At 62.5% G+C, this 114,181-nt stretch carries 100 protein-coding genes, 3 tRNA genes and 1 riboswitch (1 of these 104 only partly in view); of the genes, 69 read left to right on the top strand and 34 right to left on the bottom strand.

Annotation, left to right across the window (positions count from 1 at the left end):
* The 4 genes from AC5STI_RS12480 to AC5STI_RS12465 all read right to left on the bottom strand — a co-directional run.
* Positions 1-304 carry the 5' portion of a pyridoxal phosphate-dependent decarboxylase family protein gene (locus tag AC5STI_RS12480; RefSeq protein WP_495446874.1) on the bottom strand. The gene continues 1,109 nt to the left of window position 1, outside the view, so 304 of the gene's 1,413 nt are visible here — the first part of the coding sequence; its start codon is at positions 302-304; its stop codon lies beyond the left edge, outside the window.
* 39 nt (positions 305-343) lie between these two features.
* Positions 344-1,324: a 3,4-dihydroxyphenylacetate 2,3-dioxygenase gene (gene hpaD / locus AC5STI_RS12475; protein WP_495446873.1), complete on the bottom strand. Its 981-nt coding sequence runs from the start codon at positions 1,322-1,324 to the stop codon at positions 344-346.
* 87 nt (positions 1,325-1,411) lie between these two features.
* Positions 1,412-2,923: a 5-carboxymethyl-2-hydroxymuconate semialdehyde dehydrogenase gene (gene hpaE, locus AC5STI_RS12470; RefSeq protein WP_495446872.1), complete on the bottom strand. Its 1,512-nt coding sequence runs from the start codon at positions 2,921-2,923 to the stop codon at positions 1,412-1,414.
* Entirely contained in the window at positions 2,920-3,315 is a 396-nt protein-coding gene (locus AC5STI_RS12465) for a 5-carboxymethyl-2-hydroxymuconate Delta-isomerase (RefSeq protein WP_475047935.1), read from the bottom strand. Before AC5STI_RS12465 ends, hpaE begins: the two co-directional genes overlap by 4 nt.
* Positions 3,316-3,428: 113 nt before the next feature.
* Between AC5STI_RS12465 and hpaR the strand changes: the two genes are divergently transcribed.
* The 5 genes from hpaR (at position 3,429) to AC5STI_RS12440 (ending at position 9,294) form a co-directional block, all read left to right on the top strand.
* Entirely contained in the window at positions 3,429-3,869 is a 441-nt protein-coding gene (gene hpaR, locus AC5STI_RS12460) for a homoprotocatechuate degradation operon regulator HpaR (protein WP_495446871.1), read from the top strand.
* A 273-nt stretch (positions 3,870-4,142) separates the two neighbouring features.
* Positions 4,143-5,393 carry a sarcosine oxidase subunit beta family protein gene (locus AC5STI_RS12455; RefSeq protein ID WP_495447763.1) on the top strand — a complete coding sequence of 417 codons (1,251 nt, stop codon included), beginning with the start codon at positions 4,143-4,145 and terminating at the stop codon, positions 5,391-5,393.
* A gap of 16 nt (positions 5,394-5,409) precedes the next feature.
* Positions 5,410-5,697 (top strand): sarcosine oxidase subunit delta, encoded by a 288-nt coding sequence (locus AC5STI_RS12450; protein WP_495446870.1) that lies wholly within the window; start codon positions 5,410-5,412, stop codon positions 5,695-5,697.
* An 11-nt stretch (positions 5,698-5,708) separates the two neighbouring features.
* The gene (locus AC5STI_RS12445) at positions 5,709-8,720 is read left to right on the top strand and encodes a sarcosine oxidase subunit alpha family protein (RefSeq protein WP_495447762.1); all 3,012 of its coding nucleotides are present in this window, start codon (positions 5,709-5,711) and stop codon (positions 8,718-8,720) included.
* Positions 8,713-9,294, top strand: a complete 582-nt coding sequence (locus tag AC5STI_RS12440) for a sarcosine oxidase subunit gamma (protein ID WP_495446868.1) — start codon at positions 8,713-8,715, stop codon at positions 9,292-9,294. Before AC5STI_RS12445 ends, AC5STI_RS12440 begins: the two co-directional genes overlap by 8 nt.
* Before the next feature lie 198 nt (positions 9,295-9,492).
* Here the strand turns inward: AC5STI_RS12440 and AC5STI_RS12435 are convergent, their stop codons facing one another.
* Both AC5STI_RS12435 and AC5STI_RS12430 read right to left on the bottom strand, forming a co-directional pair.
* Positions 9,493-10,497 (bottom strand): GlxA family transcriptional regulator, encoded by a 1,005-nt coding sequence (locus tag AC5STI_RS12435; RefSeq protein WP_495446866.1) that lies wholly within the window; start codon positions 10,495-10,497, stop codon positions 9,493-9,495.
* A 93-nt stretch (positions 10,498-10,590) separates the two neighbouring features.
* Positions 10,591-11,937 (bottom strand): trimethylamine monooxygenase, encoded by a 1,347-nt coding sequence (locus AC5STI_RS12430; RefSeq protein WP_495446864.1) that lies wholly within the window; start codon positions 11,935-11,937, stop codon positions 10,591-10,593.
* Positions 11,938-12,100: 163 nt separating this feature from the next.
* Between AC5STI_RS12430 and AC5STI_RS12425 the strand changes: the two genes are divergently transcribed.
* Entirely contained in the window at positions 12,101-13,402 is a 1,302-nt protein-coding gene (locus AC5STI_RS12425; RefSeq protein WP_495446863.1) for an ABC transporter substrate-binding protein, read from the top strand.
* Positions 13,403-13,425: 23 nt separating this feature from the next.
* Here AC5STI_RS12425 and AC5STI_RS12420 read toward each other — a convergent pair whose 3' ends face one another.
* Positions 13,426-14,151: a FadR/GntR family transcriptional regulator gene (locus AC5STI_RS12420; protein ID WP_475047916.1), complete on the bottom strand. Its 726-nt coding sequence runs from the start codon at positions 14,149-14,151 to the stop codon at positions 13,426-13,428.
* Positions 14,152-14,625: 474 nt separating this feature from the next.
* Here AC5STI_RS12420 and AC5STI_RS12415 point away from each other — a divergent pair, with 474 nt between their 5' ends.
* The 7 genes from AC5STI_RS12415 to AC5STI_RS12385 all read left to right on the top strand — a co-directional run bounded on the left by AC5STI_RS12415 (position 14,626) and on the right by AC5STI_RS12385 (position 20,748).
* Positions 14,626-15,915, top strand: coding sequence for an ABC transporter substrate-binding protein (locus AC5STI_RS12415; RefSeq protein ID WP_495446861.1), 1,290 nt, complete (start codon positions 14,626-14,628; stop codon positions 15,913-15,915).
* A 75-nt stretch (positions 15,916-15,990) separates the two neighbouring features.
* A complete protein-coding gene (locus tag AC5STI_RS12410; protein ID WP_058285443.1) occupies positions 15,991-16,860 on the top strand; it encodes a branched-chain amino acid ABC transporter permease in 870 nt (289 codons plus the stop codon).
* Positions 16,853-17,833 (top strand): branched-chain amino acid ABC transporter permease, encoded by a 981-nt coding sequence (locus AC5STI_RS12405; RefSeq protein ID WP_495446860.1) that lies wholly within the window; start codon positions 16,853-16,855, stop codon positions 17,831-17,833. Before AC5STI_RS12410 ends, AC5STI_RS12405 begins: the two co-directional genes overlap by 8 nt.
* Complete coding sequence (locus AC5STI_RS12400; protein WP_475047909.1) at positions 17,830-18,597, top strand: ABC transporter ATP-binding protein; 768 nt, start codon at positions 17,830-17,832, stop codon at positions 18,595-18,597. The genes AC5STI_RS12405 and AC5STI_RS12400 overlap by 4 nt, the downstream gene beginning before the upstream one ends.
* Positions 18,587-19,294: an ABC transporter ATP-binding protein gene (locus AC5STI_RS12395; protein WP_058285446.1), complete on the top strand. Its 708-nt coding sequence runs from the start codon at positions 18,587-18,589 to the stop codon at positions 19,292-19,294. The genes AC5STI_RS12400 and AC5STI_RS12395 overlap by 11 nt, the downstream gene beginning before the upstream one ends.
* A complete protein-coding gene (locus tag AC5STI_RS12390; RefSeq protein WP_495446859.1) occupies positions 19,245-19,853 on the top strand; it encodes a tetratricopeptide repeat protein in 609 nt (202 codons plus the stop codon). Before AC5STI_RS12395 ends, AC5STI_RS12390 begins: the two co-directional genes overlap by 50 nt.
* A gap of 238 nt (positions 19,854-20,091) precedes the next feature.
* Positions 20,092-20,748 (top strand): helix-turn-helix domain-containing protein, encoded by a 657-nt coding sequence (locus AC5STI_RS12385; RefSeq protein WP_421055335.1) that lies wholly within the window; start codon positions 20,092-20,094, stop codon positions 20,746-20,748.
* Positions 20,749-21,064: 316 nt separating this feature from the next.
* Here AC5STI_RS12385 and AC5STI_RS12380 read toward each other — a convergent pair whose 3' ends face one another.
* The 4 genes from AC5STI_RS12380 to AC5STI_RS12365 all read right to left on the bottom strand — a co-directional run bounded on the left by AC5STI_RS12380 (position 21,065) and on the right by AC5STI_RS12365 (position 24,913).
* Entirely contained in the window at positions 21,065-22,111 is a 1,047-nt protein-coding gene (locus tag AC5STI_RS12380) for a heme-dependent oxidative N-demethylase family protein (protein WP_475047901.1), read from the bottom strand.
* A 10-nt stretch (positions 22,112-22,121) separates the two neighbouring features.
* Positions 22,122-23,087: a PDR/VanB family oxidoreductase gene (locus AC5STI_RS12375; RefSeq protein ID WP_495446858.1), complete on the bottom strand. Its 966-nt coding sequence runs from the start codon at positions 23,085-23,087 to the stop codon at positions 22,122-22,124.
* Complete coding sequence (locus AC5STI_RS12370) at positions 23,084-23,695, bottom strand: dimethylamine monooxygenase subunit DmmA family protein (RefSeq protein ID WP_495446857.1); 612 nt, start codon at positions 23,693-23,695, stop codon at positions 23,084-23,086. The genes AC5STI_RS12375 and AC5STI_RS12370 overlap by 4 nt, the downstream gene beginning before the upstream one ends.
* Before the next feature lie 72 nt (positions 23,696-23,767).
* Positions 23,768-24,913, bottom strand: coding sequence for an aminomethyl transferase family protein (locus AC5STI_RS12365; protein WP_495446856.1), 1,146 nt, complete (start codon positions 24,911-24,913; stop codon positions 23,768-23,770).
* A gap of 549 nt (positions 24,914-25,462) precedes the next feature.
* Here AC5STI_RS12365 and AC5STI_RS12360 point away from each other — a divergent pair.
* The 8 genes from AC5STI_RS12360 to folD all read left to right on the top strand — a co-directional run bounded on the left by AC5STI_RS12360 (position 25,463) and on the right by folD (position 34,508).
* Positions 25,463-26,836: an ammonium transporter gene (locus AC5STI_RS12360; protein WP_495446855.1), complete on the top strand. Its 1,374-nt coding sequence runs from the start codon at positions 25,463-25,465 to the stop codon at positions 26,834-26,836.
* Between the two features lie 11 nt (positions 26,837-26,847).
* Positions 26,848-27,063 (top strand): hypothetical protein, encoded by a 216-nt coding sequence (locus AC5STI_RS12355; protein WP_475047889.1) that lies wholly within the window; start codon positions 26,848-26,850, stop codon positions 27,061-27,063.
* A 132-nt stretch (positions 27,064-27,195) separates the two neighbouring features.
* On the top strand, positions 27,196-28,092 hold the full coding sequence (locus tag AC5STI_RS12350) for a class II glutamine amidotransferase (protein ID WP_495446854.1): 897 nt from the start codon (positions 27,196-27,198) through the stop codon (positions 28,090-28,092).
* A 1-nt stretch (position 28,093) separates the two neighbouring features.
* Complete coding sequence (locus AC5STI_RS12345) at positions 28,094-28,777, top strand: protein GlxC (RefSeq protein WP_495446853.1); 684 nt, start codon at positions 28,094-28,096, stop codon at positions 28,775-28,777.
* 18 nt (positions 28,778-28,795) lie between these two features.
* Positions 28,796-30,127, top strand: a complete 1,332-nt coding sequence (locus AC5STI_RS12340; RefSeq protein WP_027236195.1) for an FMN-binding glutamate synthase family protein — start codon at positions 28,796-28,798, stop codon at positions 30,125-30,127.
* Between the two features lie 76 nt (positions 30,128-30,203).
* Positions 30,204-31,535 (top strand): type III glutamate--ammonia ligase, encoded by a 1,332-nt coding sequence (gene glnT / locus AC5STI_RS12335; RefSeq protein ID WP_475047880.1) that lies wholly within the window; start codon positions 30,204-30,206, stop codon positions 31,533-31,535.
* Positions 31,536-31,822: 287 nt separating this feature from the next.
* Positions 31,823-33,499 (top strand): formate--tetrahydrofolate ligase, encoded by a 1,677-nt coding sequence (locus AC5STI_RS12330; protein ID WP_495446481.1) that lies wholly within the window; start codon positions 31,823-31,825, stop codon positions 33,497-33,499.
* A gap of 106 nt (positions 33,500-33,605) precedes the next feature.
* Positions 33,606-34,508 carry a bifunctional methylenetetrahydrofolate dehydrogenase/methenyltetrahydrofolate cyclohydrolase FolD gene (gene folD, locus AC5STI_RS12325; protein ID WP_495446480.1) on the top strand — a complete coding sequence of 301 codons (903 nt, stop codon included), beginning with the start codon at positions 33,606-33,608 and terminating at the stop codon, positions 34,506-34,508.
* Between the two features lie 103 nt (positions 34,509-34,611).
* Here folD and AC5STI_RS12320 read toward each other — a convergent pair whose 3' ends face one another.
* Positions 34,612-35,646, bottom strand: coding sequence for an EamA family transporter (locus AC5STI_RS12320; protein WP_495446852.1), 1,035 nt, complete (start codon positions 35,644-35,646; stop codon positions 34,612-34,614).
* Between AC5STI_RS12320 and AC5STI_RS12315 the strand changes: the two genes are divergently transcribed.
* Positions 35,636-38,005, top strand: a complete 2,370-nt coding sequence (locus AC5STI_RS12315; protein WP_495446851.1) for a trimethylamine N-oxide demethylase — start codon at positions 35,636-35,638, stop codon at positions 38,003-38,005. The genes AC5STI_RS12320 and AC5STI_RS12315 overlap by 11 nt on opposite strands.
* Before the next feature lie 29 nt (positions 38,006-38,034).
* Positions 38,035-38,451 (top strand): group II truncated hemoglobin, encoded by a 417-nt coding sequence (locus AC5STI_RS12310; protein WP_490400301.1) that lies wholly within the window; start codon positions 38,035-38,037, stop codon positions 38,449-38,451.
* A gap of 78 nt (positions 38,452-38,529) precedes the next feature.
* On the opposite strand, the gene AC5STI_RS12305 is transcribed toward AC5STI_RS12310, so the two are convergent.
* The 3 genes from AC5STI_RS12305 to AC5STI_RS12295 form a co-directional block, all read right to left on the bottom strand.
* Entirely contained in the window at positions 38,530-39,792 is a 1,263-nt protein-coding gene (locus AC5STI_RS12305; RefSeq protein ID WP_495446850.1) for a glycerate kinase type-2 family protein, read from the bottom strand.
* A gap of 79 nt (positions 39,793-39,871) precedes the next feature.
* Positions 39,872-40,849 carry an HpcH/HpaI aldolase/citrate lyase family protein gene (locus AC5STI_RS12300; protein ID WP_495446849.1) on the bottom strand — a complete coding sequence of 326 codons (978 nt, stop codon included), beginning with the start codon at positions 40,847-40,849 and terminating at the stop codon, positions 39,872-39,874.
* A gap of 187 nt (positions 40,850-41,036) precedes the next feature.
* The gene (locus AC5STI_RS12295; RefSeq protein ID WP_490400307.1) at positions 41,037-41,651 is read right to left on the bottom strand and encodes a response regulator transcription factor; all 615 of its coding nucleotides are present in this window, start codon (positions 41,649-41,651) and stop codon (positions 41,037-41,039) included.
* 296 nt (positions 41,652-41,947) lie between these two features.
* On the opposite strand from AC5STI_RS12295, the gene AC5STI_RS12290 reads away from it, so the two are divergent.
* The 9 genes from AC5STI_RS12290 to AC5STI_RS12250 all read left to right on the top strand — a co-directional run bounded on the left by AC5STI_RS12290 (position 41,948) and on the right by AC5STI_RS12250 (position 54,239).
* Positions 41,948-43,198, top strand: coding sequence for a pyridoxal-phosphate-dependent aminotransferase family protein (locus AC5STI_RS12290; RefSeq protein ID WP_495446848.1), 1,251 nt, complete (start codon positions 41,948-41,950; stop codon positions 43,196-43,198).
* A 33-nt stretch (positions 43,199-43,231) separates the two neighbouring features.
* Positions 43,232-44,431 (top strand): malate--CoA ligase subunit beta, encoded by a 1,200-nt coding sequence (locus AC5STI_RS12285; protein ID WP_271908951.1) that lies wholly within the window; start codon positions 43,232-43,234, stop codon positions 44,429-44,431.
* On the top strand, positions 44,428-45,321 hold the full coding sequence (gene sucD, locus AC5STI_RS12280; RefSeq protein WP_174149633.1) for a succinate--CoA ligase subunit alpha: 894 nt from the start codon (positions 44,428-44,430) through the stop codon (positions 45,319-45,321). Before AC5STI_RS12285 ends, sucD begins: the two co-directional genes overlap by 4 nt.
* Before the next feature lie 96 nt (positions 45,322-45,417).
* Positions 45,418-46,389 (top strand): 2-hydroxyacid dehydrogenase, encoded by a 972-nt coding sequence (locus AC5STI_RS12275; protein WP_490400305.1) that lies wholly within the window; start codon positions 45,418-45,420, stop codon positions 46,387-46,389.
* Positions 46,389-49,049 carry a phosphoenolpyruvate carboxylase gene (locus tag AC5STI_RS12270; RefSeq protein ID WP_495446847.1) on the top strand — a complete coding sequence of 887 codons (2,661 nt, stop codon included), beginning with the start codon at positions 46,389-46,391 and terminating at the stop codon, positions 49,047-49,049. Before AC5STI_RS12275 ends, AC5STI_RS12270 begins: the two co-directional genes overlap by 1 nt.
* 14 nt (positions 49,050-49,063) lie before the next feature.
* A complete protein-coding gene (glyA, locus tag AC5STI_RS12265) occupies positions 49,064-50,347 on the top strand; it encodes a serine hydroxymethyltransferase (protein WP_495446846.1) in 1,284 nt (427 codons plus the stop codon).
* A 410-nt stretch (positions 50,348-50,757) separates the two neighbouring features.
* Positions 50,758-51,546: a DeoR/GlpR family DNA-binding transcription regulator gene (locus AC5STI_RS12260; RefSeq protein ID WP_490399931.1), complete on the top strand. Its 789-nt coding sequence runs from the start codon at positions 50,758-50,760 to the stop codon at positions 51,544-51,546.
* A 137-nt stretch (positions 51,547-51,683) separates the two neighbouring features.
* Complete coding sequence (locus AC5STI_RS12255) at positions 51,684-53,360, top strand: Na/Pi cotransporter family protein (protein WP_495446845.1); 1,677 nt, start codon at positions 51,684-51,686, stop codon at positions 53,358-53,360.
* A gap of 39 nt (positions 53,361-53,399) precedes the next feature.
* Positions 53,400-54,239 carry an EamA family transporter gene (locus AC5STI_RS12250; protein WP_495446844.1) on the top strand — a complete coding sequence of 280 codons (840 nt, stop codon included), beginning with the start codon at positions 53,400-53,402 and terminating at the stop codon, positions 54,237-54,239.
* A 50-nt stretch (positions 54,240-54,289) separates the two neighbouring features.
* Here AC5STI_RS12250 and AC5STI_RS12245 read toward each other — a convergent pair whose 3' ends face one another.
* From AC5STI_RS12245 to AC5STI_RS12235, 3 genes are all read right to left on the bottom strand, one after another.
* A complete protein-coding gene (locus AC5STI_RS12245) occupies positions 54,290-57,247 on the bottom strand; it encodes a PAS domain S-box protein (RefSeq protein WP_495446843.1) in 2,958 nt (985 codons plus the stop codon).
* A gap of 277 nt (positions 57,248-57,524) precedes the next feature.
* Positions 57,525-59,873: a methyl-accepting chemotaxis protein gene (locus tag AC5STI_RS12240; protein WP_495446842.1), complete on the bottom strand. Its 2,349-nt coding sequence runs from the start codon at positions 59,871-59,873 to the stop codon at positions 57,525-57,527.
* Positions 59,874-60,344: 471 nt separating this feature from the next.
* Positions 60,345-60,419: transfer RNA gene (locus AC5STI_RS12235), tRNA-Thr, on the bottom strand.
* An 85-nt stretch (positions 60,420-60,504) separates the two neighbouring features.
* Here AC5STI_RS12235 and AC5STI_RS12230 point away from each other — a divergent pair.
* The 5 genes from AC5STI_RS12230 to hisD all read left to right on the top strand — a co-directional run bounded on the left by AC5STI_RS12230 (position 60,505) and on the right by hisD (position 64,348).
* Positions 60,505-60,660, top strand: a complete 156-nt coding sequence (locus AC5STI_RS12230; RefSeq protein WP_008556790.1) for a hypothetical protein — start codon at positions 60,505-60,507, stop codon at positions 60,658-60,660.
* Positions 60,661-60,666: 6 nt separating this feature from the next.
* Positions 60,667-61,935 (top strand): UDP-N-acetylglucosamine 1-carboxyvinyltransferase, encoded by a 1,269-nt coding sequence (gene murA / locus AC5STI_RS12225; RefSeq protein ID WP_495446841.1) that lies wholly within the window; start codon positions 60,667-60,669, stop codon positions 61,933-61,935.
* Positions 61,935-62,411, top strand: a complete 477-nt coding sequence (locus AC5STI_RS12220) for a DUF2948 family protein (RefSeq protein ID WP_495446840.1) — start codon at positions 61,935-61,937, stop codon at positions 62,409-62,411. The genes murA and AC5STI_RS12220 overlap by 1 nt, the downstream gene beginning before the upstream one ends.
* Before the next feature lie 92 nt (positions 62,412-62,503).
* Positions 62,504-62,926, top strand: coding sequence for a GNAT family N-acetyltransferase (locus tag AC5STI_RS12215; protein ID WP_495446839.1), 423 nt, complete (start codon positions 62,504-62,506; stop codon positions 62,924-62,926).
* Positions 62,927-63,046: 120 nt separating this feature from the next.
* Positions 63,047-64,348 carry a histidinol dehydrogenase gene (hisD, locus tag AC5STI_RS12210; RefSeq protein WP_495446838.1) on the top strand — a complete coding sequence of 434 codons (1,302 nt, stop codon included), beginning with the start codon at positions 63,047-63,049 and terminating at the stop codon, positions 64,346-64,348.
* Between the two features lie 246 nt (positions 64,349-64,594).
* Here hisD and AC5STI_RS12205 read toward each other — a convergent pair whose 3' ends face one another.
* Positions 64,595-65,353 (bottom strand): SDR family oxidoreductase, encoded by a 759-nt coding sequence (locus AC5STI_RS12205; RefSeq protein ID WP_495446837.1) that lies wholly within the window; start codon positions 65,351-65,353, stop codon positions 64,595-64,597.
* A 159-nt stretch (positions 65,354-65,512) separates the two neighbouring features.
* Between AC5STI_RS12205 and AC5STI_RS12200 the strand changes: the two genes are divergently transcribed.
* From AC5STI_RS12200 to AC5STI_RS12155, 10 genes are all read left to right on the top strand, one after another.
* Positions 65,513-65,992, top strand: coding sequence for a UPF0262 family protein (locus AC5STI_RS12200; RefSeq protein ID WP_475047824.1), 480 nt, complete (start codon positions 65,513-65,515; stop codon positions 65,990-65,992).
* 3 nt (positions 65,993-65,995) lie between these two features.
* Positions 65,996-66,454 carry an arsenate-mycothiol transferase ArsC gene (locus tag AC5STI_RS12195; protein ID WP_475047821.1) on the top strand — a complete coding sequence of 153 codons (459 nt, stop codon included), beginning with the start codon at positions 65,996-65,998 and terminating at the stop codon, positions 66,452-66,454.
* Positions 66,451-66,849 carry a ketosteroid isomerase-related protein gene (locus tag AC5STI_RS12190; protein ID WP_495446836.1) on the top strand — a complete coding sequence of 133 codons (399 nt, stop codon included), beginning with the start codon at positions 66,451-66,453 and terminating at the stop codon, positions 66,847-66,849. Before AC5STI_RS12195 ends, AC5STI_RS12190 begins: the two co-directional genes overlap by 4 nt.
* Positions 66,846-67,433: a GNAT family N-acetyltransferase gene (locus AC5STI_RS12185; protein WP_495446835.1), complete on the top strand. Its 588-nt coding sequence runs from the start codon at positions 66,846-66,848 to the stop codon at positions 67,431-67,433. Before AC5STI_RS12190 ends, AC5STI_RS12185 begins: the two co-directional genes overlap by 4 nt.
* Before the next feature lie 152 nt (positions 67,434-67,585).
* Positions 67,586-68,464 (top strand): carbon-nitrogen hydrolase family protein, encoded by an 879-nt coding sequence (locus tag AC5STI_RS12180; RefSeq protein WP_495446834.1) that lies wholly within the window; start codon positions 67,586-67,588, stop codon positions 68,462-68,464.
* Positions 68,465-68,547: 83 nt separating this feature from the next.
* Positions 68,548-68,766: a translation initiation factor IF-1 gene (gene infA / locus AC5STI_RS12175; RefSeq protein ID WP_005620785.1), complete on the top strand. Its 219-nt coding sequence runs from the start codon at positions 68,548-68,550 to the stop codon at positions 68,764-68,766.
* A gap of 177 nt (positions 68,767-68,943) precedes the next feature.
* Positions 68,944-69,525, top strand: coding sequence for a Maf family protein (locus AC5STI_RS12170; RefSeq protein WP_475047810.1), 582 nt, complete (start codon positions 68,944-68,946; stop codon positions 69,523-69,525).
* Positions 69,522-70,544 carry a ribonuclease E/G gene (locus AC5STI_RS12165; RefSeq protein WP_495446833.1) on the top strand — a complete coding sequence of 341 codons (1,023 nt, stop codon included), beginning with the start codon at positions 69,522-69,524 and terminating at the stop codon, positions 70,542-70,544. The genes AC5STI_RS12170 and AC5STI_RS12165 overlap by 4 nt, the downstream gene beginning before the upstream one ends.
* Positions 70,541-70,744, top strand: coding sequence for a DNA gyrase inhibitor YacG (locus AC5STI_RS12160; protein WP_475047804.1), 204 nt, complete (start codon positions 70,541-70,543; stop codon positions 70,742-70,744). The genes AC5STI_RS12165 and AC5STI_RS12160 overlap by 4 nt, the downstream gene beginning before the upstream one ends.
* Before the next feature lie 81 nt (positions 70,745-70,825).
* Positions 70,826-70,900, top strand: a tRNA-Phe gene (locus tag AC5STI_RS12155).
* Positions 70,901-71,514: 614 nt separating this feature from the next.
* Here AC5STI_RS12155 and AC5STI_RS12150 read toward each other — a convergent pair.
* The 8 genes from AC5STI_RS12150 to AC5STI_RS12115 all read right to left on the bottom strand — a co-directional run bounded on the left by AC5STI_RS12150 (position 71,515) and on the right by AC5STI_RS12115 (position 78,782).
* Positions 71,515-71,895 (bottom strand): DMT family transporter, encoded by a 381-nt coding sequence (locus AC5STI_RS12150; protein ID WP_495446832.1) that lies wholly within the window; start codon positions 71,893-71,895, stop codon positions 71,515-71,517.
* A gap of 47 nt (positions 71,896-71,942) precedes the next feature.
* The gene (locus tag AC5STI_RS12145) at positions 71,943-72,263 is read right to left on the bottom strand and encodes a DMT family transporter (RefSeq protein WP_475047777.1); all 321 of its coding nucleotides are present in this window, start codon (positions 72,261-72,263) and stop codon (positions 71,943-71,945) included.
* 211 nt (positions 72,264-72,474) lie between these two features.
* Positions 72,475-72,894 carry a MarR family winged helix-turn-helix transcriptional regulator gene (locus AC5STI_RS12140; protein WP_475047774.1) on the bottom strand — a complete coding sequence of 140 codons (420 nt, stop codon included), beginning with the start codon at positions 72,892-72,894 and terminating at the stop codon, positions 72,475-72,477.
* A 106-nt stretch (positions 72,895-73,000) separates the two neighbouring features.
* Positions 73,001-73,534 carry an aspartate racemase/maleate isomerase family protein gene (locus AC5STI_RS12135; RefSeq protein ID WP_495446830.1) on the bottom strand — a complete coding sequence of 178 codons (534 nt, stop codon included), beginning with the start codon at positions 73,532-73,534 and terminating at the stop codon, positions 73,001-73,003.
* A gap of 240 nt (positions 73,535-73,774) precedes the next feature.
* Positions 73,775-74,767, bottom strand: a complete 993-nt coding sequence (locus AC5STI_RS12130) for a GlxA family transcriptional regulator (protein ID WP_495446829.1) — start codon at positions 74,765-74,767, stop codon at positions 73,775-73,777.
* A gap of 4 nt (positions 74,768-74,771) precedes the next feature.
* The gene (locus AC5STI_RS12125; protein WP_495446828.1) at positions 74,772-76,736 is read right to left on the bottom strand and encodes an ABC transporter permease; all 1,965 of its coding nucleotides are present in this window, start codon (positions 76,734-76,736) and stop codon (positions 74,772-74,774) included.
* Positions 76,733-77,764, bottom strand: a complete 1,032-nt coding sequence (locus AC5STI_RS12120) for a quaternary amine ABC transporter ATP-binding protein (RefSeq protein ID WP_490399949.1) — start codon at positions 77,762-77,764, stop codon at positions 76,733-76,735. Before AC5STI_RS12120 ends, AC5STI_RS12125 begins: the two co-directional genes overlap by 4 nt.
* 70 nt (positions 77,765-77,834) lie before the next feature.
* On the bottom strand, positions 77,835-78,782 hold the full coding sequence (locus AC5STI_RS12115) for an ABC transporter substrate-binding protein (protein WP_495446827.1): 948 nt from the start codon (positions 78,780-78,782) through the stop codon (positions 77,835-77,837).
* Between the two features lie 190 nt (positions 78,783-78,972).
* Here AC5STI_RS12115 and AC5STI_RS12110 point away from each other — a divergent pair, with 190 nt between their 5' ends.
* Positions 78,973-79,665 (top strand): response regulator, encoded by a 693-nt coding sequence (locus AC5STI_RS12110; protein WP_495446826.1) that lies wholly within the window; start codon positions 78,973-78,975, stop codon positions 79,663-79,665.
* On the opposite strand, the gene torS is transcribed toward AC5STI_RS12110, so the two are convergent.
* On the bottom strand, positions 79,646-82,543 hold the full coding sequence (torS, locus tag AC5STI_RS12105; RefSeq protein WP_495446825.1) for a TMAO reductase system sensor histidine kinase/response regulator TorS: 2,898 nt from the start codon (positions 82,541-82,543) through the stop codon (positions 79,646-79,648). The genes AC5STI_RS12110 and torS overlap by 20 nt on opposite strands.
* Before the next feature lie 122 nt (positions 82,544-82,665).
* Between torS and torT the strand changes: the two genes are divergently transcribed.
* The 5 genes from torT (at position 82,666) to AC5STI_RS12080 (ending at position 88,752) form a co-directional block, all read left to right on the top strand.
* Positions 82,666-83,718 carry a TMAO reductase system periplasmic protein TorT gene (gene torT / locus AC5STI_RS12100; RefSeq protein WP_495446823.1) on the top strand — a complete coding sequence of 351 codons (1,053 nt, stop codon included), beginning with the start codon at positions 82,666-82,668 and terminating at the stop codon, positions 83,716-83,718.
* A 144-nt stretch (positions 83,719-83,862) separates the two neighbouring features.
* Complete coding sequence (locus tag AC5STI_RS12095) at positions 83,863-85,068, top strand: YcaO-like family protein (protein WP_495446822.1); 1,206 nt, start codon at positions 83,863-83,865, stop codon at positions 85,066-85,068.
* Positions 85,065-86,411, top strand: a complete 1,347-nt coding sequence (locus tag AC5STI_RS12090; RefSeq protein ID WP_495446821.1) for a TfuA-like protein — start codon at positions 85,065-85,067, stop codon at positions 86,409-86,411. Before AC5STI_RS12095 ends, AC5STI_RS12090 begins: the two co-directional genes overlap by 4 nt.
* Positions 86,412-86,452: 41 nt before the next feature.
* Complete coding sequence (locus AC5STI_RS12085; protein WP_495446820.1) at positions 86,453-87,751, top strand: gluzincin family metallopeptidase; 1,299 nt, start codon at positions 86,453-86,455, stop codon at positions 87,749-87,751.
* A 194-nt stretch (positions 87,752-87,945) separates the two neighbouring features.
* Positions 87,946-88,752: a hypothetical protein gene (locus tag AC5STI_RS12080; RefSeq protein ID WP_495446819.1), complete on the top strand. Its 807-nt coding sequence runs from the start codon at positions 87,946-87,948 to the stop codon at positions 88,750-88,752.
* A gap of 88 nt (positions 88,753-88,840) precedes the next feature.
* Here AC5STI_RS12080 and AC5STI_RS12075 read toward each other — a convergent pair whose 3' ends face one another.
* Positions 88,841-90,610, bottom strand: a complete 1,770-nt coding sequence (locus AC5STI_RS12075; RefSeq protein WP_495446818.1) for an adenylate/guanylate cyclase domain-containing protein — start codon at positions 90,608-90,610, stop codon at positions 88,841-88,843.
* A 49-nt stretch (positions 90,611-90,659) separates the two neighbouring features.
* The gene (locus AC5STI_RS12070; RefSeq protein ID WP_495446817.1) at positions 90,660-91,310 is read right to left on the bottom strand and encodes a GNAT family N-acetyltransferase; all 651 of its coding nucleotides are present in this window, start codon (positions 91,308-91,310) and stop codon (positions 90,660-90,662) included.
* A 261-nt stretch (positions 91,311-91,571) separates the two neighbouring features.
* Here AC5STI_RS12070 and AC5STI_RS12065 point away from each other — a divergent pair.
* The 6 genes from AC5STI_RS12065 to AC5STI_RS12040 all read left to right on the top strand — a co-directional run bounded on the left by AC5STI_RS12065 (position 91,572) and on the right by AC5STI_RS12040 (position 96,021).
* A tRNA-Arg gene (locus tag AC5STI_RS12065) sits at positions 91,572-91,648 on the top strand.
* A gap of 568 nt (positions 91,649-92,216) precedes the next feature.
* A riboswitch (cobalamin riboswitch) is annotated at positions 92,217-92,431 on the top strand.
* Between the two features lie 143 nt (positions 92,432-92,574).
* A complete protein-coding gene (locus tag AC5STI_RS12060) occupies positions 92,575-93,360 on the top strand; it encodes a DUF4198 domain-containing protein (RefSeq protein ID WP_495446816.1) in 786 nt (261 codons plus the stop codon).
* 10 nt (positions 93,361-93,370) lie between these two features.
* Positions 93,371-93,988 carry a cobalt transporter CbiM gene (gene cbiM, locus AC5STI_RS12055; protein WP_475047730.1) on the top strand — a complete coding sequence of 206 codons (618 nt, stop codon included), beginning with the start codon at positions 93,371-93,373 and terminating at the stop codon, positions 93,986-93,988.
* Entirely contained in the window at positions 93,985-94,569 is a 585-nt protein-coding gene (locus tag AC5STI_RS12050; protein WP_490399960.1) for a NikL family nickel/cobalt ECF transporter subunit, read from the top strand. The genes cbiM and AC5STI_RS12050 overlap by 4 nt, the downstream gene beginning before the upstream one ends.
* On the top strand, positions 94,566-95,354 hold the full coding sequence (cbiQ, locus tag AC5STI_RS12045; RefSeq protein ID WP_495446815.1) for a cobalt ECF transporter T component CbiQ: 789 nt from the start codon (positions 94,566-94,568) through the stop codon (positions 95,352-95,354). Before AC5STI_RS12050 ends, cbiQ begins: the two co-directional genes overlap by 4 nt.
* Complete coding sequence (locus AC5STI_RS12040; RefSeq protein ID WP_495446814.1) at positions 95,341-96,021, top strand: energy-coupling factor ABC transporter ATP-binding protein; 681 nt, start codon at positions 95,341-95,343, stop codon at positions 96,019-96,021. Before cbiQ ends, AC5STI_RS12040 begins: the two co-directional genes overlap by 14 nt.
* Positions 96,022-96,209: 188 nt before the next feature.
* On the opposite strand, the gene AC5STI_RS12035 is transcribed toward AC5STI_RS12040, so the two are convergent.
* From AC5STI_RS12035 to AC5STI_RS12025, 3 genes are read right to left on the bottom strand one after another with little or no spacing between them, the layout of a single operon-like run.
* On the bottom strand, positions 96,210-96,674 hold the full coding sequence (locus AC5STI_RS12035) for a hypothetical protein (protein WP_495446813.1): 465 nt from the start codon (positions 96,672-96,674) through the stop codon (positions 96,210-96,212).
* Between the two features lie 24 nt (positions 96,675-96,698).
* Positions 96,699-97,406, bottom strand: a complete 708-nt coding sequence (locus tag AC5STI_RS12030; RefSeq protein WP_475047718.1) for a hypothetical protein — start codon at positions 97,404-97,406, stop codon at positions 96,699-96,701.
* Between the two features lie 33 nt (positions 97,407-97,439).
* Positions 97,440-99,272: a S8 family peptidase gene (locus AC5STI_RS12025; protein ID WP_495446812.1), complete on the bottom strand. Its 1,833-nt coding sequence runs from the start codon at positions 99,270-99,272 to the stop codon at positions 97,440-97,442.
* Between the two features lie 389 nt (positions 99,273-99,661).
* Here AC5STI_RS12025 and AC5STI_RS12020 point away from each other — a divergent pair, with 389 nt between their 5' ends.
* The 8 genes from AC5STI_RS12020 (at position 99,662) to fdhF (ending at position 110,113) form a co-directional block, all read left to right on the top strand.
* The gene (locus AC5STI_RS12020) at positions 99,662-100,417 is read left to right on the top strand and encodes an amino acid ABC transporter substrate-binding protein (protein WP_490399965.1); all 756 of its coding nucleotides are present in this window, start codon (positions 99,662-99,664) and stop codon (positions 100,415-100,417) included.
* Positions 100,418-100,425: 8 nt separating this feature from the next.
* Complete coding sequence (locus tag AC5STI_RS12015; protein WP_490399966.1) at positions 100,426-101,100, top strand: amino acid ABC transporter permease; 675 nt, start codon at positions 100,426-100,428, stop codon at positions 101,098-101,100.
* Positions 101,097-101,846 (top strand): amino acid ABC transporter ATP-binding protein, encoded by a 750-nt coding sequence (locus AC5STI_RS12010; RefSeq protein ID WP_490399967.1) that lies wholly within the window; start codon positions 101,097-101,099, stop codon positions 101,844-101,846. Before AC5STI_RS12015 ends, AC5STI_RS12010 begins: the two co-directional genes overlap by 4 nt.
* A gap of 279 nt (positions 101,847-102,125) precedes the next feature.
* Positions 102,126-103,778, top strand: a complete 1,653-nt coding sequence (locus AC5STI_RS12005; RefSeq protein WP_495446811.1) for an FAD/NAD(P)-binding protein — start codon at positions 102,126-102,128, stop codon at positions 103,776-103,778.
* Between the two features lie 205 nt (positions 103,779-103,983).
* A complete protein-coding gene (locus AC5STI_RS12000; RefSeq protein WP_495446810.1) occupies positions 103,984-104,589 on the top strand; it encodes a winged helix DNA-binding protein in 606 nt (201 codons plus the stop codon).
* A gap of 53 nt (positions 104,590-104,642) precedes the next feature.
* Positions 104,643-105,551 (top strand): LysR family transcriptional regulator, encoded by a 909-nt coding sequence (locus AC5STI_RS11995; protein ID WP_490399969.1) that lies wholly within the window; start codon positions 104,643-104,645, stop codon positions 105,549-105,551.
* Between the two features lie 95 nt (positions 105,552-105,646).
* On the top strand, positions 105,647-107,335 hold the full coding sequence (locus tag AC5STI_RS11990; RefSeq protein WP_495446809.1) for an NAD(P)H-dependent oxidoreductase subunit E: 1,689 nt from the start codon (positions 105,647-105,649) through the stop codon (positions 107,333-107,335).
* 3 nt (positions 107,336-107,338) lie between these two features.
* A complete protein-coding gene (gene fdhF / locus AC5STI_RS11985) occupies positions 107,339-110,113 on the top strand; it encodes a formate dehydrogenase subunit alpha (RefSeq protein ID WP_495446808.1) in 2,775 nt (924 codons plus the stop codon).
* 253 nt (positions 110,114-110,366) lie between these two features.
* Here fdhF and AC5STI_RS11980 read toward each other — a convergent pair whose 3' ends face one another.
* On the bottom strand, positions 110,367-110,981 hold the full coding sequence (locus tag AC5STI_RS11980) for a TetR/AcrR family transcriptional regulator (RefSeq protein WP_495446807.1): 615 nt from the start codon (positions 110,979-110,981) through the stop codon (positions 110,367-110,369).
* 128 nt (positions 110,982-111,109) lie between these two features.
* Between AC5STI_RS11980 and AC5STI_RS11975 the strand changes: the two genes are divergently transcribed.
* Positions 111,110-113,155: an oxidoreductase gene (locus AC5STI_RS11975; protein WP_495446806.1), complete on the top strand. Its 2,046-nt coding sequence runs from the start codon at positions 111,110-111,112 to the stop codon at positions 113,153-113,155.
* Between the two features lies 1 nt (position 113,156).
* Entirely contained in the window at positions 113,157-113,891 is a 735-nt protein-coding gene (locus AC5STI_RS11970; RefSeq protein WP_495446805.1) for an NAD(P)-binding domain-containing protein, read from the top strand.
* Positions 113,892-114,181 lie beyond the last annotated feature (290 nt).

Raw genomic sequence — 114,181 nt, 5'->3', positions numbered from 1 at the left:
ATTGCGGCGCGATGGCGGAGGCGAGGAATTCCGCCAGCACCGAGGGCGCGGCGGCGTTGGAGGTGAAATAGGCAAAGAAGCGGGGATGCTGCCAATGGGTGATGCCGGGCATCACGATGTCTTCGAAGTCGCGGAAGATTGCCTCCATCCCCTCGCCGTCCTCAGGCGGGGTTTGGGGCAGGGCGTTCAGCACTTGGCCCGGTTCGGTCATGGCGCGCACCGGGCGGTCGCCGACGGTCAGGTGGTAGTCCTGCGTCCAGTCCGCGACCCTGCGGCCCCAGTCGGAGAATTCATTCCATTTCATCTCGTATTCCTTTTGTCCGTGCCATCGGCACGGACAATGTCAGGGTGCAATAATCGGCTGAGCGTTCAAGGCGCTGGGTTTCGGAGTGGCGCCTTCAAAGACGGAACCTTCCTCAAACCAGCTGCGCGGCGCGGGCGCCCCCCAGAGGGTCTGGCGCTGCGGATCGGTGAGCGACCATTTGATCGGCTCCAGATCCGGATCGACGGTCTGATAGTCGGAGCAGTAGATCTCGATCCGGTGGCCGTCCGGATCGCGCACATAGAGGAAAAACGCGTTGGAGATGCCGTGGCGGCCGGGGCCGCGCTCGATGTTATCGACATAGCCGGTGGTGGACATCAGATCGAGAAGGTCAATGATGTTGAGCGGGTTCGGCACCCAGAAGGCGGTGTGGTGCAGGCGGGGCCCGAGGCCATTCGTAAAGGCCACGTCGTGCACGCCGCCCTTGCGGTGCATCCAGGCGGCCCAGATCTTGCCACTGTCGTCATCCTCAGTGAATTCGGTGACGCGGAAGCCCATCTCGTTGTAGAAGGCGACCGAGGTGTCCACATCCGCGCTGAACATGTTGAAATGGTCGATGCGCAGCGGTTTTACCCCTTTGTAGAGCCTGTATTTCTGATGGATCGGTTCCAGCCGCTCCATCTTGACGTAGAACTCCAGCGGGATGCCCCAGGGGTCGCGGGTGCGTAAGGTTTTGCCCATGTGGGGGCGGTCGATCCACTCCACTGGCAGGCCTTTGGAGGCGAAGAAGTCTGCGGCCTTGTCCAGGTCGGGCTCGTCATAAAGCTTCAAGCCGAGAACGCCAACGGAGGCAGTGCTTGCCTTGGCCAGAACGATACAGTGATGGCCGCGTTCCTCCATTGCGCGGAGATAGATACGGTTGCCGTCTTCCTGCGTCACTTGCAGGCCCAGCGTGTCCACATAGAAGGCGCGTGAGGCGGCAAGGTCGGTGACGTGGTATTCCACGTGGCTGAGCCGCACGATGTTGAAGGGCGGGTAGAGGTTCGGGGCGGGGACGGGCATGGTTTGAACCTTTCACTTGTGGCCGGGTGCGGGAGCGAGGGGCCGGCCCCTCGCGCTCCCCGGGATATTTTTAGCAAGAGGAAATGATCAGGCGCCGAGGCGCGGGATCTTGTGATGGCCGGTGGCAAAGCCGATGTGTTTCTGCTCCATGTAGAACTCGAACGACCAGTCGCCGCCGTCGCGGCCGATGCCGCTGGACTTAACGCCCCCGAAGGGGGTCGGCAGGTGGCGGACGTTTTCGGAATTCACCCAGATCATTCCGGCCTCAAGCTGGTTGGTGAAGCGCAGGGCGCGGGTGAGGTCATTGGTCCAGACGTATCCAGTGAGGCCGTACTGGGTGTCATTGGCCAACGTCAGAGCCTCATCTTCGTCCTTGAAGCGGATGGCGGTGAGGACCGGGCCGAAGATTTCTTCCTGCGCGATGGTCATATCGTTGGTGGCGTTTGTGAACAGGGTTGGACGCACGAACCAGCCCTGATCGCCTGCGCGGGTGCCGCCGGCGGCGATGGTGGCGCCGTCCTGTTTGGCGGTCTCGAAGTAGGATGTGACCTTCTCGAAATGCACCTTGTGGATCAGCGGGCCAACTTCGGTGGCCGGGTCCAGCGGGTGGCCGACCTTGATGCTGTTGACGCGCTCGATGAGCTTGGCCTCGAAGTCCTCCGCGATGCTCTCCTGCACCAAGAGGCGCGAGGAGGACGTGCAGCGCTCGCCGTTGAGCGAGTAGATCATGAAGACCGCGGCATCGAGCGCGCGGTCGAGGTCGGCGTCGTCGAAGACCACCACCGGGTTCTTGCCGCCCAGTTCGAAATGCACGCGTTTAAGGGTATCAGCACCCTGTTTCATGATCATCGAGCCGGTTTTGCTCTCGCCGACAAAGGCGATGGCCTTGATATCCGGATGTTCGGTGAGCGCTTTGCCCGCGTCCTCGCCAAAGCCATTGACCAGGTTCCAGACGCCCGGCGGAAGGCCGGCCTCACGGGCGATTTCGGCCAGGATGCGGGCGGTGAGGGGGGAGAATTCGGCTGGTTTGTGGACCACGGTGCAGCCGGCCGCCAGCGCGGGCGCGATTTTCCATGTGGACAGCATGAAGGGGGTGTTCCACGGAGTGATCACGCCGACCGGGCCGATCGGCACCCGGGTGGTCACGTTCATCAGCGTCGGGGATTGCAGCTGCTGGCCGTCGCGGGCCGCGGCGGCCTTGTCCGCGAAGAAGCGGAAGTTCTCGGCGCCGCGCAGCGCCGCCTTTGACATGAAACGCAGGGCTTGTCCGGTGTCCCAGCATTCGCACAGCGCGATTTCTTCGGCGCGTTCGACGATCAGATCGGCGATGCGGTGCAGGATTTTCTTGCGCTCCAAGGCAGGCATGTCGCGCCATGCGGGGAAGGCTTCTTTGGCAGCCAGGGCGGCCGCGTTGATGTCCTCTGTGCCGCCCTTGGCGACGGAGCAGATCACGCTCTCATCCACTGGCGAGGTTGTCTCAAACGTGGCGCCGGAGGCAGCGGGACGGCTTTCGCCGCCGATCAGGTTCAGTATGCCGTCCGTGCGGAAGCGGGCCAGGTGGCGGTTCAGCTTTTCGGTGTTGGTGGCCAGGTCGCTCATGACGGGTCCGCCTTTTGCATGTGGTCGCGGATGGTGCCGCATTTCGGGGAAAGCTCCGGGTCGATGTCGCGCATCTCAAGCGAGAGTGCGATGGAGTGCTCCTGCAGGGCCGGCTCCAGGAAAGACTGGGCTGCCTGGAACACGGCCTGGGCGGCGCGTTTGCGGGTGTCCAGGTCACGGCCCGCGCGCAGCCGGATGGAAATGTCGATATATCCGTGCTGCGGATCGCCGTCGGCAATGGAGGCATGGCTGGCCGCAAAAGCACGCACCCGGATGCCCGCCAGCGGGAACACGCCGGTGGCCGCAGCGGCCTGCCGCAGGCATCGGCAGAGCGCAGCAATATCGGTGCGGTCCTCCATGTTTGGGGAGTAGTCCAGCGTGATATGCGGCATCTCCAGCGTCCTCCTGAATTGCTTAACATGTTTAGCAAAAAGGCGACCGCCGGTCAAGCAGAAGAAATCCAAGCAGCAATTGCGTTTAGCCTGAAGCGGGGTGATACTCGGGTATGACCAAGATGATGCCGGCCACCGACCGTTCACTGCCAATTGCTCTGCTCCGGGCGCGGGAACGTGTGATGGGTCCGATCCGGGCACTGCTGAGCGGTGCCGGTCTGACCGAGCAGCAGTGGCGGGTGCTGCGGGTGGTGCAGGAGGACGGCCCGATTGATCCGACCCAGATTGCCGACAAGGCCTGCCTGCTGCTGCCTAGCCTGACGCGAATCCTGCAAAAGCTGGAGGAAAAGCAGCTGATTAGCCGCCAGCGTGACAAGGAGGACCGCCGCCGCCAAGTGGTGCGGATTGCGCCTGGCGGCGAGAAGGTGATTGCCGACAACATTGAGGCGAGTCTGGAGCTGATGAACCGGACCCGGGCCAAGATGGGCGCGGACCGGTATGAGGCGCTTTTGGACCTGCTCAACGAACTGGACCAGATCGACCTGACGGAGTGAGTCGTTTCTGCCGCATTTGGCGCGGATACCGGGGCGGGTGACGCAAACCGGGCTTCGTTGCTTGTACCGGCTATTTCACAATGGCAAGTGATTTTTCTCATTAAAATCGGTAACTTGACCAAAATTCACTGCGGTGGGCGTTACGGAGAGGCTGCCGCACCTGCATTGGCAAATTGCTGCTGGTGACGCAAATGGCGCGGCCGGTGTCCGAAATCGCTCTGTGAAGACTGGCGTTTCTCAACAACTGTTATGGGGACAGTTGATGAGGACATCATGCGGTACTCCGGCCTGAAAGTGATCAAGGAGGCCCTGACGGGCCATAAGGGATGGCGCCCGACCTGGCGCGATCCGGAACCCAAGAAAAGCTACGATGTGGTGATCATCGGCGGTGGCGGGCACGGGCTGGCGACGGCCTATTACCTGGCCAAGAACCATGGCATCACCAATGTCGCCGTGATCGAGAAGGGCTGGATCGGCGGCGGCAATGTGGGCCGCAACACCACCATTATCCGCTCCAACTACCTGCTGGACGGCAACGAGCCGTTCTACGAGCTGTCGCTGAAGCTGTGGGAAGGGCTGGAGCAGGACTTCAACTACAACGCCATGGTCAGCCAGCGCGGCATTCTGAACCTTGTGCACACCGATGCGCAGCGCGATGCGGCGCGGCGCCGGGGCAACGCGATGATCCTGAACGGGTCGGACGCGGAGCTGCTGGATACCGAGGGCGTGCGGGCGATGTACCCGTTCCTGAACTTCAACGACGCGCGCTTCCCGATCAAGGGCGGGCTGCTGCACCGCCGCGGCGGCACCGTGCGCCATGATGCGGTGGCCTGGGGCTATGCCCGTGGCGCCGACCTGCGCGGGGTGGACATCATTCAGAACTGCGAAGTCACTGGCTTCCGGATCGAGAACGGCAAGTGCCTGGGCGTGGAAACCACCAAGGGCTTCATCGGCGCCAATAAGGTGGCGAGCTGCGTGGCAGGCTCCTCCAGCCGGGTGATGGAGAAGGCGGGGATGCGCCTGCCGATCGAGAGCCATGTGCTGCAGGCGTTTGTGTCTGAGGGGCTGAAGCCGGTACTGGACGGGGTTGTCACCTTTGGCGCGGGTCACTTCTATGTCAGCCAGTCGGATAAGGGCGGGCTGGTCTTTGGCGGCGATCTGGACATGTACAATTCCTATGCGCAGCGCGGCAACCTGCCGGTGGTCGAGGACGTGATGGAAGGCGGCATGGCACTGATCCCAGCGCTGGGCCGGGTGCGGATGCTGCGCAGCTGGGGCGGCATCATGGACATGTCGATGGACGGCTCCCCCTTCATCGACAAGACCCATATCGACGGCCTCTATTTCAACGGCGGCTGGTGCTACGGCGGGTTCAAGGCGACGCCTGCCTCGGGCTGGTGCTATGCGCATCTGCTGGCGACCGGTACCCCGCACAAGGTGGCCGCGGCCTATCGGCTCGACCGGTTCCGCCGCGGCTGCATGATCGACGAAAAGGGCCAAGGCGCCCAGCCGAACCTGCACTGAGGAAAGGAAGACAGCGATGATTATCAACCATCCGATCCTCGGGCCGCGGGATTCACAGGAGTTCACCTATCTGGGGGACGCCAGCCTGATCGACCGGCCGGACTGGCAGGCTGATGACGCGGCGGGTCAGTTCCACGATTACCTGTACCTGCGCGACAACCCGGCGGGCGAGCACCGCGAGCTGTGGTTCCACGAGCAGGGCGACCGGTCCTGGCTGGTGGTGACCCGCAACACCGTGACCCATGAAATCCTGAATGTCGAACTGGCCCGTGATGTGGCCCGGGCAAGGGGGCGCAGCAAATGACTGACGCAGTGATGAATGCCGGCCGCGTGGCCTTCCAGGCCGACGGCAGCACGGGCGCCCGCAAGGGCGTGCAGGTCAACCGCCTGGATGGCGGGCTGATCAAGGGCAGCAAGGCGCTGAGCTTCACCTTTGACGGCAAGCGTTACAAGGGGTTTGAGGGCGATACGCTGGCCTCGGCCCTGCTGGCAAACGGCGTGCGGCTGATGGGCCGTTCGTTCAAGTACCACCGTCCGCGGGGCGTGCTGACCTCCGGCTCGGAAGAGCCGAACGCGCTGGTTGAGCTGCGCAGCGGCGGGCGGCAGGAGCCGAACACCCGCGCCACCGTGGCGGAGCTGTATGACGGTCTGGAGGCAAACTCGCAGAACCGCTGGCCGTCGCTGCAGCATGACTTCATGGCGATCAACGACCGGTTTTCGAATTTCCTGACCGCGGGCTTCTACTACAAGACCTTCATGTGGCCGGCAGCGTTCTGGGAGAAGCTGTATGAGCCGATCATCCGCAAGGCGGCGGGTCTGGGCAGCATCAGCTTTGAGGCCGATCCGGATGCCTATGACAAGGGTTTCCTGCATTGCGACCTGCTGGTAATCGGCGCCGGTCCCACCGGCCTGATGGCGGCGCTGACGGCTGGCCGGGCCGGGGCGCAGGTGATCCTTGCCGATGAGGACTTCCTGCTGGGCGGGCGCCTCAATGCCGAGACCTTTGGCATCGGCGATCTGACCGGTGCGGCCTGGGTTGCGCAGGTGCAGGCCGAGCTGGCCGCGATGCCGAACGTGCGGGTGATGCCGCGGACCACCATCATCGGTGCGTTTGACCACGGCATCTATGGCGCGGTAGAGCGGGTGGCCGACCACGTGCTGGCGCCGGAGGCGGGCAAGCCGCGGCAGATCCTGTGGCGGATCTATTCCAAGCGGGCGCTGCTGGCGGCGGGCGCGACTGAGCGGCCCATCGCGTTTGAGAACAACGACCGTCCGGGCGTGATGCTGGCGGGTGCCGTACGGGCCTATGCCAACCGCTGGGCGGTGACGCCGGATCAGACCGTTGCGGTCTTTACCAACAACGACGACGGCCACCGCACCGCGGCGGACCTGATCGCCAAAGGTGTGAAGGTCACAGCGGTGATCGACACAAGGGCCGATGCGCCCAAGGCCGAAGGCGCCGAGCTGTTTGCCGGTGCCCAGGTGATCGACACCAAGGGCCGGCTGGGGCTGGAATGGGCACGGGTGCGCTTGGCAAACGGCTCCACCCGCGACGTGCCTTGCGGCGCGCTGGCGGTGTCCGGCGGCTGGAACCCGAACGTGCATCTGACCTGCCACCAGCGCGGCCGTCCGGCTTGGCGTGAAGACATCGCCGCCTTTGTGCCGGCAGGCGAGCTGCCGCAAAACATGTCCGTGGCGGGGGCTGCGAATGGCGACTTCTCCACCGCTGCCGCATTGCAGGCCGGTGCCGAGGGCGCTGTAGCCGCACTGTCGCAATTGGGGATCGAAGCCAAGGTTGCCGATCTGCCCGAAGCCGAGGATGCGCCCATTAACGTGACCCCCTTCTGGTACGTGAAGGAAGGCAAGGGCCGCGCCTGGCTGGACCAGCAGAACGACGTCACCGTCAAGGACGTGAAGCTGGCGCATCAGGAGAACTTCCGCTCTGTCGAACACCTGAAGCGCTACACCACCCTTGGCATGGCCACCGATCAGGGCAAGACCTCCAACATGGGCGGTCTGGCGATCATGGCCGAACTGGCGGGCAAGCAGATCCCCGAGGTCGGCACCACCATGTTCCGCCCGCCCTATACGCCGGTGTCCTTTGGCGTAATGGCTGGCCGGTCTGTCGGCGAGGAATTCCGCCCCACCCGCAAGACCCCCAGCCACAAATGGGCCGAGGAGCAGGGTGCGGTGTTTGTCGAGGTGGGCCAGTGGCTGCGGGCGCAGTGGTTCCCCAAGGCAGGCGAAACCCATTGGCGCCAGTCGGTGGACCGCGAGGTGCTGCAGACCCGCAACTCGGTTGGCGTCTGCGACGTGACCACGCTGGGCAAGATCGACGTGCAGGGCAAAGATGCCGCCGAATTCCTGAACAAGATGTATGCCAATGCCTTTGCCAAGCTGCCGGTGGGCAAGGTCCGCTATGGCCTCATGCTGCGCGAGGATGGCATTGCCTATGACGACGGCACCGCCGCGCGCTTTGCCGAGGATCATTTCGTGGTGACCACCACCACCGCCAACGCAGTTCTGGTCTACCGCAACATGGAATTTGCGCGCCAGTGCCTGTTCCCTGACATGGATGTGCAGCTGATCTCGACCACCGAGGCCTGGGCACAGTTCGCGGTGGCGGGTCCGAATGCCCGCAAGCTGCTGCAAAAGGTCGTGGACCCCGAGTTCGACATCTCGAACGAGGCGTTCCCCTTCATGGGCTGCGGTGAGATCACCGTCGCGGGCGGCTGCCGGGCGCGGCTGTTCAGGATCTCCTTCTCGGGCGAGCTGGCCTATGAGATCGCGGTGCCGACCCGCTATGGCGATGCGATGATCCGTAAGCTGATGGAGGCGGGCGAGGAGTTCGGCGCTGTTCCTTACGGCACCGAGGCGCTGGGTGTCATGCGGATCGAGAAGGGCCATGCCGCGGGCAATGAGCTGAACGGCACCACCTCGGCGCTGAACCTTGGCATGGGCCGGATGGTCAGCAAGAAGAAGGACTGCATCGGCAACGTGCTGAGCGAACGCGAAGGCATGAACCAGGACGATGCGTTGAAGCTGGTTGGTTTCAAGCCGGTGAACGCGTCTGATCCGGTGCAGGCCGGAGCGCATCTGATGAATGCATCAGGCGAGGTCAGCGCAACCACCGATCAGGGCTATATCACCTCAGCCGCCTATTCGCCGGTGCTGGGATGCTCGATCGGGATCGGGTTCCTGAAAAGCGGCGATGTGCGCAAGGGTGAGGTGATCCGCGCGGTCAACCCGCTGGAGGGCAAGGAAACCCAAGTCGAAGTTGTCAGCGCGCATTTTGTGGATCCGGAAGGGGAGCGTCTCCGTGGGTAAGTTCGATAATCATGGTCTGAAGGCCATTTCCCCGCTGGGCGGGCATGAGCCGCAGGTGGACGCCTTCACCGGTCTGCTGATCCGTGAAGTCACTGATCGGGCGCTGGCCTCGCTGGGCGCGCGTCAAGGGCAGGAGGGGGCAATGAAGTCCGCCGCTGAAGGGTTCCTGGGCGGCGCTTTGCCTGAGCCTGCCAGCTGGAATGAGACCGGCGTCTTCTCTGCCTGGTGGATGGGGCCGGACCTGTGGATGGTGTCTGCGCCGCATGACACTCACGAGCTGATGGCGGGCGAGCTGAAAGAAGCGGTCGGCGAGGCGGGCTCCGTGGTGGAGCAGACCGACGGCTGGTGCCGTTTCGACATGGAGGGCCCGCGCTGCTTTGATGTGCTGGAGCGGCTGTGCAACGCCAATGTTCGTGCAGCCAAACGCGGCAATGCCACCCGGACTTCAATGGAGCATCTGGGCGTCTTCCTGCTGTGCCAGACACCCGGCCAAGGATATTCGATCATCGGCCCGCGGTCGTCAGCCGGGTCGCTGCATCACGCGCTGGTTGCAGCGGCGAAATCGGTTATCTGAGAGAGAAGCGAGCGAAGAGAAACAGCGCCCGGCCAGCAGGCCGGGCGTTTTGCTTTTGGCAATCGGAGCAGGTCAAAGGAATTGCCTGGCCTGCGCGGAAAGGGCGGATGCCTCCGGCGGGGATATTTTTGGCAAGAGGAAAGGCAGCCGCGGACATTCCAGCGGCTGCCAAAGGTTTTTCGGAAGAAAGCGGCGGGGTCAGACCGAGGGGATCGGGCGGTTGTCCTGGACCCGGAACAGGTTCACCTTGCGGCGTTCCTCCTGCGGGGTGACGCCGAAGCTCTCGCGGTAGTGCTGCGACAGGGTCGAGGAGGTGGCGTATCCCACCGCATTGGCGATCGAGGTGATCGAGTCGCGGGAGTACATCACCAGCTGCCGCGCCGCGTTCATCCGCAGGGTGCGGTAGTAGATGGCCGGGCTTTGGCCGGTGGCGGATTTGAAGCTGCGCTCCAGCTGGCGCGGGGACACCCCGATCTGGCTGGCTGCATCGCGGATCGACACCGGGTGTTCCAGGTTGTCGGCAAAGAGCTCGACGGCCTTGGCCACCGGCGGCGGAAGGCTGTCGGCGGTGCTGTCTGTCTTGAAGGCGGGGATCTTCTGGCGCACGCCCTCGGCCCGCACCATCGGGTGCTGGAACCAGCAGGCGACCTCGGTCATCACTGCGTCGCCCAGGGTCTGTTCGATGAGTTTCAGCGAGAGGTCGAACATCGCCGCGGCACCGCTGGCGGTAAAGCGGCGGCGGTCGAGGACGATTACGTCGTCAACGGTGGCGAGCGACGGGAATTCGGCGGTGAAGGCGGCCTTGTAGCACCAGTGCACCGAGCAGCTGTGCCCGTCCAGCAGGCCGGAGCGGGCCAGCGGAAAAACACCGCCGGAGACGGCACCCATCTTGGTACCGTGGCGGGCCAGGTGGCGCAGCTTGCCGTTGGAGGCCTTGGGGTCCTCAAATTTGCCTTGCGGGCCGGACAGCAGGAACAGGGTGTCGATGTCCTCAGTCTGGTCGAGGGAACAGTCGGGCTGGAAAGCCACATTGGCGGAGGCATTCACGCTGGCGCCGGTCTCGGAGATCAGTTTCCATCGGAAGGTTTCGGTGCCGGCAATTTCGTTTGCCGCCCGCAGGGGTTCGATGGCCGAAGTCAGGCAGGCCATTGGAAAGCCGGGGAAAATCAGGAAGCCGAGAGTCATGGTGTTGTCGCGCTGCATGGGGTTGATATTAGCTTGCGAAAGGGGATTCGCACAGCAGCGAAAGGGTGCCCGCGCCGTACAGGAAGGGGAAAACGGCGCGGGCGGATCTGCTTAGTTTTGCAGATACGATTCCAGCGAGTCGTCCAGGGCGTCTTTCCACGGGGTGTGGTGCACGGGCGCCATGGTGCCGGTGATGACCGATTTGTAGGAGTTGTTGCGGAAGGCCATGATGTCCTGGGCCTTGTGCCCCTTCCATTCATAGAAGGCCTGGCAGGCGCCGGCCACGTCGAAGGTCGGGTAGTCGGTCTCCTCGATCAGCTCCAGCACGTAGTCGCCCTGGTATTTGATCGCGTATTTGACGTCGTCAGAGGCTTCCTCGCGCTCTTCGCGCTCCTTCACGTCGGCCAGCAGAGTCTCCTTGTCCGCCGGGATCTCGATCTTGCCCATGATCGCGTCGCGGACCCACCAGGCCTGCGCGTCGAACATGTTGAAGGTGAACCACTGATCCTGCATGCCCAGATAGAACATCTTGGGGTTATGGGCATAGACCACGCCTTTGTACAGGTCGGCGGTCGCCAGGCGGTTGGCGGTCTTCAGGCGCAGATCGTCCGGCAGGAAGTTGAAGAAGTGCTTGTAGCCGGTGCAGAGGATGATCGCGTCGACTTCTTTCCGGGTGCCGTCGACAAAGGTGGCAGTGTTGCCGGAGACCGACTCCAGCGCCGGAACCTCGTCCCAGTTATCCGGCCATTTGAAGCCCATCGGCGCCGAGCGGTAAGAGGTGGTGATCGACTTGGCGCCGTATTTCCAGCATTGGGAGCCGATGTCTTCGGCTGAGTAGGAGGAGCCGAGAAGCAGGATGTCCTTGCCGGCGAACTCGCGGGCGTCGCGGAAGTCGTGGGCGTGCAGCACGCGGCCGTTGAAGGTGTCGAACCCGGGGTAGAACGGCACGTTCGGGGTCGAGAAATGGCCGGAGGCGCAGATCACGTGGTCGAAGTCTTCCTTGTAGGTGCTGTCCTTGGTGTGGTCATGCACGGTGACGGTGAAGTTGCCCTGGTCCTCATTGTATTCGACCCAGCGGATAGCGGAGTTGAAGCGGATCCATTTGCGCACGTCGGCCTTTTTCACCCGGCCTTCGATGTAGTCGAACAGAACGGCGCGCGGCGGGTAGGAGGCGATTTGCTTGCCGAAGTGCTCCTCGAACGAATAGTCGGCGAATTCCAGGCCTTCCTTGGGGCCGTTTGACCACAGGTAGCGGTACATCGAGCAGTGCACCGGCTCGCCGTTTTCATCCAGGCCGGTGCGCCAGGTGTAGTTCCACAGGCCGCCCCAGTTGTCCTGCTTTTCAAAGCAGACGATCTCCGGAATCTCTTCGCCCTTGTTGGCGGCGGACTGGAATGCGCGCAGCTGGGCCAGGCCGGAGGGGCCGGCGCCGATGATGGCAATTCGCTTCTTGGTCATGTGGCTCTCCCATTGGTATAGACCAATATGTCTGTTTGGTTCTTTTGGTCTGATCCAATAAGGTCCAAAATTGCACCGCCGAGTCAACATATTTTCACAGAAGGAATATGATTTTTCCCGGATTGGACTGGCGGGGCAGAGAATTATTGTTAGGATTCAGGCCATGAAGACGACGAGTTTTGCGCACCAGCTGGCCGCCCGCGCGGCGCTGCCCCGGCTGTCGGTGGGGATGACAGAATCAGTGAATATTGGCTTTCTGGGCCCGCTTTCGGGCCGGGTCGAAAGCTGGGGGCTGCCCGGATTGAACGGCTGCCGGATCTGGGAGGACGGTCTGAACAAGGCCGGCGGGCTGCTGATCGGCGGCCGCCGCTACCCGATCCGCATTCACTCCTATGATTGCGGTCATGACCCCGAACGCTCGCTCGAGGGCGCGATGGAGCTGGTGCAGAAGCACAACGTCAAGCTGATGCTGATGCTGGGCGGGGACACGTTTGCACCGGTGCGCGATTTCCTGATGCGCAACAAGGTGCTGACATCGACGCTGCTGCCGACAGACCTGTCGCCGGACACGCCCTATCTGATCGCGCCGAGCGAGGCGCATCCGATCCAGAATGTGACCGGGGTGGCTTGGCTGGCGGAGAACCGGCCGGAGCTGAAAACCGTCGCCCTGTGCAGCCAGGCTGATCTGCTGGGGCTTCCTGCGCAGGCGGTCTATAGGGCGGCGTTCAAGGCGGCGGACAAGCAGATCCTGCGGGAAGTGCAGTATGACCCGGGCGCCAGCGACCCGGCGCCAGTGGTGGATCCGATGCTGGAAAGCGGCGCCGATATCCTGTGCTGGTGCTCGTCCTATGCGCCGATGGTGCATGCGATGACGGAATATGCTTATGCCAAGGGCTTCAAGGGGCAGATCATCAGCTGCACCCTGGATGGCTATGACCAGCTGGTGGAGAAGACCTCAGCCGAGTTCATGGAAGGGATGGTGTTCCAGTTTCCGGATTTCGACGACCCGATGCTGCGGGAGAAGGCGTTTTTCTTTAACCGTCCGCATGTCTTCTACGAGGAGTACAACCGCCGCTTCCCGGGCAGCTGGTCGGCGGTGAGCTGGGAGTATGTGGCGATCCTGGATATCTGGCACAGCGCGGTGGAGAAGGCGGGTTCGGTTGCGCCGCCGTCGGTGCTGGCGGCGATGAAGCAGCTGGGGCATGTCACCCACGCCTTCGGTCACGCGGAATGGTGGGGCGAGGATATTTTCGGTATTTCCAATGCTTTGGTTGGCGATTGGCCGGTGGTTACCATTCAGGACGGCAAGGCGCGGATCGCCGCCTTCAGGTCGATACCCGCTTGGCTGGCGCAGCACTCCAATCTGCTGAAGGCAGAGATGGAAGCGCTGGGGCAGCTATGGCACCAGCGGCTGGAAAGCGGCGCGCCCGGCAGCCAGGTCGGGTCACGCGCCGTGCAAGGCTGACCGCGCATAGGGCTTGGGCGGGCTCAGATCTCCTGCAGCAGCAGTTTCTGCTCGTCGATCAGGTGCAGCTTGATGAATTCCACCGCGGATTCCACATCGCGTGAGGCGATGGCGTTGAACAGTGTGTTATAGCGTTTCTGATAGTCCTGAATGCGCTGCGGCGTCAGGTGGCGGCGGCGCAGGGCGGTGCGGTAGGACAGGCGGCAAGCCTCGATCGTCAGCTCATAGCAGGAGTGCAGCAGCGGGTTGCCGCTGCCCTCGGCGATCTTGCGGTACAGATCCTCCTCCGCTTCGATGAACTCACCCGGATCGGTGCGCACGGCCTCGACGCGCGACAGGATCTCGTCCAGCTCCTCGATCTGGCGCGGGGTCATGTTGATCACCGCCAGACGGATCAGTTCCGGCTCCAGGATGCCGCGCACCACCAGGTGGTCGAGCGGCGACACTTCCTTGGCCAGCGAGGAATAGGAAGCCTCGGGCTTGGGGTCGGAGCGGAATTTGACAAAGCTGCCGGAACCGGGGCGGCGGTGGATCACGTTCTGGCTGGCCAGAACATCCAGCGCCTCGCGCACGGTATTGCGGGCCACCCCCAGTTCCGAGGCCAGCGTCCGTTCGGACGGCAGGCGGGTGTCGACCGGGTAGGTGCCTGCCTTGATGCGGGCAAACAGCGTGTCGATCACCACCTGTACGGTGGCGCCTACCGAATGCGTGGTCAGGATTTGCGAGGTCGTCTCTTCCGCTGAGCTCATATCTGTTTTCCGGGCCGGACGAGCGGGAGAATCCCCTGCTCCTGATCACTGTGCCAAGGGTGCAAATACCGGTTTTGGCGACCGGTGCGCAACCGTCTGACACAGCTGTGAGTTGCCGTCAGCCTAGCGGTTCCTGCGCCGGACGGCAAGAAATCAGGCAAAATTGGTTCTGAAATTGGTTTCCGGTCGGGATTTTGAAGATAAGCCGTAAGGTCATGTTTTGATGCCGTTTTTGATATCAACTTTGCCGCAAATTAGTGCCTTTGGTACTATTTTGGTGCCTTTTTGGTGCGTAAAGTGAAAGAAAATTTCTTGGAGGTGAACCATCTCGCTGCTAGCCTTGGTCCAGGATGGGTCCAATTTACGCAAACTGGTTCAGTGATGTTTAACTGGCATCGGGGTCCCGCGATACAAAGCCCGTCCCGCAGAACACACCGCCGCAAAAAACAGGCGGGTCCAACATGGGAGAAGAAGATGATTTCCAAGATCGTGAAATCGGGGCTGACCCGGCGGACGTTCCTCAAATCGACGGCGGTCACCGCGATGAGCGCCGGCCTGCCCGGCGCGTCGCTGGCGGCGGGCAATACCATCAAGATCGGTTTCCTGGCGCCGCTGACCGGCGCGGTGGCGGCCTGGGGCAAACCGGGGCTGGACGGCTGCCAGATCTGGGCCGAGCGGGTCAACGCCGCAGGCGGCATCAAGCTGGGTGACGGCAGCTACAACGTCGAATTCGTCTCCTATGACAACGAATACGATCCGGCGAAGGCACGCACCGGCGCCACCAAGCTGATCCGCGAGGACGGCGTCAGCTTCATCATGATGCTGGGCGGCGATACCTGGCCCGGCGTGCAGCCGGTCGCCGACAAGACGGGGATGCTGTTTTCCACCCTGCTGCCGTCGGACCTGTCGCCGGATACCAATACGCTGATTGCGCCGGCCGAGGTGCATCCGATCTACAACGTGACCGGGGTTGAGTGGCTGGCCGAGAACAGGCCGGAGCTGAAAACCGCGGTGATGTGCGCGCAGGACGACGCGCTGGGGCTGCCGTCGGTTGCGACCTATCTGGCGGCCTTTGAGGCGGCGGGCATCGAGATGCTGGACGAGCCGCTGCTGTTTGACCCGGCGACCACCGACTTTGCACCGGTGGTGACCCGGCTGATCAGCAAGAACCCGGATATTGTTTGCCTCGACACCTGCTACAGCGACTATGTGCATCCGATTGCCGAGCAGCTGTTCCAGCAGGGGTTCAAGGGGCAGATCATTTCCTGCACCGCGGATTTCTATGACCAGATGATCGCCAAGACCTCGGAAGAGTTCATGGAGGGCTTTGTCTTCCAGTTCCCGGATTTCGACGATCCGGCGCTGAATGGCGACAACATCAACTTCACCGACCCGAACGGCTTTTATGCGGAGTTCAACAGGCGGCACCCGGGCCAGTGGGGCGCGGTGAGCTGGGAATATGCCTCGATCATGGATCTGTGGAAAGCTGCGGCGGAGAAGGCCGGGTCGGCCAGCCCGGATGCGGTGGCGGCCGCAATGAAAGAGGGCAAGGGAAAGCACGCCTTTGGCGACGCGGACTGGTGGGGCACTGAGCTGTTTGGCATCGACAACGCGCTGGTCGGCGATTGGCCGGTGGTGGCGATCGAAAAGGGCAAGGCCAGGATCAAGGACTTCCGCTCCATCCCCGACTGGTACGCGAGGCACGGCGATCTGCTGGTCAAGCATATGAAGACCTATGACCAGATGTGGGATCAGCGCAGCTGACCTGCAAGCCAGGCCATCAGGCGGTGCGGGACCTGTCCCCGCACCGCAAGAGCCACTGAGAAAAGAGACAATCCGATGCTGGACCTTTTGGCGCAGACCGGCCTCAACGCCGTGTATGCTGCGAGCTATATTTCCCTTGTTGCTGTGGGGCTTGTGCTGATTTTTGGCGTCATGGGCGTGATCAATTTTGCCCATGGTGAACTGTTCATGGCGGGTGCCTATGCGATTGTGGCGCTCTATGCCGGTCTGAACGTGCCGTTCTTTCTGGCTGTGGCGGTCGGCCTGCTGTTTGTGGGCTGCTTGGGCCTCTTGATGGAAAGGGCCCTGTTCCGTCCCTTGAAGGATAATCCCTTGGGCGGGCTGGTCGCCTCGATCGGGTTTCTGATGATCCTGCAGGCGCTGGCGGTGATGGGGTTCGGTGTGCGGATGGTGCATATCCCGCCGGTCACGCAGGAGGTCATTGCCTTCAGTGACAAGGTGCGGCTGCCGGTGGCGCGGCTTTACGTGATCATCGCGGCAATCGTGCTGCTGTCGGCGCTTTGGTACTTCCTGAAGCGCACCAGGTTCGGCTGGGCGTTGCGGGCCTCTGCGCAGGATCCGGAAGCAGCCGCCTTGCAGGGGATTTCAATCACCCAGACCGCGCGCATCGCCATGTTCATCGGCGCAGGGCTGGCGGGGATTGCCGGCGCACTGACGGCACCGCTGGTCTCGGTCAACCCGCATATGGGGCATTCGGTGATCGTCACCGCGTTCATTGTCATCATCGTCGGCGGGGTCGGCTCATTGGAGGGCGCCATCGTGGCCTCGGTCGCCTATGCGCTGGTGCATACTTTTGTGACCACGTTCTGGGACGGTGTTCTGGCCGACATCGTGGGTCTGTCGCTGATGCTGGTGGTGCTGATCGTCAAGCCGACCGGATTGTTTGGGAGTGCGGACCGTGCCTAAGTTCCTGATCTGGATCGCGGTCCTTGCCGCGCTGATTGCCCTGCCGCATGGCCTCAGCTTCTCGCAGCAGGAAATCCTGGTGTTCCTGACCATCAATGTGCTGCTGGTGGCCAGCTACCGGCTGCTGACGCTGACCGGTGAATGGTCGCTGGCGCATGTGGTGATCATGGGGGTGGGGGCCTATTCCTCGGCGCTTCTGACCAAGAAGCTGGGGGTTTATGTGCCGGTTTCGATGCTGCTGGGCGGGGTTATTGCGGCGTTGATCGCGGTGCTGCTGTCATTCCCGCTGTTCCGGATGAAGGGGTTTTACTTCCTGATCGGATCGTTTGCCGCCGGTGAAATCATCCGCCTGCTGTGGAAGCGGTTCCGGGACCCCTTTGGCGGCGCCAAGGGGATCAAGGGGATCGACCCGATGCCGGATTTCTCAATAGGCTTCTACCAGTTCGATTTCTTTGAGCCGACGTCATATTACTACTTCGCCGGTGTCATCGTCGCCTTCTGCCTGTGGATCCTGTGGCGGATCGAGAAGTCGCCGGTCGGTCTTACCTTCCATGCGGTGCATTGGCAGGACAAGCTGGCGCAGGCCTCGGGCGTGAATGTGCGGGCCTACCGGACGCTGGCCTTTGCCATCGCCTCGGGCTTTGCCGGCATCTCGGGCGCGCTGCTGGCGCATTATGTGGGCACCATCAATCCCAATGCCTTTGATATCGACTTGATGGTCTTTGTGCTGACCTGGGCGATTGTCGGCGGCACCGCCACCTTCTATGGCCCGATCCTGGGCTGTGTGGTGCTGACGGTGCTGAATGAGATCGTGCTGCGCGAGCTTGGGCTCGAGCAGATGCGGCCGCTGGTCTATGGCGCCATCATGATCCTGTCGATCCTGTTCCTGCCCAACGGGCTGGAAAGCATCGTGCAGAAACTCACCAAAAGACGCGCTGCTGAGAGCGCGCCGGAACGGAGCCCGGCAGAATGACCGATTTTCTGGAAGTCAAAGACCTGACCATGCGGTTTGGCGGCCTGACGGCGGTGGACAGCCTGTCGTTCAAGGTGGCGCATGGCTCGATCCACGGTTTGATCGGTCCCAACGGGGCGGGGAAGACAACGACGTTCAACATGATCTCGGGCTTTTACAAGCCGACCGAGGGGCAGGTTCTGCTGCGCGGCGAAGATATCTCTGGCCTGCAGATGCATGAGGTCGCCCGGCGCGGGGTGGTGCGGACCTTCCAGCACTCGACGCTTTTTGCCGAGCTGACCGTCTTGGAGAATGCGTTGGTCGGCACCCATATGCCATTCCGCCCCAATATCTTTGCCGCAATCATCGGCTGGGACAAGGAAGACCGCAGCGGCGCTGAGGCGCGTGCGAAGGAGGCGCTGGAGTTCTTCGGCCTCGATCATGTGATGCGGGAACGCGCCGGGGATCTGTCCCACGGCCATCAGCGGGCGCTGGGCATGGCGGTGGCCTATGCCAGCCACCCGGATGTGATCCTGCTGGACGAGCCCTTTACCGGCATGAACCCGGAAGAGACCCGGCAGATGATGGACCTGATGGAGCGGCTCAAGGCCGACGGGATCACCATCCTGATCGTCGAGCATGACATGCAGGCGATCATGGGGCTGTGCGACACCATCACCTGCATGAGCTTTGGCAAGTTTCTGGCCGAAGGCGGCCCGCAGGAGATCCGCAACCACCCGGCGGTTATCGAAGCCTATCTGGGAGGGGCGCGCCATGTTGCTTGAGATGAAGAACATCGCCGTGAATTACGGCAAGATCAACGCGATCCGGAACATCTCGGTTGCGGTGCCGGAGGGCAAGATCGTCACCATCATCGGCGGCAACGGTGCTGGCAAGACCACTACGCTGCGGGCGATGTCGGGAATGCTGCCGATCACCGCCGGTGAGATCACTTTTGAGGGCAAGAGGATCGACCATTTGCCAGCCCATAAGGTTGTGGCCAACGGCATCGCCCATGTGCCGGAGGGGCGGCGGATCTTCCCGGACATGACGGTGGAGGAGAACCTGCGGACCGGGGCATTTCTGCGCAAGGACGCTGATGCGGTGGAAGAGGATCTGGAGGATGTCTTCACCCGCTTTCCGCGGCTGCGCGAGCGGCGCACCCAGATGGCCAAGACCATGTCGGGCGGCGAGCAGCAGATGCTGGCCATCGGACGTGCGCTGATGTCCAAGCCGCGGCTGTTGCTGATGGATGAGCCCTCGATGGGGCTGGCACCGGTGATCGTCGAGGAAATCGCTCAGATCGTTGAAGAAATCAACGCCAAGGGGTTGTCGGTGGTGCTGGTCGAGCAGAACGCCGAACTGGCGCTGGAGCTGGCCGATTACGCCTATGTTCTGGAAACCGGAAATGCAGCAATGGAGGGTCCTGCAGATGAGCTTCACGGGAACGAACACGTCCGCGCCGCGTATCTGGGGCTTTAAGCCGGACGCGGAGATGCGGGTGGCGCGCGAGGCGGGCTGGTCGCGTGCCGATCTGGCCTGGGAGCGGCTGATGGAGCGGGCGCTGGCACAGGCCGGCGATGGGCGCGGGCGTCAGGCAATGCGTTTGTTCCGGCTGGCGGATTTGCTGGCGCGGGCGGCGTTTCCAGCCGCGGATTTGCGCCGGGCCGCGGCACCTGCCAATCTGGCGGTGCTGCAATTCCGGCGCGGCGCGCGGGGGGAGGCGGAGCGGTTGCAGGCCCGCGCCCTGCGCATCTGGGCCGGAGCGGCAGCGCAGGTAGAGGAAATGCAGATCGCACCCCGCAGCCGGTCTTCGCTGTTTCATCTGCGGATGGAAGCGCTGCACCGCGATACGTTTCACGCCAATCTGAAAACCCGGGTCGGCTTGATTGCGGTCGAAGCCGGTGAGACGTTGCGCAACCTGACCTCTGGCAGGGCAGCGCTGCACCGGCACGCCAGCCGCTGGCGCGGGGAGAAGCCCATGGTGTTTGACGGCACCCGCAAGGTTTTGGGGGCCTGCCTGCTGCTGCTGGACGCGTAAACCGGCATGTTTTGCGGAGACGCGGTGGAACCCGGGCTGGCTGGCCCGGGTTTTCTGCTTGCACCCTTGCGGGCCGGTGCTGCGGGGCAACTAATTTCTTTCCCCAGGCGGTAGGGGGTTGGGAAAAAATGGTAATGGCAGTAAAATAATTTTCGCGTGGTTTCTTGCGCTTTGAAAAGTTTTTGCGTATCGCGCCGCTGCGCGCTTGTCAGAGGCCGTCAATAAGGAAGATAACACAGTGGCTAAACCTAAAGACGATACCGACGCAGTGGCAAATAACCTTTCTCAAGATCCGCATCGTGTCCGAGAGGGCTCGGAAAAAGTCCTGGAAGTGGCGATCGGCCGCGAAGTGCGGTCGTTCCGGCGGCAGCAGGGTATCACGGTGGCGGATCTGGCCAATCTGACCGGCCTGTCGATCGGGATGCTGTCGAAGATCGAGAACGGCAACACCTCGCCGTCGCTGACCACGCTGCAGCTGCTGGCCAATGCGCTGAGCGTGCCGATCACATCGTTCTTCCGCCGTTTCGAGGAAACCCGCGAGGCGGTGCACACCAAGTCGGGCGCGGGTGTGGAGACCGAGCGGGCCGGGACAAGGGCCGGGCATCAGTATCAGCTGCTGGGCCATCTTGGCGCCAATGCCTCGGGCGTGATGGTGGAGCCCTACATGATCACGCTGACCGAGGAGTCGGATGTCTTCCCGACCTTCCAGCATGACGGTATCGAGATGCTGTATATGCTGGAAGGTGAGGTGGATTACCGGCACGGCGACAAGGTGTTTCCGCTGAAGCCCGGCGATACGCTGTTTTTCGACGCCGATGCGCCGCACGGACCGGAGAGCCTGGTCAAACTGCCGGCACGCTACCTGTCGATCATTTCCTACCCGCAGTCGAGCTGAGGCGCGGCGGGGCGCTCCCGCCTGCTTCGCGGCATCTGAAGATGCCTCTGCACAGGTGGGCCTGGCGCCGCGCGATGCGCGGCGCGGTTGCGTTCTGCGGCAAGCCTTGCGGGTGCCGCCCGCAGCGCGCAAAGCGCGTTGCCCGGCCCAACGCCGCGCAGGGGGGGGGCAGGCGCAGCCTGCCGTCTGAAGCGGGGGCGGGAGGGCTGCGTTCTGCCTCTGCAAAAAAGAAACTGCCGGAGCCAAGGGCAACGGCAGTCAGTGAGGCGGGCCTTAGTGACAGGGGGTAGGGACGGCCCGCCAGGTCCGCTCGGGATCAATCGTCGTCGGGCCAGATACCGTCCGAGGTCGGGCTGCCATCGTCATACTGCGAGAGCCATTCGACCATCAGCGGGCGGTTGTCGATGAAGCCCTTGTAGGTCGCCAGCTCCTCCGGCAGGTCGCGGATCACACGGTGCAGGCGGCGGGCCCATTTCGGCACCGTCACCAGATCGTTGAAGCTGATCAGGTAGCAGCGGATCGGGAACACCAGCGCGTTGGAGCGCGGCAGGCGGAAGAAGGTCTGCAGCTCGACCCGCAGGTGCTGTTTCTCGCCGATGTTGTCCATGGTCAGCCCTTGCTTCATCACACCCCATTTGTGGTAGTTCTCGGGCGAGGTGTCGAGCAGCGGGTTGACTGTCATCGTCCAGTTCAGGCGGCGCGCGGGCTGGCCCTGCTGGATGTTCAAGAGGAACTTCAGCGCGCGCACGAAGATGCCCATCTCATGCGCCTTCGGCACCGGAGCGTGCCATTCAAAGAAGTTCATGCCGATGTCGAAGTCCAGCGACCAGTCGGCCTGGGTGGTGACCATGCCGGCGTCCATCCACAGGTTGTCGTCGCGCTGATCCAGCACCGCAAAGTCGCCCTGGGTCTGGCGGGTGATGTATTCCATCGGACCGTAGGGAAGGGTGCTTTCATCCAGGAAGGTGAAAGTGTCGTCGATGCCCAGCGGCTTGTTGATCCAGCGCCAGCGGTTGCCGTCCTTGTGCAGCTCAAACAAGTCCGGGTATTCGGCCGCCTTGGCCTCCATGATCAGCTCGACCAGGTCCCAGCCTGCCAGCGTCATATGCGGCAGCGACTGGCAGCGCAGGGGGTCATTGGCCAGCACCCGGGCGCGGTCCTTCATTTCCGAGACGTAGTGCTCGTCCACGTCGAAGGTGCGCTCAAACACGGAACCGGGCCGGTAGGATTTGTGCGGCTCCATGTTGACTGAGTACATGTAGCTGTCTTCGTGGAACGGGAAGGGGAAGCGTTTGATTGCCCAGTCCGAGTTCTTGAAGGTGAAGTCGCCGTAGAAGGTTTCGTCGTTGAATTGGATAGTCATTTTTCTTTCCTCAGCGATCCAGAACCAGGGTCTTGCCTTCAAAGCGCGACACGCAGGGCATGATGTGCTTGCCGCCGGCCTTTTGCTCGTCGGTCAGCCAGTGGTCGTAGTGCAGGAATTTGCCGTCATAGCCGATGACATTGGTCTCGCACTGACCGCAGGCGCCGCCGCGGCAGAGGTAGGGGGCGTCGATGCCGGCTGCCTCCAGCGCTTCCAGCAATGATTGGTGCTCGCCGACCTGAACCACCTTGTTCGACACGGCGCATTTGACCTCGAACGGTTTGCCGGAGGCGGGGGCGAGGAATTCCTCGGAATGCACGGCCTCGCGAGGCCAGCCCATTTCCTCTGCGGTGCCATGCACCCATTCGATCATGCCCTTGGGGCCGCAGACGTAGACGTGGGTGCCCAACGGCTGGTTGGCGAGCAGGGTCTTGAGGTCGATCGCCTCTTTCTGGTCGTCATGGTAGACATGCACCTTGCCCGGGTAGCGCTCGGACAGCTCCTTGGCGTAGGTGCCGAGCGAGGCGGTGCGGACCGCGTAGTGCAGCTCGAAGTTCCCGCCCATCATGGTCAGCTGATGCATCTGTGCCATGAAGGGGGTGATGCCGATGCCGCCTGCCAGCATCAGGTGCTTGCCTGCCCGCAGGTCCAGCGAGAACAGGTTGACCGGGTTGGAGATCACCATCTCCATGCCCTCTTTCACCTGGGAATGCATGAATTTGGAGCCGCCGCGGCCCTGGTCGTCGCGGCGCACCGAGATGGTATAGGCGCCGCGGTCGGCCGGATTGGACATCAGCGAATAGGCGTTCAGGCGGGTGATATCGCCGTCCTGCATCTCGACCACGGTATGAGCGCCGCCCGAGAAGGTCGGCAGGTCGCCGCCGCCGGTGCGAACGAATTTGAAACGGGTGACCAGGTCGTTGACCGGTTTGACCTCGGCCACGGTGACATTCAGTTTTGCGGTGCCAGCACTCATTTGAACAGCTCCACTTTCTCGGGGATGTTGCCCGGGTCTTCGGCATCCACCCGCACGCCCTGGAAGGCGGCGAGGCGGCGCGAATAGTGATCGCGCACGAACAGGCTGAGGCCGCAGTGGCTGCATTCGAAGGGATCGGTGGTGACGTCCTCGGTGATGCCCTTGCAGTGCACGCATTGCATGCGGCGTGCGGTGGAGCCGCGGTGCTCGGTCTGAATCGCGGTGTGCGGAATACCTGCCGCGGCGGCTTCTGCTGCGGCCTGGCCCATCAGGCTTTCGGTGCCGGTCAGGTACACCTGGGTGCCCATGTGGCAGTCGAGCAGGGCGCGGCGGATGCGGCCTTGCGCAGCCTCATAAGAGGGGCCTGCGTAGTATTGGCCAGCGCCCAGCTCCTCCAGCTGGCTGCTGTATTTGGTGCCGGTATTCTTGGAGATGTAAATGATGTGGGCCTTGGCCCAGAAGTCCTTGTCCGCGGATTTCGCCAGATCAAGGATCGCCTCGGCGCCTTCGGCATCGGCGATCATCAGGTGGCCGCTGCCAGCGCGGGCCTCAAGCTCGCCGTATACCGGGCGGCTGGTGATTGAAGGGGGGAATTCGGTCTTAGACATGTGGGTCGCTTTTCCTGCAGTCCGGGTGAACGAAAGCGGGCGCCCCCGGGATGGGGACGCCCGGGATCCGGATCAGCCCTTTGCGGTGCGGATCGATTTGTCCTTGTCGTAGAAGGGCATCTCTTCAGCGGTGGCGGCAATCTCGGTGCCGTCGCCATTGCGGACGGTCAGCTTGGTGCCCGGCTTGGCGCAGGCTACCGGCATCCGCGCGATGCCCACGTTGTGGTTGTTCACCTCCGAGTACATGCCGTAGGTGACCACGCCGACCTTTTCGCCGTTCTGCAAGAGGTCCGCGCCTTCGTCTGCGGGGATCTTGCCCTCCAGCATGACGCCATAGATCTTGAAGCGTTCCTTGCCTTCGGCGGCATAGTGGTTTTCGGCGCCGATGAAGCCGGTCTTGCCGGGGGAGACGGTGAACTCGAGGCCCAGCTCCCACAGCGTGTCGCCGCAGGTCTCGTTGTCGAACGGATAGGTCTCGGAGTTGTCGCCCGGATAGAACAGCAGGTAGCTTTCGGTGCGCAGCAGGTCGAGGGTGGAGAACTGGACGGGAACAATGCCCATGTCCTTACCCTTGTCCAGGATGCTGTCCCACAGGTGGACGGCGTCCTTGGCCTGGCAGAAGATCTCATAGCCGCGCTCGCCGGTGTAGCCGGTGCGCGAGATCATCACCGCGCAGCCGAACAGCTTGGTCTGGATGATGCCGAAGTAGGCCAGATCGCGGATGCCGGGCACGTATTCGGCCAGGAAGTCCACCGCAACGGGTCCCTGCAGCGACATGTCGTGCAGGTTGTCGTCGAAGATCACCGAGCAGTTCTTGCCGGCCGCAACCGTGTTCAGCTGCTCCATGCCGGTGCCGGTGCCGTGCACCACCAGCCAGCTGTTCACCGACAGGCGGTAGATGATGCAGTCGTCCACGAATTTGCCCTGATCGTTCAGGATCGAGGCATAGGTGGAGCGGCCCGGCATGATCTTTTCGACGTTGCGGGTGGTGACCCGGTCGATGACCTGGGCTGCGTGTTCACCCACGATGTGGACTTTTTTCAGGCCCGACACATCCATGAGGCCCGCCTTGGTGCGGATCGCCTCGTAGTCTGCTTTGGCGCGCTCCGGAGTGTGGTCGTAGAACCAGGCGGTTCCCATGCCGTTCCAATCTTCCAGCTCGCCGCCGATTTCCTTGTGGCGCTGTGCCAGTGCTGAAGTCCGCCAGATAATGGCCATTTCGCGTGTCTCCCTATTGGTGCGGACCAAAATTCTTGATTTGGTTCCTTTGGTCTGGTCCAGTTAGCCAAAAGGGGGGGCTCTGTGTCAATGAATATTCCTACCAGGAAAAAGATTTTGCCTAAAAGGCCGATTCCTCACGGCTTTGCGGCACGGACTGGCCTGAAATGGTCTTTTTATGCGCAGGCTTGAGGTTGCGGGCGCTGCCAATTGACCCGTTCAAAGTGAGAATCGGGTGATTCCCGCGCCGGAGAATCGCGTGATTCTGCCGCAAACAAGCGGTTCTCTTAGGGTTTTGGCCGCTGTTTCGGGCCGGAATGGGGCCGGCTGCCGGGCACGGGCTGGCCACGCTAAGCCGTTGGAGAAGCGGAGCTAAGGCGGGTGGAGAGGAAGGCCGGAAAACGCGTTGGAGCGGACCGGATTGCCTGCGAGTAAATAAACTTTCACATGATTATTGACAGATTCGCATCCCGAGACCCAGAATAAAGGAAAATAATATTCCCAAGAGGCAAAAATGCCCGGGAGCACTGCCAACAGGAGGGCAAAACATTGGATGGTAATCTGAACGCGTTAACAACCGTGTTCACCGAGTTCTATTACTGGGTGACGGTTGTCTTCATGTTCCTCATTCACGTGGGGTTCTGCATGTATGAGGTCGGCGCCAGCCGCCACCGCAACCACATGCACACACTGATGAAGAACATCATGATCATTCCGCTGGTCACGGTGACATTCTTCTTTTTCGGCTGGTGGATCTACTGGGCCTTTCCCAGCTTCCCGTTCTTCGGCGGGCTGAACCATGACGCGGGCGCGGCGAACCTGCCGTGGTCGCAGAACATGGGCGCCAACCTGTCCGACCGGATCACCGGCGTGTTCTGGGCAGCGTTCCTGCTGTTCTCCTGGACCGCGGCCTCGATCGTGTCGGGGGCGGTGATTGAACGGATCCGCTCCTCTGCTCTGTGGGTGCACGCGGTGATGATCGGTTCGGTGTTCTGGATCATCGACGCCGCCTGGGGCTGGCACGCCGAGGGCTGGATGGTCAAATACCTGGGCTACCACGATGCCTATGCGTCCGGCGTGATCCACGCGATTGCCGGCGGCTACGCGCTGGGCGTGATCATGGTTCTGGGACCGCGGCTGGGCAAGTTTGCCGCCGATGGCACACCGCGCGATATCCCGCCGCATAACCCCTGGATGCTGACCATCGGGATCTTCCTGATCTACTCCGGTTTCTGGGGCTTCTATGCAGCCTGCAACATTCCGGTGATCTCCCCCGACGGTATTGGCGGGCTGCTGACCGGTGAGACCTGGACGGCCACCAATATCTACTTGGCGCCGACCTCGCTGTCCGCGATCACCTTCAACTTCCTGATGTCGCTGTCCGGCGGCCTGATGGCGGCTTATGTGGTGTCCAAGGGCGATGCGTTCTGGACCTTCTCCGGCGGTTTGGCGGGCATCATCACGGCCTCCGCGGGCAACGATCTGTATCACCCGATCCAGGCGATGCTGGTCGGCGCGGTTGGTGTCGTGATCGTTTACAAGCTGCACTACTGGGTCGAGCGCACCTTCAAGATCGACGATGCGGTGGGCGCCGTTGCCGTGCATGGCTACTCCGGCATCGTTGGCCTGATCATCGCAGGCTTCCTGCTGTGGGGCGCGCCGAGCTCGCCGTATGAAGGTTTCGCGACCGTGAACCCGGTCGGCCAGACCATCGGCGCAGTGATCATGTTCGGTGTGCTGGGCTGGCTGCCGGGCTTTGTGATCGCAAAGATGCAGGCAGCTGCCGGCGTCCTGCGCATCCCCGAAGAGGTTGAGCTGCAAGGCCTCGATTACGCCGAACACCATGCCTACGAAGACGCCAAAGCCGAAATCATTGCCGCCGACAAGGCTGCTCTGAATGGTGGCGGCGTTCCGGCTGAATAAGGAGAATTGAAATGTCTACGATCGGTTACGACAGCTGGGCAGTGGATCTGGCAGAGGTTGGGGCAGTCTACCCCTTCCAGGGATCAGAGGGGCTGATGGTGGTCCTGGGCGTGGTCTTCTGGATTGCCTGGCACAGGATCCAGTTTGTCCGCGAAGGCGCGCATTTGGATAAGGCCAAGCGGATGGGAGATACGGAAAAAATCCACAATCTGCTTGAAAAGTATTGACCTGATCCGGTCAGAGGCGCGCCAGTCCGGCGCGCCTTTCTTTCCTTCTAAGGAAAATAAGTTTCATAAGAGTTGAACGGTGGATCGCAAACTGCTAGCTTTGATTCGAGATGAAAAGCAGGAGGCACACCCATGTGCGGGATTGTCGGTCTTTTTCTGAAAGACAAATCACTAGAGCCGAAACTGGGCGATATGCTCACCGATATGCTCATCACCATGACGGACCGCGGTCCCGACAGTGCGGGCATTGCAATCTATGGCGCGGACGCCGATGGGCGGGCCAAGCTCACCGTCCAGTCCGATGCACCGGACGAGGCCTTTGACGGCCTGGACGGCGCGCTGGCCGAAGCGCTGAGCGCCGATGTGTCGATCCGGGTGATCGACACCCATGCGGTCCTTGACTTGCCCGCGGGCAAGGAGGAGGACGCCCGCAGCGTGCTGGCCGAACTGCGCCCCGGCATGCGCGTCATGAGCGCAGGCGACACCATTGAGATCTACAAGGAAGTGGGTCTGCCGGAGAAAGTGGCCGAGCGTTTCGACGTGCGCGGCATGAGCGGCAGCCACGGCATCGGCCACACCCGTATGGCCACCGAATCCGCCGTGACGACCGAGGGCGCGCACCCGTTCTCCACCGGCTCCGACCAGTGCCTGGTGCACAACGGCTCGCTGTCCAACCACAATTCGCTGCGCCGCAAGCTGCGCCGCGAGGGTGTGCGGATCGAAAGCCAGAACGACACCGAGGTGGGCGCTGCCTATCTGACCTGGAAGATGCAGAACGGCGCATCGCTGGGCGAGGCGCTGGAAAGCAGCCTGGAGGACCTGGATGGCTTCTTCACCTTTGTGGTCGGCACCAAGGACGGCTTTGGCGTGGTCCGCGACCCGATCGCCTGTAAGCCGGCCGTAATGGCAGAGACTGACCAGTATGTGGCCTTCGGCAGCGAATACCGCGCATTGGTGAACCTGCCGGGCATCGAAGACGCCAAGGTCTGGGAGCCCGAACCCGCAACCGTTTACTTCTGGAACCACTAAGATGCAGACATATGATCTTGAAGCAAATGGCCTGCGCGGTCTGAACTCGGCCCTGCAGGAACTCAATGGCAGCTCCAACAAGACTGCCTGGGAAGTCGTTAACCCCAAGGGCAGCCATGCGATTGCCGTGGGTCTGAATTCTCCGATCGAAGTCACCGTCAAGGGCTCCACCGGCTACTATTGCGCCGGCATGAACCAGCAGGCGACCGTCAAGGTCGAGGGCTCCGTCGGCCCCGGCGTGGCGGAGAACATGATGTCCGGTACCGTGATCGTCGAGGGCGACGCCAGCCAGTACGCCGGCGCCACCGGCCATGGCGGCCTCCTGGTGATCAAGGGCAATGCCTCTTCGCGCTGCGGTATTTCGATGAAGGGCATCGACATCGTCGTGCACGGCAACATCGGCCATATGTGCGCCTTCATGGCGCAAGCGGGCAACCTGGTTGTGCTGGGCGATGCCGGCGATGCGCTGGGCGACAGCTGCTATGAGGCGCGGTTCTTCGTGCGCGGCAGCGTCAAGAGCCTCGGCGCCGACTGCATCGAGAAGGAAATGCGCCCGGAGCACATCGAGATCCTCAAGGATCTGCTGGCCCGCGCCGGCGCAGATGCCAAGCCGGAAGAGTTCAAGCGCTACGGCTCCGCCCGCAAGCTCTACAACTTCGACGTCGACAACGCGCAAGCGTACTAAGGACAGGGATCAAAAGACATGGATAGCAATAACATCCCCCGTACCGTCCCGATCCAGTCGGCGACATTCTCCAACCCGATCAATGCGGAGATCCGCCGCGCGGCAGCCACCGGGATCTATGACATCCGCGGCGGCGGCGCCAAGCGGAAGGTGCCGCATTTCGATGACCTTCTGTTCCTCGGCGCCTCGATCTCGCGCTACCCGCTGGAAGGCTACCGGGAGAAATGCGAGACCAAGGTGACGCTGGGCACCCGCTTCGCCAAGAAGCCGATTGAGCTGGATATCCCGATCACCATCGCCGGCATGAGCTTTGGCGCGCTGTCCGGTCCCGCCAAGGAGGCCCTGGGCCGCGGCGCATCCGCTGCGGGCACCTCGACCACCACCGGCGACGGCGGCATGACCCCGGAAGAGCGCGGCCATTCCTCCAAACTGGTCTACCAGTACCTGCCGTCCCGCTATGGCATGAACCCGGATGACCTGCGCAAGGCGGACGCCATTGAGGTCGTGGTCGGCCAGGGCGCCAAGCCCGGCGGCGGCGGTATGCTGCTGGGCCAGAAGATCTCGGACCGTGTTGCAGAAATGCGCACCCTGCCGAAAGGCATCGACCAGCGGTCTGCCTGCCGCCACCCGGACTGGACCGGCCCGGATGACCTGGAAATCAAGATCCTTGAACTGCGCGAGATCACCGACTGGCAGGTGCCGATCTACATCAAGGTCGGCGGCACCCGCCCCTACTACGACACTGCTCTGGCGGTGAAGGCCGGCGCGGACGTTGTGGTTCTGGACGGCATGCAGGGCGGCACCGCCGCCACCCAGGATGTGTTCATCGAACATGTCGGTCTGCCGACGCTCGCCTGTATCCGCCCTGCCGTGCAGGCGCTGCAGGACCTGGGCGTTCACCGCGAAGTGCAGCTGGTGGTTTCCGGCGGCATCCGCACCGGCGCGGACGTGGCCAAGGCGATGGCGCTGGGCGCAGATGCGGTCGCGATCGGCACCGCGGCGCTGGTAGCGCTGGGCGACAACGATCCGAAATGGGAAAACGAGTATCAGAAGCTGGGCACCACCACCGGCGCCTATGACGACTGGCACGAGGGCCGCGACCCGGCCGGCATCACCACCCAGGACCCAGAGCTGATGAAACGCCTGGATCCGGTCGACGCGGGCCGCCGCCTGCGCAACTACCTCAAGGTGATGACGCTGGAAGCGCAGACCATCGCCCGCGCCTGCGGTCACAACCACCTGCACAACCTCGAACCCGAGGACCTGTGCGCCCTGACCATGGAGGCCGCCGCAATGGCGCGGGTGCCGCTGGCGGGCACCGACTGGTACCCGGGCAAAGCTGGGTTCTGATAATTGGCGGGGCGCGGCTGGCAACAGTCTGCGCCCCATTTCTGAAATACGTTCAACAGGGAAAGGAAGTAGGACCATGACGACAGATCTGGCTGCTTTCGCAAAAGAAAAAGGCGTCAAATACTTCATGATCTCCTTCACCGACTTGTTCGGTGGCCAGCGCGCCAAACTGGTGCCGGCGCAGGCGATCGCGGACATGCAGGAAGACGGGGCCGGCTTTGCCGGTTTTGCCACCTGGCTTGACCTGACGCCCGCACATCCGGACATGCTGGCGGTGCCGGATCCGTCCTCGGTGATCCAGCTGCCGTGGAAACCGGAGGTCGCCTGGGTGGCGGCTGACTGCGTCATGGAAGGCGAGGACGTGGCCCAGGCGCCGCGCAACGTGCTGCGCCGCCTGATCAAGGAGGCAGCAAGCGAGGGCCTGCACGTGAAGACCGGCATCGAGGCCGAGTTCTTCCTGCTGACCCCGGAAGGCGACGAGATCTCCGACCCCTTCGATACCGCCGAGAAGCCTTGCTATGACCAGCAGGCGGTGATGCGCCGCTATGACGTGGTGCGCGAGATCTGCGACTACATGCTGGACTTGGGCTGGGGCCCGTACCAGAACGACCACGAGGACGCCAACGGCCAGTTCGAAATGAACTGGGAGTTCGACGACGCGCTGTCGACTGCCGACAAGCACAGCTTCTTCAAGTTCATGACCAAGTCGGTGGCGGAGAAGCACGGCTACCGCGCGACCTTCATGCCGAAACCGGTCGAGGGCCTCACCGGCAACGGTTGCCACGCACACATCTCGGTTTGGGATGCGCCCGGCAAGGATTCCCGCACCAACGTCTTTGCCGCCGACAAGGGCGAAGGCCAGATTGCCGAACTGGGTCTGTCTGAGCAGGGCGGCTGGTTCCTGGGCGGCATCATGAAACACGCCTCGGCGCTGGCGGCGATCACCAACCCGACGGTGAACTCCTACAAGCGCATCAACGCGCCGCGCACCATGTCAGGTGCCACCTGGGCGCCGAATACCGTGACCTGGACCGGCAACAACCGCACTCATATGGTGCGCGTGCCCGGCCCGGGCCGGTTTGAACTGCGCCTGCCCGATGGCGCGGTGAACCCCTACCTGCTGCAGGCGGTGATCATTGCGGCAGGCCTTTCCGGCATCCGGTCCAAGGCCGATCCCGGCCCGCGCCACGACATCGACATGTACGCCGAGGGCCACACCATCACCGACGCGCCGAAGCTGCCGCTAAACATGCTGGATGCGCTGCGCTTCTACGACAAGGACGACGGTCTGAAGGCAATGATGGGCGAGGAATTCTCCGCCGCTTACCTGAAGATGAAAGAGCAGGAGTGGAACTCCTTCGTCAATCACTTCTCCCGCTGGGAGAAGGACAACACGCTGGACATCTGATTCCCCGCTCTGGCCTATTGGCCGGACATCTGCGGCCCGGGTTCTGCCCGGGCCCTTTTTATTTGCGGCAGCGCCTGCCGCATATGCGCCGCTTTCACCCGGGGTGAAATTCCGCCTGTTTCCGATTGGCGGCGGATCCACCGGAAACCTCCTGTTTTTCAGGGAAACCGGCTCAGGAAGGTGTTGACGCGCAGGAAAATAAATTGAGTAATAGGAATATATCTTGCCTCGCAATCAAATTCTGCTGCGGGGCGTGAACCGGAACGGATGGCAGCAGGGAGATGGCCATGAGCTACAAGAGTGACATTGAGATCGCGCGTGAGGCGCAGAAGAAGCCGATCCAGGAGATTGGTGCTAAGATCGGGATTTCCAGCGGCGATCTGCTCCCCTACGGCCACGACAAGGCGAAGGTGAGCCAGGCGTTCATCGACTCGGTGCAGTCCAAGGAAGACGGCAAGCTGATCCTGGTGACCGCGATCAACCCGACCCCGGCGGGCGAGGGCAAGACCACCACCACCGTGGGCCTGGGCGACGGCCTGAACCGGATCGGCAAAAACGCGATGATCTGTATCCGTGAAGCCTCGCTCGGCCCGAACTTCGGCATGAAGGGCGGCGCTGCAGGCGGCGGTTACGCGCAAGTTGTGCCGATGGAGGAGATGAACCTCCATTTCACCGGCGACTTCCACGCCATCACCTCGGCGCACTCGCTGCTCAGCGCGATGATCGACAACCACATCTACTGGGGCAACGAGTGCGAGATCGACGTGCGCCGCGTCGCCTGGCGCCGTGTGGTCGACATGAACGACCGCGCCCTGCGCCAGATCACCGCGTCCCTGGGCGGCGTGTCCAACGGCTTCCCGCGCGAAACCGGCTTTGACATCACCGTGGCCTCGGAAGTGATGGCGATCCTGTGCCTTGCGACCGACCTCAAGGACCTGGAAAAGCGCCTGGGCGACATCATCGTGGCCTACCGCCGCGACAAGACCCCGGTCTACTGCCGCGACATCAAGGCCGAAGGCGCGATGACCGTGCTCTTGAAGGACGCGATGCAGCCGAACCTGGTGCAGACCCTGGAAAACAACCCGGCCTTCGTGCACGGCGGCCCGTTTGCCAACATCGCGCACGGCTGCAACTCGGTCATTGCCACCAAGACCGCGCTGAAAGTGGCTGACTATGTCGTCACCGAGGCGGGCTTTGGCGCGGACCTGGGCGCCGAGAAGTTCATGAACATCAAGTGCCGCAAGGCAGGCATCGCGCCGTCCGCGGTTGTGCTGGTCGCCACCGTGCGCGCGATGAAGATGAACGGCGGCGTTGCCAAGGCGGATCTGGGTGCCGAGAACGTCGAGGCGGTGAACTCCGGCTGCGCCAACCTCGGCCGCCACATCGAGAACGTCAAATCCTTCGGCGTGCCGGTTGTGGTTGCGATCAACCACTTCGTGACCGACACCGATGCGGAAGTGGACGCCGTCAAAGCCTACTGCGCCTCCCACGGCGTCGAAGCGGTGCTGTCGCGCCACTGGGAGCTGGGCTCCGAGGGCTCCGCGCCGCTGGCCGAGAAGGTTGTCGAGATCGTCGACGCAGGCTCCGCCAACTTCTCGCCGATCTACCCGGACGAGATGCCGCTGTTCGAGAAGATCGAGACCATCGCCAAGCGCATCTACCGCGCCGACGAGGTGCTGGCGGACAACAAGATCCGCAACCAGCTGAAGGAATGGGAAGACGCGGGCTACGGCAACCTGCCGGTCTGCATGGCCAAGACCCAGTACTCCTTCTCCACCGACCCGTCCCTGCGCGGGGCGCCGGTGGGCCACTCGGTGCCGGTGCGCGAAGTGCGCCTCAGCGCCGGTGCCGGCTTCATCGTGGTGGTCTGCGGCGAGATCATGACGATGCCGGGCCTGCCGCGCAAACCGGCGGCGGAAACCATCTGCCTGAATGCGGACGGCCAGATCGAAGGCCTGTTCTAAGGCACCGCAAACGGAATGCAGCGGCCCGGGTGTCCCCGGGCCGCTGAAGCTTTGAGATGACGGGACCGGATCCGGGGCGGCGCCCCCGGCGGAAAGGAAGAGAGCAATGGCAGCAACAGTGATTGACGGCAAGGCCTTTGCGGCCAAGGTGCGCGGCCAGGTGGCGGAGCACGTGGCGCGGCTGAAAGAGGAGCATGGCATCACCCCCGGCCTGGCGGTGGTGCTGGTGGGCGAGGACCCGGCCTCCCAGGTCTATGTCCGCTCCAAGGGCAAGAGCACCGTCGAAGTGGGCATGAACTCGTTCGAGCACAAGCTGGACGCGGGCACCTCCGAGGCTGATCTGCTGGCGCTGATCGATCAGCTGAACAACGACGCGTCCGTGCATGGCATCCTGGTGCAGCTGCCGCTGCCGAAGCATCTGGACGAGGATCTGGTGATCAACTCGATCGCGCCGGAGAAGGACGTGGACGGCTTCCACATCTCCAACGTCGGCCTGCTGGGCACCGGCCAGAAGTCGATGGTGCCCTGCACGCCGCTGGGCTGCCTGATGATGCTGCGCGAGCACCATGGGAGCCTCTCGGGGATGGACGCGGTGGTGATCGGCCGCTCCAACATCGTCGGCAAGCCGATGGCGCAATTGCTGCTGGGCGACAGCTGCACCGTGACCATCGCGCATTCGCGCACCAAGGATCTGCCTGACGTGGTGCGCCGCGCCGATATCGTGGTGGCGGCCGTGGGCCGTCCGGAGATGGTGCCGGGCGACTGGATCAAGGAAGGCGCGACGGTGATCGACGTCGGCATCAACCGCATCGACGCGCCGGAGAAGGGCGAGGGTAAGACCCGTCTGGTGGGCGATGTGGACTACGCCTCTGCGGCTGAGCGCGCAGGCGCCATCACGCCGGTGCCCGGCGGCGTCGGCCCGATGACCATCGCGTGTTTGCTGGCGAACACCGTGACCGCCGCCTGCCGCGCCAACAACCTGGCCGAGCCGGAAGGCCTGACCGCCTGAAGCGCAGAACAGAAGCGGCTGAAAGCGATGCTCCCGCCGGACGCCTCCGGCGGGAGTATTTTTGGGAAAGTTGAGTAAGCAGCGAGTCGCCCGCGAAAGGGCCTCAGACACCCAGGTAGGCGATGCCGCCGAAGGTGGCAGCGACGCTGATCCATTGTGCGCGGGTCATGCTTTCGCGCAGCACCAGCCAGGCCAGAACCACGGTGACAAGGCCGAACAGCGAGGCGCTGACGGAGGCGAACTCGGGCCGGGGAAGGGTGCCTGAATAGATCACCAAGCCAAGTGCTGCGGCATCCAGCACGCCCATCACGCAGAGGAGCGGGAGGACCTGGCGGGGCGGGAGCTGCAGCGCGCGCAACAGGATTGCGAGGGCCGCCGCCAGCAGGATTGCGGCCGCGCGGGTGACGATCAGGACCGGCAGCTCTGCTCCGGCCTGGGTCGCGGCCTGGCCTGTTGCAAAGGTCAACGCAAAGCCGATTGCCGCCATCAGGCCCCATCCTGCAGTCTTCGGATTGAACGCGCCGCTCTCGTCTTCTGCTGAAAAGACCGCTATGCATCCCACACCGCCAACCACGGCGGCAACTGCCAGCCAGTGACCTGGCCCGACCGGCTGCCCATGCAGCATTGCCAAGCCAAGCGACAGCACCGGATAGGCGCCGATCAGCGGCGCTGCCAGCTTGACCGGTCCAAGTGCAAAGGCACGGTACAGCGCGTAAGACCCAAGCGCATAGATGGCGCCGGAGAGCCCGGCGAGTTTGGCTGCCGGCAAGGTCATCGCCGGCCAGTCCGCCAGTGCCAGGCCTGCAGCAGCCATCAGAATCGCACCCGTTGCAAACACTGTCAGCATGGCCGGCAGAATGCCGGTCCGCTGCGAGATAAACCGGACGCACAGGTCGTGGATCCCCCAGGCAAGGGCTGCCGCGAGGCCAAGAAGCAGCGAGTGCATGGCGGTTATCCTTTCGTTTGCGGCATTCACCCCCAGGAAAATGCCGCATCCCGGGCATCTACCGTTTTTCCGCAGAAAATCAACATGTTTGTTGATTAGAGTGGAGGAAGGCAATATTCTTTTCAATAAATAAATATTCCGACCATGCAATTTTCGGCCGGAGTCCAACAGGAGATGCGCGATGAATGACATGAGCTTCCCTGAGGTTGTCAAAGGGCCGCCAAAGCCCTCTGGGCTGTATCAGCCGTCGGTGTTTTCGCTGCCCAAGGGAACTGAGCGATACGTGGTCGAGGGCTGCGGCGCGATCCTGATCCGCGTGGAAACAGGCGACCGGGTGACGGTGATCAATGACGAGGGCGGGCAGCCCTGCGAGATCGTTGCGGCAGAGGACAAGGGCCGCATTGATTCCGGGATCATTGGCGCGGCCCCCAATAGCGATGCAAGCGGACTGAAGGCGCTGCTGACCTCCTCCGACCAGTCCTTGCGCGGGTTGCGCATGGGGATGGAGGCGCGCGGCATCGATCTGGCGCAGGGGGGGGCGGTGCGGTTCTTTAACAGCACAACGCCTGCCAAGACGGAAGAAAGCTTTACCGCGCAGCGCGACGGGGTGATGATCATTGCGGCGCCAGGCGGGATCATGGATTTTGAGAAGCAGGACACTGCAACGTCCCTGACCGTCATGGTCAAGCGGGCGGTGATCAAGCAGGTGGCGCGGTTCGAGCTGCCGGATCCGCTGGCCGATCCTGTCAGCGAAGTGCGGGTGCACAGCGCCACTGCGGAGAGCTATTTCGTGAAGGCGGGCGACTACATCCAGATCATTGACGTGGACGGGCGCCAGTGCACCGATTTCCAGTGTTTTGCCGCCCGCAAGCTGGACAAGGGGATTGAGCATGCGCTGGACGTGACCACCACCCGGACACTGATGGGCCATGCCTATCCGATGCCGGGGCTGCATGCGAAGTACTATGATCAGGAAATGCTGCCGCTGGTCGAGGTGGTGCAGGACACCGTGGGCCGGCATGATGCCTTTGCCCTGGCCTGTGCGGCGAAATACTACGACGACATCGGCTATCCTGGCCATGTGAACTGCTCGGACAATTTCAATGCGACACTGGCCCAGCATGGGGTGACACCGCGTGCGGGCTGGATGGCGATCAACTTCTTCTTCAACACCGGGCTCGATGATCACGGCGTGATGTACGCCGATGAGCCCTGGACCCGGCCCGGCGATTACGTGCTGCTGCGGGCGCTGACCGATCTGGTCTGTGTCAGCTCGGCCTGCCCGGATGACACCAGCGCCGCCAATGGCTGGAAACCCACTGATATTCACGTCCGCACCTACAGCGGGCAAGAGACCTTCAAGCGGGCGATCGCGTTCCGCGCGACCCCTGAATCGGAGCCCAAGATGACCAAGGAAACCGGTTTCCACGACCGCCTCAGCAAGCTGACCCGCAATTTCGTCGAATATAACGGGTTTTGGCTGGCTAACTGCTATGCCGAGTCCGGGCCGCTGGAGGAATACTGGGCCTGCCGCGAGAAATGCGTGGTGCTGGACCTTTCAGCCCTTCGCAAGTTTGAGATCACCGGGCCCGATGCCGAGGCGCTGTGCCAGTATATCTTTACCCGCAACATCAAAAAGCTTGCAGTGGGGCAGGTGGTCTACACCGCGATGTGCTACCCGCATGGCGGCATGATCGACGACGGCACCGTGTTCCGCCTGGGCAAGGATAACTTCCGCTGGATCGGCGGCTCGGATTACGGCGGGGAATGGATCCGCGAGCAGGCCGAGAAGCTGGGGCTGAACGTGCTGATCCGGTCCTCCACCGACATGCAGCACAATATCGCGGTGCAAGGTCCCGAAAGCCGGGATCTGCTGAAGAAGATCGTCTGGACGATGCCGCATAACCCCGAGCTGGAGGAACTGGGGTGGTTCCGCTTCACCCCTGCGCGGATCGGCGGCGAACATGGTGTGCCGGTGGTGGTATCGCGCACCGGCTATACCGGTGAACTGGGGTATGAAATTTTCTGCCACCCGAAACATGCCAGCGAAGTCTTTGATGCGGTCTGGGAGGCTGGTCAGGATCACGGCATCCGACCGATGGGGCTGGAGGCGCTGGATATGGTGCGGATCGAGGCCGGGCTGATCTTCGCGGGCTATGACTTCTCTGACCAGACCGACCCATTTGAAGCCGGCATCGGGTTCACCGTTCCGCTGAAGTCCAAAGAGGATGATTTCATCGGCCGCGACGCGCTGATCCGGCGCAAGACTACCCCTGCGCGCAAGCTGGTGGGGCTGGATATCGACTCTGCGATCGATGTGGGTCATGGCGATTGTGTCCACATCGGTCGCGCGCAGATCGGCGAGGTGACCTCGTCCATGCGTTCGCCGCTCCTAGGCAAGAACATCGCGCTGGCGCGGGTGGATGTGTCCTGTTCGGAGGCCGGAACCGAGGTGGAAATCGGTAAACTTGACGGGCATCAAAAACGGCTGCCGGCCAAGATTGTACCCTTTGCGCATTACGACCCCAAGAAGACCCGGCCTCAATCCTGAGGCCGGCCGCTCTGGGGCAGGGAGGTTAAATGGTTCAGAAGCTGATAGAGCAGATCGGCGGCGAAGGCGCGCTGCGTGCGCTGGTCGAACGGTTCTACGACATAGTCGAGGAAACAGAGACCGGCGCGCAGATTGTTAAGCTGCACAAGCGGGGGCATGGCATGGACCATGCCCGGATTGAACAGTTTAACTTCCTGTCCGGCTTCATGGGCGGGCGCCGCTACTACGAGGAAAAGCACGGGCATATGGACGTGAAACTGATGCACGCCCATGTGCCAATCACCGAAGAAGACGCTGAGAACTGGCTCAAGTGCATGGACCAGGCGCTGGCCGAGCTCAAGCTGGAGGGGCCGCATGTGGAGCGGTTGCGCCAGGTGTTCCGGCGGGTGGCCTTGATGCTGGTGAACGACCTGGCCGAATGGGGCGAGAAGCGCGTGCCTGCCTGAGCGCGGCGCCTGTGGCGGCCGAGGTCGCCTCCGGCGGGAGTATTTCAGGAAAGATGAAAAGCTGGAGCGGCCTGGATGTTAGCTGGGGCGCCTGAGGAGGACCTGCACGTCGGCCACGTTGGTGCCAGTGCCGCCGGTGATCAGCAGCGCGTCTGCGGCCTTGAGAGCTGCATAACTGTCATTGTTGGCGAGCAGTGCATCCGGGTCCTGGCCCGCAGCCTTGATAGCCTCCCAGGTTGCGGGGGTGGCGATGCCGCCTGCTGCATCCGTGGGGCCATCGCGCCCGTCAGTGCCGCCGGAGAGAAACAGCCAGTCGCCGCTAAGGCGTTCCGCACCCAGTTTGGCGACACGCAGGGCCAGTTCCTGATTGCGGCCGCCAAGGCCGGTGCCGGTAAGCTGGACCGTGGTCTCGCCGCCGAAAATCAGCGCGACGGGTTTGTCCTGCGGGGCGGCTGACGCGGCCGAAACAACAGTTTCCGCGGCCTCTGACACGTCGCCAACCAGCCGGTGGGAGACCAGCTTACAGGTCCAGTCCTCTGCCGCTGCGGCCATCATCGCCTTGAGGCTGTGGCGATTTGAACCGATCAAAGTGTTGGTGGCCGGGTGCTGGATTTCCCGGACGTCTTCAGTGGTGTTAAGAAGGGTTTTGACCGCTTCCGGGGCACTTTCCCAGATACCTGCACGCTGCAGGATCTCCCGTGCCTGAGCACGGGTGCCGATCGGCGACACGGTGGGGCCGGAGGCAATGGCGCGCAGGTCGTCGCCGATTACGTCTGAAAGGATGAAAGCCTGAACCTGAGCGGGGGCTGCATGGCGCAGCAGGCCGCCGCCCTTGATGTCCGACAGCTGCTGGCGGATCAGGTTCATTTCGTTGATCTCAAGCCCTGAGGCGAGCAGCAGCTTGTTCACCGCGGCCTTGTCCGCAAGCGTCAGGCCGGGGGCGGGGGCCACCATCAGGGCAGAGCCGCCGCCGGAAATCAGCGCGATCAGCCGGTCATCCGGGCCAAGGGAGCGCGCCAGTTCAATGGCAGCTTGACCAGCGGCGGCACTGGTCTCATCCGGCACCGGATGGGCGCCGCAGATCACCGTGGCGCCGGGAATTTCCGTGTAGTTCTCTGGGTTTGTGATCGCCAAAGCCTGGTCTGCATCCGGGATCGCCGCCAGCGCTTCGCGCATCATCGGGATGGCAGCCTTGCCGACAGCCAGCAGCACATTCCTGCCGCCTTCGGGGAGCGGGGGGAGCGGGGCGGACGCCAGCTGTGCACGCAGGGCCTTGGCAGGGTCTGCCCGGTCGACAGCGGCCTGAAACAGGGCCTTGGCGGTGGTCAGCAATCCGGTCATCTGCATCTCCTGGCATAGCGGCGCACAGCCGCCCCAGCCGAAACCGGGACGGCGTAAGGTCTTGAAACCGAACGGCGGCTTAGTTGCCGGCGATCTGCTTGGCTTTTTCCACCAGCACTTCTGCCTGACGGATCGAGGCGTAGTCAATCAGGCGGCCGTCCAGCGACACCGCGCCTTTGCCGGCCGCTTCTGCTTCGGCCATGGCTTCCAGGATGCGGTGCGCCTTGGTGATTTCCGCGTCCGACGGCGACATCACCTCGTTGGCCAGTTCGATCTGGCTGGGGTGGATGGCCCATTTGCCTTCGCAGCCCAGAACCGCGGCGCGTTTGGCGGCAGCCTTGTAGCCTTCTTTGTCCTGGAAATCGCCGAACGGGCCGTCGATCGGGCGCAAGCCGTTGGCGCGGGCGGCAACCACCATGCGGGCCAGGGCATAGTGCCACATGTCGCCCCAATGCACGTCGCGCGATCCGTCCGCGGACGGGTCGGTCAGCACCGAGTAATCCGGGTTCACACCGCCGATGATGGTGGTACGGGCGCGGGTCGAGGCGGCGTAGTCGGCGACGCCGAAATGCAGCGATTCATTGCGCTTGGAGGCTGCGGCAATTTCACTCACGTTCTGCATGCCAAGCGCGGTCTCGATGATGTGCTCAAAGCCGATCCGCTTCTTGTAGCCTTTCGCGTCTTCGATCTGGGTGACCAGCATGTCGACGGCGTAAACGTCTGCCGCAGTGCCCACCTTGGGGACCATGATCAGGTCGAGGCGTTCGCCTGCCTGTTCAACCACATCGACGACATCGCGGTACATGTAGTGGGTGTCGAGGCCGTTGATTCGCACCGACATGGATTTGTTGCCCCAGTCGATGTCGTTCAGGGCCTCGATGATGTTCTTGCGGGCCTGGTCTTTTTCGTCCGGTGCAACCGCGTCTTCGAGATCCAGGAAGATCACGTCGACGTCGGATTTTGCAGCTTTTTCAAACATCTGAGGCTGGGATCCGGGGATTGCCAGCTCGCTGCGGTTCAGGCGGCCAGGGGCCTGTTCGATGGTATGAAACGACATGGGTGCGCTCCTCATTCGCAATGGGGTTTCGTCCTCTCCTCCCTAGGCATTCCCCATCAGAGTGTTTCCTGTCAAGAAAAAAGATTTCATTTAAATACATTCGCGCGGGAGCGCGCCCGCGCGTCGCGCCCTCGCGTGCGTACGCGTAAGCGCACACGCGTGCGAGGCGCGGGGCGGCAATCGGGGGTCACTCCTCCACGCTGAAATCGCCTTTGGCGGCGCGGTTGGCGTAGTAGAACGCAATCGCCTGGGCGCGGTTCTTGACCGAGAGTTTTTCGTAGAGGTTCGACAGGTGGAATTTCACCGTGTTGGTCGAGATCCCCAGCTCCTTGCTGAGCTCCTTGTTGGTGAGCCCCTTCGACAGCGCCTCCAGCATCGTGCGTTCGCGGCGCGACAGCTGCTCAATCGGATCGGTCTGCAGGCCGCGAACGTCGAGGAAGGGAAAAACCATCTTGCCCTCGGCCACGGCAAGGCAAGTGTCGAGCAGCCCGTCGACCGCGCTGGAGCGGGGCGCGAAGCCAGCCGCGCCCGCGCTCATCGCCTTGCGCGGCACGTCGCCGCCTTCGTCGGCATAGACGACCAGCCGCGGCGCGTTGGCCTGGTCGCGCAGCACCTCGATCAGCTTGGCGCCGCCGAGCGCGGGCAGGTTCCAGTCGATGATCCCGACCTGAACCGGCACCCGCATCACCGTTCCGAGGAAGCCTTCGGCGGTTGCTGAGGTGGCGACGAGCGAGAATCGCGGGTCCTTGTCGAAGATCTCGGACATGGCTGACAGCACCAGCGGATTTGCGTCAGCAAGCATGACCGAAATCGGGGAAACTTTGTCGCTTATAGGAGCCATTTGGTGCCCTTTTGTTAAAAACCACCCAAATGGGTAGGGTCGAATTCGGTATGCAACGGTATTTTTACCTGTATGGGTAGGTTTTTTACCGCCCATTTAGATACCCAAAAGCAGGATATAGGAATGTTGCGGGTTTTGTCGACCTGGGTTTTCCTTAGGTTAACAGATGTTGACCGACAGGAAACAAACCTTCCCACAGCGAAGAAGGCCCGTAACCTCCGGCGCATCGGCAACGGACACCAAAGAGGTTTGACCCGATGACAGAACCCACGATCTTCCCCAGCCTGGAAATCCCGGAAACCCTGGCCGCCGGCCCTGGCCCGGGCAACACCGACCCCCGCGTGCTGCAGGCCTTTGCCAACACCGGTCTGGCCGACCACATGCAGGCGGACGTGCTGCGCGGCATGATCGAGTGCAAGCAGATGCTGCGGGATGTCTGGGGCACCAAGAACACCTACACCTTCGGAGTTGCCGGCACCGGCTGGAGCGGCCTGGACTGCATGATGAACGCAATCCTGCCGGGCGACACCGTTGTCGCCTTTGTGAACGGCACCTTCTCGGGCATTGACGGCCTGACCATCCGGATGCGCGCTTCGACGCGTGAGGAGCTGGCGGCAAACGCACTGGACCCGCAGCCTGCTTCGGTGACCATTGTCGAAGTCCCGCACGGTCAGTCGGTCACCGGTGAGATCGTCGAAAAGGCTCTGGCCGAGCACAAGCCGAAATGGGCCTTCATGGCGCATTGGGAAACCGGTTCGGGCCGTATCAACGATCTGAAAGGCTTTAACGATGCCTGCGTCAAGCACGATGCGATGGGTCTTATCGACGCCGTCAGCTCGCTTGGGATCGAGGATTTCTCGATTGACGATTACCCGGGTGTCGTCGGCTGGGCCTCCTGCCCGCAGAAGGGCGTGCTGTGCCTGCCGCTGACCTATGCGCCGGTCAGCTTCACCGACCGTTACATCAATGAGCTGAAGACCAATGGCAGCTACTCCTGGGTGCACAACGCCATCATGGAAGGCCGCCACTGGGGCATCATCGACGGGCAGGATGCCGAGGCCGGCACCTATCACCGGACCCATTCGGCCTATGCCGTTGCGGCGTTCCACGAGGCCCTGCGGATCAACCTGCAGCACGGCCGCGCCCAAAAGGCGCAGGACTATGCCTTCCACGAAAAGGCGCTGCGCGATGCCGTTGCGCTGATGGGCTGCGAGGTGACATCGAACATGACCAGCCTTGTTGTCCTGAACCTGCCGGGCGCGCTGGCCGGGCGCGAAAAGGAACTGGTTCAGTCCTGCCGTTCCCAGGGGTTCGGTATCTGGCCGACCCTGTCGGAGCCGGTGCAGGTCCGGATCGGCATCCTGAACCTGGCGAACCGCGGGGCGATTACCGATATCGTGACCCGTTTCGGTCAGGCCATGCAGCACATGGGCGCGAACGTCGACATGGCGGCCGTCACAGCCCTGCTCGACAAGCATTACGCACCGGAACTGGAACCGGCTGAGTAATAGAATTCCGGCATCCATGAGAAGGAGAGGACCATGGATATCCACGAGTATCAGGCCAAGGAAGTTCTGAGCAACTTCGGCGTGACCGTTCCCCCGGGCGCGCTGGCCTACAGCCCCGAGCAGGCGGCCTACCGCGCGCGGGAACTGGGAGGCGACAAATGGATCGTCAAGGCCCAGGTTCACGCAGGCGGCCGCGGCAAGGCGGGCGGCGTCAAGCTGTGCAATTCCGAAGCCGAGATTTATGAGGCGACCGAGAACCTGTTCGGCAAAAAGCTGGTGACCCACCAGACCGGCCCCGAGGGCAAAGGCATCTACCGTGTCTATGTCGAAGGTGCGGTGCCGATTGCCCGCGAGATTTACCTGGGCTTTGTGCTGGACCGGTCCAGCCAGCGGGTGATGATCGTTGCCTCGTCCGAGGGCGGCATGGAGATTGAGGAGATCTCTGCCGAGCGGCCCGAGTCGATCGTGCGCTCGACTGTCGAGCCGGCCGTCGGCCTGCAGGACTTCCAGGCGCGCGAGATTGCGTTTGCCCTGGGCATCGAACCGGCGATGACGCAGCAAATGGTGCGCACGCTTAAGGGCTGCTACCAGGCGTTCTCGGAACTGGACGCCACCATGGTTGAGATCAACCCGCTGGTGGTCACTTCGGACAACCGGGTCATCGCGCTGGACGCCAAGATGACCTTTGACGACAACGCCTTATTCCGCCACCCGCAGATCGCTGAGCTGCGCGACAAGAGCCAGGAAGACCCGCGCGAAGCCCGCGCCGCCGACCGCGGCCTGTCTTATGTCGGGCTCGAGGGCAACATCGGCTGCATCGTGAACGGCGCAGGCCTGGCGATGGCGACCATGGACACCATCAAGCTGGCCGGGGGCGAGCCCGCCAACTTCCTGGACATCGGCGGCGGCGCAACCCCGGAACGGGTCGCCAAGGCGTTCCGCCTGGTGATGTCCGACAGCAATGTGCAGGCGGTTCTGGTCAACATTTTTGCTGGTATCAACCGTTGCGACTGGGTTGCCGAAGGTGTCGTACAGGCGCTGAAGGAAGTGCAGGTCGACGTGCCCGTGGTGGTCCGCCTTGCCGGCACAAACGTGGAGGAAGGCCAGAAGATCCTGGCCCAGTCCGGCCTGCCGCTGATCCGTGCAACCTCGCTGATGGAAGCCGCCGAAAGGGCCGTCGGCGCGTGGAAAAACGACCTTGATCAAAACACTCGTGTGAGGGCCGTCAAATGAGCATCCTTCTTGATCGCGAAAGCCGTGTCATCGTCCAGGGCATCACCGGCAAGATCGCCCGGTTCCACACCAAGGACATGATCGAATACGGAACCAACGTCGTCGGCGGCGTGGTGCCGGGCAAGGGCGGCGAGACCGTCGAGGGCGTGCCGGTCTTCAACACCGTGAAAGAAGCGGTTGAGGCCACAGGCGCCAATGCCTCGCTGGTGTTTGTGCCGCCGCCGTTTGCAGCCGACTCCATCATGGAAGCGGCGGATGCGGGCATCCACTACTGCGTCTGCATCACCGACGGCATCCCGGCCCAGGACATGATCCGGGTGAAGCGCTACATGTACCGCTATCCCAAGGAAAAGCGGATGATCCTGACCGGCCCCAACTGCGCGGGCACCATCTCGCCGGGCAAGGCACTGCTGGGCATCATGCCGGGCCACATCTACCTGCCGGGCACCGTGGGCATCATCGGCCGTTCGGGCACCCTGGGGTATGAGGCCGCGGCGCAGCTGAAAGAGCTGGGCCTTGGTGTCTCGACCTCGGTCGGCATCGGCGGCGACCCGATCAACGGCTCCTCCTTCAAGGACATCCTTGAGTGGTTCGAGAAGGATCCGGAAACCGAGGTCATCGCGATGATCGGTGAAATCGGCGGCCCGCAGGAAGCGGAAGCGGCGGATTACATCAAGAACCACGTGACCAAGCCGGTTGTGGCCTATGTCGCGGGCCTGACCGCCCCCAAGGGCCGCACCATGGGCCACGCGGGCGCGATCATCTCGGCCTTCGGCGAGAGCGCCTCCGAGAAGGTGGAGATCCTGTCGGCGGCCGGCGTGACCGTTGCCGAAAACCCCGCAGTGATCGGCGAAACCATCGCAAGCGTGATGAAAAAGAACGCCGCCTGATCCGGTAACGGAACAGGCGCAACGCTCCACCCTTGGCCCGGGGCAATGGCAGGGGGTGGAGCGCATTACTAAGAAGCACGTCAGGGAGATGACATCATGGCAAAGCCCAAGGTTCTGGTGACCCGCCGCTGGCCGGCCGCAGTTGAGGCGCAGCTTTCCGAAGCCTTCGATGCCGTGCTGAACACAGGTGACAAACCGCTGAGCGAGTGCGAGCTGCGCGAGGCGATGAAGTCCTTTGATGCGGTGCTGCCGACTGTAACCGACAAGATTTCGGCTGAGGCATTCGACATTGCCAAACCCCAGGCCCGCATCCTGGCCAACTACGGTGTCGGCTATTCCCATATTGATATGCACAGCGCCGCAGGCCACGGCATGACGGTGACCAACACCCCGGATGTGCTCAGCGAATGCACCGCAGACATCGCGATGACGCTGTTGTTGATGGTGGCCCGCCGCGCCAGCGAGGGCGAGCGCGAGCTGCGCGCCGGTGAGTGGACCGGCTGGCGGCCGACCCATCTGGTCGGCACCAAGGTCTCCGGCAAGACGCTGGGCATTGTCGGCTTTGGCCGCATCGGCCAGGAAATGGCCCGCCGCGCGCATCATGGCTTTGGTATGAAGATCGTGGTGCAGAACCGCTCCCGCGTCTCCCCCGATGTCCTGGCCCGCTACAACGCCACGCAGGCCGACAGCCTGGAAGACCTGATGCCGCAGTGCGACTTCGTCTCGCTGCACTGCCCGGGCGGCGCCGCCAACCGGCATCTGATCAACACCCGGATGCTCAACCTGATGAAGCCGGACGCCTTCCTTATTAATACAGCCCGCGGCGAAGTGATCGACGAGCTGGCCCTGTCCCGCGCCCTGTGGTTCGAAACAATCGGCGGCGCCGGACTGGATGTGTTCGACGGCGAGCCGCGCATCAATCCGGACCTGATGGACTGCGACAACCTGGTGATGCTGCCGCACCTGGGCAGCGCCACCCGCGAGGCGCGCGAGGCGATGGGCTTCCGCGTGCTCGACAATCTGACCGACTTTTTCGCAGGGCGCGAGCCGCGCGACCGGGTGATGTGATGGGAGACCCTGCCGAAACCACCCACGCCGGCGTCGAAGACACCGGCTATGCCGCCGAACTTCGCAATGAACTCCACGCCCTGTGGCTGGATGTCCTGCGCCAGCGCGCGCCGGAAGTGGCACAGAAGGCCATGGGGGAAACTGCATGGGACCTGTCCGGCGATCAGCCGGCCACTCCTTATCTGCAGGCCTTCAATATCTGGTTCCAGCTGCTGAAGATCGTCGAGGAAAACGCCGCCATGCGCGACCGCCGCATGGCCGAAACCCAGGACGGCCCGGAAGTGGTCGAAGGCAGTTTTGCCCGCGCCCTGGACCTGGCCGGAGAACTGGCCACGCCCGAACGGCTGCAGGAGGTCGCCAGCCAGTTTTCCATCGGCCCGACCCTGACCGCGCACCCGACAGAGGCCAAGCGCGTCACCATCCTGGAAATCCACCGCCGCATCTACCGCGGACTGGTGTCGCTGGAGGCCAAGCGCTGGACCCCGCGCGAGCGTGCGGGTCTGCTGGAGGACCTGCGCTCGGAGATCGACCTTCTGTGGATGACCGGTGAACTCCGCCGCGACCGTCCCAGCTTGCAAGACGAAATCCAATGGGGCCTGCAATTCTTCCGCGACAGCCTGTACGAAGCTGTGCCGCAACTGTTTGAACGCTACATCGCCGCCGCGGAGCCGCGGCTGGGCAACAGTGCTGATGCGCCCTGTCTCAAGTTCCATTCCTGGATTGGCGGTGACCGCGACGGCAACCCAAATGTCACGGTAGAGGCCACGGCGGCGGCGCTGACCGCAAACCGTGCGGCGATCCTGAAACGCTACCAAAAGGCGCTGACCACCGCGGCGGAGCGGATTTCGATTTCGGCAGCGGTGTTTGCCTTGCCTGACAGTGCCTCTGCCCGGCTGGCAAAGGTCATTGCCGCGGCCCCCGGTACTGCGGCGCTGTCTGCCCGCAACCCCGGCGAGGTCTTCCGCCAGGCGCTGACCGCAATCCTGGTGCGGATCAGGGCCACGGCTGCAGAGGAAACCGGCGCCTATAAGCACTTGGGTGATTTCGTCACCGACCTGACAGATGTGGAAGAGGCGCTTGAGGAAATCGGCGCGCACCGGCTGGCGGCCCGCTATGTGCGCCCGATCCGCTGGCAGGCCGATGTCTTCGGCTTCCGCACGGTGACGCTGGACGTCCGCCAGAACTCTACCGTGACCACCGAAACGCTGACCGAAATCTGGGCGCGCTCGGGCGAGGTGCCGGAGTTCGGCAGCCCGGACTGGTCGGCGCGTCTGCGCAAGGAGCTGGGCAGCGCCTCGCTTCCTTATATGACACCGGATGAGCTGAGCCCGCAAAGCGGCGAGCTGCTGAAGCTGCTGCGCCTGATGCGCGACGCCGGCGCCGGGGAAGATCCGCAGGCGATGGGCCCCTTCATCCTGTCGATGACACGCTCCACCGATGATCTCCTGGGCGTCTACCTGCTGGCGCGCTACGCAGGCTTCGGCGCGGAAAAAGCGGCTTTGAAAGTTGTGCCGCTGTTTGAAACCATCGGCGACCTGCGGGCTGCACCCAGCATCCTGAACGGCCTGCTGGACGTGCCCTTTGCCCGCCGCTCGCTGAAATCCGGCGACAACCGGATCGAGGTGATGCTGGGTTATTCCGACAGCAACAAGGATGGCGGCTTCCTCTGCTCCACCTGGGAACTGGAGAAAGCACAGCGTCTGATTACCCGCACCCTGGCAGCCCACCGGATGAAGCCCGTGTTTTTCCACGGCCGCGGCGGCTCGGTCTCCCGCGGCGGCGCCCCGGCTGAGCGCGCCATTGCCGCCCAGCCTGCAGGCACCATCGCAGGCCGGATGCGGATCACCGAGCAGGGCGAGGTGGTCAGCTCCAAATACGCCAACCGCGGCACCGCGCTGCACCAGCTGGAGCTGATGGCCTCCTCCGTGCTGCGCCATTCGCTGCAGGAAGACACCCCGCCGGTAAATCCGGAGCATGATGACGCCTTCGAGGCGCTGGCCGGCATGTCCCAGGCGGCCTATTCCAACCTGCTGAACGCGCCGGGATTCCTGGACTATTTCCAGCAGGCCAGCCCAGTGGAAGAACTGGCAATGCTCAAGATCGGCTCGCGTCCCGCCCGCCGCTTCGGTGCCGGCTCGCTGGACGATCTGCGCGCGATCCCCTGGGTTTTTGCCTGGTCGCAGAACCGCCACATGATCACCGGCTGGTACGGTTTCGGTTCCGCGGTCGCCAGCTTCCGCAAGTTCCGCGGCCGCCGCGGCGAGACGGTGCTGCAGGATATGTTCAGCAATTCGCCGCTGTTCCGCCTGGTGGTGGATGAGGTGGAAAAGACCCTGCTGCAAAGCGATATGGAAATCGCTGCCAATTATGCGACGCTGGTGCAGGACGCGGAAATCCGCGAGCGCATCTTTGACGCCATCCGCAAGGAATACCAGCTGGCCCGCGAGGCCATCCTGTTCCTGACCGGAGACAGCAGCCTCGCCAGCCGTTTTCCGCGCCTGCGCACCCGCTTCGGCCGGGTCGAGACCATGCTGCGCGAAATCCACAAAACCCAGGTGCGCCTCCTGCGGGAAGAGCGCGCCCGGAAATCCACTACAGTGCCGGTCCCGCTGATGCAGTCGATGAACTGCGTCGCGGCGGGCCTCGGCTGGACAGGATAGACAGGAGCCCCGGAATGTCCAAAGACCTCTTTTTCACCCAATCCCTCGCCGAGCGCGATCCTGAGCTTTATGCCTCGATCACCGCGGAACTGGGCCGCCAGCGCGACGAGATCGAGCTGATCGCCTCGGAGAACATCGTCTCCGCCGCGGTGATGGAAGCGCAAGGCTCGGTGCTGACCAACAAATACGCGGAAGGCTACCCGGGACGCCGCTACTACGGCGGCTGCCAGTATGTCGACGTCGCCGAAAACCTGGCCATCGACCGCGCCAAGCAGCTCTTTGGCTGCGAATTCGCCAACGTGCAGCCGAACTCCGGCTCGCAGGCCAACCAGGGCGTGTTCCAGGCGCTGCTGAAGCCCGGCGACACCATCCTCGGCATGGATCTGGCCTCCGGCGGCCACCTGACCCATGGCGCGGCGCCGAACCAGTCGGGCAAGTGGTTCAACGCGGTGCATTACGGCGTGCGCCAAAGCGACAACCTGATCGATTACGACCAGATCCAGGCGCTCGCGACCGAGCACCAGCCGAAGCTGATCATCGCCGGCGGCTCCGCCATCCCGCGCCAGATCGACTTTGCCAAGTTCCGCGAAATCGCCGACAGCGTCGGCGCCTACTTCATGGTCGACATGGCCCATATCGCGGGCCTGATCGCGGCCGGTGAGCACCCCTCGCCGTTCCCGCATGCGCATGTGGCCACCACCACCACCCACAAGACCCTGCGCGGGCCGCGCGGCGGCATGATCGTGACCAATGACGAGGCCATCGCCAAGAAGGTGAACTCGGCGATCTTCCCCGGCATCCAGGGCGGCCCGCTGATGCATGTGATCGCAGGCAAGGCGGCGGCCTTCGGCGAGGCGCTGAAGCCGGAATTCAAGGCTTACCAGAAGCAGGTGCGGGCCAACGCGGCGGCGCTGGCGGATCAGCTGATCCAGGGCGGGCTGGACATCGTGACCGGCGGCACCGACACCCACGTGATGCTGGTCGACCTGCGTCCCAAGGGCGTGACCGGCAACATCGCCGACAAGGCGCTGGGGCGGGCCCATATCACCACCAACAAGAACGGCATCCCGTTCGACCCGGAAAAGCCCACTGTGACCTCCGGCCTGCGCCTCGGGACCCCGGCCGGCACCACCCGCGGCTTCGGCGAGGCGGAGTTCCGCCAGATCGCCGACCTGATCATCGAGGTGATCGACGGGCTGGCCGCCAACGGTGAGGAAGGCAACGCCGATGTGGAGGCCTCGGTGCGCGCCAAGGTCGCGGAGCTCTGCGCCAGGTTCCCGCTGTACCCGAACCTGTAAGCCCTTATGGGGACTGAGAAACCGAACCGCCGCGGCCCAGCAGCCGCGGCGGTTTTCTGTTGGCAGCAAAGGAAGTTCTCCCGCGCCCCGCCGGAGCATTCCGGATGCCCTTGCGGGCATCCCGGATGCACCGGCACGGGCCTTGGGCCCGGCAGCGCCCCTTGCAGGGGCGCTGCCCGCGCCGTGCGGCAAGCACGGCGCCAGGCCCAACGCTTTCGGGACGGCCGCAGGCAGGCCGGAAAGGGGCGGGAGTGTCTAACGGCTGGGCGGGCGGCAGGCTTGCTTAGGTGAAATCTCAGCGAAATGGCCAGAAAGTCCAAAAATTTGTGGGAAACTGTGGGTTTATGTTGTAATGCGGCGCCAAGCGATGCCTAATCGCATCAAGATCGCAGTTGCAAACAGGTTCCCTCTTGCCGGACTCTCTTTCCCTTTCCCACCGCGAACTGGAGCTTGTCGACGCATTGCGCCGCCTGGGCGGTTCAGCCCGCAGTGCGGAACTTGCCAGAATGCTCGATGTCTCTGAGGAGACCGTGCGCCGCACCATAAAGGCGCTGGACAAGGCAGGTGCGGTGCAGCGTGTGCATGGCGGCGCCTTCCTGGCGGGGCCGCAAAGCGCCACAAGCTTCGCCCGGCGCATCTCCGAACACCAGAAGGAAAAGGCACAGATTGCAGCCCGGGTCGCCGCGCATGTCCGCGATGGCATGGCGCTGTTTCTGGATGTTGGGTCCACCACCGCCTTCGCCGCCGAGGAGCTGCGGCAGAAATCCAGCCTGACCGTTGTGACCAATTCCATCGGGGCGGCGCAGACGCTGGCAAACCACAATGGCAACCGGGTGCATTTTCTGGGCGGCGAACTGCAAAGCAATGAGCGCGGCACCTTTGGCTTTGTCACCGAACAGCAGGTGCGCCGCTTCGCGCTGGATCTGGCCATCCTGTCGGCGGACGGCTTCTCCGCAAAGCAGGGGATCCTTTACCACAGCGCAGCTGAGGCGCAGCTTGCGCGAGTCGTCGCGGAGTGCACCGAGCAGCTCGCCGTCGTCATCGCCCACCCCAAGTTCGACGAAACCGCGCCGCATTGCGGCCCGTCGCCGCGCCGGATCGACTTTCTGTTCACCGACCGGGCGCCGGGCAAGAAGCTGGCTGCTGCGCTGTCCGGCTGGGGGGTGAAGACCGAGATTGCGCCCGGAAAAAGCGGGTGAGCGAACTGGCTGCTGCGGAGGCCGTATCCCGGGGCTTTGCCTCTCCCCGGTTGCCCCTGCAGACCGGCTGTGCTGATACAGCGTCAATTATCATACGAACAACACCTCCTTGCCGGGAGGGGTAACCGGAGCCTGATATGGCGATACTGACCTTCCTTCTGAGCCTCGCGGGCGCCACGATGCTGCTGCTGTATGCGGTGCGTATGGTGCGGACGGGCATCGAGCGCAGCTATGGCGCCTCATTCCAGCGGCTGCTGACCGGGCGGCAGAGCCACCTGCAGGCGGGCCTGATGGGGCTGATCCTGGCAATTGTGCTGCAAAGCTCGGCGGCAGTGGCGCTGCTCACGTCCGGTTTTGCCGCCAGCGGCTATCTGGCCTTTCCGACCGGGCTCGCGATCGTGCTGGGCGGTGATCTGGGGTCGGCGCTGATCATTCAGATCCTGTCGTTCAAGCTCGACTGGCTGGTGCCGGTGCTGCTGGCTGTCGGCGGCTACCTGTTCGTCAAGACTGAGGCCAAGAAGGCCCGCCAGCTGGGGCGGATCCTGATGGGAGTGGCCTTCATCCTGATATCGCTCAGGTTTCTGCGCGAGGCGATGGATCCGATCCGCGACAGCGCCTTCTTGCCCGCTATCGCAGGCTACCTGGCACGCGACTATATCACCGCCTTCCTGGTCGGCGGCGCGCTGGCCTTTGTGATGCATTCCTCTGTCGCGGCGATCCTGATGTGCGTGACGCTGGTGCAGATTGGTGCCATCCCCTTTGCCGCGGGGCTGTCGCTGGTGCTGGGGGCGAATTTCGGCTCCGCCTTCATCCCGGTCTGGCTTAGCCGCGGTATGGATCTGAAGGCACGGCGCATTCCCTATGCCAACCTCGCTCTGCGCGGAACCTGGGCGGTGATCTGCCTGTTCGGCGCCAATCTGGCGCTGCGCCAGGGCTGGCTTGGCGATCCCCAGGGCGGCCAGATGCTGGTCAGCGCCCATCTGGCCTTCAACGCCGCGCTCCTGCTGCTGGCACTGCCGGTCTGCACGCCGCTTGGCGGCGTCTTTACCCGGCTGTTCCCGGATCCGGCGGCGCCTCAGACGCAGCCGCCGGGCCGGCCGGTCAGCGCGCTGGAGCAGGGCAGCTACGGCTCGCCGGCGCAAGCCGTGGCCAACCTTACGCGTGAACTGTTGCGGATGTCCGACCAGGTCAACGCCATGTTCCGCCCGGTGCTGGAGCTGTACCAGGCAGGCACCAAGGAGCAGATCCGCGCGGTGCAGCAGATGGACGTTGAGGTCAACGCCTGCCTGTCAGGCATCCGCCAGTATGTGGCCGCGGTCCCGGAGGAGGCGTTCAGCGAGGAGCAGCTGAAGACGGCCCGCAGCCTGATGGAATACGCCATCCGCCTGGAGACCGCCGGCGACGTGGTGGCCCGCCGCCTGACGGTGCTGGCCGGCGAGATGCGTAAAAAGGATCTGCGGTTCTCCCGCGATGGCTGGCTGGAGATCACCCGTATGCATGAGGCGATCCTGGCCAATATGCAGCTGGCCTCCAACGTGCTGATTTCCGATGATCTGGAAAGCGCCCGGCTGTTGAGCCTGGAAAAGACCGAGCTGAAACGGATGGAGCGCGACAGCCGTAAACGCCACCTGCGGCGGTTGCAGAACGGCGCCCGCGACAGCTTTGACACGTCGGACATCCACTTGGAGACGTTAAGAGCGTTACGCGAATTCAACAGCCACATCGCGGCGGTGGCCTATCCCGTGCTCTACCGCAACGGCCAGTTGCTGGAGACCCGGCTGATTGAGGAAATGAGGCCGGAAGAAACCGACTAAGGCATAATCCGGCCCCTGATTTAAAGACCTGTATTCAACATGACACCCGTAATTATTGCGATCATCTTGTCGGCGGCGCTGCTGCACGCGGTTTGGAACGCCATCGTTAAAACCGCCGCCGACCGCACCACCACGCTGGGGCTGGTTGCCTTCGGCCATGTCATCCCCGCGTCCCTGATGATCGCGGTGCTGCCGTTGCCGTCGGCAGAAAGCTTTGTCTACATCCTGCTCTCCACGGCCGTGCATTTCGCGTACTACTACATGCTGGGGCGGGCCTATCAGCATGGCGACCTCAGCGTTGTCTACCCGATCGCCCGCGGGATCGTCCCGGCGCTGGTGGGGATCTGGGCGATGATCTTTGCCGGGGAGGTGCTGCCGCTGCAGGCCTGGATCGGGATTGGTGTGATTGCCTTGGGCATCCAGCTCAGCAGCTGGAAAGCGCTGCGCTCCGGCGTGGGGCGTGCCGCGCTGGGATTTGCCGCGGGGACCGGTTTTTGCATTTCCGTCTATTCTCTGGTCGACGGCATAGGGGTGCGCCTCTCTGGCAACACGCTCAGCTATTGGGCCTGGGGGGCGTTCCTGCATATCTTCATCGCGGGCTTTGTCGCCGTGCGCAAGCGCAACACCCTGGCGGGTCTGCCGGTACGGACCTGGGCCTTGGGCATCGCAGGCGGGCTGGTGTCGATGACAGCCTACGGTCTGGTGCTATATGCAAAAAACTTCGCCCCGCTGGGAGCGGTATCCGCGCTGCGGGAAACCTCGGTGATCTTTGCGGCACTCATCGGCTTTGTCTTTCTCAAGGAGGGCAATTGGATCCGGCGCCTGGGAGCAGCGGTGCTGATGGCCGCAGGCGTTTCGCTGATCGGAACAGCCGTCTAGCGCCGGCGCCTCGCGGCCGCGCATTGCTTGCGAGGGCAGCCTTGCGGGCGTCAGGCGCTGGCGCGGGGCCGTTGCTGAGCATCTTTCGCTTCGGCCAGAGCGGCGGCAAGAGTATGCAGCAGCACCGCCTTTTTCACCGGCTTGGCCAGAAAGTGATCCATGCCGGCGTCCAGGCAGGCCTGCCGGTCGCTGGAGAAGGCATTGGCCGTGAGGGCCACGATGATCGGCTGCGGAATGGGCAGGCTGCGGATTTCCCGCGTGGCGGCGATGCCATCGAGTTCCGGCATCGACATGTCCATCAGGATGATGTCGGGCTGCAGTTCCTTGCACATCTCAACCGCGGCGCGGCCGTTCCCGGCCTCTGCCAGTTCAGCCGGCTGCCCGCGCAGGAATTTGCGGATCAGCAGCCTGTTGGTCTGATTGTCCTCGGCCAGCAGAACCCGGCAAGGAGCAAGCTGCGGCGGTGCGTCCGGCAGCGGCGCCGCCGCCGGGCTCAGCGCCTGGCGGGCCGGCGCCATTTGCAGCTCCAGCCGGAAGCAGGAGCCTTTGCCCAGCTTCGATTGCACCGATATGCCGCCGCCCATCCGCTTGGCCAGCATGCTGGAAATTGTCAGCCCCAGCCCGGTGCCGCCAAAGACCTTGGTGGTCGCGGCATCGGCCTGGGTGAAGCGGTCAAAGATGTGGCTGGCCTGGGTGCCGGAGATTCCGATGCCGCTGTCTTCAACCTCAACCAAAAGGCGGCAGGGATCGCCGTCCGCATGAAAGACCCGCACCGCGATCTTGCCGTCCGATGTGAATTTCACCGCATTGCCAATCAGATTGACCAGGATCTGGCGCAACCGCCCGTCATCCCCGTGCAGCCATTCCGGCAGGCCATCCGCATAGCTGACCCGCATCGCCAGGCCTTTTTCCAGCGCTTTCGGGCGGAACAGGTCGGCGGCGCCATTGACGCAGTCCCGAAGATTGAAATCCTCATTGGTAATTGCGAATTTCCCGGCTTCCAGCCGCGACAGGTCGAGGATGTCGTTGATGATTTTCAGCAGCGCCAGCGCCGAGCTGCGGATTGTCTCCACGTTCTGCTCATCGTCGGCCGTCAGGTCGGCCTCCGCCAAAAGGTCTGCCATGCCGATGATCCCATTCATCGGGGTGCGGATTTCGTGGCTCATGTTGGCCAGGAACTCCGACTTGGCCCGGTCCGCGTGCTCGGCTGCCAGCTTGGCTTCGGCCAGTTCCCGTTCGCGCTGCTTGCTGCGGGTGATGTCCCGCTCAATGCCGATGATCAGGTCAACCTCGCCATCGGCTCCGGTCACGGGCACGATGTTGGTGTCGAACCAAACCTCCTCGCCGTCCTTAGTGTAGTTGAGAATCTCGTTGTGGTACCGAACCCCGCGCTCCTTGTGGCGGTTCATTTCCCGGATAACTTCTATATCGGTTTTGGGCCCGTCCAGCAGATCGGAGGGTGTCCGGCCAATCGCTTCGGCAGCAGTGTAACCGGTGGCCCGCGAAAAGGCGTCGTTGACCCAAAGGATATTACGGCTGGCATCCGTCAGGATGATACTGTCTGAGGCGTGTTTGGCGACCAGCGACAGCCGGTGCAGTTCCGCCTGCTGTTTCTGCAGCTCGGCATGGGCGTCTTCCAGCGCCCGCTTGCCCTCTTTCAGCTCGGTATTCCGTTCGGACAGGGCCTGGTTGGCATGAATCAGCTCCTCGCGCAGGCGCACGTCTTCGGACACATTCCAGTTGACGCCGATCATCCAGTCGCGGCCCTGCGCATCTGTGAACGGGCTGGCCAAGGCGCGGATATGCTTGACTGTGCCATCATCCAGCACGATGCGGAACTCTGACGCGAAGTTCGTCTTGGCGTGCTCGGACGCCTCCAGGGATCTGACAACCCGGTCCCTGTCCTGCGGGTGCAGCCTGGCGTTCCAGGCGCTGCCCGCCAGCGGCCCGTCTTCCCGGGGAACACCGTACAGTTCATGCATCCGGCTGTCCCAGCTGACACGCTTGTTTTCGGCATCGCATTCCCAGATGCCAACCCGGGAGGTCTTGACCGCAATCTCCAGCCGCCGCGAGACCGCTTCCAGCTCTGCTTCCCGGCGCCGCAATTGGCCGATCACAGTTTGCCGCGCGGCAGACAGCCTGCCGGCCAGGAAAGTCGGAAACACAATCAGGGTCCCGGCCGCCAGCAGCACCAGCCGCAATTGCCACAGATTGCCCGGCCGGCTTTGCCAGCCGCCCTCAGGCCGGGCTGTCAGCTGCCAGGAGCCGTTCGGCAGGTTGATTTCCATCACGACCGGATCGCCGGCGAGAACATCTGCAGAGCCGAAGAACTGCTGGCCGCCTGCGCCGGTGCCGTCCTTGCCGGCAAGGGCAATTTCCAGCCCTGTGTCCCCGCCGGTAACGCCGGTTTCTGCGTACAGCTTCCCGGTTTCAACCACGGCGGACAGGATTCCCCAGAACTGCTGCTGGTCTTCCGGGCCTGTAAAAATAGGCAGCCGGTAGATAAAACCGGTGCCGCCTTGCACCAGGTTCACCGGCCCAGCCAGCACCATCTGGCCGCTGTCGCGCACCCGGTGCGCCGCCGCTCGCTGGGCAGCATTTTTGGTGTAATCCAGCCCGATCGCCGATTCGTTGCCCTCAAGCGGGTGCATCAGCGAGACCACGAGCCCCGGGGCGCCGCCGATATGCCGGATCGCGGTCTGTCCCATCAGGACCTGCTCTGCAATCTGGCTGAACCGCGCTTGCGGCATGTCCGGCTCTGTTGCCAGCATGGCGGCGAGCCCGCGCAGCCGCTGATAGTCGCCGTTCAGCTGGCCTTCCAGGCGGGACTTGATCAGCCCGGCCTGCTGCTGGATCCTGGCGCGCTCGGACTGATGGTGGATCGTATCGTTCTGACGCTCGGCAAAATATCCGGCGGCGCAAACAACCGCCAAGGCCAGCAGGGCAGGAAGATAGGTTCGGTTGCTGAGCACGCGCAGCCAGCCTGGGGACGTCTTTTTCAGGGCCATCTAGCCACCTTTTGCATTTGCGCGAATCTCCTCTGACAGCCGCCAGGGCTCTGCTCGTCAGGTGTCCGGTTCTGCTTCAACATCTCCTTAAAGTCTGAAAATCAGGTTTGCACAACACCGGCTCTTGCAGCGGCGAATCCGCGCCGGCCTTGACTGGCGCGGGCCGGTCGTGTTGCGGCACAGCGCGCAGCCAGGCCGTAACAGCCTGGCTGCGCGCCCCGATCCGTGTCCAAAGCAGATGACCCTTTCCGGTTTTGCGGGCACGCAGCCCGCGGGCTCAGAAATCCTGCCATTTCGCCAAGGCAGCAGATCCATCTGCGGCTGGCGCTGAAGCCAGGTTGTCCGGCAGATCGTCCCAGCCGGACCCATGCGCCGAGGGCAGGGCCGGTTCGGCAGGCTGGCGCGGCGGCGGCATCTCAAGCCCGACATCGAATCTGGCCACCAGCCCCGCCAGCTTGGAGGCGTCGCCGTTGAGCAGCTGACCAGCCGCGGTCATCTCCTCCACCATAGCGGCATTCTGCTGGGTCACCTGATCCAGCTGCATCACGCCGGTGTTGATCTCGCCGATACCGGTAGATTGCTCTGCAGCACCTTCTGCAATGCCGGACACCAGCCCTGAAATATGGGTAACCTGCGAGACGATGCTGTTCAGCGCCTCACCGGCTTTTCCGACCAGGTCGACGCCCTTGGCCACCTGTTCGCCGGAGTTGGAAATCAGCGCCTTGATCTCCATCGCCGCATCAGAGGAGCGCTGCGCCAGCGCCCGCACCTCAGAAGCGACAACCGCGAACCCGCGCCCGGCTTCGCCCGCCCGCGCGGCCTCGACACCGGCGTTCAGCGCCAGCAGGTTGGTCTGAAAGGCGATGTCGTCGATCACGGTGATGATCTGCGAGATATGGGCCGAGGACTGCTCGATCTCTGTCATCGCGGCCACCGCGTTCTGGACCACCTGGCCGCTGGTCTCCGCCTCGTCCCGGGCGTTGTTCATCGCGTTTTCCACCCCGCGGGCGCCGTCGGCAGCCGCCTTGACGCTGGCGGTCATCTGGTCCAGAGCCGCCGCGGTCTGTTCAAGCGTGGCCGCCTGGCTTTCGGTGCGCTGCGACAGGTCGTCTGATGCCTGGCTGATCTCATGCGTGCCGCTGCGGATGCTGGTGGTGGCTTCAACCACTTCGCGCACCGTTGCATTCAGCGTGTCGACCGTCTGATTGAAGTCGGTTCGCAGGCCTTGATAGGCTTCGGGGAAAGGCTCCGTGATCGTGCTTGAGAAGTCACCGGCCGCCAGATGCTTCAGGCCGCTGCGCAGCTCGCTGACCACATGGTCCTGCTGGCGCTGCAGTTCAGCCCGTTCCTCCTCGGCGGTCTGGGCATTCTGAAGATCGGTTTTGAACCCTTCCAGGATGCCTGCGATGTTGCCGAATTCGTCGCCGGTTCCGTTGCCCGCAACCGGATGGCCGTAATCCTTGGCCGCGATATGCTCGACGCTGTCGGACAGCGCTGACACCTTGCGGGCGATGCTGCGGGCAGCCACCCAGGACAGCAGCGCCACCGCAAGCGCAACGCCAACCGCCTGCAGCATGGCAGCATTGACCAGGCTCTTCTGCGCGGCCAGCGCCTCGGCGCTGTCGACTTCCAGCACGATGCCCCAGGTCCGGTCGTCCAGTCCGACGCGCCCGGCCATCGCCTCAACCGGCTGACCCGACAGGCCCGGCGTGCCGGAGAAGGTGCTTTCCTCGCCGCTGATCGCGGCATCGATCTGCTGCAGTTGCGGCAGCTGCGACAGGATCCGGTGGCCGCCCTCACGGCTCGATGCGGTCAGAGCAACGCCATCACCGCGTACCAGATAGGCCTGGCCCGTCTCCCCCAGCAGCGCGGAGTGTGACAGGATCCCGGCGATCTCCCCCACGGGCACGCGCAGGACCAACGCCCCCATGAGCGCGCCTTTTTTGAAGACCGGCGAGGAAATGAACATGGCCGCGGCCCCGCCACCCGCGTCATAGGCGGCCATCTGCGACAGGAACACATCGCCCTGCTCCAGCTCCAGCGCGGTCCGGAAGGCCTGGCCCAGCCCGCTGTCCTTATACGGTCCGTCCAGATAATTCAGCGCGAAATCGTCGTTCTTCTGGACCGAGTAGACCATGTTGCCCTGCACATCCAAAAGGTAGGCATCCAGGAAACCCTGCTCCTCCAGAAAGGTGACAAAGCCGGCGTGGTTCATCTTGTGGCGGATGGACCAAGCGGACTTGTCCTTGGCGTCCAGCAATTTGTAACGCTCACCGGCGGGATTCGGGTTGCCGTCGGCGTATGCGGCGCGCAGATGTCCGGCGGGATCATCGCCAAGCGAATAAAAACCGTTGGAGAAATCCCGCAACGCAGTTTCGACAGCCTTGCTGGCAACCAGGGTCCGGGTCTGCGAGCGCAGATCCGCCACCCAGGATTCGAGCGCTTCCTTCCGTTCCTCCAGCAGCGTCGCATAAGCGGCTTCGCGGTTGGTCTTCAGCGCCTGCCCGGCCTCCCAGGCAAAAAAGAAGCCTGAGGCGAGGGTCAGCAGGATGGTCGGAGCGGCGATGGACAGCGGCAGCTTGCGGCCCAGCCGCATATTGCCCCAGAATTTGGACAGTCGGGTCATTTGAGCGTGGTTCCCATCAACATTTCGGTCTGCCCGGCCGCCTAGGTGCGGCGGCGGGCTGTGCCAGCCGGGTGGCGCTTGATGGAAGAACACTCAGGGGGATTCATTTCCGCAGCGTTAACTTCTGCTTCAATGCCCCCGATTTGCGGCGGCTGGCGGGTGATAAGCCGCAAAAGTACCGATTCATTGTTATATGCGGCCTGCGCGAATGCGGCGAATCGCCGGTGCTGAGCCAATTACCGCCGTCAGGCGTTCCGGCGCCTGCGAATCTGTTGGAGCGGGCGCACCGTTCCGCTGACGGGACAGTTCCGGCCGGAAAGCGAGCGGCAGGCCGCCAATGCCGACAGCAGCGCGAAAACCTCTTATTCTTTGCAGATATTGCCTGCCTGCAGCGGCAGTTAGTCTTGCAAAGCTGCATCAACGGCGCGAAGCAGCTATCCAAGCCTTTGAAAACACTGATGTTTTGGAATATGGTGCTGCTGGAGAGAATTGAACTCTCGACCTCTCCCTTACCAAGGGAGTGCTCTACCTCTGAGCTACAGCAGCGCCGGTGAGGGGGCTTTTAGGCATAAACGCGGAGGGGCGCAAGAGCATTCTGGACGGTTTTTTCGCACTAAGTTACAGAAGTTCTATGGCAGAGAAGAAAACACCGAAAAACGACGGATCTGCGGCCTCCCGCGAAGACCGGCTTAAGGCCGCGCTCAAGGCCAACATGGCCCGGCGCAAGGCGCAGGCCAAGGCGCGGGCGGACAAGCAGGACCAGGATACGGGCAAAAGCGGAGAGTAAGAGCAGATGGATTCGATTCTGGTTACGGGCAATGGCCCGCTGCACGGGCAGATCCCGATCGCCGGCGCCAAGAACGCCTGCCTGACGCTGATGCCGGCGACGCTGCTCAGCGAAGAGCCGCTGACGCTCACCAATGCGCCGCGGCTCAGCGACATCAAGACGATGACGCTGCTGCTGCAGTCGCTGGGTGCCGAGGTCTCCAGCCTGCAGGATGGCCAGGTGCTGGCGATGTCCAGCCATGACCTCACCAGCCACGTCGCCGACTATGACATCGTGCGCAAGATGCGCGCCTCCAACCTGGTGCTGGGTCCGATGCTGGCCCGCCTGGGCCAGGCGGTGGTGTCGCTGCCGGGCGGCTGCGCCATCGGCGCGCGGCCGATGGATCTGCACATCCATGGTCTTGAGGCGCTGGGCGCCGAGATTGAGCTGAAAGACGGCTATCTCCATGCCAAGGCCCCCAAGGGCCTGAAAGGTGCCGTGGTGGAGCTGAGCTTTGCTTCGGTCGGGGCGACCGAGAACATCATGATGGCGGCAACGCTCGCCAAAGGCACCACCGTCATCAAGAACGCCGCGCGCGAGCCTGAGATTGTCGACCTGGCGGACTGCCTGCGCAAGATGGGCGCCCAGATTGAGGGCGACGGCAGCCCGGACATTACTATCCAGGGCGTTGACCGTTTGCATGGCGCGACTCACCAGGTGGTCACCGACCGGATCGAGCTTGGCACCTATATGCTGGCCCCGGCCATCTGCGGCGGCGAAGTGGAACTGCTGGGCGGGCGCCGCAGCCTGCTGGAAAGCTTCTGCGACAAGCTGGAAGCGGCGGGCATTGTGATTACCGAAAACGAAAACAGCCTGACCGTCAGCCGCAAGAACGGCCGTGTGCGGGCAGTGGATGTGGTGACCGAACCCTTCCCGGGCTTCCCGACCGACCTGCAGGCGCAGATGATGGCGCTGATGTGCACCGCCGAAGGCACCTCGGTGCTGGAAGAGAAGATCTTTGAAAACCGCTTCATGCACGCGCCGGAGCTGGTGCGGATGGGCGCGCAGATCGAGGTGCACGGCGGCCATGCGACGGTGACAGGCGTCGAAAAGCTGAAAGGCGCCCCCGTCATGGCCACCGACCTGCGTGCCTCGGTCTCGCTGATTCTGGCCGGTATGGCGGCGGAAGGTGAAACCAAAGTGAGCCGGGTCTACCACCTGGACCGCGGCTACGAGCATGTGGTGCGCAAGCTGTCCGGTGTCGGCGCCAGAATCGAACGGATCAAGGAGCAGTGATGGCGGATGCTAGTTTCGAAGATGGCCGCGAGGTTCCGCTGAACCTGGGCGCACTGGAGGAGGAGGACCTCAAGGTCATCTCCTCCCTGGTCCAGGATGCTGTGTTCCCGGCAACCGAAATGAGCTGGCGCGCATCCGAGCGCCGCTTTGCCCTGCTGCTGAACCGTTTCCGCTGGGAAGACCGCGACGCTGCCGAGCGCCGCGGCCGTGATTACGAGCGGGTGCAGTCGCTTCTGGTGGTGGACAATGTGCTGCGTGTGGCCTCGCAAGGGGTGGACCGCAGGGATAAGGATCTGGTGCTGTCCTTGCTAGCCGTCGATTTCGAACCCGGTGAGGACGGCACCGGCCATGTGCTGCTGACCCTGGCGGGCGATGGTGCCATCCGCCTGTCGGTCGAAGCGCTGGAGGTGTCCTTGCGCGATGTGACCCGCCCGTACCGCGCTCCGTCGGGCAAAGCGCCGGACCACGGCGCCTGATCTTGCAGAACAAGCGCGGTATCTCTCAGGTTTTTGCCCGCTCATCCGGCCGCCTGGAGATCCGTCCCGCGTCTGTTTTTGACGTATTTGCCATGAGCCGGGTTCTCACGGATTCGATCCGCGATCTGTGCCACGCCGATCACGGCGGCGATCCGCAGCGGATTGCCGCCTGGACCGCCGGTAAGTCGCCCGGGCAAATCCGGGCCTGGTTCGGAGACGCCGGGCGCTACTGGCTGGCCGAGCGCAGCGGCCGGGCCGAGGCTGTGGGCGGGCTGGATCCGGATGGCACGGTGACATTGCTCTATACTTCCCCCAGCGCTGCAGGGCAGGGCACAGGCACCGCAATGCTGACGCATCTAGAGACGGAGCTGCGCAGCGCTGGCCATGGCGAGGGGCGTTTGAACGCAACCCGCACCGCGCTGGGCTTCTACCGGAAACATGGCTGGCGGCAGGAAGAGGCTCCAACGGCCTGCTGCGGTTTTCCTTGCATCCCGATGCGCAAGCCGCTGGTCTGACTGGGGCGGCACAGGCCGGCTGAAATCACACCGCTGCTGTTGCGTCCAATTGCTCCGCTTGCCGCATAAATCTTGAGGCCGTCTCCCCATGCGGTTATGCGGAGGCCAAAGGAGATCCCGATGCCGCAGTTTCTGAACACCGCCGATTCCGATTTCGAGCAATCCTTCACGGCGCTCTTGGGTGCCAAACGAGAGGACAGCCCGGACGTGGACGCCATCGTGGCCGGGATCATTGCTGACGTCCGCGCCCGCGGCGACGCGGCGCTGGTGGAGCTGACTGCCAAATTCGACCGGCTGGAGCTGACGCCTGCGCAGCTGCGCATCAACGATGCGGAGGTGGACGCGGCCATTGCCGATGTTTCCGCCGAAGAACGCGCCGCACTGGAGCTGGCAGCAGACCGCATCCGCGCTTACCACGCCCGCCAGATGCCGGAGGATGCGCAGTGGACGGATGAGACCGGCGCAAAGCTGGGGTGGCGCTGGTCGGCGGTCTCGGCGGCAGGGCTTTATGTGCCGGGCGGGCTGGCCTCCTACCCGTCCTCGGTGCTGATGAACGCCATACCCGCCAAGGTCGCAGGGGTAGGGCGGCTGGCGGTCACCGTGCCAACGCCGGACGGCCAGATCAACCCGCTGGTGCTGCTGGCCGCCAGGATCGCCGGCGTGGATGAAATCTACCGCGTTGGAGGCGCGCAGGCGGTGGCGGCGCTGGCCTATGGAACCGAAACCATCGCGCCGGTGGACAAGATCACCGGCCCCGGAAACGCCTTTGTCGCCGCAGCCAAACGGCGGGTGTTCGGCAAGGTCGGCATCGACATGATCGCAGGCCCCTCGGAAATTCTGGTGATCGCGGACAAGGACAACAACCCGGACTGGATCGCGCTGGACCTGATGAGCCAGGCAGAACACGACGAAAGCGCCCAGTCGATCCTGATCACTGACGACGAGGGCTTTGGCCGCGCGGTGGCCGCGGCGGTGGACAAGCGGCTGGAAACGCTGGAGCGCCGCGCCATTGCCGGCGCCTCCTGGCGGGACTTCGGCGCCGTGATCACCGTGCGCGACCTGGATGAGGCGGCGGCGCTGTCCAACCGTATCGCGCCGGAGCATCTGGAGCTCTGCGTCGCCGATCCGGTCGGCCTGAGCGAAAAGACCGTGCATGCGGGCGCCATCTTCCTGGGCCAGTACACGCCGGAAGCCATTGGCGACTATGTTGGCGGCCCGAACCACGTTCTGCCGACCGCGCGCTCGGCCCGGTTCTCCTCCGGCCTGTCGGTGATGGATTTCCTCAAGCGCACGACGCTCAGCCAGATGACCCCCGACGCGCTGCGCGCCATTGGCCCGGCGGCGGAGGTGCTGGCGGAAAGCGAAAGCCTGGAAGCTCACGGGCTGTCCGTCACGGCGCGGCTGGATGCGCTGAACAAGTAAGCGGCGGAGGGGCTCTGCCCCTCTGCGCGCGTGGCGCGCATTCACCCCGGGATATTTTCAGCCAGATGAAAGGGGATCCGCGCCCCGGGCCTGCCGGGGCGCTTCACCTGGCGCGGTCATCGGCGTCCCCGCCTGTACCGCGGGACGAGGGTTGCCAGGTTTGGTTAATGATCCGTTGCTTCATCTGGCCCCAAATATCCCCGCCGGAGGCCGCAAGTCATTTTTCCCGGAAAAATGACGCAGCACTCAATAGTGCGCGGTATAGCCGCCATCCACCGCCAGCACCTGCCCGGTGATGTAGGACGCGGCTGGGGAGGCGAGGAACAGGATGGCCGGTGCCAGCTCCTCAGGCTCGCCCCAGCGGCCGAGGGAGGTGGCAGCTTTGAGCTTCTCCGCAATCGCCGGATCGGCGGCGGCGGCCATGTTGGGGGCGGTTTTGAAGAACCCCGGGGCGATTGCATTCACAGTAATGCCCTTGGGGCCAAGCTCTGCCGCCAGCGCCCTGGTCATGCCGTTGATGCCGGCCTTGGCAGTGGTATAGGCGGCGTCGCCCGCCTGCGCGATTAGGCCCGCGATCGAGGAGATATTGATAATGCGGCCATTGCCCTTGGCCGCCATTTGCGCCGCCGCCAGCTGGCTCAGGCGGAAGGGGGAGACCAGATCGACCTCCCACAGCGCCTGCAGATCGGCACGGGAAAATTCCGGCAGACTGCGGCGGTCGCGCTGGCCAACGTTGTTGACCAGAATGTCCAGCCCGCCTGCTGCCGCGATCTCCTCCATCGCCGCAACGCAAGCCTCTTCATTTGCCACATCCAGAACCATAGAACGGACGGTTCCCGGCATCCGGGCCACAGCCTCCGCCACCCGCGTTTCGCTGCGGCCGTTGATCCAGACTTCGGCCCCGGCCTCAGCCAGCAGCCGGGCGGCGGCGAACCCCAGCCCGTCCGTGGATCCGGTCACCAGCGCGCGCTGTCCTGCGAGGGAAAACTGTTCCAGCCCTGTCATCATCCTGCCTCCTGCCCGGGACAGGCTGGGCAGGAGGGCGTTGTCTGTCAAGCGCTGCCGCAAACCGCCTGTGCCGTGACGCCTGCTGCTGCATTGCCCCAGCCGCGCCGGTGCGATACTCATGGCCGGACGCCTTAGCGCATATAGAGACAAAGACCCATGAGCCGCATCAGCCACATTGAACTGGACGACCGCAACCTGCCGCCTCCGACACCTGAGATCGAGCAGGAGCGCAAGGTGGCGATCTATGACCTGATCGAAGATAACAGCTTTACCCTGCCGTCCCGCGAGGACCGCGATCTGCCGGACGGCCCCTACCACCTGGGGCTGGCGATCCGCGACAAGCGGCTGGTGTTCGACATCAACACCGAGGCTGGCGAGAAGGCCGCGGAGTTTCACCTGTCGCTGTCGCCGTTCCGGCAGGTGGTGAAGGATTATTACCAGATCTGCGAGAGCTATTTCACCGCGGTAAAGACCATGCCGCCGAGCCAGATTGAGACCATCGACATGGCCCGGCGCGGCATCCACAACGAGGGCAGCCGGGTGCTGCAGGAGCGGCTGGAAGGCAAGGCCGAGGTCGACACCGACACTGCCCGCCGCCTGTTCACCCTGATCTGCGTTCTGCATTTCGGAGGCTGACGGGTGGAGGAGCTGCCGCAGTCCGTTCTGTTCTGTTGCGACCACAATTCGGTCCGCTCTCCGATGGCGGAGGGCATCATGAAGAAATTCTATGGCACCGGCACCTACGTGCAGTCCGCCGGTGTCAAGAACGACATGGAAATCGACGGCTTCTCCATCGCGGTCTGCCAGGAAATCGACGTCGAGCTGTCGCGCCACCGCTCGCGTTCCTTTGACGAGATGGAGCGTTGGGGGGATGATCTGTCGTCGTTCGATCTGGTTGTGGCGCTGTCGCCAGCCAGCCAGCGCCGGGCGCTCGAACTCACCCGTTTTTTTCACCTTGATGTCGAATATTGGCCGATTATGGACCCAACCGGGCTCGGCGAGACGCGGGCTGCCAAGCTAGACGTGTACCGGCAAACACGGGACCAAATCATCCAGCACCTGAAAAACCGCTGGGGCGAACCGACGGAGAGAACATGACCGACACCATCGCGCGCTACTTTGCAGCCTTCAACGCCGGCGACACGGACACCATGCTGGACTGCCTGGACGACCAGATTGCCCACCACGTGAACGAGGGAAAAATCCGCGTGGGCAAGGAGAAATTCGCGGAATTCTGCGCCCACATGAGCCGCTGCTACAAGGAAGATCTGACCGATATGGTGATCTTTTCCAGCGAGGACGGCTCCCGCGCCGCGGCGGAGTTCATCGTCAATGGCACCTACTTGGTGACCGACGAAGGGCTGCCCGAAGCCAAGGGGCAGACCTACCGCCTGCCGGGCGGGTCGTTCTTTGAGCTGAAGGACGGCAAGATTTCCCGCGTCACCACCTATTACAACCTGGCGGACTGGATCGCTCAGGTGTCTGCCGGATGACCATCCGGGTCGAAGCGATGACCGGCGCGGCGCTGGAGGCCGCGCTGGACGATGTGGCGCGCCTGCGGATCAAGGTGTTCCGCGCCTGGCCGTATCTCTATGACGGTGATCTGGGGTATGAGCGGGAGTACCTGCAAAGCTACCGCGAGAGCGAACGGGCTGTGGTGGTTGGCGCTTTTGACGGCGATGTGCTGGTGGGGGCCTCGACCGGTGCGCCGCTGGCCGATCACGCGGATGATTTTGCGGTGGCCTTTGACGGCACCGGCATTGATCTGAAAGACGTCTTCTACTGTGCCGAATCCGTGCTGCTGCCGGAATACCGCGGCCACGGCGTGGGTCACGGCTTCTTTGATGCGCGCGAAACGCATGCCCGCAAGCACAGCTTCAGCAAATGCGCGTTCTGCGGCGTGCAGCGTCCGGCTGACCATCCGCTGCGCCCGGCCGGTTACGCGCCGCTGGATCCATTCTGGCGCAAACGCGGTTACCAGCCGCTGGAAGGTGCCATCGCGCATTTCTCCTGGAAAGACGTGGATCAGGCGGAAGAGACAAAGAAGCCGCTGCAGTTCTGGATCCGGGACTTGTAGAAATGCCGGAACGGTTTGGCCGAAGCGCTTTCTGCCAAGCCGCTGCACGAGGGGTGCACAGGGGGTGCACGGATGCCCCCCCCTCGTTTCCGGCGGCCGCGGAGGGCAACCGGAGGTATCTGTGAGCCGCATTTGAACAAGGGGAATACAGGATGAAAATCGCCACCGCCGCCTATCCGCTCGACTGGCTCGACAGCTGGGCGCAGTATGAAGACAAGCTGGCCGCCTGGGTGGCGGAAGCTGCCGGCAACGGGGCAGAGCTGCTGGTGTTCCCGGAATACGGCGCGATGGAGCTGACCACCCTGGACGGGGCGGCAGTGGCCGGGGATCTGGCGCAGTCGATCCATTCGGTTTCCGAAAAAATGGAGGATGCGGCGGCATTGCACCTGAAGCTGGCCGCCGAATACGGGGTGCATATTCTGGGAGCATCCGCACCAGTGAACAGCGGTCTGGAGCAGCCGGTGAACCGGGCGGAGTTCTACACGCCCGGCGGCGGCCGCGATCACCAGGATAAGCAGATCATGACCCGGTTCGAGCGCGACCCCTGGGGCATCACCGGGGGCGGGCCGCTCAAGATCTTCGAGACCAGCTTGGGCAGAATCGGTGTGCTGATCTGCTATGACAGCGAGTTCCCGCTGCTGGGCCGCGCCCTGGCGGAGGCGGATGTGATTCTTGTCCCCTCTTGCACCGAGGCGCTGGCCGGCTACTGGCGGGTGCGCATCGGCGCGATGTCGCGGGCACTGGAAAACCAGTGCGTCACGGCCATGGCCTCCATTGTGGGCAACAATGCATGGTCCGAAGCGGTGGACACGAACACCGGCATGGGCGGCATTTTCGGCCCGCCGGACAAGGGCTTCCCCGGAACCGGTGTGCTAGCCGAAGGTGTGCTGAACCAGCCAGGCTGGACCTATGGCGAGGCTGATCTGGACACAATTGCCCATGTGCGTGCCGATGGCGGGGTGCTGAACCGCCTTCATTGGGAGGAGCAAATGCCGCGGGTGAAATCGGTCACAAAAGCCGTGTTATCCTGATTGAGGCCTTGAAATATTGGGAAAATGCCCCCATTTAAGCGCACGTCCCGCAGTTTGCGGGTAAACCCAATGATGGAGACAACATGGCCAAGGAAGATACGCTCGAATTTCCCGGTGTCGTGAAGGAACTCCTGCCTAACGCGACGTTTCGGGTCGAGCTGGAAAACGGCCATGAAATCATCGCTCATACGGCAGGCAAGATGCGCAAGAACCGCATCCGTGTTCTGGCTGGCGACCGGGTCCAGGTGGAAATGACACCTTACGACCTCACCAAGGGCCGGATCAACTATCGCTTTAAGTAAGCTGTTGATCTGCCAAGACAAACAAAGCCCGGCATCGCGCCGGGCTTTTGTTTTTCTGCGGCTTTGCAGCCGCTGCCTCCGGCGGGAGTATTTTCCGAAAGATGAAGAGGCGGGGGCGGCTTCCACAGGCTGGGAAAAGCCATTAAGACGGCTTGAACGGAAAGAGAGGGCCAAGGCATGGCATTCATTCTGGGATCGGGCAGTCCGCGGCGGCTGCAGCTTTTGGCGCAGCTTGGGGTGCATCCCGACGCAGTGCGGCCGCCGGAAACCGACGAGACGCCGCGCAAAGGCGAGCTGCCGCGGGATTATTGCACCCGGGTGACGCGGGAAAAAACCCAGGCTGTCCCCGCGGGGACAGACGATATTGTTCTGTGTGCCGACACCACAGTTGCTCTGGGCCGCCGCATCCTCGGCAAGCCGCGCGACGCGGGCGAGGCGGCGGAGTTCCTGCTGGCCCTGTCCGGCCGCCGCCACCGGGTGATTACGGCAGTTGCCGTGCGCCGCGGCGACCGCATATGGGAGAAGGATGTGGTGAGCCAGGTGAAAATGAAAAACCTGTCGGACGAGGAACTGAATGCCTACCTCGCCACGGGCGATTGGGAGGGCAAGGCCGGCGCCTATGCCATCCAGGGGCCCGCTGGGGCGTTCATTCCATGGATCAGCGGCTCCTTCACCGGAATTGTCGGGCTGCCGCTGTCCGAAACTGCCAATCTTTTGCGCGCCGCCGGGCTGCCGCTGTATCAGGAGGCCGCCGCATGAAGGGCCGCACCATCATCCTCGACCACATCCAGGGTCGTGAAGCCGCCGCGCTGATGGCCGACGGTAAATTGGAAGATTTCCTGATCGAAAGCGATGCGCCGGCGCCCGGCACCATCTACCGCGCCCGCGCCGACCGGCCGGTAAAGGGGCAGGGCGGCATGTTCCTGACCACGCCTGACGGCCCGGCCTTTTTGCGCCAGGTTAAGGGGCTGGCGCCAGGGCAGATGATCCTGGTTCAGGTCTCCGGTTATGCCGAGCCGGGCAAGGCTATCCCGGTGACCCAGAAGCTCTTGTTCAAAAGCCGCTACGCCATTGTGACACCAGAGGCGCCGGGGCTGAACATTTCCCGCAGCATCCGTGACGAGGACGAGCGCGACCGGCTGCTGGAGATTGCGCATGAAGAGATGGGAGAGTCAGGTTACGGTCTGATTCTGCGCTCTGCCTGCGCCGGTGCGGACAGTGAGGAGATCGCCGAGGATGTGGCGGCGATGGCGGCCTTGGCGGCGCAGGTGATGCAGGACGAAGGCGGCGAAGCCGAGGTCCTGGCCGAAGGCGACGGCCCGCATTTGCTGGCCTGGCGCGACTGGGTGGAGCCTGCGGATGTGGAACGCGATCCCGGCGGGTTCGAGCGCCTGGGGGTGCTGGATGCGCTGGACACAGCCCAAGGTATCCGCGAACCGCTGCCTGGCGGCGGGTTTCTGTTCATCGAACCGACCCGCGCCCTGGTTGCTGTGGATGTGAACACCGGTTCCGACACCTCGCTGGCGGCAGGTATCAAAGCCAATATGTCCGCGGCCAAAGCCCTGCCGCGCGCCTTGCGTGTTCGCGGGCTGGGCGGGCAGATTGTGCTGGACCTTGCACCGATGCCGAAAAAGGACCGGCGCGGGTTCGAGAGCGCGCTGAGGGCCGCCTTCCGTGCCGATTCCGAGGAGACGGTTCTGGCGGGCTGGACCAACCTCGGCCATTACGAGCTGCAGCGCAAGCGCGGCCGCATTGCGCTGCGGGAGGTTTTGAAATGAGTTGTCCGATCTGCGGCGGGGACCCGCAAAAGAGTTACCGGCCTTTTTGTTCTAAGCGCTGCGCGGATATTGACCTCGGCAAGTGGTTGAACGGCTCTTATGCAGTGCCCAGCCAGGACCCGGAAGACATTGAAAACGCTTTGGAAGAAGCAGAGCTTTCGCTGGCTGAGAAAGAAAAACAGCCTCAGACCCGCCATTAGTGATTTTCTTGAAAAAACCCTCTGGACACCGCCGCGCCCAGAGCATAGAAGGCCCCCACCCAAGGCGAACAGCCTTCCCGTGCCCGGGTAGCTCAGGGGTAGAGCAGTGGATTGAAAATCCTCGTGTCGGTGGTTCGATTCCGCCCCCGGGCACCACTTCCCAAGCCTAAGCCATTGTGCCGCATCAGCTTTGGCAACGAGCAAGGCGAGGCGTAGTACATTTTGAAGTACAAGTCCTCCCAGCATTTCTGCGTGAAAAAGGGCATCTATGGCTTAAATCGACGAGTCCCGGCAGATCTTCGGAAGCATTATCCAACTGCCAGAACCTCCTACTGGTAGAGAACCAGATTATACCCGGAAGCCGCAGCGAGCGCGGCCAGTACAGGCTTAAAGCTGGATGAGTAACGATACGCCTGCGGACCCAGGGCGCCGAACTCCCCGGCAAGCACCCTCTCCGTCATGGGCTTTCCCGGCTGCTCCAGCGGCTGCAGGAGGGCCGGGTGCCGCCGAAGATCCCTTAACGCTAAGGTGGGGGGGGGGCGAGTGCCCCCCACCCGTAGTGAAAGCGGTTGAGGCCCCGCCCCGGGGTTTGCTGCGGAGTTTTTCAGCCGGCCTCTGGCACCTGCATCCTGAAAGGGCCGCATCGGGTCTCTGACCAACCTTGACGGAATACCAGGCTGCGGCGGGTGGTGGGTGCATAGACCTGCGGCTGCTGCAGGGCTGCAGAAGCCAATGCACAGTGTCGCCACACCACGGGCGGGGGCACAGCTCTAATTGAGCTTCGGACTGTCCGCCAGTTTCAGCCAAATCACTCCGGCGATAATGACTGCCAGCCAGATGGATTGCGCGAGGGTCAACGGCTGGTCCAGCAGCACGGCACCCAGAACGGCCGCTCCGATCGACCCGATGCCGGCCCAGACGGCGTATCCAATGCCTACGTCGATAGACTTGAGCGCGACGCTGAGGAAATAGAGGGTCAGCAAGAAAAACACGATGGCCGAGGCAGACCAGGTCAGGACGGTGAAGGCCTGGCTGCCGCCGACGCTCAGGGCGTAGCCGACTTCGAAGGCACCAGCCAGAAGCAGAGCACCCCAAGCGCCCTTGCTGCCGGCCTCTGATGGAGAAATCGCAGAAGTTTGTGTGTCAGTCATTGTGTATTCCTTTCTGTCTGAATCAGGGAATTGGGAAGCGGATTGGGTCAGGCCGCTCCGCTCATCCGCAAGCCGACGACGCCGCCGATGACGATCAGGATGCCGATGCCTTTGGAAAAGCTCAGGCGCTGGTTAAAAAACATCGCGCCAAGCGCCACGATCCCGACCCCGGCGAGCGCGGTCCACATCGAGTAGCCGACGCCGACGTCAAAGGTCAGCAGGGCGAGGCTGAGGAAGATGGTCGCAATCACACCGCTGAGAAGCGTGATCGTGGTCCATTTGACGTTCTTGAAGCCCTCCGATTTCCCGGCCGCGATGGCCACGGAAATTTCGAAAGCAACTGCGATCATCAGGTAAATCCAGTGCATTACTGTTCCTTTCAGGTTGAACTCGTTCTTGCGAGGCACGGGAAATTTTGATGGGCCCTCCGCGAACGGAAGGTTTAATTATTTACTTGCACATGCAACATAGTGAGGGGGTATCGCGTCTGTCAATTAACTTATTTGTGCATGCACCTATTTTGGTTGAGTGGCTTCTCAGGTTGTGCGCCGGCGGAGGCAGCCCTCCGCCCAGGTTTCTTCAAACCTCTGTCAGGGCGCAAAGCGCGCGGGCAGAGTCGCGCGCTTTCTTTTGTTCAAAGGTTTTCTTCAGAACGCGCGCCAGGCAGTCTTGGAAAACCGGGGCGGCCTCCTCGATGTATTTCTTGCCTTGCTCGTTCAAGACGCAGTACTTGCCCCGCTTGTCGCTGGGGCAGCTGTCCCGGAACACAAACCCCCTTTTCTCCAAACGCTCGACCACACGCGTGGTCGAGCTCTGGGTCAGCATCAGGGTTTCCGCCAGTTCCTGCATGCGCAGTTCCAGGTCGGGCTGTTCTGAAAGATGTTTGAGGGTCCGGAACTCGCTGAGGCCCAGGTCGCTGGATCTGCGCAGCTCTTCCGTCAGCTGGTTTTCGATTCCGTAGAACAAGGCAGAAATCTGATCCCAAACATCTAGCTTCATTGCGTGGCTCCTTGGTCCTGCAAGTGGTGCGCAGTACACGTTTGCTTTTGCAAACAACGATATGGCTTCTGCGCGCCACTTGCCAGACTTTGAAGTCACATGGATGTTACATTGTTGGAAAAAGCGTCCCATATCCTTCTATGGAGGGCTGAACATGGGCTGCTTGCAGGGCGCCCCAGAACAAAACCTGGTTTGCGGTTATCATTTTCATACCCAACTGGCTTTCGACGGCATCAATGACGCCAATGGCCCGCTGACCGTTGCTGCCCACAAAAACCGCGTCCGCGCCGGAAGGTGCGACTGTTGTCTTGATCCAATCGTAGAGCGCAGGCGGGGACACGTACTTCTGACCGCTTTTCATCCCGCAAGGCGCGTGGTGAACCACATCTAAGCCCGCAGCCTCGAAGTAGCGGGCGCCGAGCGCATAAAGATCTTCGTCAAACCAGGCCGGGTTGACGATCGGCAGCCGTTCAACGCCAAGGCTGCGCAGAGCAGTTTCGGCAGCGAGGCAAGTGGTGACAGCCGGAATCCCCCGCAGACGGGGGCGCAGACCCTCCACCAGTGCGCGTTCACCTTCCGGGCCGTGCTTGTAGGCGGAACCTGTAAATGCCAGACCTAATGCTGATAAAAAAGCCGTCAACAGCGGGCTGCGTCAGAAATGCCTTCGTGTATCACGGTTGCTGCCCATGGATGACGACCGCATACGGATCAACGATTGGAAAGCCCGCTGCGACGAAATCAGACGGCATTCTTCGCCCGGAAACAGGATGCCAAGGGTATTTGCGGGCCAATTGAAAGAAGCCCGAGCGGTCGCATGAAGCCGGCCCGGAAAAGGGGAGCTCCACTTAGCGGAAGAAGCCCCCTTCAAACAGTTCAGGCTTTAGGAGGCAAAGCACTGCTTGCGGTCCTGAACAGGTGTGGCGCCGTAGAATTTGCGGTAGTGCAGGGTTAAGGTTGAGGAGCTGGCATATCCGACCGCGTGGGCGATTTCGGAGACAGAATCCCACGAATAGAGCACCATCTGCCGGGCGGCTTTCAGGCGCTGGCGCCGGTAGTACTCTCCGGGGCTGAGGCCGGTGGCGGCGCGGAAGCTGCGCTCAAGCTGGCGCGGGGAAATCCCGGCTAATCGCGCTGCATCCCTTATGCTGACAGGTGTCTCGAAGTTTTCTGAGAATATTGACATCACCTGCTTCACGGCGGGCGGCATTTGGTCAACTGTCCGGTCGCTTTGCAGAACCGGGATCTTTTGCCGCGTGCTGCCGTTGCGGATGACGGGATGCTGGAACAGGCAAGCGACCTCATTCATGGCATCTGCACCGAGGGCGCTGCCGATCAGGTCCAGCGACAGGTCGAACATGGCGCTGGCGCCGGAGACCGTGTGGACATTGCTGTCGCGCACGATCAGCCGGTCCAGGCCGGTGCAATCGGGAAAGGCCGCCTGAAAGGCGCTGCGGTAGCACCAGTGCACGGCGCAGCGCCGCCCGGTCAGAAGGCCGCTGCGGGCCAGCGGGAAGATGCCGCCGGAAACCGCGCCCATGGCAACCCCGTGACGGGCCAGGTAGCGGAGCCGCCCAGGGCCTGAGACCGGGTCTTCGAATTCCGCTTCGGGGCCTGACAGGATGAACAGGCAATCTAGCCCCTCGGCTTCTGCAAGGCTGGAATCTGCTGGAAAAAGGACCCCGGCAGAAGCCGCTGCATCCGCGCCGGTTTCCGTCACCAGGGACCAGGAAAAAACCTGGTGCCCGGCGATTTCATTGGCGGCACGCAGCGGCTCCATTGCCGAGGTCAGGCAGGCCATGGGAAAGCCTGGAAACAGCAGGAAGCCTATGCGGGTGTGGGGCGCAGGGCCGAAGTCGTTTGTATGGATGGTCACGGTCTTACTCCAGTCCCAGCGCGTCTTTCCTGGACTTGGCCCAAGTGGTGACAAGGTGGTCCACCATCAGCCCCATGAAGGCGACGGCGAGACCCAGAACCAGCCCCTTTCCCACATCGGTGGAGGACAGGGCGCGCTGCATCTCCTGGCCCAGGTCCTGGGTGCCGATGAAGGCGGCGATGATTACCATGAACAGAGAGAACATGACCGATTGGTTCACGCCGACCATAATGGTGGGCAGGGCCATTGGCAGGCGGACCTTCCACAAGGTCTGCAACCGTGTGGCGCCGGACATGTCGGCGGCCTCGATCAGGGTTTCCGGCACCTGGCGCAGCCCTTCGATGGTGTATCGCACCAGCGGCACTGCGGCGAAAAGGACAACCGCGCCGATTACCGCCACGTCGTTCACGCCGAACAGCATGACCACCGGGATAAGGTAGATGAAGCTGGGGAAGGTCTGCAGCGTGTCGCAAATCAGCAGGGCAAGGGCGGCGCGCTTTTCGTGGAACGATCCCCAGATGCCCAGCGGGAAGCCGATCACGGCGGCAATCGAGACGGCAACCACGACGGTATAGACCGTGATCATTGCGCGGTCCCACCAGCCGGACATGGCGATGAGGCCAAAGAAGGCGAGGCACACCAGGGCCGAGCGCAAACCGCCGATGGCCCAGCCGGCCGCGGCCAGCAGTGCGAGCACCGCGGCATAGGGCATCCACAGAAAGGCATCGCGGATAGGGATCAGCACCCAGGTGATCAGGAACCAGCGCAGCCATTGGGTGACCGGGTCGATCAGCACGATGAACCAGTCTGCAACTGCGTCAATCGGTTTGGAGATGGTGAAGGCGTCGCGGCGACCGATCTGGTCCATCAGCGGGATGAACTGTGCCAGCACGAGGCAGGCCAGTGACAGGCCGAAGCCCAACAGAAGGAACTTGTTGCGGACGGCAAAGGAGGTTCCCTTCTCGAAATGTTCGGGCTGTTTGGTGGCCCAGGCCTTGGTGCAGCGGTCGAGCATGACGGCCAGCAGAACGATGGTGATGCCGATCTCGACTGAGCGGCCGATCTTCAGCGCTTGCAGCAACTGCAGCAGTTTTTGGCCGAGGCCCGGCATGCCGATGAAGCTGGCCAGAACCACCATGGCAAGGCATTGCATGATCACCTGGTTCACACCCACCAGGATCTCGGTCCGGGCTGTTGGGATGCGCACGTGGCGCAGCAGCTGCCAGCGGGTGGAGCCGCACATATGGCCGCTTTCGATCACTTCATGCGGGACCTTGCGCAGGCCCAGCAGGGTCATACGGATCATCGGCGGCACTGAGAAGATGATGGTGACAATCGCGCCTGCCTTGGGGCCGACGCCGATGAAGACCACGACCGGGATCATATAGGCGAAATGCGGCAGGCTTTGCGCAATGTTCAGAATCGGATTCAGGATCCGTTCAAAGGTTTTGGAACGCCAGGCGAAGATGCCCATGACGAGGCCGAAGAGGATAGAGAAGGGGGCGGCGACGACGATAACCGAGAGGGTCTCCATCGCCCATTTCCACTGCCCCATAACAGCGATCCAGACAAAGGTGCCGCCGGTCAGAAGCGACAGCCGCCAGCCTTGCAGGGCATAGCCGATGACAAAGCCTATGCTGGCGATCACAGTCCACGGAATGGGGCCGATGCGCGGCCAGCGGTTTTTGCCATAGAGCAGATTGGCGGTCACATCGAGCAGCCATTCGACACCATCGGCAAAGGCACGTGTCAGGTAGAGGAGGCCTAGATCGTCGCGAAGAAATGCGAAAAGCGCATTGATCCAGTCGGCAAAGGGCAGCACCAGCCATTCTGGCGGCCGCACAAGCCCGGCGGGCAGCACAGAGTTGCCAGCGGCCAGCAGGCAAGCCGCGGCGAAGATCGCCCAGCCGGTCTTCGCCCGTGTCCAACCGTGGTTTCTATCGGAAAGTATCATCGCCTGGTCCGTCATGATGCCTCTCCCAGCAGCACGTCGAGCGCCTCCTGGCGGCTCATGGCGCCGACCAGGCTGCCGGCGCTGTTGGCAACAGGCAGAAAGTCGCGGTTGTCATTGATCAGCAGGCGGGCCAGTTCGGAGATGGTTTGTTTTTCTCCGATCGCCGTTCCGGTCAGGCTGTGGCCGTTCACCTCGCGGGCCAGCACGCCGGCGTGGACAACGCGGGCCTTCTCGATTTCTTCAGTGAATTTGGCGACATATTCAGTGGCCGGGTTCAGCACAATCTGGTCGGGAGTGTCGCATTGCTCGACCACGCCGTCCTTCATGATTGCGATGCGGTCGGCGAGGCGAAGGGCTTCGTCAAAGTCGTGGGTGATGAAGACGATGGTCTTGCCCAGCATTTCCTGCAGGCGGAGGAATTCGTCCTGCATTTCGCGGCGGATCAGCGGGTCCAGGGCGGAAAAGGGTTCGTCCAGAAACCAGATATCGGGTTCGATCGCCAGGCTTCGCGCGATACCGACGCGCTGCTGCTGGCCACCGGACAGTTCCCGCGGGAAATAATCCTCGCGGCCCGAGAGGCCGACCAGCTCAATGACTTCCAGCGCGCGGGCGCGGCGCTCGTGGCGGTCCTGGCCGCGCATTTCCAGCGGGAAGGCAACATTGTCCAGCACGGTGCGGTGGGGCAGCAGGCCGAAGCTTTGGAACACCATGCCCATCTTGTTACGGCGCAGATCAATCAGCTCTTTCTCGGACATTTCGCCGATGTTCTGGCCTTCGACCCGGACCTCGCCGCCGGTGATATCAATGAGGCGGGACAGGCAGCGGACAAAGGTCGATTTGCCGGAGCCTGACAGCCCCATGATCACCAGCATCTCACCCTTGGCAATGTCCAGCGACACGTCCCGGACCGCCGCGATGTAGCCGGCCTGGCGGATTTCATCAAAGTCCGGGTTGCCGGTCAGCGATTTCAAATACTGTTCCGGATTGGCGCCAAACAGCTTCCAGACGTTCTTGCAGGAAATGACGGGGGTGGCGGCGGTCATGGCTTAACTTTCTTTAGCAAAGACACCGGGGCAGCGAACCGCCCCGGCTGGTTGGCGGAAGGTGCGGAAATCAGGAACCGGTCCAGGGTTTCCAGAGATCCTCGTTGGCCTCCAGCCATTCGGCGGCTGCGTCCTCGGGTTCCATCTCGTCAATGTCGACCAGCTTGGCCATCTCGGCGATCTGCGGGTTAGTGAAGCTGATCTGGGTCAGGGTTTCGTATGCCGCCGGCCACTTGTCCTTCATGCCGTCCCAGGCCGCTTTCTTCAGGTAGCCGTTCGCCGGGTTGCCGCAGTCATAGGTGGCGTCGGGGTTCGGGCCGACAGCGGGGTCCTTGTCACAGCCTTCGACCCATTGGGGGAACTCAACAAACTCACCCGGCCAGACGGCCTCGGCAAAGTTCGGGGTCCAGTTGAAGATCACCACCGGCCTTTTGGTCTTCTCCGCCGCGGCCACTTCGGCCCAGAGTGCGGAAGCTGAGCCCGCATTCACCACGGTAAAATTCATGTCCAGAGCTTCTACCCGCTCTGCATCATGCTTGAGCCAGTCGACGGGACCGCCCAGGAAGCGGCCCTTGTCGCCGGTCTCAGGCGTGGCAAAAACGGCAGCGCATTTGTTCAGTGCTTGCCAGTCCGGCAGGCCGGGGCAGGCTTCCTTGGTCCAGGCCGGATACCACCAATCCTCGCGGGTGACGGCGTTGTGGTCGCCTGCGTCATGCAGGCCGCCCTTGGCCAGCGCCTCGTTGAAGGACTTGCCAAAAGCGCCTTCCCAAACCTCCAGCTCCAGCGTCACATCGCCCAGGCGCACGGACTCATAGACCGCCTGGCTGTCGGTCGAGACATATTCGACATTGTTGCCCATTGATTCGAAAATCTGGCCGACAACGTGGCTCATCACGATCTGGCTTGACCAGTTGTGGACGGGAATAATGATCGGGTCTGAGGAGTCTTCCGCCAGTGCCATCGGGGCTGCCATGGTCATGGCCGCTGCAGTGGCCAAAAGGTATTGCCGGTAGTTCATGTGTGTCTCCCTGTTGTCGCAGCCCGGGTCCTGATGGCCTGAGCCTTTTTGCGGTGTGAAAGCCTGGCTTTCGGGAGGGGAGGCTAGGCAGCGGATGTGAACAGGTCAGCCCGATGGAATGAACAGACTGGCTTGTTTTGTTAAAATTTGTTAACCGATAGGAAAGTTTCGCAGGGGGGGCACCGCGTTCATGGCGCATATTCTGATCATCGAGGACGAGCCGGTCACCCGGGCCACTCTCGCCAGTTATCTAGATGCGCAAGGGTATGAAGTTTCGCAGGCCGAAACTGCAGAAGACTCGGAGAAAATTCTGGAGGAGCAGGAGGTTGATCTGCTGCTGGTCGACATCAACCTGCCGGGAAAGGATGGGTTGCAGATCACGCGTGAGCAGCGTGCAAAGTCAGAGATCGGGATCATTCTGGTAACCGGCCGGGATGATGAGATCGACCGAATTGTCGGGCTGGAGCTTGGTGCGGATGATTATGTCTGTAAGCCTTTCAACCGGCGTGAGCTGCTGGCGCGGATCAAGAACCTGCTGCGGCGGACTGAGGACATCCGCCGCCTGTCCCGGCGGATCTACAAATTCGGCAAGTTCCAGTTCGACGTGGCGGCCCGGCATTTGCAGACCGTTGACGGTAACAGCATCCCGCTGACCCGGGCCGAGTTCGAAGTGCTGGATATGCTGGTCAGCCGTGCGGGAGAGGTAGCCTCGCGCGATGCGCTGATGAGCCGGGTCACCCACCGGCAGTACGGCGGCAACCCCCGTACCGTGGATGTGCTGATCCGGCGTCTGCGCGGCAAGCTGGAGGAGGATCCGGGCAACCCGCGGGTCATCACCACCGTTCACGGCGAGGGTTATGTCTTCACGGCGCCTTTGAGCTGACGTCTTCGCAATCGCGCAGTATCGTTGCCAGCGCGTTCAAGAGCCGCGGCGCCAGGCGGTTCAGCGCGTCCAGCTGAACCCTTGCTCCGGACAGATTTCCATTGGAAGCCTGTTTCTCGAGTTCAGACAGCAGCGCCGCCAGTTCCTGCTGGCCGAATGTACCGGCAGCCCCCTTGGCGCGGTGCGCGTCTCTTGCCAGGGCCGCAAAGTCCTTGGCTTTCAGCGCGTCGCTCATGCGGGTCAGGCTGTGCGGCAGCTCGCGCTCGAACATCCGCGCGATGTCCAGGGCCTGCGCCGCGCCTAGGTCCTGCATGTTTTCCTGCATCTTCCGCCGCAGGCTGGCGTGGCGGTCCATTTGGTCCGGGTCCGTGTGCCGCGCAGACAGATAAATCGCGCCATCGCGGCCCTGCATAACGCTTTCCATCGCCCTGGCCAGGCGTTCTGGCGAGACTGGTTTGGCGACAAATCCGTTCATGCCAGCCTGCAGGTGGGTTTCGATCTGTTCCTCTTGAACATGCGCTGAGATCCCGACGACCGGCAGCTTGGCAAGCCGCGGATCCGGCAGCGAACGCAAGCGGCGGGTGGCCTCAGTACCGCTGATCCCAGGCAAGTTCACATCCATCAGCACGAGGTCGAACCGGGAGCCCGGCAGCAGTTCCAGCGCCTCCTCCGCACTGCCAACGCAATGGCACCGGTGGCCCATGCGCTCCAAATAGCCTTGGGCGACCATCTGGTTGATCTCATTGTCTTCCACGACCAGCACGGACAAAGCGGTTTCCGCCCGCGCCACCGGGGATCGCGGCTCCTCTGGTGAGAGGTCAGCCGGATTGCCGGGCTCCATCTCAAGGGAAAGCGTGAACACCGAGCCTACGCCTTTGGTGCTTTCCAGCGACAACCGGGCACCTATGGCGTCGGCAAAATGCCTGCTGATCGCCAGCCCCAATCCGGTGCCGCCGAATTTGCGGGCGGTGTCGGTGTCTTCCTGCTCGAAGGCCTCGAAAACCCTGCGCTTGGCCTCGTCTGAGATACCCCGGCCGGTGTCGCTGACTTCAAACGTCACCCGGTGCCGTCCGTCGGTCTCCCCATTGGACCTGACGCGCAGGATCACCTCGCCTTCATCGGTGAATTTCAGTGCGTTGGACAGGAGGTTAAACAGAATCTGCCGCAGCTTGGCGGCGTCGCCCTGTACAACGTCGGCCCCTCCCTCCGGTGCGTCAAGCCACAGGTGGACGCCCTTGGCATCGGCACCGGGCCGCAACAAAACCACGATGTCAGTCACCAGTTCGCGCAGCGAAAAGGTTGTAATCTCGGGCTTTAGAGCACCGCTTTCAATTTTTGAATAGTCCAGGATGTCGTTCAGGATCTTCAGCAGGTTCTGGCCGGAAGTCAGCGCTGCCCGCAGCCGCTCCATCTGCCGGGGCGGCAGGCCATCGTCCGACAGGCTGCGCAGCATCCCCAGCACGCCATTCATCGGGGTGCGGATTTCGTGGCTCATCATGGCAAGGAATTCGGATTTCGCCTGATCAGCAGCTTCAGCCTTCTGCCGCGCCTCGTCGTGGGCTTCGACCTCCTCCTGCAGCCGTTCAGTTTGCTCATTCACCAGGTTCTGCAGGTTGTTGCGGTGCTCCCTAAGCTCTTGTTCGTTGCGGTCCCGCATCCGTTCCAGTTCCAGCTTTTCGATGGCTTGCTGGCGGAAGACTTCGACGGCCCCCTCCATGCGGGCGATCTCATCCTTGCCCCTAGGCCGCACCGGATGGTCCAGCTGACCGCGCATCAGTGCTGCCATAGTGCCGGAGAGCCGGTTGAGGCGGCGGGTGATGCTGCCGCGCACATAGAACCACAGAACCGCCAGCGACAGCACAAAGCCGGCAGCCGCAGCGAAGCCGTTGCGCAGTTGCGCCTGCTGCACGTCCAATGCGGCGTCATGGCCGGACCGGATTGCCCGGGCCTGCGCCTGATCTGCCACGGAGGCGGCTTCGTCGCCAAGACGCAGCGCGGTGTTCTGCAGTTCCTGCTTGAGGGCGGTTATGCGGTTTTCGGTGGCGAGGATCCGGTCACGCAGCACAAAGAGACCTGCATCAGGGTCCGGGACACTCTGCAACTGCGCAGCGTAGCTTTCGGCCTGCTGGCGCCGCCCAGGGTCGCGAATGGCTTTGACCCGGCGCGAGACGATCCGCAGGCGGCTGATAAGCGAAGCTTCGATTTCCCCCAGCTCGATTTCGTTGCCAGCGTCTTCAATCCGGTTGATCAGCAGCCCGATTTCCGCTGTCTGCGACCTCAGCTCGAACATCAGGCCCAGTTGGAACAGGTCAACCTCAATCAGCTTGTCAAGAGTGTCCGTGCGGGCTTGTTCCTCTATTGGAGATGCACCGGGGCCGTAAAGGCTCGAGATCACCGCGGTGGTACCCATCTCGGCATTGGCCACCAGAGTATCCGCCATGCTCAGAAGACTGCTTGCAGCCGTCAGGTTGCGTTCGGCGAGCTGTTTGAATTCCTTGCGCAACGAAATACGGTCCTCAACCAGGCCGTCGAGAAGGGCGAGCACGCGGGCCGCATCCGTCACAGTCGCCCGCAGCCGCGCCGACCCCACTCCCCCAGCCTGCTCCAGCGCGTCAAGCCGGCGGGTCAGGGCGTCTACCTGGTCCGCGAGAAAGCGGGCACGGTTCTTCCGTTCGGATTGAGAAGTTACGGCGGCCAGTTCGGGGGCAATCGCGATGATGCGGGTGCTCTCTTCGGCCATGCCGCGCACCTCTGCTATGGCGGGAATTGTCTGGCTGATCACCTCTGCCTGGCGGCGTGCAAGTGTTCTAAGCTCGATCAGGCCAAGGATGCCGGCAAGGGCCGGAAGACCCGCAATGACTATGAATGCGAGGCTCAATTTACCGCCGAGACCGAGCTTTCCTAACATTCCTGAACTGTCGCGCGCATTTGAGTGCGGCGCAATTTTGAATTTCCCTTTTTCCTAGCTCTGCCTATCTTCGGCGGCAGGAAGGGGAATTCATGCGCGCAGTCTGGTCGTTTTTACTTGCGGTGTTTTGCACGCCCGCCGCGGCGGAAACCTGGCGCCTGCAAGTCCCCCGAATCCCATTTGACTACGAAAGCGGATATGCCGCGGCCGATTACCAGCCATTGGAAACGGCCTCTCGGGCGTGGCGGTTGTGCGTCGCCTATCCGCATCTTAAGGATGCTTACTGGCTCAGCGTCAATTACGGCATGGTGGCTGAGGCGGCCCGGCTGGGAGTCTCCTTCCAGCTGGTCGAGGCCGGCGGCTATCCCAATATGCAGCGGCAGATCCGTCAGGTGGAAGACTGCGTGGCCGCAGGGGCGGACGCGCTGATCCTTGGCACGGTGTCCTACGGCGGGCTCACCAGCACGGTCGAGCGGATATCAGAGGCGGTGCCGGTGATTGCTGCGGTGAATGACATTGCCGATACGGGGATCACCGCCAAGGTGGGGGTGTCCTGGACGGAAATGGGGGCCGTGGCAGGGCGGGTCATCGCCGCGCGGCACCCCAAGGGCGGGGCGCCTGTGAAAGTCGCTTGGTTTCCGGGGCCCGAAAACGCGGGCTGGGTGAAATTTGTGGAACAGGGGTTTCGCACGGCGCTGCAGGATAGTTCGGCAGTGGTTGCGGTGACGAAATACGGAGATACAGGCCGGGAAATTCAGGTGCGGCTGGTTGAGGAGGCGCTGGATGAGGCCGAGGGCATCGATTACATCGCCGGTTCTGCACCGGCAGCCCAGGCCGCTGTCTCGGTCCTGCGTGCACGGGGGTTGCAAGGCAGGGTGCAGGTGGTTTCGGATTACATGACCCACGCTGTTTACCGGGGTGTGCTGCGCGAGCGTATCATAGCGGCACCGACGGATTTTCCCGTGCTGCAAGGGCGGCTGGCGGTCGAAATGGCGGTGCGGGCGATTGAGGGAACGCTGCGTGTGAAACATGCAGGGCCTGAGATCATGGTTTTCGATCAGAGGACGATCGGGGCTGATCTGCTGGAGCAGTCCTTGGCCCCTGCAAGCTTTGTGCCGGTTTTTGATTTTCGGCCGCCGCAGTGACTTCGCTGTGAGGCGCCAAGCGGCTGGAAGTGCGGTTTTGTTGACCAGCAGCGCGTGATCCCGCATCCTTGGGCAAAGCGTGCCGGCTGCCGGGTTGCCGCCGGCAGATCATCCGTGGCGGTCATGAAAAAAGAGGCCTGCCCCATGCCGAAGGCGCAGCAGAAAGGATATGTGCTGGACACTCACCGGCTGTGCGATCCGGCGCAGACGCTGGAAGCCGTCAAGCCGCACCTGGCCGGGATGGGCATCACTCGTATCGCAAATCTGACTGGCCTGGACCGGGTTGGCCTGCCAACGGTTATGGTGGCCAGGCCTAACTCCCGCTCTGTCGCGGTGGCGCTGGGCAAGGGTCTGACGCTGGAGGCGGCGCAGGCCTCTGGTGTGATGGAGGCGGTTGAAACCTGGCACGCCGAGCGGATCACGCGGCCGCTGCGGGTGGCGAGTTACGCTGACCTGCAGCAGGAGGCCCTGGTCGCTGATGCGGAGCGCCTGCCGCGGGTGACGGGCGGCAGTTTTGATCCCTATGGCCCGATGTTGTGGGTGGAGGGCACAGACCTAGTCTCAGGGCAGCCGCATTGGCTGCCCTTTGAAATGGTGGACACCGACTACACCGCGCGGCCTTGCGGCGGGCAGGGGGCCTTTCCGCGCACGACTAACGGGCTTGCCTCAGGTAACAGCGTAGCGGAGGCCACGTGCCACGCCGTCTGCGAATTGATCGAGCGGGATGCGATCACTTTATGGCATCACGCGCCGCCCGGCCCTCGGATCAACCATGCCGCAATCGGGGACCCGCGCTGCCGCGAAGCGCTTGAGCGGTTTGAGAAAGCAGGTTTGCAGGCAGGCATCTGGGACATCACTTCTGACATTGGCGTTCCAGCGTTTCACTGCATGATCTGCGAGGACAGCGCCCGGCCCGGGCACATCGGGATAGGCAGCGGCTGCCACCCGGACCGGGGCATTGCCCTGCTGCGGGCGCTGACGGAGGCGGCGCAGACGCGGCTGACCTATATCTCCGGTGCCCGCGATGACCTGGAGCCGGAGGAATTTATGCCGCAGGCGTCCGCCGAACGCACGCAATATGTCCGCCGGCTGCTGGACCAGACAGTGCCAACTGCCCGTTTTGAGGAGTGCCCGGACTTTTCGTCACCATCCTTTCAGGAAGACTTGTCCTGGCTTCTGGGCAGGTTGGCCGGAGCCGGTATTCGGCAGGCTCTGACAGTTGATCTGTCTCGTCCAGGCTTGGGTGTCGCGGTGGTACGTGCTGTGATCCCGGGGCTGGAGGCACCGCATGACGATCCTGATTTTGTACCGGGACCGAGGGCGCTCGCAGCCTCGGAGGCCGGGCTATGACGGCAGTGGTTTTTGCCGGCCCGACCATAGGGGCAGAAGAGGTGGGGGCATATCTCGAGGCAACGGTCCTGCCTCCGGCCGGCCAAGGCGACATTTACAGGGCTGCCCGGCAAGGGGCCAAGGCCATTGGCCTGATAGACGGTTATTTCCAAGGTGTGCCCTCTGTCTGGCACAAAGAAATTCTTTGGGCGATGGAGCAGGGGATCGCTGTCTTCGGCAGTGCCAGCATGGGGGCGCTGAGAGCGGCTGAGCTGTCCGCTTTCGGCATGGTGGGTGTCGGCCGGATTTATGAGGCCTACGCCGTTGGCGCGATAATTGACGATGATGAGGTCGCGGTGCTGCACAGCCCTGCGGAGCTGGGTTTTGCCCCGCTGAGTGAGCCGATGGTCTCCATCCGGGCCACGGTTGCGCGGGCCGGGAACGAAGGGGTGCTGGGCGCGGATCAGGCGGCGGCCTTGCTGGGTGCCGCAAAGGCACGGTTTTACCAGCACCGGGTCTGGGATCAGATTCTGGCGGATTTCGAGGGAGAGGCCTGGTGCGATGGGTTCAAGGTCTGGCTAAAGTCCGGGCGGGTGGATGCCAAGCGGGACGATGCGCGCGAGATGCTGGTGCGCATGGCGGCGTACTTGGAAGAAGGGGGCGATCCCGGCCAAGCGCCGCCTCAAAAGGTTGAGCGCACGCTTGCCTGGCAAACCCTGACCCGGCGTGTCGAAGCGGAAGCGCAGCGTTTGCAGGCGGAAGACTGGCAGGTTTTGGATGAACTGCGGCTGGAACCCGACCGCTATGAGGACTTCCGCGCCCGCGCCCTGCTCCGCCAATTGGCCCTGCAGGACGCCAGACAGAACGGCCGCACGGTAAAGCGGGAAACACTGACTGCGCAGATGGCAGCGCATCGCGAGGCGCTGGGCTTATACAGCAGCAAAAGCCTGCGCAAGTGGCTGGACGACAATGGACTGACCGCGTCGGCTTATGAAGATTGGCTGGGGGAAGCAGCCCTTGCCGGGAGCGTGGCGGACAGCCTGAACGGTAAGCTGGCCTCGCATCTCTTGGCAGAATTGCGGTGGGCAAGCGTCTACGCAGGATTGAAAATGCGGGCGCGGTCAAAGGAGCAGTATCTGGAGACGCAGGAGCCGCTGCCCGGCCCCTTGAGCGATGCAGAGCGTTTGCAGCTGACGGCTTGGTATTTTGAGACGCTGTTGCAGGGGGACGTTCCGGACAAGCTCGGCGAATACGTGGAATCAATTGGCTGCCGCAGCCGGGATGAATTCTTTGAGCTGATCCGGCGCGAATTCATGTATCATCAGAAGTGCAAAACACGGCCAGCGGCAGAAGGCCGGAAGTAGGCAGGGCAAAGGACAAGGCCTCCGCAGGATGGGAGGACCGCATGCACGACCCTTTGGAATTTGTGGAGGAAGCGCCGGGAACGCGTTTTCTGCTGTTTCCGCAGTCGCCTTTCCGGATGTCCGAACCGCAGCTGGAGCTGGTCGAAATATCCGCGCCTCCTGGCTCGCTTGGGCCGGGACCGTCGGGTCCGCGGATGTACGTGGTCAACCCGGCAGGCAAGACCATTCCTTTTGGTGCTATCGTCCCGGGGCCTTACGGGCCCGGCATGTATCTGCCGCCTTGGCATGGCGAGGTGCATCCGCCGCCGGAACCGGATGAAGACGGGCACTTTATCCATATCTCGCCATCGGACCCCGGTTTCGAGGCAGCGCACCTGTTTGCCTCCGCCCATTTCACCCTGGATGTGTGGGAGGAATACTTTGGGCATCCGATCCCCTGGCATTTCGCGCGCGACTATGACCGGCTGGAATTGTCCCTGCTGCCGAGTCTGGACAACGCCCATATCGGCTGGGGCTTTCTGGAAACCGGCGGCACTAGCGAGCATGGAGGCGAGTACCGCGCCTACAGCTTGAATTTTGACGTCGTCGCGCATGAGGTCGGCCATGCCATCATCTATAGCGTTGTTGGGATGCCGGTATCTGAGGACGTGCCGGGAGAGTATTACGGGTTCCACGAATCTGCGGCGGACATGGTGGCGCTGATCGCCTCGCTTCATTTTGGTTCGGTGGTCGAGGAGCTGCTGGAGAACACCCGGGGCAATCTATACACCTTCAATCAGTTGAACCGCTTTGCGGAGCTTGCCGGAAATGAGCAAATCCGGATGGCAGCAAATACCAGAACATTGCAGGAATTCGCGCGCGGCTGGAGCAGCGAGCATGCGCTTTCGGAGCCGCTGACCGGTGCAATGTTTGATATCCTGGTCGATATCTTTCATGAGCGTCTACTGGTGCATCGGCTGATCACGCCTGAAATGGAGGATCTGTCCGACCATCTGGAGGAGTCGCCCTATTACAGCGATGTCATGCAGGCGCTGTTTGACGAGAGCTATGCGGCTGATCCTGAAGGATTTCGTATCGCGCTGCTGGAGTCGCGTGACTTTCTGGGCGCCTACCTGGCGGCGGCCTGGAGCATGCTGGATGCGGAAACCCTCACCTATGCGGCGGTGGGGGAGGCGCTGCTTGCAGTTGACCGTGCAACAACCGGCGGCGCATTTCAAACGATCATTGAAGGCAACTTCAGGATGCGCGGTGTCGGGCTGTTCGAGGCCGGGCCGCGTGTCTCAGAAGGGGATGAGGACAGCCACGCGCATTCGGTGCGGACACGGGTGCCGGACGAATGATTTCCTATTGTCTGTAATTTCTATCGTTTTTGTGCTACTTTCATCCGCAGGGGGACTTTTCCGAAAAATGGGGTTAGCGCTGATTGCGCCCGTGGAAACGCGAATAGGTCTTCTGGTGTTGTTCCATAGCCACGGGAGTGTGTACGGTGGCCGAGTCTTTACTGAGTTTTTCCGAAGTGCTGTTATTTGGACGTTTGATCGACGACATCAAGATTGTTCCCAAATTTGCGGGGGCCATTGTTGGCACGGTCAAAAATGAGCAGAACTTGAGAGGTACGGCAGTCAACGGTGAAACACTCGTGCCGGGTGACAAGGTTCTGGTGATGGCTCAGACCAACAAGGGGCAAAACGGCCTCTACAAAGTTGGAGCGGGAGAGAACAACCCATGGGAAGGTCAGCAGCAATTCCCTGTAGGCGCTATTGTCGAAATTGCCCACGGCCCGCGTCAAGGGTTGTGGAGACAAGTCGGCAATTTCAGTGCCGGAGAGCAGGAGTTTTCCCGGGCCGGAAAACGGCAGAAAAAGGGCCGCGGCCGTAATAACTTGCTGGCTGATCAACTGAGTGAAGATGCCAATCTCGCGCGTATTTACGGATTCTCTTACGAGGGCACGTATTTTGAGCTGCCAGAACCAGTGATCTTCCTGGTGCATGGCGACGGCGAAAGTGCGACAGACAGTAACAAACCCGGGGATCAGGCTGCCCGTGCGCCACTTGATCCTTCCAAGACCGGCGTTGCCTCAGCTGAATACCAGATCGCAAACGATATCCGGGTGTGGGACTATGATAAGGCCGATTACACAATCCGGATGGATGTTATGACCGGTATGCTGGAACAGGTTCTGCTGGATGTCTACTTTGGCGGCGGTGGTCCTGACATAAGCGGTGCCAAGGTGAGCGGCGCCAAGGTCAGCGGTGCAAAGGTGAGCGGAGCTAAAGTCAGCGGTGCGAAGGTCAGTGGTGCCAAGGTAAGCGGTGCCAAGGCCCGCGGTTCCGGCGACTGATTCCGTGTTCGGTAAATGTTTGCACGCTAAAGAGCGTAGGGTCTCCGCGCCGCGGGCGCGAACTTGACCGCCGGTCGGGTCAACGGGGTCAGAACCCTGCCTTCTTCAACCCTTCGACAAAGTGCTGGGTGTCTTCTTCCAGCCGGTCAGGCTGCACCTTGGCCCAGCGTTCCAGCGAAAAGTTGGGATGCGCTTCGCGGTGCCGGTCTGCCATGCTGCGGGCCTGTTCCATCTGGCCCAGCTGCGCATAGCTGGCGGCAAGCATACGCTGGCCCTCTGTCGGGTTGTTCATCTTCGTCAGCGTGCCGATCACCGCATCATATTCCTTGAGATTGTAATAGGCCCCGCCCAGGTGCCAAAGGTACTGGTCCGGAAAATAGGGGTTTAGCCGCATGGCCTGCTGCAGGTTTCCGATTGCGGCTTCGTTATCGCCGGAATGGGCCAGCGCATCAGCATAGTCCGACAGGAGGTCCGCATCGTTGGGGTTCAGCGCCAGAGCACGGCGGTAGGCGCCGAGCGCGGCATCGTGCTCCTTCCGGTATAAATGCACAAAACCAAGCTCGCCAAAGCCGCGGGCGTCGGTCGGATCCAGCTCCACGGCCCGTTGCGCATAAGACAACGCCGTATCCAGCGCGTGCTCGGCATCCTTGGCCCAGGAGTAGCGCCAGTCGATATTCATGGTCCGGGAGATCGCGGCAGAGGCCCGGGCATAGTCCTGGTCGCGGGCGAGGGCGCGCTCATAAAGGGTCTGCGCTTCGTGGTTGTCCTGCCTTGTGTAGCGGAAGATATACTGCTGCCCGCGCAGGACATACCCGTATGCGGCAAGGTCGGCGGGTGCCGTCTGCGCCATACGCTTGCGTTCCTGCGCCTCAATCAGAACGGCCGTAGAAGCCACGATAGCGTCAGTTACCTCGTCCTGGATGGCAAAGATGTCATCAATATTTCGGTCGTACCGCTCCCCCCAGATGGTGCGGCCGGTCTCCGCGTCGATCAGCTCAATGGCAATCCGGACCCGCGCGGCGGCTCTCCGGACGCTGCCGCGCGCGACGTAGCGCACCCCCAGTTCCCGCGCGGCATCCTGAGGCGGCATGGTGCTGGCTTTGAAAAAGAAGGCGGAGTTGCGGGCAATGACAAAAAGGTTTTTGAACTTTGACAGGTTGAGGATGATGTCCTCGGTCAGCCCGTCGGCAAACCAGCTGTCGGACGGCTCGCCGCCCAGGCTGGCAAATGGCAGCACGGCGACCGAAGGGATCCCAGGCGGCGGCCGGTGCGCGGGCCGTGTTTCCGGCCGCCGGGTTGCCGCCATCGTTGCGCCTGCGACTTCGCTGCGGACACAATAGGCCGCGACAGGCTCGGTGATGTTCTTGAGCTGCTGCGGGCCGAGGAACTCGAAGCCAAAGCGCAGCCGGTTGCGGATCTGCTCGTAGACGGACGCACTGACAAAAACCCGGCCCGGTTCGGCGATCTCCTGCAGCCGGGCGGCAATGTTGACGTTGTCGCCATGGATACCTCGGTCATCGACCAGAATTTCGCCCATATGCACACCGGCGCGAAACCGGAGGTGCTGATCGTCCGGCCGTGCACGGTTGTTTTTCTCGGCAATACGGTGCAGCTCGACGCCAAACTCCACAGCATGCGTGGCTGTCTCAAACAGCGCCAGAACCCCATCGCCGCGGACCGCCACCACTTGCCCCTCATGTGCCTGGCAAGCCGCTTCCAGCTGTTCCAAGAGGGATTTCAGGGCACTGTAGGTATCGATTTCGTCATTGCCCATAAGCCGGGCATAGCCGACGACATCGGCAAACAGCACCGCACCAAGCTGGCGGCGGACTCTTGTTGTCTTTTTTTGGCCGCTCACAAGCTGTCCTCCTCCTGTGAGTGCGGGCTGGGGCCGCTGGTATTCGCGCTCATCCTTCTAGCGGGTTGTCCGGGCCGGGCGGCCAGGCCCAGCCAGCGGCTTCTGCGCCGCGGAAACTTACGCGCGGGCCCGCGCCAAGCTCCTGCGCCAGCGCTTTGCGGCTGGCGTCCCATTCCTCGCGCAAGAGGCCGACAGTGACCATGTCAAAGAAACGGCCTTCTGCAAACCATGCGGCCCGCATTCTGCCTTCGGTCGCAAAGCCGGCACGCGCGGTCAGGTGCTTGCTGCGGGTATTGTCGGCACGGTAGTATGATGTAACGCGATTTAGCCCGATCTGCCGGAAGGCAAAGTCCAGAAGCAGCGCCAGGGCCCGTATCCCAACACCCTGCCTGCGCCTGGATTCTTCGATGAACATGGCAATGACGGCATCACGGTTCACCGCTGAGATGCTATCCAGCCCGGTGATACCGCACAGCTCACTGGACTCCGTGGTAAGTGCGAACCAGCACTTATCGGCGTTTGCCTTTGTATCGGACAATAGCTCCCATGACTGCTCCAGCCCCTGTGCGCTGAGCGGCACGCGGTTCGAGCGATCAAAACAAGCCATGTCAGCAATGTTCTGAAGCCAGCCTGCGGCTGTGGCGAGATCCGCTGTTTCAAGCGGCCTGAGCTGAAAACCTGCTGAGTTCCGGTCCGGCATCCGCCGCCCCCTTTCGGTTTGCGGTACGCGCCTTCCCCGGCGCCAAGCCTGGCGGGGAAGACATGGCTTCAGACTTATACCACAATTCCGGCCGGTCTTGGGGCGAAGAGCGGCCGGATGTCAAAGCGGCCGAACGGGGGCACGCCCTTGTGGTTCAGCCGTCCGCCGAGGTTTGTACGGAAGCTGCTGGTGAAGAAAAACAGAAACAGCCGTCTTTTAGGGTTGCGACTCTGCGATGCTATGAGTAAACCCCGCCGCAGTGGACCGATAGCTCAGCTGGATAGAGTACTTGACTACGAATCAAGGGGTCGGGGGTTCGAATCCTCCTCGGTCCGCCACTTCCTCCCTTGTCGCGCGACATAAATTTTTACCATTTGCGACAGAACCTTTCCTTTTTCGTGTCTCCAACATTCCCGTTCGCGTCTCCTGTTCCGCCAGTGGCCAAGCGTTCCCTGATTTTACCTTCGGAAGACCTCGTGTCGCAAAGAGGGCAAAACAGGGTGGGAGCGCAGTTGTTGCCGCTTGAAGCGCACTGGTATCACTCTGGGGAACGTGGCCGCGAGGGTTTTAAGGCCGGGTTGCGAGGCGAGGTTCTGAACGGGAAGCCTTCTGCAGGTCAGAAGAGCCCCAAATCCTGATCGAACAAGGGGCAAGGAAAACCCAATACCGGCAGAACGTACGGTGCTTTGAACTATCTCTGCCGGGCTCGGGCAATCGTCATTCCGGTAGCGGTCTTAACCCGTGAAATCGGGTCACACGAAAGGAATACCGTTGGAAACCGGCCACCGTTTGCGCGCATCACTCAGGCTTGCCAGCTGGCCGTTGAAGTCCGGAAACAGTCATCTGCAGTGCCAATCCCGAGACTGAGCAGAAGGCAAGAAGCTTGACTCGGAAATTCGGTTTTGCCATTCAACCAGTGTGACCGGTTCCGCAAGTGTTTCAATGCGCAGCGGAAGAAATAGGGAACACGGTGCGGCGTACCCAAAAGGGACCAAATCCGTGACTGCCCCCGCAACTGTGAGCGGTGAGTGACGCTGAAGACGCCACTGGGATCATCCCCGGGAAGGCCAGCCGAACCAGGACCCGCGAGTCAGGAGACCTGCCGGACACAAGGACCGAGGCCCCGCTTGCGGAGTTTCTGCCCTTTTCCACCGGACGCCGGGGTGAGCGTCTGGCGCGACGGCCGTTCCGGCGACTCCGTGCCAATACTCCCCGTTGTTCATTCCTGATTGCAGGTGCGCCTGCGTCGTCGAATGAGGACGAAATGAAACTGAACTATCTGGCCGCAGCACTGGCCGTTTCCCTGCCTGCCGCCGCGTCGGCGCATTTCCAGCTGAATTACACCGAAAGAGCGCTGATCGAGAAGCCCGGTGACGTGCCGATGGGCTTGGTTTTCTGGCATCCCATGTCAAACGGATACGCAATGGACATGGGCGCGCCGGAAGAATTCTTCATGATCCACAAAGGCGAAAAGACCGACCTTTCGGATCGCCTTGAACCCGCCACTTTCAAGGGCGCTGAGAACGAAGCTTCGGCCTACAAGGCGTCCGTTCCGGTGAAACGCTCCGGCGACTATGTCGTGGTGACCGTGCCTTCGCCCTACTACGAGGAAAGCGAAGATATCTATATTCAACAGATCTCAAAAGTCGTGCTGAACCGAAACACTTTGCCGACCGACTGGGATAAGCCGGTTGGTCTGGCCACCGAGATTCTGCCGTTGAACAAGCCTTACAACGTGATCGTCGGATCCACCTTTTCCGGTCAGGTTCTGGCAGACGGCGCGCCAGTCCCCGGTGCTGAAATCGAGATCGAGTTCATGGCGGCCGAGCCTGACCTCAAAGCGTTTTCGGCCACCGATCCCACCGTGGGTGAGATGCCGGGCGGAGCGATCGTTGCTATCGCGGACCAGAACGGCGTGTTTTCCTTCGGCATCCCGAAAGCAGGCTACTGGGGTTTTGCCGCTCTGGGGTCCGGCCCGGTAACCGAGCACGACGGCAAGGAACTCAGCCAGGATGCTGTGCTGTGGATCCACGCTGAAGAGCTGAAGTGAAAGCAGACCGATGCATATCGTAGACGGCGCTCTGTCAAACCCGGTTGTGATTGGCGGCGCTGTTGCTGCAGCCGGCGGTATCGCCATGGGTCTGCGCAGCCTGCCGCTGGAGCGCATTCCGGCGGCAGGGGTTCTTTCGGCCAGTTTCTTTGTGGCTTCACTGATCCATGTCCCGATCGGGCCCAGTTCGGTTCACCTGATCCTGAACGGGCTGGCCGGGCTGGTACTGGGATGGGCCGCGTTTCCGGCACTGTTTGTCGGGTTGTTGTTGCAGGCGGTGTTCTTTGGCTTTGGCGGGCTGACCGTGCTGGGCGTGAATGCCGTGAATATCGCCTTGCCCGCTGTTTTGGTGGGGCTGGCTTTCCGCCCGCTGGTGGCTCGCGGCTCGCCGCTGCACGGCGCGATCTGGGGCGGTATCGGAGGCGGAGCTGCGATAGCGGCAACGACATTGGCCGTAGCCTTCTCGCTAATGCTATCCGGCGATGAGTTCATTCTAGCCGCCAAGCTTGTCTTCTTCTCGCATATACCTGTGATGGTTATCGAAGCTCTGCTGTCAGGCGCCGCAATCTTCCTGGCCCGGCGGGTGAAACCTGAGCTGTTCTTTGACACGAAAGGCAGCCTGACGTGATCCGGTCCTGTGTTCTGATTCTTGCTCTTCTCGCACCGCTGCCGGCATTGGCCCACAATGTGATCTCTGCGGTATTCCCCTCCGGCTCGGATATCGAGGGCGAGGTTGGCTTTTCCAATGGCGCAATGGCTCCGGACTTGCTGATCGAAGTCTTTGACGAAGCTGGGAGCAAGCTGGGTGAAACCAATACGGACTCCGACGGCTTTTTCCTGTTCACACCGTCGGAGCCGGTAACGCATGTGTTTCGCGGCGACCTTGGCGCTGGCCACGTTGCGGAAGTGATCATGGATGCGGCAGAGGTCGCGCAGATCCTGGGTCAAAACCCGCGCAGGCTAATGCCTGCGGCCGGCGGCACAACTGAAGCCCCCTCATCCGCCGCGGCTGCCGGCCTGTCCGGTGAGGCCCGCGCTGAGCTGGCTGCCATGATTCGCAACGAACTGCGCCCGCTCCGGCAGGAACTGACCGCGTTCAAGAACAAGTCGGACTTTCAGTCTATCCTTGGCGGCATCGGCTATATCTTTGGCTTGTTCGGGCTGGGCTTCTACATCGCCGCGCAGCGTAAGATTGGCGGCAGCTCATGACCTATGTTCTGACCGGCGCTGAAAAACCGCTCAGCGGCATCGGCGTTTTCCGCGCCAAGGTCACCACGCTTGATCCTCGGATGCGCATCGTGATGAGCGCAGTCTATGCCGTCGTCGTTGTCTCGCTCAGCAATCTTTGGGTGCTTTCGGCTGCGCTTGGCCTGTCCATGTGGCTGCTGGCGTTTTCCGGCTTGCCACCCCGGAAAACGCTGAAACGGATGGCGATGATGGACAGTTTTATCGTCTTCATGCTGGTACTGCTGCCCTTTACTGTCCCCGGAACCCCGGTTTTTTCGGTTTGGGGGCTGGAGGCCAGCTGGGAAGGGCTGTGGCGTGCGGTGGAAATAGCCCTCACCGCAAATGCAGTCATTCTTGCGGTCATGACGCTGGTTGGGTCCATGGAACCTGTGACGATGGGACACGCGCTGTTTGCGCTCAAAACCCCTGAACGGCTGGTGCATCTGATGATGTTCACAATCCGCTACATCGACGTCCTGCGCGAGGAATACCAGCGCCTGCGCACCTCGATGAAGCTCCGCGGATTCCGTCCCGGGACCAATTGGCACACCTACCGCAGCTATGGCTATCTGGTCGGCATGATGCTGGTGCGTGCTATCGAACGGTCGGAACGCATTCTGGCTGCGATGAAATGCCGGGGGTTCTCCGGCCGCATTATCCTGCTGGAAGACTTCCGCTTTAGCAGGGCCGACCTGTTCTTTGCCGCGGCCGTTACCGCCGCCCTTGCCGCCTTGATTTGGGCTGAGGCCATCTATGCAGCTTCTTGACTTGAATAACATTCACTTCTCCTACCCCGGACTTGATCCGGTTCTGGAAGGCGCGTCGATGCAGCTTAACGCGGGTGAACGTCTGTCGATTGTCGGGCCAAACGGCGCCGGGAAGTCGACACTCCTGAAAGTTATCATGGGGCTGCTGACCCCTGCCAGTGGAACGGTCAAAGCCTTTGGCAAAACCTGCGCTGAGGAAGCGGACTTTCATGAGATGCGCCGCCGTGTCGGCTTTGTCTTCCAGGACGCTGACGACCAGCTTTTTTGCCCGACTGTGGCCGAGGATGTGGCCTTTGGCCCGCTCAACCTGGGAAAAACTAAACAGGAGGCGCTGGCCATCGTCGACAGCGTGCTGAACCGTCTGGGGCTGATGCATCTGCGCGAGCGGGTCACGCACAAGCTTTCGGGTGGTGAGAAGCGGCTGGTGACACTGGCCACGGTGCTGGCGATGGAGCCGGACGTTCTCATCCTTGATGAGCCGACCAACGCGCTGGACCCCGAAAATTACACGCGGCTGGCAGAGATCCTGGAGGGGCTGGATCAGGCGGTTCTTCTGGTCAGCCATGATCCTGAGTTCCGTGAACGGATTGCTCCGGAAGGGTATCAATTGAGTGAGCGGAAACTCACGAGGGTGCCAGGCCGCATTCCGGGCCGGGCAAGGCAGTGAGCTTGCTTGGCAGCAATTAGCCTTCCGGGGGCTGGGAACCTGGCGTACTGGTGAGTTTTCCCTAGCGGCCTGACTGACCGCAGCCCGGATCACTCGGCCTGTTCAGCAACCCATGCTGCGTTATCTCTTAGTTGTTTCTGCGGTAGCTGATTGGGCCGGGAAGTTCCGCGGCCCAATCTGGACAGTGCTCAGTCTTCGGCTAACCAGCCGATCACTGCACCGCTGCCAAATGCGATCAGCGCCACAGTCACGGAAATCCCGATTGTTACGGGTTCGCGCTCATCAGTGGCGGGCAGGTTGAATTGATCGAGGTCGATCCCGTAGCGTTCGAACAGAGCGCGAAAAGCCGCCATGGCGTCAGGGTCGCTCTCGAGCTGCTTCTGAATTACCGGGCCATAGGCCTTGATGACGGCATCGTAATCTTGCCGCTCAAGCGCATCGGACAGCAGTTCGACGAGCCGGGCTAACAGCGCGTCGAGTGCGGCAGGATCGCCGGCGGCGCGTTCGCCGGGGCCGTGGGTCGTGCGCGGCGAGGTCGTGATCGGCGGCGGACCGAATGGGCCGCCGGGCCAGGGATCGAACGGGCCGGGAACGGGTGGAAAGGTGGGAGGAGGGAAGAAGATTGTCTTGGTCGGATCGAGTTTCGCAGACATTGCTTTTCTCCGGATCGGAATGAATTAGTCGACGTATTTTTTCCACAGCTTCTTGCCGGTGCTTCCCGTGGCGAGGCCCGCCGCAAAAAGGCCGGTGACGGCGATGAACGCAGGGACGAAGCGTTCGCCGTCGTCGGAAGAGAATTTGTCGATCAGCTTTTCGATGATTGCATTCTGGATGATGATCGGCAGGATAATGGGTAATGGCGGAAGGATGGCGCGATCGTCGTCCTCGTCGTCTTCGATCAGCTCTCCGGCCAGCCAAACACCGCCGGCAACCACCCAGGGGGCCAGAAACCAGACCGCGCGCTCATCGTCGTTGGTGGAGCTACCGGGCTCGCCGGCACCTGCGATGGCCTTGTCGATCTGCCCTTGTGCATAAGGCATCTTCTTAAGGTTCTTCAGCCAATCGGGCAGAAGAATGCACCCGCGGTCGAGATCAATCATGGAGAACGCATCAAGCGGCGGCGCCTTTGTATCGCCCAGCGACCGGCTGGAACGGTTTGCTGATGCAGTCGCGGACGAGGGCGTGCCATTTCCGGTTCCCGGCGTAGCTGGCGCGCTGTTGCTGCCTGTGCCTGAGCCCGAAGTAGCACCGGAGTTTTCCAGCATGGCGACCAATTCTGACAAAACGTCCTCGACCGAGCGTTCGCCCGATTGCGATCTTTCGCCTGAGGATGTCTTGGTTTTCGAACTGCGCTTACCGCGCGGGTCAGAATATGTGCGGGACATGAATAGACCTCCTTTTTTAAGGAACTTAAAACTTCAACTAGATATGGACGCATCGATGAGGTCTTGCGCTGCACCTGTCAGAGCAAGCACTGCGGCGTCGGTGATGTCGCCAGGATGTTCTCCTCCTTTCATGAATTGAATGATGGTTTCGAGGACGGTCTGCGCTCTTTGCCGGAACGCGATATCGCTTTTTAGCAGCGCCAGGATTATGAAACGCCGTGTGCTGAGAAATGAGATGATGGCCTGACCCGCGGAACTGGTCGCAAGATAGGCGGCGGTAAAGGCGTCGATCTGTTCGATGTCGGCCAGGGCAGGGCTGTCGCGCAGCGCTTCGATAAGAGGCGAAATACCCTCAAGCGCCCGGGCCGCGTCGACCCGTCCGTACCCGTAGAACCGGCTATGACCGGTATTGTCGTATTCTCCTTCTTCAAAATCGATCTGGAGGGCGGTTGACCTCAGGATGGCGCGCACCTCGGCTCCGGTCAGCGACGGACAGACGGACAGCATAAGCGCAGCGACACCCGCCACCAGCGGCGCAGCCGACGAGGTTCCGCCAAAGAAGCTGGTGTAGCCGCCATTGGACGAGGTGGTGATCGACCGGAAGCCTCCGCTGCTGGGGGCGCAGACGTCGATCTCGGGGCCGAAATCGCTGTAGCCGGCGCGCCTGTCGCTATCGGTAGAGGCGGCAACGGCAAGCGTCTCGGGGTGGCTCGCCCATTCATCGTCCGAAACGGCCTCATTGCCATTGCCCGCTGCCCAGACGATCACTGCGCCACGCCCTTGCCGGCCGAGTGTAATGGCTTCTTCCATTGCCGCGCGGACCACGTCGGGCAGGATCCAGGGCCGCCCATCGTAGCCAAAACTGCAAGAAATCACATCTGCGCCCTGCTGCCAGGCCCAGGAAAAGGCCTCGGCCATCCTGACGTGTTCGCTGATATCCGCCCGGCGTATGGGCATCAGCCGGCAATTGGGTGCGACACCGACGACGTCGCCTGTGCCCCATCCGGCCACCGCCACGCCCGCGCAGGAGGTGCCGTGGGAGGATACCGTGGGCGCTGGAACATCGTCGCCATCGGCAGCGTCAAAGGGCGCCACGATTTTTCCCGGAGCCGAAAACGACGGATGAGCAAGCTCGACACCGCTGTCGATTATGCAAACGATGATTTCCGGCGAGCCGCGAGTGATACACCAAGCGGCACGTGCATTTATGTCGGCGCCAGGCAGACCGCCACCTTGGCCAGTGTTTTCAAGGTGCCATTGTTCGGTGAAGAGGGCGTTGGGTGGTGCTTCGGCACGGCGTTCGGGAACCTCTTCGATGAAATTGGGTGACGCAAAGCGCACACCGGGCTCGTCGGCCAGCCTCAAAGCAAGCGCAATGCCGTCCTCTTCAGGTACTGTGATGAGCCAGCTTGGTGCCGAAAGCGGCAGCCGGCGCAGTATCTTGGCGCTATAGCCAGCCAGAACGGCCAGGGCGGTGTCTTCGGAGATGTCCGTTTCAAACCCTACCGCGACCTCACCCGTAGGCAGCAAAAGCGCTCCTGACTCGTCCAGCACGGCCGGGAAGGCACGCTTGCCAAACGCGGCACGAAGCGAGCGCTCTGCACGGTTTTCGTCCTCTGCTCCGAGTATAGCCTCGGCCTCGCGCAGGGCGGGGATCAGGTCCTCGATCCGCCGCAGCTCTGTGGCACGTTCATCGATAAGTTCACCGTTGACGACCAATTGGAACCGGTTGCTGCCCAGCGGCACATTGCGCCACCCTGGCAGCGACACCGCGCCGCGTTCGGGATCGACGGGGACAACCATGGCTGTTCTCAGACGTTTCCCTGCGCGCAGTTTTCCTCCCGCAAAGTACTCTACCTTTACCATACGTCACTTTAGCACAGGCACTTGAGTCGCGAAAAATAGAAAGGCCGAACCACTGCCGCGGGATTGGAAAACTGCCCGAGGCCCGGGTCACACGCAGCTAACCGGCTAGGGATCGCCTGAAGCGGAGTCTTGCCGGCTCTGTCACCATGGCGGGGTGGTGACGCCATTGCAGATTCCTGCACCTGGCCCTGAAGAACGGCTGCATTGGGAGGAGGATGTTCCTTGAAGCGCATACTGCCCAAAAAGTCGTTGCGGCTCTCGGCTTGCCTTGGAATGCTGGTTTCCCGTTTGCTCCCCGCGTCCAAGAACTGTTTTTCATTTGACCAAACGGTTGAAACATCCTTTAGGACCCTCACTTTAGGGCGGACCAATCAGACAGGAGCAGACTAATGCTAAAATCCCTTACTCTTGGCGCGTTTGCCGCCGCCGTGCTGGGTACCGCCGCCTTTGCCGAGACAGAAGAGCTGCGGGTTGGCATGTCAGGAGGCTATTTCCCCTTCACCTTTGTGAAGCAGGACCAGCTGCAAGGGTTCGAAGTCGATGTGATGGACGCGGTCGGAGACGTGGCCGGTCTGGACATCACTTATGAGACCATGACTTTTTCCGGGCTGGTCGGGGCGCTGGAATCCGGAAGGATCGACACTATTGCAAACCAGATCACGATCACGCCTGAGCGCGAGGAAAAGTTCGCTTTCAGCCAGCCGTATGTGATCGACGGAGCGCAGGTTGTTGTGCGCAAGGGCAACGAAGAGGTTGGATCGGTCGAAGATCTGCGCGGCCGGTCGGTCGCGGTCAACCTCGGGTCGAATTTCGAGCAGTTGCTGCACGAGCTGCCATACGCCTCAGAGATCGACATCCGCACCTACGAGAGCAATATCGCCCAGGACACTGCGCTTGGCCGCGTCGATGCATTCGTGATGGACCGCGTGTCTTCGGTCCAGCTCATCAAAGAAAGCCCGCTGCCGCTGCAGCTGGCAGGAGCACCGTTTTCTGAGATCCGCAATGCTCTGCCTTTTGCTGATACCGAGGAAGGGCGCGAGCTGCGCGACCGTATCGATGCGGCACTGGACACGCTGCGGGCTGATGGTACTTTGACCGAAATCTCCACGAAGTGGTTCGGTTCTGACATCACTGTTGCGCAATAGGATTGACGATGCGGGCGCTTGACTTCGATTACATGCTCGGGCTGGTGCCCGTCATCCTGTCCTACGTTCCGATTACCCTGGCCATGGCCGTGGCGTCCATGGTGCTGGCGCTGATCCTGGCTTCCTTCCTTGCTGTGGAACGGGTCATCAAGGTGCCGGTGCTGGACAATCTGGTTGTCCTTTTCATCAGCTTCTTTCGCGGCACGCCTCTGCTGGTACAGCTGTTTCTATTCTATTTCGGCCTGCCGCAGCTGCTGCCCGCGCTTGCCAATATCAACGGCGTGACCGCCGCGATCATGGGGCTTACGCTTCATTTCGCCGCTTACATGGCTGAGAGCATCCGCGCCGCAATCGCCGGGGTCGACCGCAGCCAATGGGAGGCGGCGCAGTCCATCGGTATGACGCAGGTCCAGATGATGCGCCGCATCATACTCCCGCAAGCGACGCGGATCGCGGCGCCGACGCTGGTGAATTACTTCATCGATATGATTAAAGGCACGTCGCTGGCCTTTACGCTTGGGGTCACTGAAATGATGGGCGCAGCGCAGAAGGAGGCGGCTGGCAGCTTCCTCTATTTCGAAGCGTTTCTGGTTGTCGCGGTCATCTACTGGGTGATGGTCGAGGCGCTGAGCCAGGTCCAGGGCCGGCTGGAAACCCGTTTGAACAAGGCTTTTGCGCGATGATTTCTATCCGGGGACTTACCAAGTCGTTCCGCGGCGCACCGGTGCTGCGCGAGATCGACCTTGACATCGAAGACGGCGAAAAGGTCGTTGTGATCGGCCCGTCCGGCACAGGGAAATCGACTCTCTTGCGGAGCCTCAACTTCCTTGATGTGCCCGATGCGGGGCAAATCACGGTTGGCGATCTGACCATTGATGCCGCGCGGGCGTCGAAATCCGAAATCCTGGCTCTGCGCCGCCGCACGGGATTTGTATTTCAGAATTATGCGCTCTTTGCCAACAAGACGGCGAAAGAGAACATCATGGAAGCACTTGTCACCGTGCAGAAGCGGCCCCGCGCCGAGGCCGAGGAACGCGCCCTGTCGGTTTTGCGGGAAACCGGGCTGGCCGAGAAGGCGGACAGCTACCCGGCGGCCTTGTCCGGGGGGCAGCAGCAGCGCGTGGGTATCGGCCGTGCAATGGCGCTTGGTGCAGACGTCTTGCTGTTCGACGAGCCGACGTCGGCGCTGGACCCGGAGTGGGTGGGCGAGGTGCTGGACCTGATGCGGCGGGTTGCCGAGAAAAGCCAGACCATGATTATCGTCACCCACGAGATGCAGTTCGCACGTGAAATCGCGGACCGGATCGTGTTCATGGATGGCGGCAAGATCGTCGAATCCGGCCCGCCGCGGCAGATTTTCGATGCGCCACGGGATGACCGGCTCAAGCGGTTTTTGAAACGTGTGAGCCGCGAGGAGCAATCCGGATAGGTGAAATCCGGCACGGGTGTTCTAACGGTGAACCACATGTCCTGAGTATCTCCTGCCGGTATGCCATCGGTAAGGCCAACCGCAATTTTCGCTTGGAAACCGGCACGGTAACAAAATCCGTACCTCTGCAGGTGGCACGCGATAGAGTCCGCGCAGGGGCAAAAAGAAGTAAACTTACAGTGGGGCACCCGGCTCAGCGGTATTTCACGGAAATGGCTTGCGCCGCGGGACGCTAGCGGCCCAAGGTGGCAGGGCTGTGCTGGGTAAGGGAGCGCATAAATGGGGCGAGACTTGCGCCGGGTTGCCATTGTTGGGTTCGGGCCGCGCGGCCTTGGTGCGCTGGAGGCGCTGGTGCGCCGTGCCTCTGAAGAAGGCAGGGCACTGGAGGTGGATGTTTTCGACCCCTCCAGCTATCCAGCGGCGGGCCCAAGTTTCGACCCAAGTGAAAGTGAAACCTGCCTGCTGAACCTGCCGTTGCGCAGCATCGACCTGCCGCCGCCGCCGCTGGCGCGCGGGGCAGAAAGCAGTTTCGCCGAATGGATGGGCCAGGCCGCCGGGGATGGAGAGGCGTTTCTGCCGCGGGCCAAACTCGGTGCTTACCTGAACGCCCGGTTCAATGCACTGCTCGCTGATCTGCCAGACTCGATTGCCGTGCGACATTGCGCGGCGCGGGTCACCAGGGCGGAGCGCGGTAAGGCGGGCTGGCAACTGCGTGCGCAGGGTTTGACCCGCGGCCCCTACGATAACGTGCTGCTGTCCCTAGGGCAGCCTGAAACAGCGAGCGATGAGCAGCTGTCGCGCTGGCAAGATCATGCGGACCGAAATTCATTGCCCCTAATGCCGGCCTACCCTGGGACAGACTTGATAAGTGCGGCCCGCGGCTGGGCGGGCCGGATTGTTGGTATTCGCGGCATGGCGCTTTCGGCGCTTGATGTTGTCCGGATGCTGACATTGGGTCTTGGCGGACGGTTCGAAGGTGACCGCTATATCGCGTCCGGGCGGGAACCGGCCCGGATCGTGCCTTTTTCGCTGGATGGTCAGGCGCCTGCCCCGAAACCTTTGAATGCAAAGCTGGACGCGCGCTTTGATCCGGTGGACGAAGAGACCGCGGCATTTGAAAAAGCCATGCGTGCCGGGCTGTTTGAACAGCCTGATACCGGTCTGAAACCGATTTGCCGCGTTCTTGAGGCCGCAGCGCTGCGCATAATCCGCGCCGGTGGAGGGGCAGCGCAGCCCGCCGAGGTCCGGGAATGGCTGAAGCTGGAACGGGGCCATCCGGGAAGCCAGGAACAGCGGGGGACGCTGGACGCTCTGCGCGCAGGCATCGCCCAGGCCGAGGGGGAAGCGCCGCCCGCCATCGGCTACACGGTCGGCCAGCTTTGGCGAAAGTGGCAGCCGTTGCTGCGCCGCGTCTTTGACAGTTCCCCGGTGTCTGCCGGCACTGCGCGGGACTTTGTTGAGTTTGATGACGGTCTCAAGCGTTATTCCTACGGGGCGCCAGTAGAAACCGCCCGTCAGCTGCAGATCCTCATTGAGATCGGGCTGGTAGATCCACGTGCGGCAGATGATCCTGATATCACGCTCACGCCGCAGGGCTGGCGGCTGCAATCCGGCGGTCACGCGGTGACCGCCGATGTCATGATTGACGCCGTTCTGCCTCAGCCCGCGGTGGAATCTGTGACGGAGCCGCTTGTGGCAAGGCTGCGGCAAGACTTGGCATTGAACCCCCTTGGCAGCGGTTTGGGTGCAAACTGTGCACCGGACGCAGCGCTGGCCGGAGCTGACGGCGAACCGGTTGCAGGGCTCGCGCTGACAGGCAGGCTGGCACTGGGCAGCGCAATTGCCACTGACTCGATTCATGATTGTTTCGGCAGCATTTCTGACAGGTGGGCGCAGGCAGTTCTTGCTGCGGCTTCCGCGCAGCGATCCTGAACCGCGTCTTTCCACTCAGTGGCTTGCAGAGCAGCGGGTGAGCAGCAGGCGGACGGTTGCACGGTTTCCGTTTGGTTAACATATTGAGTTTCCGGGTATTGAAGTCCGGAGGAATTGGCAGGATAAGTTGAGGGTAATTTGAGATGGATTTTCAAGAAGGAGCCTGCGCCTCCTTGTACCGTGCGCTTTCTGGTGCTGGGCGGGGGTGTATTGGAAACTCCTGAATTTTGATCTGCTGTTTTCTGTGCCCTTGGGGGCCGCCAAAACTTTTTATCGGAGCTGTTTCTTGGATAACAGATTGGACTCATCCTCGTTTTCATACCTGACTGAAGAAACGGCTGCTGACCGGCTCCACCGGCTGGAAATCGCTGTGCAGCGAGCCGGTGAGGGCCTGATCCGGTGGCAGGCCGGGTGTATGGAACTGGCCGGAAACGTGTCTCTGGCCGGAGCTGAGATCACCTTGTTGCGTCTGATTGGCGGCGGCCGGCGGTCCAAATCAATAAAGGAGCTGGCCCGTTCGACAAACCGTGTCGATATACCCAACATTCAGTATTCCCTGCGCAAGCTGGCGGCGGCGGGGCTGACCCGCAAACAGGGAGCTGGCCGTTCGGGTGTTACTTATGACCTGACTGACGAGGGCCGTGTGCTGGTGGAGGAGCTCAATTCACTGCGAGACCGCATGCTGATGCAGGCGCTCGAAGGGCGCACTGAGCTGGCAGGGCGGTTGCAAGGAGCGGCCGAAGTGCTGGAAGAGCTGGTGGAACTCTACGGAGAAGCCGCACAGCAGGCTGAAACGTCCGGCAAGGGCTGACATTTCAGCGGGGCCCATTGCAGGGGCCGGCGGCCGCGGCGTAAGGTGCTGGCATGATCGAGCTCAAGGATCTTCAGTTGCTGACCGCTTTGGCCCGCCACCAGCATTTTGCCAAGGCAGCGGCTGATTGCGGTATGTCGCAACCGGCGTTTTCCATGCGGATCCGCAATCTGGAGGAACGGCTGGGCCTGTCTATTGTGCGCCGAGCGAACCGGTTTCAGGGGCTGACCGAAGAAGGCATGATGATCGTGCGCCGGGCGCGTTCTATCCTGGATGATGCCAAGGCCCTAGAACAAGAGATCGCAGCATCGCGCGGCGAGGTGACCGGCACGCTGGTGTTGGGGGTGGTGCCGACCGCCACCGCTTGGGCCGCGCAGTTGGTGGATCAGGTGCACCAGGCTTATCCGCGGATTTTGGCCCAGGTCGAGGTGACGACATCGCTGGCTATCCAGCAGCGCCTCTATGATGGTACAATTGATGCCGGTATTACCTACGCCGAGAGCATGGGGCGGGATCTGGTGTCAGTGCAGCCGCTGTATGAAGAGAGCTATGTGCTGCTGGCGCCCGAAGAGATGGTGGCGGACCGTGGCGGGACGATCAGCTGGGCCGAGGCCGCTGAATTGCCGCTGAGCCTGCTGGACCAGCAGATGCAGAACCGCCGTATTCTGGACCGGATATTTGCCGACCTGGAACTGAGGCCGGATATCGTGTCCGAGTCCAATGGCTTTATGGCGTCGATGGTTCTGGCGCGCGAAGGCTCCGCGGCGACGATTCTGCCGCGGGCGTTGATGCAGGCCTTGGGAGAGCTGGGGGGAACCCGGGTTCTCTCGCTGATCGAGCCGGAGCAATCTCGGCCGATTTGCATTGCGACTCTGGATCGGACACCGGAATTGACCACGGTTCAGGCCTTGAAAGAGGTAATTGCGACGTTTGTGGACGATGGGATGCCGCAAATGGCGTGATAAGCGTTGCTTATCGTGCAATCCAATTTCCAGATTTGACGATATTCATTCTTGATGGCATTTCGGAGTGAATTACGTGCTGACTGGAGGACCCCATGGCACCATTGGATGATAGCAAGGGCGTATGGAAGTCCGGCAAAGGCAAGGGCCGCAAGACGCCCAAAGGCCGCCAGGTCGACGACATCGCGCTGAGCGAGGTTCAGGAATTGCTGGGGGATCGCCCGCGCAACCGCGACCTCTTGATTGAGTTCCTGCACGTGATTCAGGACAAATACGGCTGCCTCAGCGCCGCGCATATCCGGGCGCTGGCCGAGGAGATGCGGACCGGTCAGGCAGAGATCTATGAGGTGGCCACCTTCTATGCCCATTTCGATGTGGTGAAAGAAGGCGAGACCCCGCCGCCGGCCCTGACCATCCGCGTCTGCGACTCGCTGTCCTGCGAATTGGCAGGCGCCCAGCAGCTGCAGAAGGCGCTGGAAGACGGTTTGGATGCCTCCCAGGTTCGCGTTTTGCGCGCGCCGTGCATGGGCCGCTGCGACACTGCACCAGTGCTGGAAATCGGCCACAATCACATCGACCATGCGACTGTCGAGAAGGTGGAAGCAGCGATTGCGGCAGATGATACCCACGCCCATATCCCCGAGTATGAGACCTTCGCCTCATATGAAGCAGAAGGCGGCTATGCCTCGCTGAAAGACCTGCGTGGGGGGGGCGATTGGGAAGCGGTTCAGGCAAAAGTCAAAGAAGCAGGCCTGCGCGGCCTCGGCGGCGCTGGTTTTCCCTCCGGCACCAAATGGGGCTTTGTGCGCGCCAACGAAGGCCCGCGCTACCTCGCCGTCAACGGTGACGAAGGCGAGCCCGGCACCTTCAAAGACCGCTACTATCTGGAGCGAACCCCGCACGTCTTCCTCGAAGGCATGCTGATCGCCGCTTGGGCGGTCGAGGCCGAGAAAGCCTTTATCTACATGCGCGATGAATACCCGGCAGTGCTTGAGATCCTCCGCCGCGAGATCAAGGCGCTGGAAGTCGCCGGCATCGTCGAGGAAGGCTACATCGACCTGCGCCGCGGGGCTGGCGCCTATATCTGCGGTGAAGAAAGCGCGATGATCGAGTCGATCGAGGGCAAGCGCGGCGAGCCGCGCCACCGGCCGCCGTTTGTGGCGCAGGTGGGTGTCTTCGGTCGTCCGACTTTGGTCCATAATGTCGAGACCCTGTACTGGGTCGCCAAGATCTGCCGTGAAGGCCCGGAATGCCTGAACTCGGTTGAGAAGAACGGCCGCAAGGGCCTGCGCAGCTACTCGGTGTCGGGCCGCGTGAAGAACCCGGGCGTGCATCTGCTGCCCGCCGGTTCCACCATCACCGACATCATCGAAGCCTGCGGCGGTATGCTGGATGGTCACGCGTTCAAAGCGTATCAGCCGGGCGGCCCGTCCTCCGGCCTGCTGCCTGCGTCGATGAATGACATTCCGCTCGACTTCGACACGCTGCAGCCGCATGGCACTTTCATCGGATCCGCTGCTGTTGTGGTGCTGTCCGACCAGGACTCCGCCCGCGACGCAGCGCTGAACATGCTGCGCTTCTTCGAGGATGAAAGCTGCGGCCAGTGCACCCCCTGCCGCGTGGGCTGTGAAAAAGCCGTCAAGCTGATGAGCGAGAAGAAGTGGGATCAGGGTCTGCTGGAAGAGCTGAGCACCGCAATGGTGGACGCCTCGATCTGCGGGCTGGGCCAGGCCGCGCCGAACCCGATCCGCCTGACCATGAAACATTTTCCGGATGAGGTCTGAGCCATGAGCGATAAAGTCACATTCACACTCGATGGCGAACAGGTCACGGCGGACAAGGGCCTGACCATCTGGGAAGTCGCCAACGGCCGCGGGCTGAAGATCCCGCACCTGTGCCACAAGCCGCAGCCGGGCTACCGCCCTGACGGCAACTGCCGCGCCTGCATGGTGGAGATTGAAGGCGAGCGCACGCTGGCGGCCTCCTGTATCCGCGAACCCTCCGAGGGCATGGTTGTCACCACCAACAACGCGCGCGCCGAAAATGCCCGCAAGATGGTGATGGAACTGCTGGTGGCCGACCAACCCAAGCGGGAAGAGGCACACGACAAATCCTCCCACATGTGGGACATGGCAGAGCTGAACGGCGTCACCGAGAGCCGCTTCCCGAAGCTGGAAGAGGGGCGCATCCCGCTGCTGGACGATTCCCACGTTGCCATGAAGGTGAACCTGGACGCCTGTATCTCCTGCGGCCTGTGCGTGCGTGCCTGCCGCGAAGTGCAGGTGAACGACGTGATCGGCATGGCTGGCCGCGGCCATAACGCCTTCCCGACCTTTGATATCGCCGACCCGATGGGCCAGTCCACCTGCGTCGCATGCGGTGAGTGCGTGCAGGCCTGCCCGACCGGTGCACTGATGCCTGCCACCGTGCTGGACGAAAACCAGGTCGGCGACAGCAAGGACTATGATTCTGAAACCGAAAGCGTCTGCCCGTTCTGCGGTGTCGGCTGCAAGGTCTCGCTCAAGGTCAAGGACGGCAAAGTCAAGCATGTCGAGGGCATCAACGGCCCGGCAAACGAAGGCCGCCTGTGCGTCAAGGGCCGCTTTGGCTTTGACTACATCCACCACCCGCACCGCCTGACCAAGCCGCTGATCCGCCGCGACGACGCGCCTGCAAAAGGGCTGAACGTCGATCCGGGCAACCTGGCGACCCATTTCCGCGAAGCAACCTGGGAAGAGGCGATGGATCTGGCCGCCAAGGGCCTGATGAAGCTGCGGGATGAGAACCCGAAATCGGTTGCGGGCTTTGGCTCGGCGAAATGCACCAACGAAGAGGCCTATCTCTTCCAGAAGTTCATCCGCCAGGGCTTCAAGCACAACAACGTCGACCACTGCACCCGTCTGTGCCACGCCTCCTCGGTTGCGGCACTGATCGAAAACGTCGGCTCCGGCGCTGTGACCGCGACCTTCAACGAGATCGAAAACGCGGATGTGGCCATTGTGATCGGCTCCAACCCGATCGAGAACCACCCGGTGGCTGCGACCTACTTCAAGCAGTTCACCAAGCGCGGCGGCAAGCTGATCGTGATGGACCCCCGCGGCGTCGGCCTGCGCCGGTTCGCCACCGAAATGGTGCAGTTCCGTCCCGGCGCGGATGTGTCGATGCTCAACGCGATCATGAGCGTGATTGTCGAGGAAGGCCTGTACGACCAGGAATACATCGACAAATACACCGAGAACTGGGAGGCGGAAAAACAGCATCTGGCGCAGTTCACGCCTGAAAAGATGTCGGAGATTTGCGGTGTGTCCCCTGAGCAGCTGCGCAGTGTTGCGCGCATCTTTGCGGGCGGCAAGGCGGGCCTGATCTTCTGGGGCATGGGCGTGTCCCAGCACATTCACGGCACCGATAACTCGCGCTGCCTGATCTCGCTGGCGCTGATGACCGGCAACGTGGGCAAGCCGGGTGCAGGCCTGCACCCGCTGCGCGGCCAGAACAACGTGCAGGGCGCGTCCGACGCGGGCCTGATCCCGATGTTCCTGCCGGATTATCAGACCGTGACCTCGGATGATGTCCGCAAGAGCTTTACCGATGTCTGGGGCGGCGGCGACTTCTCGAACGAGAAGGGCCTGACCGTGACCGAGATCGTGGACGAGGCCTATGCCGGCAACATCAAGGGCATGTACATCCAGGGTGAAAACCCGGCGATGTCCGACCCTGATGCTGACCACGCACGCGATGCCTTTGCCAAGCTGGAACTGATGATCGTTCAGGACATCTTCCTGACCGAGACGGCAAACTATGCGGACATTATCCTGCCGGCCTCGGCGCTGTATGAAAAGAACGGCACCGTGTCGAACACCAACCGCCAGGTGCAGCGTGTGCGTCCGGCCGTTCCGCCTCCGGGCGAGGCGCGCGAGGACTGGCAGGTCACTGTCGAGCTGGCGCAGCGCATCGGCCTGCCGTGGGATTACAAGGATGTCAGCGAAGTCTTTGCCGAGATGAAGCTGAACATGAAGTCGCTGAACAACATCACCTGGGAGCGTCTGGAAACCGAGACCATCACCTACCCGTCGCTGCATGAGACCGACCCGGGTCAGGCGATCGTGTTCGGCGATGGTTTCCCGCGCCCCGAGGGCCGCGCCCGCTTCACCCCGGCATCGGTCATTCCCCCGGATGAGGCACCGGATGCGGACTATCCGATGATCATGACCACCGGCCGCCAGCTGGAGCATTGGCACACCGGGTCGATGACCCGCCGGTCCAAGGTTCTGGACGCGGTGGAGCCGGAGGCGAACTGCTCGCTCAACCCGCGGACGCTCAAGCTGATGGGCATCGAGCCTGGCGAGATGATCCGACTGTCGACCCGCCGCGGCTCGATCGAGATCATGGCGCGCGCCGACCGGGCGATTGCCGAGGATATGGTGTTTGTGCCTTTTGCCTATGTGGAGGCCGCCGCCAACATCCTGACCAACCCGGCGCTGGACCCTTACGGCAAGATCCCCGAGTTCAAGTTCTCGGCGGTGAAGGTCGAAAAGATTGAAGGCCAGATCGCCGCGGAATAAGGCGGTCAGGTAAGGCTGAACAGGGCGGGCGCGGAACCTTTGGTTCCGCGCCCGTGCTTTTGGTGGCGCCGCGCTGACGCGCGGCGCGGCAGTGGCAAAAAACGTTCGTTAGTTTTCAGCAGAAGCGACCTGCGCTGCGCACCTTGGGCGTGGCGCTTAGCCCAACTTGTCCGGCAGGCATCTTGGATGCCCGGGCGGCAGGCGGGAGTACACCCATATGGCAAGAGGCGGGCACTGAAGCAGTATCAAGTGATCAGCTGTGGCGGGCCAGAAACCGGTCCAAGTCATGCTGGGCAGGCGACTGGCCTGAGAAAACCTCGATATAGCCTGGCATCAGCGAGATCCGGTACTCGGTGCTTTCCCGAACCTGCATCGAGATATAGCCGATCTGGGTATAGATCATGGCCCGGGCGCGGATCAGCGCGTCCTGCGCATTGTACCCGAAGCGCAGGAACATCTGTTTTACTGCCTGCTCGCGACGTGCATCGGCCTTGTCCAGCCGCGCCTGCAGCCCGGCGTCATTGCGCGCCCAGTTGCGGATCGCGAGATCCAGCCGGGCATCAAACAGCTCCGGGTCAATCCAGCAGTCGAAGAGGTTGAACAGCGCTTCTGCAATGGTTTCGGCATAGGCTTCGGTCCGGGCCACGAGATTGCCGGTGTTCTTTTCCTCCCAGCGGCGGATCATCGCGTCCAGCAGTGCTTCGCGGTCCTTGAAATGCCAATAGAAACTGGTGCGCGACACAGCAAGCCGTTTGGCCAGCGGCATAACCTTGACGGCTTCCACGCCGCTTTCGGTCAGCACGTCGTATGCCGTGGCAAGCCAGTCTTCTTCACTCAGCCGCGCTCGGGAGATGTCCTGTGTGGTCATGCGTAAGCATTAGCAAGAGCCCGGCGCGGGAGCAACTTTTCCGGACAGGTGTGATCGTTAAATTGACACATGTGTCATGATGGTGTCGTATCATGGCTAGCCCAGACATCGTTCCAGGAGATTCAGCCATGTCCAAGGATCCGCTGCTGCAGCCCTATCAGCTGAAGCATCTGACGCTTCGCAACCGGATCATGACCACCAGCCATGAACCGGCCTATCCGGAAGACGGCATGCCCAAGGAACGCTATGCCGCCTATCACGCGGAGCGTGCCAAGGCGGGCGTGGCGCTGACTATGACCGCCGGCTCGGCCGCGGTCAGCCGCGACAGCCCGCCGGTGTTCAACAATATCCTGGCCTACAAGGACGAAGTTGTGCCTTGGATCCGCAACCTGACGGATCAGGTGCATGAGCACGGCGCAGCGGTGATGATCCAGCTCACCCACCTGGGCCGCCGCACCGGCTGGAATAAGGGGGACTGGCTGCCGTCCGTCAGCTCTTCACGGCACCGCGAACCTGCGCACCGGTCCTTTCCCAAACTGGCAGAGGATTGGGACATCGCCCGCATTATTTCCGATTTCGCTGATGCAGCAGAGCGGATGAAAGAGGGCGGCATGGACGGGATCGAGCTGCAGGTCTATGGCCACTTGCTGGATCAGTTCTGGTCCCCGCTGACCAATGATCTGGACGGGCCTTACGGCGGTCAATCGCTGGACAGCCGGATGCGCATGCCGCTCGATGTCCTGCGCGCAGCCCGGGACCGCGTCGGGGAGGATTTCATCGTCGGCCTGCGGTACACCGCGGATGAGGCGCAGAAAGGCGGGATCAGCCCTGAAGAAGGGATCGAAATCTCCAAGCGTCTGGCGGACAGCGGGATGGTGGATTTCCTAAACGTGATCCGAGGACGTATCCACACCGATCCTGCGATGACCGACGTGATCCCGGTGCAGGGCATGAAGTCGGCGCCGCATCTGGATTTCGCCGGGGAAGTGAAGAGGGCCACCGGCATGCCAACATTTCACGCCGCCCGCATTCCCGATGTGGCCACTGCCCGCCATGCGGTTGCCAGCGGCCTGCTGGACATGGTTGGCATGACCCGCGCCCATATGGCGGATCCGCATGTGGTGCGGAAGATCATCGAGGGGCGCGAAGATGACATCCGCCCCTGCGTCGGCGCTACGTACTGTCTCGACCGGATTTACCAGGCGGGGGAGGCCCTTTGCATCCACAACGCCGCCACCGGGCGCGAACTCACGATGCCCCACGAAATCCCAGCGGCAGAGACGCGCAAGAAAGTGGTGATCGTCGGCGCCGGTCCCGGCGGATTGGAGGCAGCGCGGGTGGCCGCAGAGCGAAGCCATGATGTGACTGTCTTCGAAGCGGCTGCTGAGCCGGGTGGCCAGGTGCGGCTGACGGCGCAAAACCCGCGCCGGGCTGAGATGATCGGCATCATCGACTGGCGCATGGCGCAATGCGCGGCCCGGAATGTTGCGTTCCGCTTCAATACTTGGGCTGAGGCGGAGGATGTGATGGCCATGGATCCGGATGTGGTGATCGTGGCGACCGGCGGGATACCGAATATGGCGCTGCATGAAGCCCGGGAAGACGTGCCGCATGCTGTGTCCAGCTGGGACATCATTTCTGGCGATGTTAAACCCGCAGGGCATGTCCTGATCTATGACGAAAGCGGCGATCATCCGGGGTTGATGGCGGCAGAAACCGCGGCTGGTGCTGGAGCCCGGGTAGAGGTGATGACACCCGACCGGACGTTTGCGCCTGACATTATGGGCATGAACCTTGTGCCCTATATGCGGTCCCTGCAGGACAAGGACGTAAGGTTCACTGTCGCCCGCCGCCTGCTGGGCATCAGCCGCAGCGGCAACAGGCTGACTGCCGCCATCGGCACCAACTATAGCGGTCACACCTATAGCGAAGAGTATGATCAGGTGGTGGTCAATTATGGCACGCTTCCGCTGGACGACCTGTACTTCGCGCTGAAGGAGCAGTCAGCCAACCGCGGCGAAGTGGTCTATGATGCACTGATTGCAGGCCGTCCGCAGGACGCCATGTCCAACCCGGCGGGCCGGTTCCGGCTGTTCCGGATCGGTGATGCGGTTTCCGCGCGCAACACACATGCGGCGATCTATGACGCGCTGCGGCTTATGAAGGACATCTGACATGCGCCTTGGTTTTCTCGGATGCGGCACCATTGCCTCTGCAGTGGTGCGGGGACTCGCTGGAAAGGGGCACCGGATTACGGTGTCAGAGCGCAGCCGGTCCCAATCGGCAGCATTGGCGGCGGAATTCGGCGACGTCACTGCTGCTGCCAACCAGGCGGTGGCAGATGCCAGCGAAGTTGTTTTTCTGGGTCTTATGGCAGAGGCGGCTGATGACATCCTGTCCGGGCTGGAGTTTCGCGAAGATCAGCAGGTGATCTCTTTCATGGCCGGTGCCGGTTTGGCTAGGGTCGCAAAATTGGCCGCCCCGGCGCGCGCGGCGGCTGTGATGATGCCCTTTCCAGGGATTGCGCAGGGCGGCTCTCCTATCATAGCTCTGGGAGACACTGGCCTGGTCTCGCAGATATTCGGTCCTGAGAACACTGTATTTGCCCTGAAGGACCAGGCAGAGCTTGATGCATACCTGTGTGCCCAGGCAGTACTGTCGCCGGTTGCGCGCATGGTGAACGACGCCGCCGAATGGCTGGGCGGCCGGGCCGAGGACCGGCAGCAAGGGGAAGCTTTTCTGCGCATGCTGATCACCAGCAGTCTGCAGAAGTCTGGCTGTGCAGAATTGATTGAAGCCTTGAATACGCCCGGCGGCTACAACCAGCGTCTGCGCCTCCATATGGAAGACGCCGGTATTGGGCGGGATCTCGTTGCGGGTTTGGACATGCTTGAGTGCGGCAGCCGGTAACGCGATCAGGCGGCCGTTTGGCCGTCCTATTTGTTTGTGGCTTTGCCGCCTTTGGCCTTTGGCCAGATTCCCCTGGGATATTTCGGGCAGGAGGAAGGGGGGTGGTTTGCGATTCCGGGCGGTTGAGTCTGTGGATAAGGCCGGTGAGTCTGGGGGTAAGCTGCCTGGGGCGCGGATTTGCGGTGTTTCGGGCGGTTTGCGGTGCGGGGAGGAGGGGTGAGACAGGTCAGAGGTGCTGACTTTGTTTTATCGTAAGTCCTTGATTTTGTTGCGACTGTCATTTTTCTGAG

This window comes from Leisingera sp. CC-HEC096 (genome assembly GCF_059429235.1).
This window is presented reverse-complemented; position numbering and strand designations above follow the sequence as displayed.

What these genes read in the sequence shown, in the direction of transcription:
- hpaD (WP_495446873.1), bottom strand. Translation starts at nt 1,324, where the DNA reads ATGCCCGTCCCCGCCCCGAACCTCTACCCGCCCTTCAACATCGTGCGG.
- hpaE (WP_495446872.1), bottom strand. Translation starts at nt 2,923, where the DNA reads ATGAGCGACCTGGCCACCAACACCGAAAAGCTGAACCGCCACCTGGCC.
- AC5STI_RS12465 (WP_475047935.1), bottom strand. Translation starts at nt 3,315, where the DNA reads ATGCCGCATATCACGCTGGACTACTCCCCAAACATGGAGGACCGCACC.
- hpaR (WP_495446871.1), top strand. Translation starts at nt 3,429, where the DNA reads ATGACCAAGATGATGCCGGCCACCGACCGTTCACTGCCAATTGCTCTG.
- AC5STI_RS12455 (WP_495447763.1), top strand. Translation starts at nt 4,143, where the DNA reads ATGCGGTACTCCGGCCTGAAAGTGATCAAGGAGGCCCTGACGGGCCAT.
- AC5STI_RS12450 (WP_495446870.1), top strand. Translation starts at nt 5,410, where the DNA reads ATGATTATCAACCATCCGATCCTCGGGCCGCGGGATTCACAGGAGTTC.
- AC5STI_RS12445 (WP_495447762.1), top strand. Translation starts at nt 5,709, where the DNA reads ATGAATGCCGGCCGCGTGGCCTTCCAGGCCGACGGCAGCACGGGCGCC.
- AC5STI_RS12435 (WP_495446866.1), bottom strand. Translation starts at nt 10,497, where the DNA reads ATGCAGCGCGACAACACCATGACTCTCGGCTTCCTGATTTTCCCCGGC.
- AC5STI_RS12430 (WP_495446864.1), bottom strand. Translation starts at nt 11,937, where the DNA reads ATGACCAAGAAGCGAATTGCCATCATCGGCGCCGGCCCCTCCGGCCTG.
- AC5STI_RS12425 (WP_495446863.1), top strand. Translation starts at nt 12,101, where the DNA reads ATGAAGACGACGAGTTTTGCGCACCAGCTGGCCGCCCGCGCGGCGCTG.
- AC5STI_RS12420 (WP_475047916.1), bottom strand. Translation starts at nt 14,151, where the DNA reads ATGAGCTCAGCGGAAGAGACGACCTCGCAAATCCTGACCACGCATTCG.
- AC5STI_RS12415 (WP_495446861.1), top strand. Translation starts at nt 14,626, where the DNA reads ATGATTTCCAAGATCGTGAAATCGGGGCTGACCCGGCGGACGTTCCTC.
- AC5STI_RS12410 (WP_058285443.1), top strand. Translation starts at nt 15,991, where the DNA reads ATGCTGGACCTTTTGGCGCAGACCGGCCTCAACGCCGTGTATGCTGCG.
- AC5STI_RS12400 (WP_475047909.1), top strand. Translation starts at nt 17,830, where the DNA reads ATGACCGATTTTCTGGAAGTCAAAGACCTGACCATGCGGTTTGGCGGC.
- AC5STI_RS12395 (WP_058285446.1), top strand. Translation starts at nt 18,587, where the DNA reads ATGTTGCTTGAGATGAAGAACATCGCCGTGAATTACGGCAAGATCAAC.
- AC5STI_RS12390 (WP_495446859.1), top strand. Translation starts at nt 19,245, where the DNA reads ATGAGCTTCACGGGAACGAACACGTCCGCGCCGCGTATCTGGGGCTTT.
- AC5STI_RS12380 (WP_475047901.1), bottom strand. Translation starts at nt 22,111, where the DNA reads ATGACTATCCAATTCAACGACGAAACCTTCTACGGCGACTTCACCTTC.
- AC5STI_RS12375 (WP_495446858.1), bottom strand. Translation starts at nt 23,087, where the DNA reads ATGAGTGCTGGCACCGCAAAACTGAATGTCACCGTGGCCGAGGTCAAA.
- AC5STI_RS12370 (WP_495446857.1), bottom strand. Translation starts at nt 23,695, where the DNA reads ATGTCTAAGACCGAATTCCCCCCTTCAATCACCAGCCGCCCGGTATAC.
- AC5STI_RS12365 (WP_495446856.1), bottom strand. Translation starts at nt 24,913, where the DNA reads ATGGCCATTATCTGGCGGACTTCAGCACTGGCACAGCGCCACAAGGAA.
- AC5STI_RS12355 (WP_475047889.1), top strand. Translation starts at nt 26,848, where the DNA reads ATGTCTACGATCGGTTACGACAGCTGGGCAGTGGATCTGGCAGAGGTT.
- AC5STI_RS12350 (WP_495446854.1), top strand. Translation starts at nt 27,196, where the DNA reads ATGTGCGGGATTGTCGGTCTTTTTCTGAAAGACAAATCACTAGAGCCG.
- AC5STI_RS12345 (WP_495446853.1), top strand. Translation starts at nt 28,094, where the DNA reads ATGCAGACATATGATCTTGAAGCAAATGGCCTGCGCGGTCTGAACTCG.
- AC5STI_RS12340 (WP_027236195.1), top strand. Translation starts at nt 28,796, where the DNA reads ATGGATAGCAATAACATCCCCCGTACCGTCCCGATCCAGTCGGCGACA.
- glnT (WP_475047880.1), top strand. Translation starts at nt 30,204, where the DNA reads ATGACGACAGATCTGGCTGCTTTCGCAAAAGAAAAAGGCGTCAAATAC.
- AC5STI_RS12330 (WP_495446481.1), top strand. Translation starts at nt 31,823, where the DNA reads ATGAGCTACAAGAGTGACATTGAGATCGCGCGTGAGGCGCAGAAGAAG.
- folD (WP_495446480.1), top strand. Translation starts at nt 33,606, where the DNA reads ATGGCAGCAACAGTGATTGACGGCAAGGCCTTTGCGGCCAAGGTGCGC.
- AC5STI_RS12315 (WP_495446851.1), top strand. Translation starts at nt 35,636, where the DNA reads ATGAATGACATGAGCTTCCCTGAGGTTGTCAAAGGGCCGCCAAAGCCC.
- AC5STI_RS12320 (WP_495446852.1), bottom strand. Translation starts at nt 35,646, where the DNA reads ATGTCATTCATCGCGCATCTCCTGTTGGACTCCGGCCGAAAATTGCAT.
- AC5STI_RS12310 (WP_490400301.1), top strand. Translation starts at nt 38,035, where the DNA reads ATGGTTCAGAAGCTGATAGAGCAGATCGGCGGCGAAGGCGCGCTGCGT.
- AC5STI_RS12305 (WP_495446850.1), bottom strand. Translation starts at nt 39,792, where the DNA reads ATGACCGGATTGCTGACCACCGCCAAGGCCCTGTTTCAGGCCGCTGTC.
- AC5STI_RS12300 (WP_495446849.1), bottom strand. Translation starts at nt 40,849, where the DNA reads ATGTCGTTTCATACCATCGAACAGGCCCCTGGCCGCCTGAACCGCAGC.
- AC5STI_RS12295 (WP_490400307.1), bottom strand. Translation starts at nt 41,651, where the DNA reads ATGCTTGCTGACGCAAATCCGCTGGTGCTGTCAGCCATGTCCGAGATC.
- AC5STI_RS12290 (WP_495446848.1), top strand. Translation starts at nt 41,948, where the DNA reads ATGACAGAACCCACGATCTTCCCCAGCCTGGAAATCCCGGAAACCCTG.
- AC5STI_RS12285 (WP_271908951.1), top strand. Translation starts at nt 43,232, where the DNA reads ATGGATATCCACGAGTATCAGGCCAAGGAAGTTCTGAGCAACTTCGGC.
- sucD (WP_174149633.1), top strand. Translation starts at nt 44,428, where the DNA reads ATGAGCATCCTTCTTGATCGCGAAAGCCGTGTCATCGTCCAGGGCATC.
- AC5STI_RS12275 (WP_490400305.1), top strand. Translation starts at nt 45,418, where the DNA reads ATGGCAAAGCCCAAGGTTCTGGTGACCCGCCGCTGGCCGGCCGCAGTT.
- AC5STI_RS12270 (WP_495446847.1), top strand. Translation starts at nt 46,389, where the DNA reads ATGGGAGACCCTGCCGAAACCACCCACGCCGGCGTCGAAGACACCGGC.
- glyA (WP_495446846.1), top strand. Translation starts at nt 49,064, where the DNA reads ATGTCCAAAGACCTCTTTTTCACCCAATCCCTCGCCGAGCGCGATCCT.
- AC5STI_RS12255 (WP_495446845.1), top strand. Translation starts at nt 51,684, where the DNA reads ATGGCGATACTGACCTTCCTTCTGAGCCTCGCGGGCGCCACGATGCTG.
- AC5STI_RS12250 (WP_495446844.1), top strand. Translation starts at nt 53,400, where the DNA reads ATGACACCCGTAATTATTGCGATCATCTTGTCGGCGGCGCTGCTGCAC.
- AC5STI_RS12245 (WP_495446843.1), bottom strand. Translation starts at nt 57,247, where the DNA reads ATGGCCCTGAAAAAGACGTCCCCAGGCTGGCTGCGCGTGCTCAGCAAC.
- AC5STI_RS12240 (WP_495446842.1), bottom strand. Translation starts at nt 59,873, where the DNA reads ATGACCCGACTGTCCAAATTCTGGGGCAATATGCGGCTGGGCCGCAAG.
- AC5STI_RS12230 (WP_008556790.1), top strand. Translation starts at nt 60,505, where the DNA reads ATGGCAGAGAAGAAAACACCGAAAAACGACGGATCTGCGGCCTCCCGC.
- murA (WP_495446841.1), top strand. Translation starts at nt 60,667, where the DNA reads ATGGATTCGATTCTGGTTACGGGCAATGGCCCGCTGCACGGGCAGATC.
- AC5STI_RS12220 (WP_495446840.1), top strand. Translation starts at nt 61,935, where the DNA reads ATGGCGGATGCTAGTTTCGAAGATGGCCGCGAGGTTCCGCTGAACCTG.
- AC5STI_RS12215 (WP_495446839.1), top strand. Translation starts at nt 62,504, where the DNA reads ATGAGCCGGGTTCTCACGGATTCGATCCGCGATCTGTGCCACGCCGAT.
- hisD (WP_495446838.1), top strand. Translation starts at nt 63,047, where the DNA reads ATGCCGCAGTTTCTGAACACCGCCGATTCCGATTTCGAGCAATCCTTC.
- AC5STI_RS12205 (WP_495446837.1), bottom strand. Translation starts at nt 65,353, where the DNA reads ATGACAGGGCTGGAACAGTTTTCCCTCGCAGGACAGCGCGCGCTGGTG.
- AC5STI_RS12200 (WP_475047824.1), top strand. Translation starts at nt 65,513, where the DNA reads ATGAGCCGCATCAGCCACATTGAACTGGACGACCGCAACCTGCCGCCT.
- AC5STI_RS12190 (WP_495446836.1), top strand. Translation starts at nt 66,451, where the DNA reads ATGACCGACACCATCGCGCGCTACTTTGCAGCCTTCAACGCCGGCGAC.
- AC5STI_RS12185 (WP_495446835.1), top strand. Translation starts at nt 66,846, where the DNA reads ATGACCATCCGGGTCGAAGCGATGACCGGCGCGGCGCTGGAGGCCGCG.
- AC5STI_RS12180 (WP_495446834.1), top strand. Translation starts at nt 67,586, where the DNA reads ATGAAAATCGCCACCGCCGCCTATCCGCTCGACTGGCTCGACAGCTGG.
- infA (WP_005620785.1), top strand. Translation starts at nt 68,548, where the DNA reads ATGGCCAAGGAAGATACGCTCGAATTTCCCGGTGTCGTGAAGGAACTC.
- AC5STI_RS12170 (WP_475047810.1), top strand. Translation starts at nt 68,944, where the DNA reads ATGGCATTCATTCTGGGATCGGGCAGTCCGCGGCGGCTGCAGCTTTTG.
- AC5STI_RS12165 (WP_495446833.1), top strand. Translation starts at nt 69,522, where the DNA reads ATGAAGGGCCGCACCATCATCCTCGACCACATCCAGGGTCGTGAAGCC.
- AC5STI_RS12160 (WP_475047804.1), top strand. Translation starts at nt 70,541, where the DNA reads ATGAGTTGTCCGATCTGCGGCGGGGACCCGCAAAAGAGTTACCGGCCT.
- AC5STI_RS12150 (WP_495446832.1), bottom strand. Translation starts at nt 71,895, where the DNA reads ATGACTGACACACAAACTTCTGCGATTTCTCCATCAGAGGCCGGCAGC.
- AC5STI_RS12145 (WP_475047777.1), bottom strand. Translation starts at nt 72,263, where the DNA reads ATGCACTGGATTTACCTGATGATCGCAGTTGCTTTCGAAATTTCCGTG.
- AC5STI_RS12140 (WP_475047774.1), bottom strand. Translation starts at nt 72,894, where the DNA reads ATGAAGCTAGATGTTTGGGATCAGATTTCTGCCTTGTTCTACGGAATC.
- AC5STI_RS12125 (WP_495446828.1), bottom strand. Translation starts at nt 76,736, where the DNA reads ATGACGGACCAGGCGATGATACTTTCCGATAGAAACCACGGTTGGACA.
- AC5STI_RS12120 (WP_490399949.1), bottom strand. Translation starts at nt 77,764, where the DNA reads ATGACCGCCGCCACCCCCGTCATTTCCTGCAAGAACGTCTGGAAGCTG.
- AC5STI_RS12115 (WP_495446827.1), bottom strand. Translation starts at nt 78,782, where the DNA reads ATGAACTACCGGCAATACCTTTTGGCCACTGCAGCGGCCATGACCATG.
- AC5STI_RS12110 (WP_495446826.1), top strand. Translation starts at nt 78,973, where the DNA reads ATGGCGCATATTCTGATCATCGAGGACGAGCCGGTCACCCGGGCCACT.
- torT (WP_495446823.1), top strand. Translation starts at nt 82,666, where the DNA reads ATGCGCGCAGTCTGGTCGTTTTTACTTGCGGTGTTTTGCACGCCCGCC.
- AC5STI_RS12095 (WP_495446822.1), top strand. Translation starts at nt 83,863, where the DNA reads ATGCCGAAGGCGCAGCAGAAAGGATATGTGCTGGACACTCACCGGCTG.
- AC5STI_RS12090 (WP_495446821.1), top strand. Translation starts at nt 85,065, where the DNA reads ATGACGGCAGTGGTTTTTGCCGGCCCGACCATAGGGGCAGAAGAGGTG.
- AC5STI_RS12085 (WP_495446820.1), top strand. Translation starts at nt 86,453, where the DNA reads ATGCACGACCCTTTGGAATTTGTGGAGGAAGCGCCGGGAACGCGTTTT.
- AC5STI_RS12070 (WP_495446817.1), bottom strand. Translation starts at nt 91,310, where the DNA reads ATGCCGGACCGGAACTCAGCAGGTTTTCAGCTCAGGCCGCTTGAAACA.
- AC5STI_RS12060 (WP_495446816.1), top strand. Translation starts at nt 92,575, where the DNA reads ATGAAACTGAACTATCTGGCCGCAGCACTGGCCGTTTCCCTGCCTGCC.
- cbiM (WP_475047730.1), top strand. Translation starts at nt 93,371, where the DNA reads ATGCATATCGTAGACGGCGCTCTGTCAAACCCGGTTGTGATTGGCGGC.
- cbiQ (WP_495446815.1), top strand. Translation starts at nt 94,566, where the DNA reads ATGACCTATGTTCTGACCGGCGCTGAAAAACCGCTCAGCGGCATCGGC.
- AC5STI_RS12040 (WP_495446814.1), top strand. Translation starts at nt 95,341, where the DNA reads ATGCAGCTTCTTGACTTGAATAACATTCACTTCTCCTACCCCGGACTT.
- AC5STI_RS12035 (WP_495446813.1), bottom strand. Translation starts at nt 96,674, where the DNA reads ATGTCTGCGAAACTCGATCCGACCAAGACAATCTTCTTCCCTCCTCCC.
- AC5STI_RS12030 (WP_475047718.1), bottom strand. Translation starts at nt 97,406, where the DNA reads ATGTCCCGCACATATTCTGACCCGCGCGGTAAGCGCAGTTCGAAAACC.
- AC5STI_RS12025 (WP_495446812.1), bottom strand. Translation starts at nt 99,272, where the DNA reads ATGGTAAAGGTAGAGTACTTTGCGGGAGGAAAACTGCGCGCAGGGAAA.
- AC5STI_RS12020 (WP_490399965.1), top strand. Translation starts at nt 99,662, where the DNA reads ATGCTAAAATCCCTTACTCTTGGCGCGTTTGCCGCCGCCGTGCTGGGT.
- AC5STI_RS12015 (WP_490399966.1), top strand. Translation starts at nt 100,426, where the DNA reads ATGCGGGCGCTTGACTTCGATTACATGCTCGGGCTGGTGCCCGTCATC.
- AC5STI_RS12010 (WP_490399967.1), top strand. Translation starts at nt 101,097, where the DNA reads ATGATTTCTATCCGGGGACTTACCAAGTCGTTCCGCGGCGCACCGGTG.
- AC5STI_RS12005 (WP_495446811.1), top strand. Translation starts at nt 102,126, where the DNA reads ATGGGGCGAGACTTGCGCCGGGTTGCCATTGTTGGGTTCGGGCCGCGC.
- AC5STI_RS11995 (WP_490399969.1), top strand. Translation starts at nt 104,643, where the DNA reads ATGATCGAGCTCAAGGATCTTCAGTTGCTGACCGCTTTGGCCCGCCAC.
- AC5STI_RS11990 (WP_495446809.1), top strand. Translation starts at nt 105,647, where the DNA reads ATGGCACCATTGGATGATAGCAAGGGCGTATGGAAGTCCGGCAAAGGC.
- fdhF (WP_495446808.1), top strand. Translation starts at nt 107,339, where the DNA reads ATGAGCGATAAAGTCACATTCACACTCGATGGCGAACAGGTCACGGCG.
- AC5STI_RS11980 (WP_495446807.1), bottom strand. Translation starts at nt 110,981, where the DNA reads ATGACCACACAGGACATCTCCCGAGCGCGGCTGAGTGAAGAAGACTGG.
- AC5STI_RS11975 (WP_495446806.1), top strand. Translation starts at nt 111,110, where the DNA reads ATGTCCAAGGATCCGCTGCTGCAGCCCTATCAGCTGAAGCATCTGACG.
- AC5STI_RS11970 (WP_495446805.1), top strand. Translation starts at nt 113,157, where the DNA reads ATGCGCCTTGGTTTTCTCGGATGCGGCACCATTGCCTCTGCAGTGGTG.